Below are 108,004 nucleotides of genomic sequence, written 5' to 3'. Positions count from 1 at the left end.
CTTCTGGGGCTACCGCTCCTGAGGGCCATGACCGGATCCCAGTCGGTCGCACTCGCCGACGCGTTCTACCGCTCAGGCGCCCTTGTCTTCGGGGGCGGCCATGTCGTGCTGCCGCTCCTGCAGGCCGAGGTCGTCTCGACGGGTTGGATCGATGCCGGGCGGTTTCTGACGGGCTACGGCGCGGCCCAGGCCATGCCCGGTCCGCTGTTCACCTTCGCGGCCTTCATCGGCGCCGCGGTCGGGCCGGAACCGAACGGCGTGGCCGGGGCGGCCATCGCCTTGGTGTCGGTGTTCCTCCCGGGCATCCTCGTCCTGCTCGCGGCGTTGCCGTTCTGGAACTCGATCCGCGCCAAGCCTTCGGCTCGCGCCGCGTTGCGTGGGGCCAACGCCGCGGTGGTCGGCGTCCTCGCCGCGGCGCTCTACGATCCGATCTGGACCTCGGCGGTGCTGTCGCCTCGTGACTTCCTCGTGGCGGCCGCGGGGTTCGCCGCGCTTACGGCCTGGAACGCTCCGCCCTGGACAGTGGTGGCAGGCGTCTGCATGGCCGCAATGGCGTTTGGCGCAACATGAACGTCGAGCGGCCCGGCCACTCCCCAAGCGACCGGACCATGCTTTCGTCGTCCGAACGCAGAGGGGCGGGTATGCGTCCGGCGCCATTTCCGGGCGGGGGCCGACATCAGCACGGCAGACGCTACATGGCCCAGTCTGAATTTATTCTAATAAGAAAGTTCATCTCGCATTCATGGGAAAGGAGCGGTTTCCGATGACAGACTTGCCGAACGTCGACGAAAGCTCTTTTCGCCCTGTCGATCTGTCCAGGCTCCACGGTCCGCGCTCGACCCATCCTCCGCGGGTTCTGCTGCTGTACGGCTCCTTGCGGGCCGTCTCGTACAGCCGCCTGCTGACGCTGGAGGCGGAGCGCCTGCTCAAGCGGCTCGGCTGCGAGACGCGTGTCTATGACCCTGCAGACCTCCCGCTGCCGGACGGCGGCCCGGTGGACCATCCGAAGGTTCAGGAGCTGCGCGAGCTGTCGCTCTGGTCCGAGGCGCAGGTCTGGACGAGCCCTGAGCGGCACGGCGCAATGACGGGCGTGATGAAGTCGCTGATCGACTGGATCCCGCTTTCGGTCGGCTCGGTCCGCCCGACCCAGGGGCGCACGCTCGCGGTGATGCAGGTCTCGGGCGGCTCGCAGTCGTTCAACGCCGTGAACCAGATGCGCGTGCTCGGCCGCTGGATGCGGATGGTCACCATCCCGAACCAGTCGTCGGTGGCGAAGGCCTTCCAGGAGTTCGGCGAGGACGGCCGGATGAAGCCATCGGCCTACTACGACCGCGTGGTCGACCTGATGGAGGAGCTGGTGAAGTTCACGTTCCTCACCCGCGACGTCTCCGACCACCTCACCGACCGCTACAGCGAGCGGAAGGAGAGCGCAGCGACGCTGGAGGCCAGGGTCGACCTCAAACGGGCCGTCTGAGGCGTGGAGACGACGTCGGCGCCGCCGGGCGGGAGGCTCGCGGTCCCGCTGCTCGGGATCGCCCAGATCGTCTCCTGGGGGTCGAGCTTCTACCTGCTCGCGGTGCTCGCGACGCCGATCTCCGCCGACACCGGATGGCCGCTCGCCTGGGTGGTCGGCGGCGGATCGATCGGGCTGCTCTGCTCAGGCATCGCCGCGCCGTTCGTCGGCCGCATGATCGACGGCTTCGGCGGTCGGCAGACCATGGCGGCCGGCTCGCTGCTGATGGGCGCGGGCCTCGCCGCGGTCGGGTCGTCGACCGGGATCGCGACCTACTTGCTCGGCTGGGCGGTGATCGGCTTCGGAATGGGTGCCGGGCTTTACGACGCGGCCTTCTCGACGCTCGGCAGGATTTTCGGGGCGTCGGCGCGGCGCGCGATTACCCACCTCACCCTGTTCGGGGGCTTCGCCAGCACGGTCTGCTGGCCGCTGTCGGCGCTCGCGGTCGAGCACATCGGCTGGCGTGGCGCCTGCTTCGCCTACGCCGCCGTCCAGGCGCTCGTCATGGCGCCGACGCTGTTCCTCCTGCTGCCGCGCGAGGCGCGCAAGGCCCCGAGCGCTCTCGACCGTGCCGGTGCCGGCACGACGACCTCGCGTGAGCGACGGACCTTCTGGCTGCTGGCCGTAATCCTGATGGCGAACGGCGCGGTCCAGACGACGGTGTCGGTGCACCTGCTGACGATCCTGCAGGCCCAGGGCATGCAGCTCGTCGCAGCGGTAGCGGTCGGCGCGCTGATCGGTCCGTCGCAGGTGGGCGCCCGCGTAATTGAGATGCTGGTCGGAGACCGTCTCGACCCGACCGCAACCCTCGCATGGGCCGGGGCGCTGGTGGCCGTCGGAGTGTTGTTGCTCGCGCTCGGCGCGGGCCCCGCGGCAGTCGCCGTGGTGCTTTACGCTGCCGGAAACGGCGTGTGGTCGATCGCCCGCGGCACGGTCCCGCTCGCGCTGTTCGGTGCCGAGCGCTACGCGGTCGTCATAGGGCGGCTCGCGGCGCCAAACCTGATGGTGCAAGCAGCCGCGCCGTTCGCGGCTGGGCTCGTGATTGCGCAAGTTGGGACGGAAACGACGATGGCAGCGCTGGCGACGGTGGCTGCAACGAACCTCGTCGCGACGATCATACTCGTGTGGCGAAGTTAGGCGGAGCGTTGAGCCCCAGCGTCAGCGTCGTTTGATCGCCGCGAAGCGGACCTCACCGACGTCTGTGATGGGTCAGAGGCTGTCTTACCTAGGTCGAGCAGAGTGCAGGGCTGCCTGGCGCAAGAGCGCCTCAACACGGTCGGAAGTGTACGCCAACTCGGCAAGCAGCAAATCAACGAGCGCTCTTGGTTCGTCGATCGGTTCGAACCCTCTCGCGTCGATCCACGTCAACTGCCCGGCTGGCGCCAGCCTCTGCACAGTACGCTCCAAGAGAGGGAGATCGGCATGCCGTGCGATCGGAACCTCGATCACAGTTGCTCGGCAGAAGCGTCGGACGAAAGCGGTTCTCAGGCCTTTAGATAGCTTCGCGTCCGGTCGGGAATCCCGAGCCGCCCGCCACATTCGGCCCGTGTTGTAAGCGTGAGAGAACTTGTGGCTGCGACTTTCCGATCCTGCGACATGGCGCTGGTAGATCCGGCCGTAGAAGCCACTTTGGTCGTTCATAGTGATCCCGACGTACCGCATCACTCCCTCGTGGTCGTAGAGGGCGTACATGCCGTGCGTCCGAGGCAACGCCGCCAGGGGCGTCGGTTCCTGGGTTGCCAAAGATTGATAGAGCGCTTCGGGATCGATGTTCACTGCTGCCTTTCCGGCTTATCGAGCGGTTGGAGGGAGCGTCTGCTGGCGCGCTCCCGTCTCGGCGACTTAACGGACGCCTCCTTCAGCCCCTGCATTCCCACTCGCGCGCGACGACATAGACGCCCTTGTTGATCACGCCGCCACGCGGCGAGACCAAGTCGCCCCTGAGGTAGCTGCCCGTGTCGCTCCTGACGGAGCTGCCCGTCACGCGAAGGCTCCATGACAGGCCGACGTAAGCCTCGCCCTTCCAGTCGGGATGGAGGTCGTTCGGGTTGGGCGAGCGAAGGATCCGCGCTGAGTTGTCGACGGGGGTGCAGGACCGCGCGGCCACAGTGCGAGGGCCGTGCTTGCGAAGCAGTTCATCCGCAGCGCGCTGGTGACGCTTGAGCTCCCCAGTTTCCGGGCCGATCCCGAGTAGGTCGCGCTGGAAGCCGTCGAGGCACTCAGCCGGCCCCGTGATCAGCGGCTTGCCGTCGTAGCCGACCGGGCAGTTCCGCCTGCTTCGCCCGGCTGCCTCAGCTCCGGACGGGAACGACACGCAGACGACCAGCGCAAGCGCGCAGAGCATGTCGACGCGGACCAAGGTCATGATGGCCGGCCTCACAGCGAGAACGCCGAGGCGGCGTACCATCCCCTGTGGAATTTCTGGTGGTCCTCCATCTGCTTGCCCAGGACCCCGAGCATGCCGCCCGTCCACGTCCCGAACGCGCGGGAGCCGTCGGGCGTCCTCAGGTACTCCTGCATCGTGCGCACGGCGTAGACGGGGTTCTGGTAGGCGTACTCGCGACCGATCGTGTTGAAGTAGTCGCCGTCCATCACGTAGCGGGCGCCGCCGCGCCACGCGAGCACCACCTTGCCGTACTTCCGGTCCTTGAGCGCCTCGGCCGCGGTGAACAGCGCGCGGTCGACGTCCGCCATGCTCACCGAAGTCGGCAGGCCCCAGAGGTCGACCACCAGCGTCCCGGGATCGACGCCCCAGCGGTGGTAGGCCCGCATCGAGATCCCGGCGTTGCGGGAGTCCTTGGACAGGGCAGACGATACGGGCAGGTCGGCCATCGCCCAGTTGGCGCCGGCCATGAGCATGACGACGGCGACCGCGCCTAGCAGGAGGTTCCAGGCGCGCATCAGTACTTGAACTCGGTGCCCGCGTTCCGGCGGGCGGAGGACTGCTCCATCTGGATGCAGCCCTGCAGGGTCGAGTAGCTGCCGTGCCCGCCGAAGCTCGCGACCTCGTCACAGTGCTTGCGCATGCTCGCGGAGAGGTCGGGGAAGGTTCTCTTGAGCTGGTCGTAGGCTGACTGTTCCATCTGCATGCAGCCGTCCATCGTGCTCTCGGAGAAGGCCCCGCCGAAAGCCGCGACCTCGCGGCAGTGCGCCTTCACGTCGTAGCGCGGGAGCGACTGGGCAGTGACCGCATGAGACTGGAGCGACGCGAGCAAGGCGCCCGCGAGCAGAACGGTCTTCTTCATGCTGGTTCCCCGGGCCGACAGGCGGCTCGGCTGCAATGATACATTGCAAGAGTATCGCGCTACAACGCGTCGTTTCTGGCAATCCACCGACGCGGTTATCGGCTGGTGACCGCCGCCCGGAGTCGCTATCGCCTCCCGCATCCAGAAGCTAGGTACGATACTCGTCTTAGCCGCCCCTACTGTTCATCCTCTCTCGCTGATCCTTATGGATCCTTATCGGCAGTTCGTGGACGGGCATGATCTGGTGGAAGCCTTCCATGAGGTTTGCGGCTATCTTGTCCACAATCCCGGTCAGCCGCATCACGTCCCCCATGGACTCCGTGACGTGCTCGCCTAGCCGGACCGATGTGTCGCCGCTGTCCTCGAGATACTTCGCGTCGATGATGCCGTCGTTATGCTCATGGACGTGTCGGCGGTGGAACATCAGGCGGGCGTGCGCCTGGTCTCCACCGTCGACCTTTCTGAAAATTTCGATGCCGAAGTGACGCTTCAGGTCTTCGGAGACCAACGCGAGCTGGGAAAAGTTCGCGTCCTTCCAGCGAGAGCGACGCACGTGGACCATCCTTACGTGAAGTAGGAGCTGCTGCGCGATTCGCCTTCCCAAACTGTCGAACTTCGAGACCAGATCTTTCAGCCCGGAGATCGGCGACCCGCCCTCCGACAGCCGCTTGCGGATGCCCGTAATGTCCGCGCGAAGCATGGCCATGTCGTTGCGCGTGCCGCACGTCGAGCAATAGCCGAAACGACCAAGGATGTTGTTCGTCATCCCGCACTCGTCGCACTTGAACTTCGACTGCTGCTCGGTCTCCACGAAGAATTCGGGGGGCGCGGGCGTCTGTCCATCGTCTGAAGAGTAATACTGCTCCAACAGGTCCTTGACGTAGACGCTGTATTTTCCTGACTTCCGCTGGTTCGTCACCTGAGCATGGACCGCGCACACCGCTTCGACGTAAGCCTCCTGGGCCTCGCTCAGGCACTCCCATGCCTCGGAGTGCTTCCCGCAGTAGGGACACACGGCGGCGGCGACGAGTCCGGGGGCTTCAGTTCGCCAATACCAGGTGCAGTGAGGGCAGCGCCTCGCCCACATCGAGAGCTGGTCGCTCCCCAGCACCACGGTCATCGCGCTGGGATGCGGCCGCACGTTGTCGGCCCTGCCGAAGTGGTAGGAGCCGACGGGGATTCCGGGAGGGATCGCCCAGATGCCGAACATGGAAAAGGGGGTCGGAGCCGAATGCGTCGCTCCGCTTGATACGAAGACCTGTTCGCCCTCGACATGCACGTCGAAGGTTACCGAGAAGTCGGTGAACGGAAGGCTCCGATGCTTCTCGTCCACCGAACTTCTCCGGGGTGGTGATGCTGCCCGTTGCGGCTATACACATTTCGCGAAATGTGGACAGCGGCGCGGCGTTGTAGGGGGATTGCGATCTACCTACAACGGTTCTCAAGCTGCCCTGCGCCGGGAGCCCCGTTTGGGCATCTTCGCGACGTAGGCGGCCCACACCGCATCGAGGTCCAAGCCGCCGTCGATTGCCTCCCGAACCCGTCGGACCGCCTTGTCGGAGAAGCGCCGGGGCTTCTGCTTGTCCGACAGGACGAATTCCCGGGAGCAGTCATCGTCGGCATCGAGCGCGAGGTGGGCCCGGACTGCGAAGCTCCGGTTCGGGGTCAGCCGCACCCGTCGCGCGAGCTGCGTCGCCGTGTAGGGATAGCGGTTCAACATATCGACCTCGCGGATCGCGCCGGCCTCGGACGGGTCGTCACCCGCGGCGATGCGGACGGGCGCGCCCTCCTTTTTCATGAAGCGCACCTTCACCGTCGGCCCCTCGCCGGACTTGTTCATCTGGACGGTCGCCAGCCTCGGGAAGACGACGCCGATGTTTTTGCCCTCCCGCACGGCTTTCTCGACCCGGTCCACGTCACGCTTCGTGACGCTCACCCCCTCCTTCACGAGGCCCTCCATCGAGAGCAGCGCACGGATGCGCCCGCGGGCCTCGTCCCTGCGGCGGTTGCCGGGCTTCAGGAGCTTGCCGATTAGCCTGTATTCACGGTCGATCAGGAAATCGAAGTCGTTCACGGGCAGGGTCGAAACCGGAAGGACTCGGCCGGGGATGTGCGCGTTCAGGTCGTCGTCCAGCGTGCGCTTCAGGTAGGCGTCGAACGCGGTGATCAGGGCCCTAGTGTGGAGGTAGAGTAGCTCCTCCTCGACGACGACGAACCAATGTTGCGCCTCGTCCCGTAAGGCGTCGACGGCCCTCATGACCCCTGCCTCGCTCTCGGTGAGCTCGTGCTGCGCTACGCACAAGTTCAGGCATCGTTTAAAGCCGATCGACGTGCTGCTCTTCTTGTCGAACACCTGATATTGGGCCTGCCGGAGGACCGCCTTCAGCAGCATTTCGGTAGCGTGTTGCAGGTGCAGCAGCACGGAGTCCACGCGACCGGAGTCGTCGTAGGAATTGAAGGTCGCCATCGCCGTCCGCAACGAGCAGATGGCTTTCATCTTCAGGATCTTCGCGTCGCGCCGTAAGGCCATCCCAGCACCGCCCGATTCATTCGGGCTGCATTGTAGTTGTACGCGGCCGCGGATGCGCGCGACCGCGACCGCTCTCCCCAGCTTCACCCGCTCCGCGATTTCCGCCAGCCGGCATTGGCTGGCTCGACCTGAGGACGGCCCTCGGTCGGAGCTTCGGCAAGATCATCGCGGGCTATATCGGGGACCGCCGCAAGCGCGAAGGGGACGCCTCATGACCGCCGCTCTCGCCTTGCGCAGAGACTGGCGAATCCTTGCAACCCTCACCGCGGTCGCGGCCCTCGGGGCCGGCTGGCTCTAGGTTGGTCACCTCCAGTTGCAGATCGCCGACCACACCGCGCTCGTGACCGAGGCCCACGCGCATGTCGCCGCCCTCGAGCGACGCGGCTGCTGCCTGCTCCACCGGGTCTGCTGCAGCGCTCGAGACGGCGTTCATTGAGCAGGCGGCCAACGAGGCCGCGTAGAAGGTCACTGACTATGAGACGTAACTACGAACACGTCCGGCTCAGGATTGCGCTTTGAGCGGGGCTGATGTTGAGCGGCTGGGCCGCATCGACTGTGCCAGCCCGGCTGCTCCCAACATCTCGCGCGGCGGGAGACCTCGTGCGCCCAGTGCCGCAGCCGACCCTGCGCGTGGGCGACGGCGCGTTCGCTGCCTTCGCGAGGTCCCGCGCCGCCCTCAGGAAGGCCAATGGCCAGATCGTCAGCGCGTGCTGCTGCTAGGAGGGCGTGCGGCGGTCCTACGACCCCGCCACGGCCTCCGCGGCGTGCGCGTCCTTGACCGTCGATTGAATCCTTACCAGTGGCGCGGCCACGTCACGCCGCCGGCCGGCCGAGCGTAAACCTCCGAGGGTCAAAGGGCTGCTCGGGCTCCGGGCGTTCGCCGACCTCGAAGCACTCCCGATCCTCTTCCCAGCGCGCAAGCCGCCGCACATCCTCGGACCTTCGGGAGCCGCGCCATGCCTCTACAAGAGCTGCCTCGATCCGTCGGCCGAGCCACCGGAAGACCGGAACCTGCATCGAGTTCCCGACCAGCTTGCTCCTGCTGCTCTCGGAAGTGCGTGTGCGCCTGCCGTTGCGGTGGACGATCGGAACGTCGGTCCAGCCGTCAGGCAGGCCGTGGAGACGCTCCTCCTCCTTCGCCAGCGTCTTCCGGCAGATCATCGCTCCGTCGCCCCGGCGGTACAGAACGAAATTTTCCTGTCCCCCTGCCGTCTTCTTCGCCATGAGGGTGGGCATCAGGTTCAGCCCCCACGTCTGCGAGTCGGAGATCCCGTAGACGTCGCCGTCGACGAGTTCCCTCAGCGGCATCGGGAGTGCCGCGCAGATTATGCTTCCGTGTCGGCGGGATCGGGACCAAGGAATGCTATCAGCGCGCTCGGCAGCGGTTTTCCCCGGCTTCGGCTCCGTCGGTAGACCCTGGCGACCGCCACTGGCGACATCTCGCGCTCCGGCAAGGATCCGATAAGGGTCAACGTCGGGTCGAGAACTTCCGACAAGCACGACGCGGCGCCTCCGGGAAGCAAGGCCGAAAAAGCGGCCGTCGAGTATCCGCCACGCGAGATTTCGTCGAGGTCCATGCACCCAACCGAAGTCTGTCCACCCGGACCCTGTTGGAGGCTGTAGAGGACCCCCGTGGCCGGAGAGCGCGCCCAGGAGGGCTCCAAATCCTCTTCCACCTTCAGTCGAGAGCGCGCCTTCGACGTTCTCCCAGACGCAGACGGCAGGGTCGGTGGCATCGATTATCTCCGTGTATCTCAGGGCAAGCATGCCCCTTGGGTCCTGAAGTCCAGAGCGGTCGCCCGCAAACGAGAAGCTCTGGCAAGGCGATCCACCGATGACGACATCGACGGAGCCGGCCGCGACCGCGCGGAAGTCGAAGTCGATGGCGGTGACGTCGCCCAAGTTCGGCACGTGGGGCAGCCTCTCTTCGAGGACGGCGCAGGCGGTCGCATCGACTTCGGAGACGAAGCGGGTCGACCAGCCGAGCGGGTGCCAAGCGACCGCCGCAGTCTCAAGTCCGCTGAACAGACTGCCGTAGTCGAGCACGCGAATCCTCCCCCGAGTCCTTGCCCGCGCAGCCCTACCCGAAGACCCCCAAAGGGCCCGTGCATGAGGTCCGTAAAATTTGAGGCAGTGCCAATCCAAACACGGAAGCCGACATCGTGGATGGATTGGCACATTCGGCGATTCTCCCACGTGGGAGCGTCTCCGTGGTGAGATCGCCGAATTCACGGGCCCAGCCGACACTGTTCGTCCAGCCCATGCGGCGGCGCGGCGCTCAAACGATCAGACAGCCCCGGAGGACAGCGCCTCCCAATCGGTGACCACTCCCGGCCGACCCGCCGGACAGCCACATGGTCACCCCCGGTGTGTTGGCCATCCCCCAACGGCTTCAGAAAGGATGTGCTGACGGCGCGCTCGGCGCGAAACCTGGATCCATTCCGGCCGGCGGCGCAGATCTCGGGGGTCAACTGGGGGAGACATCATGCTTCGCGCCATCCTGAACGCCATCAAGAACGCTGCGCTCGTGGGCCTTGAGTCCCTCTATGGTTTCGTCGTTTGGGCTGTGAACCTCCCCGTCAGATTCTTCGCCGACGTAGCGGGTATCGGTCAGGGCGTGCCACCGCTCCCGGCTGCCCCCCGCGGCGAAGACGCTGACGCTGCCGTCGACCGCGTGACCGAAGCGCTCGACCGCATCGGGCGCGGGCGCATCACCGCTGCTTCGATGGCGGCGACGCTGGATCCCGAGCTTCCGGCCGGCCGGGCCGTCCACGCCTACGCGGCCGCTGACACCTTTGTCCGCGACGGCATCGACCTCTCGAGCCTTTCGCCCGCCCAGGTGGGTTGGCTGGTCACCCGCACCGAGGCCGAGCTTTTCAACCTCGCAGTTGCCGGGCCGGAAACTTGCGAGCTCCACCTCGCGGGCGAACGCTCGGGCCTGACGGTTCCATTCGTAGATGACAAGGATCGTCAGTTCGCCGACGCCCCGGCTCGCGACGAGGACGAGATTCCGGAGGACATCCCGTTCGCGGAGCGCCTCCGCCGCTTTAAGGCCGACAGCAGCGCGACGCCGCGCTGGGCGTGAGCCCTCGGCAACCACGCTGCTTGAACGCGGGCTCCTCGGGGGTCCGCGCGCGATGCCCCTCCCTCGTCGACCTGACCGAGGTCGTAGCGGCTCACGCCTCGACTGTATAACAGCGCGTCCACGCCTCCTGGCCCGCCGCGAGCTACCGCCCTCCGGCCTGATCAGGCATTGTGCGCCCTTGTCGGAGGGGCGCATGAAGCTGTTCAAGAGGAGGTCGACAAAGGCCGAGCCGCCGTGGTCCGAGCGTGTCGTCAAATCGATCCGCGGAGACAAGCAGGAGGGCTGGCTGCGCGTCGAGGTCGTGGGCTACATCCGGAATCTGACGGCGAGGGACAACGGCGACCCCGAAGACGGCATCGAGTTCTTCGGTCGGGTCGGGTGGGCGATGACCATCAACGACAAGTCTCCCCCGGGGGCCATCGTCAAATTCAGGCAGACCGACAGCATGATCGAGGGCCGCGGGGCCATCTACGGTGGCTACAAGAGCAACCCCGACAGCTACACACGGCCTCTGGTCAATATATCCATCGTTGGCGACGAGATGGCCGAACGGGCCTTGAAGGAAATGTGCGACCTCGCGGCGGTGACGGGCATTAAGCACGTGCCGCTGACGCTGAAGTGGACCATCCCCGAGAGATACGCGACGAGCAACGACGCAATGAACCTCCAGATGGCGGTCGAGCGCTACTCGTTCGGGCAAAACCTGTTGCTGTTCAACAAGTCGTTCTCGCAGGACGCGGACATGGAGGAGGCGTTTTTCACGCCGCGGCGCTGACGCTCCGAGATCGCCTCCCCCAGTCCCGGCACCTCGTGGATCGCGTCCCCGAACCGCTCGACCAGTTCGCCCCACTCCTCGTCGGTCACGAGGCCCTCCGGCGGCTGAGCGCGCCAAGTGCCGCGTCACGCTGCGCGACCGCGCGGCGGAGACGGGCAACCTCGGCCTCGAGGTCGTCGTTGCGGTTGAGAGCCTTGCCGTAGGCCGCGATGGTGCGCTCCGCGATGTCCGCGAGGTGGACGGCCGAGCCGCGGGCCGCATCAAGCTCCGACTGCCACGCGCCGTAGGCCTGCTTCGACAGGCGGTCATTGGCCTGCGCGACTATATTCTGCACCGCCGATGCCATGCCCTGGCCCAGCACCATGCCCGTGACGGCACCGAGGCCGATGGCCTGACCGCTGACCTTCGACGGGTTCGTGAAAGCGACTGACATGGGAGCCTCCGAGCTGGGTGAGGTCGGCAACATAGTCTGGTCGCCGAGCTCCCGGAGCCCCGAACCCAGGGACAGCGTTTATGAAGGGCTCATGCGGCGGTTCTCCATCTCTCCGTCCATCCTCTCCAGAACCGCCGCATCGATCTCAGACGCGACAGCCTCGAAGGGGCGACCGAAGCGTTCCTCGAATGCGGCATTGGCCGAGGCCTTGAACGCCTCAACATCACCGCGGGACCGCTTGATACCGTTTCGAAGAGCTAGCCGGACATTGGCCAGCGCGAGGTCATAGTCCCTCTCCGTCCGATCCCGGCCCTCCACGAACCAGAGGTAGTTGCCGAGGGCGACCAAGATCGACTGCTGAAAAGCGAATGGAGGCCGCCCGGTGTCGAAGCCCCGGAACACTTCCGGCATGCCGCTGTAGGAATACGAAAACCGGGCCTGGTCGCACAGATAGTAGAGGACGAAGCGCTCCGAAGATGCCGCTTCCTCGGTGGTTGGCACTGGTCCCTTGGGAACCACAAGCCTCGCTTGCCACAAACGATAGCCGAGATACAGCACGCCAGCGACGATGAGATATTCCAAGACGACGACGCCCCCGTTGTTGCGGCAACCGTAGCCACGCGGTGGGCGCGCCGCCATCCAAAACGAACTCCGGTCGGAGCCTTGTGAGGAAACGGAGACCCGGGACAGGATGCGGGCGATGAGCGAGGATCCCTACGCCAGCCGCCGAACTCCAAGCGGTCGCATCGCGGTCATGAACCGGGCCGAGCGCTTCGACCTCGACGGCCAGCCGCGTGCTCCGATCAACGACCGCTTGGTGGCGAACAACCTTCGGAAGTCCGGCCACACCGTTGAGCAGGTCGTACACGTCGTCGGCTACCTGCCTGACCTCACACTCGACTACGGCGTCCCGCACCCCGGCCGGATCACGTTCGACGCTTGGGGCTACCGCCTCAGTGACACGCACACCGCCCCGGGCTGGTAACCGCATCGTCCATCGGCCGGCGCCAAAGCGGCGCCAAAGCAAAGGCCCGGAGTTGGCGCTCCGGGCCTTGTTGTCTCTACGAACGAGACGTCTCAGCGGCGATAGGCTTCGCGGCCGCGAGGCATCGGACGCGAACTGCGGCCCATGAACCGTTTCGCCAGCCAACCCATCAAGATCGTTTTGAGGATGCTCTTGAGCATGAGGGGCTCCTGCGTGCGTGGGGTCACAAATGCAACAGCGCGATGACGCCCTTGGTTCCTGCACGGAGTGGTGAAGCCGCGTGGAAGCCTGTTCGTTTCCGCCTGCGGGCATAAGGTCTGGAGTTCGTCGGACTTGCCAAGAGGTTGAAGGTTGACTGCTGGCCAAAGCGGAGCGCGGGCCGGACACTCAACGCGCTGCTGACCACAGGTTTGGATCCCACCGTCAGACGACCATCCACAGATTACGCTGATGGAGCCCCCTTGTTAGCAGCTTGTTAGAAACCGACCGCACCGCTCTCCCCGACAAGCGGACGGCCAGCAAGATCGCTGATAAACGCAAGGTTTTCGCGAGGCAATCTGAATCGGACATGCGGACTCTGACTCCGCTAGTCCTGGTTCGAATCCAGGTCCCCCAGCCAATCCTCCCTTCCTTCGCACGCCGATCCGATCCGCCCCCAAGCGGCTCGCCTTTCTGCGCGCCGCTTGCGCGCTAGATGGCGGCCGAGCGCGCGGGAGCGGCCCGCGCCAGACGGGAGACCCGAGGATGAAGCACGGCGCGCGCAACGACATTCCCGCCGAGGTCGTCGAGATCAAGAAAGGCGGCGTGATGGCGCAAGTGACCGTGAACCTCGCGGGCACGGACTACCGCATGACGTCGGTGATGACGCTCGATTCGCTCGCCGAGCTCGGGATCTCGGAAGGCTCGACCGTCCATGTGGTGGCGAAGGCCGTGAACGTCCTGCTGGTCAAGCCGTAGCGCCCGGTCGCAGACCGAAGCGTCAGGCCGGCTCGCTCTCGGACGACGCCTCTCGCCGGGTCGCGCCGCCCCGCGCGGCCTCGACCACGCGCAAGAGCTCCGCGGCGTCGTAGGGCTTCGACAGGATGTTGGCCCCCGCCTCGTCGCGCACCGCTGTCGCGTCGCCGGTCGCATAGACCACGGCGGCCTCGGGGCGCAGCGCGCGCGCCTCGGCGGCGAGCGCCGCCCCGGAGGCGCCGGGCAGGTTGAGGTCGGTCACCAGCACGTCGACCGGCGCGGTGCGAAGCGCCGCCATCGCCTCCTCGGCGCTGCGGGCCTCGACCACGAGGTAGCCGGCCTGCTGCAGCATCTCGGCGGTGTTCATCAGGATCAGCGCATCGTCCTCGACGAGCAGGACGGTCGGCGCGGAGGCGTCGACAGGCGGTTTCGCAGCGGGCTCCGACGAAGGGGATTTGACGTCGGGCTGCGGCGCCGGAGCGATGGCGCGCTGGCGGCGGTTCGCCAGCACATGCCGGAACTTCCGCGCCAGCGCCTCGCGCGTGTAGGGCTTGGACAGGAGCTCCACGCCCGCGTCGAGCTTTCCGCCATGGACGATCGAATTCTCGGTGTAGCCCGAGGTGAACAGCACCGCGAGATCCGGCAGCCGCGCGCGCGCCTTGCGGGCGAGCTCCGGGCTCTTCAGCGCGCCCGGCATCACGACGTCGGTGAACAGCAGGTCGATCGGAACGCCGCTTTCGATGACGTGGAGGGCGCTCGTGGCGTCCACGGCCCGCAACACGCGGTAGCCGAGATCCGACACCATCGCGATCACCGTCTCGCGCACCTCGGGATCGTCCTCGACGACCAGAACGGTCTCGGTGCCGCCCTGGAGCGGGCCGGCGGCGGGCGCGACCTCGACGTCCTCGTCCTCCACCGCGCGCGGAAGATAGAGGCGGATGGTCGTGCCATGGCCGGGCTCGGAATAGATCTTCACATGGCCGCCGGACTGCTTGACGAAGCCGTAGACCATCGAGAGGCCGAGGCCTGAACCCTTGCCTTCCGCCTTGGTGGAGAAGAACGGCTCGAACACCTTCTCGACGAGCTCCGGCGTCATGCCGCAGCCCGTGTCGGTGACGGCGAGCATCACGTACTGGCCCGGCGTCACCTCGTCATGGTCGCGCGCATAGGCGTCGTCGAGATGGGCGTTGGCGAGCTCGATCGTGAGCCTGCCGCGGCCCTCCATGGCGTCGCGGGCGTTGATCGCCATGTTGAGCAGCGCGGTCTCGACCTGCACCGGGTCGATGAAGGTGTTCCACAGCGCGCCCGAGAAGATCGTCTCGATCTCCACCGCCTCGCCGATCGCGCGGCGCAGCATGTCGTCGAGGCCCTGCACCAGGCGGCTGACATTGACGACCTTCGGCTCGAGCGCCTGGCGACGGCCGAAGGCGAGAAGCTGGGCGGCGAGCTTGGCGCCGCGCGAGACGCCGGCCATGGCGTTCGCGACGCGCCGCTCCGCGCGCTCGTTGCCGACGATGTCCCTGGCGAGCAGCTGGAGGTTTCCCGAGACGACCTGCAGCAGATTGTTGAAATCGTGCGCGACGCCGCCCGTCAGCTTGCCGATGGTCTCCATCTTCTGGGACTGGGCGAGCTTGGTCTCGGCGCGCCGGCGCTCCTCGACCTCGGCCGCGACGCGGGCCTCGAGCCCCTCGTTCAGGCGGCGGAGCTGCTCCTCGGCGCGCTCGCGATGCGCGATCTGGCGCGCAAGCGCCTCGGAATGCTCGCGCAGCGCCCTCTCGGCCGCGCGCTGATGGGTGATGTCGGTGTGGACCCCGACCCACTCGGCGATCTCGCCGTTCGCCTCGATGATCGGAAGCGCGCGGATCGCGAAGCTCCGCCACTCGCCGTCGGCGCGGCGCACCCTGTGCTCGTGGACGAACATGCCCTTGGCGGCGAGCGCCGCCTCCCAGGCCGACACCGTTCCGGCCGCGTCTTCAGGGTGGACGGCGTCGGCCCAGCCATAGCCCTGATACGCCTCGTAGGATTGCCCCGTCAGAGCCGCCCAGCCGGGCTGCTCGCCCGCCATCCGGCCGGAGGCGTCGTTGGTCCACAAGATCCCGTGGACCGCGTCCATCGCGGTGCGGAACCGCCTGTGGCTTTCGACGAGCTTGCGGTCGATCGCGACGCGGACGCTGTTGTCGACGACCGTGCACATCACGCCGCCGATCGAGCCGTCGGCCTCGTAGACGGGCGTGTAGAACAGGTCGAAGACGAAGGTGTCTTCGCGCCCGCCGCGCAGGAGCGTCATCGGCTGGTCGCGGAACGACATCAGCTCGCCGCGGAAGCCCGCCTCGAGCATTCGGCTGTTCCAGTCCCAGATCTCCGGCCAGATCTCGGGCGCCGAGCCGCCGAGCGCGCGGGGATGGTTGGAGCCGGCGATCTCGCTGTAGGCGTCGTTGTAGATCATCGTGTGGGACGGCCCCCACATCAGCACTTTGGCGACCGGCGAATTGACGATGTTGGCGACGGTCGCGCGAAGCTCGAGCGACCAGCCGTCGATCGGCCCGAGCGGCGTCCGGCTCCAGTCGCGCGAGCGGATCAGCGCGCCGCAGTCGCCGCCGGCGTAAGGCCATCCGTCCATGGGTCGGGGCGACGGCCCTTCGGCGCCCTCATGGAACGCCTGGAGCGCCGCGCGGACGACGTCGCTGACGTCGGCATAGCCGCCGGAGGCGAGGCGTCGAGAAATCAGGGCCTCGAGCTCGGGCGTCAGCGAGACGTTCAGGGGCTGGCGGCTGCTCATGAATCTTGGTGCGCCAGACGCCCGCCCGGTGTCAACGCGCCTCGTCGGCACGGCGGCGGTTTGGTCTTTGCGCGTTGCCGATCAGCCGCTTCGGCGTGACGCTGCGGCATCAAGACCGCGTGCGGCCCCCTCCCCTCCGATCAAGCCGGCGCCCATGTCAGGCGAGCGCGGCGGAGGCCGCGCAAACTCATGGAATCCGACCCGCCAGTGTCCGTGCTCCGCCTGCTCGCAATCGCCTTCGTGCTGCTGTTCCTCGCCCCGCTCGCCGTCTCGGCGGCGCTCTACGCGCTCGACGGCGAGGCCGCCGGCTGGCGCACGGCGGACCGCTCCAGCGCGGGCCTGCTGAAACCGGCGTCCGAGCAGCAGGAGGCGGTCGTGCGCGTCTTCGCGGCCCGGACCGTGCGCTGGAAGGGCATCTTCGCGACCCATTGCTGGATCGTGGTGAAGCCGAAGGGCGCGTCGAGCTACACCCGCTACGACTACACGGCCTGGGGAGAGCCCATCCGCGTCAACGGCTTCGTGGCGGACGGGCGCTGGTTCGGCAGGGTTCCGGACGTCGTGTTCGCCGCCGACGGCGAGCGCGCCGAACGCGCGATCCCGCAGATCCGGGCGGCGATCGAGAGCTACAAGTTCCGCGAACAGAGCGACTACCGCGCCTGGCCGGGGCCGAACTCCAACACCTTCGTGGCCGCGGTGATGGCGGCGGCGCCCGAGCTCGACGCCAAGCTTCCGACGACCGCGGTCGGGAAAGACTATCCCTATGGCGGCGACTGGGTCGCGCTCACGCCGTCGAAGACCGGCGTCCGCTTCACGCTCGGCGGCTATGGCGGGCTCACCGTCGGCTGGCGTGAGGGTCTGGAGCTCAATGTCCTCGGCGCCGTATTCGGCGTCGAGCTGCGCCGCCCTGCGCTCAACCTGCCGGGTCTCGGCCGGTTCGGGGTCTGACGCGAAGAAGCGGAGCGCCCGACAGGACGCCCCGCCTCGGGGACAGAGATCATCCGGCTCGCGTCAGTCGCAGACCTTAACCGGCTTGAAGTAGCGGTTGCCGTAGGCGTCGTAGCGCTTCTGGCGCTCGATCCAGCAGTCGCGGGCATAACCGTAGGCCGGGCGGCTGTTCGAGGCGATGAGGGCGCCGAGCAGCAGGCCGCCGCCGAGAGCGGCCGCGCCGTAGCCGTAGCCGTGATGGCGGTGATGTCCGTGCCAGCCGCCGGCCTGGGCCGCGGGGGCGGCGGCGAGCGCGAGGGTGGAGACGGCGACGAGGGCGGCGACGGTCTTGGCGACCTTGGACGAGAAGGCGGTCATGGCGGCGGTCCTTTCGGGATCCTTGTTGAAGCCGCCCATCGCGGCCCCGATGACCATTGGTCGTGGCGGCCGCCGGAGAGGTTCATGACCTCGGAAAGATTTTTTCGATTTTCTCCGCGCAAAGAAAAAGCGGCCCGGAGGCCGCTTTTCCAGTCCAGCCGAAAGGCGTCTGCGATCAGTCGCAGACCTTGACCTTGCGGATCACGATCTTGCCCGAGGCCGTCTCGAAACGGCGCTTCTCGTACCAGCACTCGCGGTCGGCGTTCGCCGCGGCGGTCGCGGCCAGAACGCCCAGCACGCCGATGCCGACGGCCGCAGCCGCGGCCCCGCCGCCGCCGTGATGATGATGGCCGCGCCAGTTGCGACGGCCGGCCTCGGCCGAGGTCGGAACCAGCATGGCGAGGCCCATGGCGCCGGCGAGCGCGATGGCGACCGCTTTGCGCGGCTTGTCGATGGTCATGACGTCCCCCGATAGAAACCCAGGATCCCCCCGACGGGGATCTCGCTGACGTGATCTAGCAAGATGTCGCGAGAAGGCTCAAGTCGCCAAGCCGGCGAACCTCGTCGTTCGGCGAACGAAATCTGAACCGGGTGAGCCGAAAGTGGCCGTTCTCGCTTAAGATTTCGCAAGAGGACTGCTTTTCCGCCGCAAGCCCGTAAGCAATTCTACGGAGGAGCGCTCACGAGATCGTGTGCGTCTGCGGAGACCCGCGCGTCTCTTCGTCAGTCGCAGACTCGGACGCGGCGCAGATGGATGTCGCCGTACTCGTCCTCGACTTCCTGGCGCTCGGTCCAGCAGCGCGGCTCCCGCGCCTCGTCTTCGTAGCCGACCTCGCGGTCCTGCGCGTTGGCGGCCGCGGCCCCGATCGCGAGGCCCATGACGCCGGCCGCGACGCCGACGCCGACCGCCGTGCGCGTCCTCCTGCCGGCTTCGGCCGCGCTCGGGGCGGCGACGGCCGCGATGGTGAGCGCGACAAGCGACGCGCGGACGGCCCGGCCGCCGATGAGATTGGAAAACATCGCAGAGCTCCCGTGAAGCGAAAGCGGCCCGAAGACCTTTCGCCATGAGAAAAAGACCTGTCGCCATGAGAACACTTCGGCGGTGAACGGCGCCGGTCTCGCGCCGTTCATCGCCGGTTCACCCCGCCCGACGCGTCGACGTCCCGATCCGCCGCTTGAATTTCCCTGCCGTCCCGGCCATCTGAGCCGCCGAAAAGACGCTGAGGGACAACGCCCCAATGACCGAGACGACCGCCGCCCCGCAGTCGCGCGCCTTCGAGGCCGACGTCGCGAAGCTCCTGCACATGATGGTGCATTCGGTCTATTCCGACCGCGACGTCTTCCTGCGCGAGCTGATCTCGAACGCCGCCGACGCCTGCGAGAAGCTGCGCTTCGAGGCGATCCAGAACCCGGCTCTGCTGGGCGAGGATCCAAAACCCCGCATCCTGATCACCGCCGACAAGGACGCCGGCCGCCTCGTGATCGAGGACAACGGCGTCGGCATGAGCGCCGAGGAGATGATCGAGGCGCTCGGCACCATCGCGCGGTCGGGCACCAAGGCCTTCATGGAGCGCATCGAAGCGGCCCAAGGCTCCAAGGACGGCGCGCAGCTCATCGGCCAGTTCGGCGTCGGCTTCTACTCCGCCTTCATGGTCGCGGACCGGGTCGATGTCGCCTCGCGCCGGGCGGGGGCCGAGGAGGCCTCGCTCTGGTCGTCGGACGGCAAGGGCGAATACACGATCGCGGCCCTCGATCTCGCCGAGGCGCCGGCGCGCGGCACCCGCGTGACGCTGCATCTCACAGAAGAGGCCAAGTCCTACGCCGACAAGTGGACGCTGGAGCGCATCGTGAAAGCGCAGTCCGGCCATGTCCCGGTGCCGATCGCGCTCGTCGAGAAGCCGGGCGACGAGCCGCAGCAGATCGCCGACGGCGCCGCGCTCTGGACGCGCCCGAAGGCCGAGGTGACCAAGGAGGAGTACGCCGACTTCTACCGCAGCGTCGCGGGCCAGTTCGACGAGCCCGCGGTGACGATCCATTACCGGGCGGAAGGCCGCCACGAATACACCGCGCTCGCCTTCGTGCCCTCGACCGCGCCCTTCGACCTGTTCGACGCCGAGCGGCGCGGCCGCATGAAGCTCTATGTGCGACGCGTCTTCATCACCGACGACGCCGAGCTGCTGCCGCGCTACCTGCGCTTCACGCGCGGCCTCGTGGATTCCCACGACCTGCCGCTCAACGTCTCGCGCGAGATGATCCAGCAGAGCCCGGTGCTCGCCGCGATCCGCAAAGGCCTGACGAACCGCGTGCTCGGCGACCTCGAAAAGCTCGCCCAGAACGAGGCCGAGACCTTCGCGACGGTCTGGGAGGCGTTCGGCCCCGTGATCAAGGAAGGGCTCTACGAGGACTTCGAGCGTCAGGAGCAGCTCCTGAAGCTCTCGCGCTTCCGCTCGACCGCCTCGGGCGACGGCTGGCGTTCGCTCAAGGACTATGTCGAGGGCCTCAAGGAGAACCAGACCGCGATCTACTATCTCGCGGGCGGCAATCTCGACCAGCTCAAGGCCTCTCCGCATCTCGAGGGCTTCCGCGCCCGCGGGATCGAGGTGCTGCTGCTGTCCGACCCCGTCGACAGCTTCTGGGTGACCAATGCGCAAGGCTTCGAAGGAAAGCCGTTCAAGTCCGCGAGCCAGGGCGCGGCCGACCTCTCGGCCTTCCCGAAGTCCGAGAGCGAGACCGCCGAGACGCCGGAAGCGAGCGAAGCCGTCGCGGGGCTGATCGCCTACGCCAAGGAGACGCTCGGCGACACGGTCTCGGACGTGCGCGCCTCCGACCGCCTGACCTCGAGCGCCGTCTGCCTCGTCGCGCCCGACCACGGCCTCGACCGTCAGCTCGAAAAGATCCTTGCGGCGTCGGGCCAGGGATCGGCCTCCAAGCCCGTGCTCGAGATCAACCCGACCCACGCGCTGGTGACGGCGCTTGCGGCCAAGGGCGAGGCCGAAGCGGGGCTGCGCGAGGACGCCGTGCATCTCCTCTTCGACGAGGCCAAGATCCTGGACGGCGAACGGCCCGCCGATCCGCGCGCGTTCTCGGAACGGCTCGCCCGCGTGCTCGGCCGCGCGCTCGGCTGAAGAGGCGCTTGTCCCGGCCTTTGAGCCGGGACCCAGAACCGACGCGGCATCGGGTCATAGGCGGCTCGGTCGAGTTTTTCCTCGAACGTCTCGGCTTTGGGTCCCGGCTCAAGGCCGGGACAAGAGGGCGGCGCGCTCTATCATGAGTCCGCGATGAGCCTCCTCCGCGTCCCCTCCCCGCATCCCGCATGACGCTTCCCCAAGCGCTCTCCTTCGGGATCATCGCGCTGATGATGGCGGCCTTCGTCTGGGGCCGCGTCCGCTACGACCTCGTCGCGTGCGGAGCGCTACTCGCGGCCGTCGTCGTCGGGGTCGTGAAGCCCGCAGACGCGTTTTCCGGCTTCGCCGACGACATCGTCGTCATCGTCGCCTCCGCGCTCGTGGTCAGCGGCGCGATCGCGCGGTCGGGCGTCATGGAGGCCGCGATCCAGCGCTTCGCGCCGAACCTGTCGGAGCCGCGCCTCCAGCTGCTCACGCTCGTGCTCATCGTCACCGTGCTGTCGGCCTTCGTGAAGAACGTCGGCGCGCTCGCGATCATGATGCCGATCGCGATCCAGATGGCGCGGCGCTCCTCGGTGTCGCCCTCTCTCTTCCTGATGCCGATGTCGTTCGGTTCGCTGCTCGGCGGGCTGATGACGCAGGTCGGCACATCGCCCAACGTCATCGTCAGTCGCGTGCGCGGCGAGATGACGGGCCAGCCCTTCACGATGTTCGACTTCACGCCTGTCGGCGCGGCGCTCGCGCTCGTCGGCGTCGTGTTCCTCGTCTTCTGCTATCGCCTGCTGCCCGAACGCCAGAGCGGCGAGGCCGATCTCGAAGAGGCGATCGAGATCAAGAACTACACAACCGAGGCGCGCGTCACGAAGGACAGCCCCTTCGTGGACAAGACCGTGAAGGAGCTCGAGGCGCTGGCCGAGGGCGAGGCCATGGTGACGGCGATCGTCGGCGCCTCGGGCCGGCGGCGCACCCCCTTCCCGGCCGCGACGCTCGCGGTCTCCGACGTGCTGATGCTGGAAGGAGACCCGCAGGCGCTCGACCGCATCGTGAGCCAAGGCAAGCTCAGGCTCACCAGCGACAAGGGCGACAGCGACGCCAAGATCGAGCTCGGCGCCGTCGAGGCGATCGTAGGGCCGAACTCCGGCCTGGCCGGCATGACGGCGCAGCGGCTTTCGCTCGCCCGCCGCACCGGCATGACGCTGCTCGCGGTCTCGCGCCGCGGCAAGCGGTTCAGGGAGCGGCTGCACGAAATCACCATCGCGGAAGGCGACGTCAGCCTGCTGCAGGGCGACCGCAACCGCCTGCCGGAGCTGCTGCGCGACTGGGACTGCCTGCCGCTCGCCGAGCGCGCGCTCAATCTCGGCGTCACCCGCCAGCGCCTCGCGCCCGTCGCGATCCTCGCCGCGGCGATGATCGCCACCGCCACGGGTCTCGCGCCGGTGCCGGTCGCGTTCTTCTCCGCAGCCGTCCTGATGGCGCTCTCCGGCGCGCTGCCGGCGCGCGACGTCTACCACCAGCTCGACGCGCCGATCCTCGTGATGCTGGCCGCGCTCATCCCGGTCGCCGACAGCGTGCAGCAGACCGGCGGCGCCGACCTCATCGCCCATGGCCTGTCGCAGCTCGCCCAGCAGCTGCCGCCCTGGGGCGCGCTCGCGCTCATCATGGCGGCCGCGATCGCGGTGACGCCCTTCCTCAACAACGCCGCGACCGTGCTCGTCATGGCCCCGATCGCCGCGAGCTTCGCCGCCTCGCTGAATTACAAGCCCGACGCCTTCCTGATGGCGGTCGCGATCGGGGCGGGCTGCGACTTCCTCACCCCGATCGGCCACCAGTGCAACACGCTGGTGATGGGCCCGGGCGGCTATCGCTACGGCGACTACGCCCGCCTCGGCGCGCCGCTTTCGATTATCGTACTGCTTGTCGCGACCCCGCTTCTGCTGTTGGTTTGGCCGCTGACGTGAGCCTACACACCCCGGAGACCCGCCGGTGACCGAAGCCCCTCTCCTCATGGAACGCCGCGGCGGCGTCGCGCTGATGACGCTGAACCGGCCGGACCGGATCAACGCCTTCACGCCCGAGCTGCTCGACGCCATCGGAGCCGCGCTCGACGAGGCCGTGGCCGACGCGAAGGTCCGCGCCGTCGTGTTCACAGGCGCCGGCCGCGGCTTCTGCTCGGGCCAGAACCTCGTCGCCTTCGCGAGCCTTCCGCCGGAAGAGCGCGACGTCGGCCGGATGCTCGAGCGCCATTACGAGCCGGTGATCGCCAAGATCCGCGCCTGTCCGCTGCCGATCGTCGCCGCGGTCAACGGGGTCGCGGCGGGGGCCGGCGCCAACTTCGCGCTGCTCGCCGACATCGTGGTGGCGGGGCGCTCGGCGGCCTTCGTCGAGGCGTTCGGCAAGATCGGCCTGATCCCGGACGTCGGCGGCGCCTGGACGCTGCCGCGCCTGGTCGGGACCGCGCGCGCCAAGGCGCTCTGCCTGCTCGGCGAGCCGCTGCCGGCCGAAACAGCGCGCGACTGGGGACTGATCTGGGCGGTTTTCGACGACGATCGGCTGGTCGAGGACGCGGTCGCGCTCGCCCAAAAGCTCGCGGCGGGCTCGGCGAGCGCGATCGCGCTGACCAAGCGCGCCTTCGCGGCCTCGGCCGAAAACACGTTTGAGGAACAGATCGCGCTGGAGCGTCGCCTTCAGGCGCAGGCCGGCGCGAGCCCCGATTGCGCCGAGGGCGTCGCGGCCTTCCGGGAGAAGCGCGCCCCCGTCTGGAGCGAGCGCTGACGGCGCCGCCGGAGGAACCCCAAGCGGTCCCCCGGCGCGCGTCTCAGTCCAACGTCAGTCGATGACGTAGAGCGCCAGGTCGTCGATCCGCACCGAAGTCACGGATCCAAGCGGCCGAGCGATGACTTTGACCGTGTGGTTTCCGACCGGCATCACCGCGCCGCCCGCCGTGGACGCGCTCACCCAGTAGGACCCGGTGTTCGTTCCCGGCGCGCAGAACGAATTGTCGCCGCTCGTCGGCGGCAGGGGCACGAAGGTCGACGTGCCTTCGTATCGAACGGCGATGTCGATATCGACATAGCTGTTGTTGCTGCCCGTCACGAGGCACTCGGCCGAGAAGTTGATGACGACCCAATTCTCCTTCTTGACCTTGAAGTTGGTCGAGAACGCGCCGTTCTGCTCGTTGATCGTCAGGTCCCGCGCGGTGGTGAACGTCTGGGCCACTGTGTTCGCGACGAACTTCAGGATGTCGGCCTGCGCAGGAACGACTGTGGCGAGCGCCAAACCAGAAACACAGACTACTGATAACAACCTCATGCTACCCTCCCGATCTTTGGTCGAATTAGAGTATTCACTTGATCATTAACTCAGACATGCTTTAACTATTCTCCTAGATCCGACTACCGTCAAGCTTTCATCATATATTGACTTGGTCACCGATGCTGACCTTCTGCACATGCATCTGATTGAGCGAGCGCTTTTCAGACGCGGCCAGCTCTGGCCGGCGGCCATGTTACGGACGTCATTGCGCCGCTCGACGTCGATCGTTCGCAGCACGTCGACAGGCGCCGCCTTGCTCCCGCCCGCTCCGGAGGCCTAAACGGTTCGGCCCGTCCGTCCCACGAGTGGAGCCGCCGTCATGCGCGCCGAGGATCCCCGCCCCGTCCGTCTGTCCGAGTATCGCCCCTCGGACTTCCTGATCGACGAGGTCCATCTCGACTTCCGCCTCGAGCCGTCGGCGACGCGCGTCACGGCGACGCTCAAGATGCGCCCGAACCCGCTCGGCGACGCCGGGGCGGCGCTCAAGCTCGACGGCGACGAGCTGAAGCTGGTGTCGGCGTCGATCGACGGAATGGCGCTCGGCGAAGGCGACCTCGACGTCTCGCCGGAGCGGCTCGTGATCGCCAATCCGCCCCGCGGGGCGTTCGAGCTCGAGATCGTCACCGAGATCGATCCTGCGGCCAACACCAAGCTGATGGGGCTCTACCGCTCCAACGCTTCCTATACGACGCAGTGCGAGGCCGAGGGCTTCCGGCGCATCACCTACTTCCTCGACCGCCCGGACGTGCTCGCGGTCTACACCACCCGCGTCGAGGGCCCGAAGGACGAGTGCCCCGTCCTGCTCTCGAACGGCGACCTCGTGGAGACGGGCGAGGCCGGCGAGGGCCGCCATTACGCGGTCTGGCATGACCCCTGGAAGAAGCCCTCCTACCTGTTCGCGCTCGTCGCGGGCGACCTCGGCGTGGTCGAGGATTCTTTCGTCACCATGGGCGGACGCGACGTCGCGCTGAAGGTGTTTGTCGAGCACGGCCGCGAGGATCAGGCGCTTCACGCCATGGAGGCGATCAAGGCCTCGATGAAATGGGACGAGGAGGCGTTCGGCCGCGAATACGACCTCGACGTCTTCATGGTCGTGGCCGTCTCGCACTTCAACATGGGCGCGATGGAGAACAAGGGTCTCAACGTCTTCAACGACAAATACGTGCTCGCCTCGCCCGAGACCGCCACCGACGGCGACTACGCCAACATCGAGGCGATCATCGCGCACGAATACTTCCACAACTGGACGGGCGACCGCATCACCTGCCGCGACTGGTTCCAGCTGTGCCTGAAGGAAGGGCTGACGGTCTTCCGCGACCAGGAGTTCACCTCCGACCGCCGCTCGCGGCCGGTGAAGCGCATCCAGGACGTCCGCAACCTGCGCGCGCTGCAGTTCGCCGAGGACGCCGGACCGCTCAGCCATCCGGTGCGGCCGCAAATCTACCACGAGATCAACAACTTCTACACGCCGACCGTCTACGAGAAGGGCGCGGAGGTCATCCGCATGCTCAAGACCTGGATCGGCGACGAGCATTTCAGGTCCGGCATGGACCTCTATTTCGAGCGCCATGACGGCGAGGCCTGCACCATCGAGCAGTTCGTCGCCTGCTTCGGCGAGGTCTCGGGCCGCGACATGAGCGCGTGGATGCGCTGGTACGACCAGGCGGGCACGCCCGAAGTCGCCGCCACCTCGGCCTATGACGCCACCGCCAGAACGCTGACGCTGGAGCTGTCGCAAAAGACGCGCCCCACCCCGGGCCAGCCCACGAAGCTTCCCGTGGTGCTGCCGGTGACGATCGGCCTCGTCGGGCAGGACGGGCGCGACCTGCCGCTCAAGGTCGGCGGCAGGGAGGCCGGGCCTGTCTTCACCTTCGAGACCGACAGCAAAGCCATCGTGTTCGAAGATCTCGCGGAGCGGCCCGCGCTCTCGTTGTTCAGGAACTTCTCCGCGCCCGTCAAACTTTCAAGCGACATCTCGAACGACGACCTGCTGTTCCTCGCCGGCCACGACTCCGATCCGTTCAACCGCTGGCAATCGCTGCAGACTGTGGCGCTGCGTCACCTGGTGGAGGCGACGGCGGCGGCGCGGGACGGTCGCGCGCTCACTCCCGATCCCCGGATCGTCGAGGCCGTCGGCCGCGCATTCGATCCGCACGAGACCGACTACGCCTATGCGGCGCAGGTCGCGAGCCTTCCGAGCGAGGGCGACGTCGCGCGCGAGATCGGCGAGAACGTCGATCCGGACGCGATCCACGCCGCGCGCCTCGGCCTGAAGCGCGCGCTCCACGACGGGCTCTCGGGCGCGCTCGCCGGGGCGATCGAACGGCTCGCCGAGACCGGCCCCTACGCGCCCGACCCGGTCTCCGCCGGCCGTCGCGCGCTCAAGGTCGCGGCGCTCGATCTCCTGGCCGCCGACGGCGCGCGCGCAGGCGTCGAGGCCGCCCGCAATCTGTACTCTTCCGCCGGCAACATGACCGACCGCGTGATGGCCATGCAGGTGCTGTCGCTCTCCGCGACCCCCGAACGCGACGAGACGCTGGCCGAGTTCGCCGCGACCTACGGGACCAACCCGCTGCTCGTCGACAAGTGGTTCCTGATCCAGGCGTCCGCGCCGCTTCCCGACACGCTGTCGCGGGTCGAGGCGCTGATGGCCTCGCCCGCCTTCGACATCAAGAACCCGAACCGCGTGCGCTCGCTCATCGGCGCCTTTGGAGCCGGCAACCCGACCCAGTTCAACCGCGCCGACGGACGAGGCTACGACTTCGTCGCGGGCGTGGCCGCCGAGCTCAACTCGACCAACCCGCAGGTCGCCGCGCGGCTCCTCGGCGCGTTCCGCACCTGGCGCGCGCTCGAGCCCGAACGCCGGGCCAAGGCGGAGGCCGCGTTGCGCCGCCTCGCAGAGCTGCCGAGGCTCTCGCCGGACGTCGCCGACATCGTGCGCCGGGCGCTCGCCGCGGCCTGATACGGGTTCTTCCGTACAAGGCCGCCAAGTGATTCATCCGACTCGTCTTTTTGGCGACACCACGAGAAGTAATTAACGGACGTTTAATTCCCGCTGGACAGAGACCCTGCGTATTGATTCTAATACTGAAGTCGATTCGACGAGCGGGGTTCGCGAATCGACTTAAGGTCTCTTTCGGGTCGGAAGGAACTGCGATGGCGCGCGCCACCGTGGCGGGACTATTCGTGCGTCGTCGCGAAATGCGAGACCAGACGACGGCGTGGTTCGCCCCCGCCCATCGCCGCATCCTCGCCGCCGAGCCCGTGCTGAGGCGCCTCGTCCCGGCGCTCATCGTGCTGTTCCTCATCACCCTCGCAGGCGTCGTCGCGATCCAGACGATAGACGCCCGCAACCAGACGCTCGAGGCCGCGGCCGACGATCTCGGCGCGCTCGCGGCGATCGCGGCCTACGAGGCCCCCCGCGTCAGCAAGCATCAGGACGCCCGCGACTTCGGCGAGGCGCTCGTCGCCGCCCTGCCACGCAACGCCGCCGAACGCGGCCGCAAGCTCTACCTCGCCGACGAGACCGGCCGCGTCGTCGCGGTCGCCGGCGCCCCCGAAGGCCAGCCGCCCGCCGACCTCGTCACCCTGCTCGGACCCGCGCAGCCGCTCACCACCTTCGGCGAGCGCGCCGGCGTCATGAAGCTCACCCTGCCCGACGGCGCGGCGGCGCTCGCCACCGTGCGGAACCTGACCGGCCGGCCCGGCCAGATCGCCGTGGTGCAGGGCGTCGACGACGCGCTGGCGGCCTGGCGGGCGCAGACGCGCTCGACCGTCACGGTCTACGCCTCCACCGGCTTCGTGCTGGCTCTGCTCGGCTTCGCGTTCCACTGGCAATCGAGCCGCACGCGCCGCGTCGACGACGTCTACGAGCGCGTTCAGGTCCGCAACGAAACGGCGCTCTCGCGCGGCCATTGCGGCCTGTTCGACTGGGACGTGGCGCGCGGGCGCATCTTCTGGTCGCGCTCGCTGTTCGAGATGCTGGGTTATCCGCCACGCGACGAGCTGGTGTCGTTCGGCGAGTTCAACGCCATCGCCCACGCCGACGACATCGACCTCTACGGCCTCGCCGACGAGATCGTCTGCGGGCGCGCCGTCAACATCGACCGCGTGTTCCGCGCCCGCAACGCCGACGGCGAATGGAAGTGGCTGCGCGCCCGCGCCGAGGTGGTTCGCGACCGTCAGGACGACGGGCTGCGCCTCATCGGCATCTGCGTCGACGTCACCGAGCACCGCACGCTCGCCGAACGCACCGCGACCGCCGACATGCGCCTGCGCGACGCCATCGAGACCATCTCCGAGGCCTTCGTGCTGTGGGACGCCGGCAACCGGCTCGTGACCTGCAATTCGAAGTTCCAGCAGCTCTACGAGCTCGGCGACGAGTCCGTGACGCCCGGCGCGGCGCGGGCCGACATCATCGCGGCGGGCCGCCAGCCGGTCATCGTCAACTCCGTGCGCCCCGACGGGCGCGTCGAGGACGGCGCCCGGTCGTTCGAGGCCCAGATCGAGGACGGCCGCTGGCTGCGCATCAACGAGCGCCGCACCAAGGACGGCGGCTTCGTGTCGGTCGGCACCGACATCACCTCGCTGAAGCGTCAGGAAGAACGCCTGATGGACAGCGAGAAGGCCCTGATGGCCAATGTCGCGGACCTGCGGAAGTCGCGCCAGACGCTCGAGGTCCAGGCCCAGCAGCTCGCCGACCTCGCCGAGAAATACGCCGAGCAGAAGAGCGAGGCCGAGCTCGCCTCGAAGGCGAAGTCCGACTTCCTCGCCAACATCTCCCACGAGCTCCGCACGCCGCTGAACGCGATCCTGGGCTTCTCCGAGATCATGGTGTCGGGCCTGTTCGGCCCGCTCGGCTCTGAGAAATACGCCGAATACGCCGGCGACATTCGCGAGAGCGGCCAGTATCTGCTCGACGTCATCTCCGACATTCTCGACATGTCGAAGATCGAGGCCGGCCGCTTCATGATCGCCCGCGAGACGGTCGACATCGACAAGGTGGTGATGGACGCCATGCGCGTCATCACGCCGAAGGCCGAGGAGAAGTCGATCGCGCTGCGCGCCGAGGCCGCCTGCGGCGTGACCGTGGAGGTCGACCGTCGCGCGCTGAAGCAGATCCTGCTGAACCTTCTCTCCAACGCCGTGAAGTTCACGCCGGCGGGCGGGCGCGTGACGATCCGCACCCGCTCGGTCGGCGACGCCATGAACCTCTATATCGAGGACACCGGGATCGGCATCTCGAAGGACGCCATCGAGAAGCTTGGACGACCCTTCGAGCAGGTCGAGAACCAGTTCTCGAAGAGCCACAAGGGGTCGGGCCTCGGCCTCGCCATCGCGCGCTCGCTCGCAGAACTGCATGGCGGATCGATGCGCATCCGCTCGACCGTCGGGGTCGGCACCGTGGTGCTGATCCGCCTTCCGGCGCGGGCCGACGTCACGCTCGGCGCGGAAGAGAAGATCGCGTAAGGCGGCCTCAGCTCTCCTGCGGAAAATCGGCGGCCCAATCCATGCCTGCGCGATGGACGCGCAAGATGGTGACGCGGTCGGGCTCCACGCGAAACAGCACCGTCGCCTGCCGTCGAAACCCCACCGCCCGAATGTGACGGTCGCCATAGATGCGAAGCCGTCTGCCGCGCTCAGGCGCCGTCGCCAGGTTGAGGCAGAAGCGCTCGATCTTGCTTATGAAGCTCGACGCGTTCTGGCGTGATCCTGCATCCGCGATCCATCTATGGATGCTGTAGAGATCGCTGGCTGCTTCTGGCGAGATCTCGACTCGCCGCGGCGTCATGCGTCTTGATCGAACCGCGCGGCGTGACGCGCACGAAGCTCGGCGAAGACGTCTTCGGCAGGAATCGCGCGGGACGGATCGGCTTCGAGCGCTTCGATCACCGGCGTCACTTCGCGCGCCAGCCACTCTGCGAGCTCGCCCTCGCGCGTCCGCAATGCGTCGAGACCGGCGCGAATGACCTCGCCCTCGTTCTGGTAAACGCCGGAAGCGACAAGGCCGTCGACGAACGCGGCCTGATCTTCCGACAGCGCGACCGTGCGAGGATCGTCCATCACTTGCTCCTCAGTCCAGCTGGAACAGTATGGGTCTTCGGGGACGACGCCGCCACCGTCAATCAACCGAGCGCCTTCGTCACCCGCTCGAACGCCTTCCTCGCCGCCTTCTGCTCGTCGACGAGCCGGGCCGTCAGCGTCTTGAAGTCCGGCGCCGCGCCGACGCGCGCCAGGAACTGCTTCAGGCCCTCGCCCGCCTCGTCGGGATCGAACGGCCCCTCGAGCGCGAGCCGCAGCGCCTGGGTGAGGTCGAGCTGGAGCCGCGCGGCGCTTTTCAACGCGTCCCAGTCGGCTTCCTCGAGCACCTTCTGCTCGCGCGAGCGATCGAGCGCCGGCGCGGTCACGGTGTAGAGGACGCCGGGCTTGTCGTGCGCATAAGCGAGCTGCAGCGCCTGCGCCACGAATTCGATGTCCACCAGCCCGCCCGGCGCATGCTTCAGGTTCCAGGGGCCGCCGCCGCCCTTCTCCTTGTCGAGCAGCGCGCGCATCGCGCGCACGTCCTTGGAGACCTGCTTGCGGTCGCGCTTGATGGTCAGCGCCTTGCCGATCGCCCGGCCGACCGTGCGGCGGAAGGCGAGCGGCCCGGCCACCACGCGGGCGCGCGAGAGCGCCATGTGCTCCCAGGTCTCCGCCTCGTCCTTCTGGTAGCTCTCGAACGCCTTCAGGCGCGTCGCCAGCGGGCCGGCGCGGCCAGAGGGGCGCAGCCGGAAGTCGACCTCGTAGAGCACGCCCTCGGCGGTCGGCGCGGACAGGGCCGCGACCAGCCGCTGGGTGAGCCGGGCGAAGAACTGCGCGGGCGCGATCGGGCGGTCGCCGCCGGTCTCGAGCGCGCCGTCCGGATGCTCGTAGAGAAGGATCAGGTCGAGATCGGAGGCGGCCGTCATCTCCTCGCCGCCGAGCTTGCCGAGCGCCACCACCGCGGCGGCCCCGCCCTTCACCCTCCCGTGGACGCGGGCGAGCTCGGCCTCCACGCGGTCGAACAGGGCGCCGACCAGGACGTCGGCGACGCGCGCATAGGCGAAGCCGGCCTGATCGGCCGCGACTGTGCCGGACGCCACGCGCAGGCCGATGAGCGTGTTGAGCTCCTGGCCCACGATGCGGGCGCGGTCGAGCATGTCCTCATAGGAAATCGCCTCGCCGAGCGCCTGCTCCACCCTCGTGGCGACCTCCTCGCGGCTCGGCAGGTGGCCGAAGAAGGCCGGGTCGAGCAGCGCGTCGAGCACCCGCGGGCGTCGGGCGAGCGTTTCGGCGAGGCGCGGCGCGGCGCCCAGCACGACGGCGAGAAGGTTCAGGATCTCGGGATGGGCGCGCATCAGCGCGAGCAGCGCCACGCCGCCGGTCGTGCGTTCCAGCACCTTGTCGAGGCCGTTGATCGCCGCGTCCGGCCGGCCGGACCGCCCGAACGTCTCGAGCAGCGTCGGGGTGAGCTCCGTCAGGAGCTCGCGCGCACGGCCGCTGTGCATCGAGGGGTAGCGGCCATGATGCCAGCCGCGCACGGTAGCTGCGACCGAGGCCGGCTCGGCGTAGCCGAGGCCCGCGATCGTCTTCAGCGTGTCGGGATCGTCCTCCTTGCCGGTGAAGACGAGGCTGCCGATCTCGGAGGCGAGCCCCGGCGCATCCTCGAACAAGCGCGCATAGTGCCGCTGCACCGTCTTCAGCCGCCGCGTCAGCGCCTTGGCGAAGGCGTCGCGACTTTCATAGCCGGCGAAATGAGCGAAGCGCAGCAGGGCCTCGTCTGCGTCCGGAAGCGTATGGGTCTGGGCGTCCTCCACCATCTGGAGGCGATGCTCGAGCCCGCGCAGGAACCAGTAGGCCTCGGTCAGCTCGTCGCGGGCCTTGGCGTCGATCCATCCGGCGTCGGCGAGATCCGCGAGGGTCTCCACAGTGGCGCGCGATCTTAAGGCCGGATTTCGGCCGCCGGCCACAAGCTGCTGGGTCTGCACGAAGAACTCGATCTCGCGAATGCCCCCGCGGCCGAGCTTGAGATTGTGGCCCTCGACCGCGATCGCGCCGTGGCCCTTGTGGGCGTGGATCTGGCGCTTCATCGCGTGGATGTCGGCGATGGCCGCATGGTCGAGCGAGCGCCGCCAGACGAAGGGGCGGAGCTCGGCGAGAAACGCCTCGCCCGCCGCCGCGTCGCCCGCCACCACGCGCGCCTTGATCATGGCCGCGCGCTCCCAGTTCTGGCCGACGCTCTCGTAATAGGACAGCGCGGCGTCCCGCGAGATCGCGACGGGAGTGGAGCCCGGATCCGGCCGCAGTCTAAGGTCGACGCGCGCCACATAGCCGTCGGCGGTGCGCTCCTGCAGGAGCTTGGCCATGGTCTGGGCGACGCGCACGAAGAGGGTGGTGGGCTCCTCGCCCTCCGCCGCCTGGATCACCTCGGCGTCGTAGAACACGATGAGGTCGACGTCGGAGGAATAATTGAGCTCCGCCGCGCCGAGCTTGCCCATGCCGAGCACGAACAGGCCCGAGCCCGTCTCGGGATTTTCCGGATCGCGCAACCTCAGCCGCCCGGCCTCATGCGCGTCGGCGAGCGCCGATCGGGTCGCCGCGCGGATCGCGGCTTCCGCGACTTGCGAGATCGCCGCCACCACGCGGGCCGCCTCCCACACGCCGCCGATGTCCGCGAGCGCGATCAGAAGCGCCGCCTCGGCGCGGCCCCGGCGCAACATGGCCCCGAGCTCGGAACGGTCCTCGGCCGCCGCCGCCTCGGCCATGCCGGCGACGATCTCGTCGAGCCGCTCCTCGGGCGGGCGCGAAAGCAGATGGGCGGCGCGCGCGGGATCGCGGTTGATCAGCCCCCAGAGGAACGGCGAGCCGTCCGCGACGCCCTCGAGCAGGGCCCGCACGGGCTCAAGCGCGACAAGGGGCGCGAGCTCCCCGCCCTCGTCCTCGTCGAGCAGCCCATCCAGCCTTTCGCGCGCGTCTCGGCGATGCTCGACCACCGGGGCCGCGACCAACCGCGAGGCGAGCGCATCCTCGTCCAGCCGGGCCTGGGTCTTTTTTCGCGCCGACGATCTCGCCGCCATCGTTCGCTCCTCCCTGGCCGGAAGGGTTGTGCGATGGATGTGGCGCGCGCAAGACGGCGTTCGGAGGGGTTCAACTGGAAGCGAACCGCGACATGAGTCGCCTCCCTTCCCTGGGACAGGGGAGGGTAAGGGCGGGGTGGGCTTCAGGATTGAGCTTTACGCTCCAAGTCCCTACCCGACCCTTCGCTACCGCTCAGGGCCACCCTCCCCGCCGCCGCGGCGCAGGGAGATCAGCGGCCTCTTCGGCTCACGCAGCCAATTGGAAACCGTCAAATCCCAGCGTCGTAGAACACCTGGTCCATCGACTGGGCGGGCTCCGCGCAGGGGCTCGCGCCGACGATGCGCGCGGGGATGCCCGCTACGGTGACGTTCGGCGGCACGTCGCGCAGCACCACGGAGTTCGCGGCGACGCGCGAGCAATGGCCGATCTCGATGTTGCCGAGGATCGACGCGCCCGCGCCGATCAGCACGCCGTTGCGGATCTTCGGATGGCGGTCCTGGTCGGACTTGCCGGTGCCGCCGAGCGTCACGCCATGGAGCAGCGAGACGTTGTCGCCGACGACCGCGGTCTCGCCGATCACGACGCCGGTGGCGTGGTCGAAGAACACGCCCTTGCCGAATGGCGCGGCCGGATGGACGTCGACCTGGAACACGTTGGAGGCGCGGCTCTGGATGTAGAGCGCGAAGTCGCGCCGGCCCTGCTTCCAGAGCCAATGGGCGAGGCGATGGGCCTGGATGGCGTGAAAGCCCTTGAAGTGCAGCAGCGGCTCGATCGCCCGGTGCGCGGCGGCGTCGCGTTCGACGACCGCGTTGAGATCGGCGCGGATCGCCTGCCCGATCTCGGGATCGCTCTCGGTCGCCTCCTCGAAGGCCTGCCAGATCAAGGCGCGCGGCACGTCGACGTGGTCGAGCCGCGCGGCGAAACGCGAACCGACGGCGCGCTCGAGCCGATCGTGGTTCAGCACCGTGGAGGTGATGAAGCCGCCGAGCTCCGGCTCGCGCCGGATGACGTCCTCGGCCTCGGCGCGGATGCGCGCCCAGACCGGGTCCAGCGTCTTCAGGTTCTGATTGTCGATGCGCGCAAGCTTCGCCATGGCGCCCGCTCTTTCATTCGAGAGGATGGCCTCCAGAGAGGACGGGAGACCCATAGCATATGCCGCTCGCTTCCCCAGAGAGAAGATCAAGCCGGCCTGAAGGGAGGATTAAGGTCGCGCCGCGAGGAACGACAAGACCCCGTCCTTGTAAACCTTGTCGCCCACTGCGCGATTGTGGTCGCGCCGCGGGATCGGCAAGGCCTCGGCGTTGGGGATAAGCGCCACAAGCGCGTCGAGATCGCCCGACACTTCGTCCTCGGTCCCCACCGCGACGAGCGTCGGAACGGCGATCTTCTGGAGCATCTTCTCGTCGACCAGCGAGCGCTGCATGCGCATGCAGGCCGAGAGCGCCTTGCGGTCCGAGCCCGTCGCCTCGGCGAAGCGGCGGAACATCTTGGCCATCGGGTTCACGACGTCGTCGACCGAGGGCGCGATGAGACCCTCGGCGATCGCGTCGGCGTTGGGCGCGCCGCGCAGGAGCCCCTCGCCCATGCCGCCGAGGATCGCCGAGCGCAGGCGCTCGCCGTTGTTGATCGCCATCAGCGCGGTGATGCGCGCGCCCATCGAGTAGCCCATGACGTCCGCGCGCCCGATCTCGAGATGGTCGAGCAGCGCGAGCGCGTCGCCGGCCATGAGATCCGCGCCGTAGAACGCCGGATCATAGAGCTTTTCGCTCGCGCCGTGACCGCGGTTGTCGATCGCGATGACTCGGCGGCCGTCCTTCTTCAGCGCGTCGAACCAGCCGGGACCGACCCAGTTGACGTCGATCGAGGAGGCGAAGCCGTGGATCAGCAGGATCGGGTCGCCGGCGCCTTCGTCGCGGAACGCGATCTCGATTCCGTCATGGTGGAAACTCGGCATGGGCGCTCCCTCGAAGTCGCGAAGGTCTATAGCGAGGGCGAGGCGGCTGCGGAAGGTTTGGCATGCAAGGCAGGGCTGCGGAGACGAACGGCGTGCTTCGAGACGCGGCCTCCCGGCCGCTCCTCAGCATGAGGACCGATTGAGCTCTGGAAACCGCCAGCCTCCCTCATGCTGAGGAGCCGTCGAAGACGGCGTCTCGAAGCACGCAGTTCGTCTCCGCTTGCCGCCCTCCCCCAGTTTTCGTAAGCCTCGCGGAACGCATCGAAGGAGCCGCCATGGCCGATCACGCGATCCCGCATTTCGCCAACGACGCGGGCGTTTCCGTCATCCACATCGGGGCGCACGAGTTCATGTGCGTGGGCGCGAACCCGCCCTTCGACCACCCGCATGTCTTCCTCGACATGGGCGGCGACCACGAGATCGTCTGCCCCTACTGCTCGACGCTCTACAAGTTCGACGGCAAGCTGCACGCCGACCAGTCCGAGCCGGCCGGCTGCCTGATGCGCCCGCCCGCCGAGGCCTGAGGCCGATGCAAGGCCCCGCGCTGATCGCAGGCGGGGGAATCGCAGGGTTGACGCTCGCGCTTGCGCTCGCGCGCCGGGGCGTGACGTCAAGACTGTTCGAACGCGCGCCCGTCCTTGAAGAGGCCGGCGCCGGCGTTCAGCTTTCGCCCAACGCCGGCCGCGTGCTGGAGGGGCTTGGCCTAGGAGCGGCGCTCGACGCGGTCGCGACGCGGCCCGAGGGTGTCTCGATCTGCGACGCCCTCACAGGAAGCCGGCTGAAGCGCGTGACGCTCGGAGCGAGCGCCGAACGCCGCTGGGGAGCGCCTTACCGAGTCGTCCACCGCGCGGACCTTCAAGCGGCGCTCGCCGAAGCCGTCGCGGCCGCGGGCATGACCGAGATCTTGCTCGGGACCGAGATCCGCGCCGTCGAGGAGACGGCGAGCGGCGTCGCGATCGAGACCGTGACGGACAAGGGCTCGGAACCGGTCGAAGGCGCATGGCTCGCGGGTTGCGACGGGCTGCGCTCCGTCGTGCGCCGCGCGGTAAAACTGCCGACTGCGGTCGCAGGCGCCGGCCTCAAGGCCTGGCGCGCCGTGCTGCCCGCGAGCGCCGTCCCGAGCGCCTTCGACATGCGCGAGGTGACCGTGTGGCTCGGGCCCAAGGCGCATCTCGTTCTCTATCCGGTGCGCAAGGGTCGCGAGGCCAATGTCGTGATCATCGGCGACGACCGCGTGGCCGGCCCCGCAGACGTCGCCGAGCGCTGGGCGGCGCCCGCCCGCGAGCTGATCGCCGCGACCCCGACCTGGACGCCCTGGACGCTGCACGACCGCTCGCCCGACGCGCGCCTGAAGCGCGGCCGCATCGCGCTGCTCGGCGACGCCGCCCACGCCGCCCTGCCCTCGCTCGCGCAGGGCGCGGCCTTCGCGATCGAGGACGCCGTCGTTCTGGCGCGCCTGGTCGCCGAAGGCGGGCCGGCCCCGTTCGACGCCTATCAGGAGGCGCGGCTCATGCGGGTGGCGAAACTCCAGATGAATTCCCGCCGCCAGATCCGCATCGACCATCTGTCGGGCGCTGCTGCGGCGGCGAGGAACGCGGCGCTCAGGCTCGCGCCCGAAGCCGCGCTCATCCGCGGGCTCGACTGGATCTATGGCTGGCGGGACGTCCCCTTGTCCCGGACTTGATCCGGGACCCAGAACCGACGCCAATTGGTGTCAGTTGCGGGACGCTTTCAATAGGTCCTGAACCGTCTCGGTTCTGGGTCCCGGATCAAGTCCGGGACAAGAGAAAGGCGTCATCCCGGCCGCAGCGAAGCAAGGAGTCGGGATCGTGTTCAGAATGGAGCTCTTTCCGGAGAACGATCCCGGATCGGCCCTCGGCCGTCCGGGATGACGCTCCAGCCCGTCAGCCGTGAAGCTTCTTGGCGATCTCGGCCACGTGCTTGCCCTGGAAGCGGGCGCCCGCGAGTTCGTTCTCGCTCGGCTGGCGGGAGCCGTCGCCCTTGGCGAGCGTGCTCGCGCCATAGGGCGAGCCGCCGGTGATCTCGTCCATGTTCATCTGGCCGGCGAAGGCGTAAGGCAGGCCCACCACCACCATGCCGTGATGCATCAGCGTCGGGATGAAGCCGAGGATCGTCGACTCCTGGCCGCCGTGCTGGGTCGCGGTCGAGGTGAAGACCGAGCCGACCTTGCCCACCAGCTTGCCGGCGAACCAAAGGCCGCCGGTCTGGTCGATGAAGGAGCGCATCTGCGAGGCGACCGTGCCGAAGCGGGTCGGCGCGCCGAAGATGATGGCGTCATAGTCGGGAAGTTCGTCCACGGTCGCGACCGGCGCGGCCTGGTCGAGCTTGAAATGGGCGTTGCGCGCGATCTCCTCGGATACGGTCTCCGGCACGCGCTTCACCACGACCTCGGCGCCCGCCTCCCTGACGCCTTCGGCGACGGCGTTCGCCATCGTCTCGATATGTCCGTAGGTCGAGTAGTAGAGCACCAGCACCTTGGCCATCGCATGCCTCCTGAAGCGTGAGGCCGGACGGCCCCGTGTTGCGCTGCGGCGAACCTGTGCGCATGTCCGCCGCGCGGCAAGTCGATGGCCGAGATCGTTCGATTGCGAAAATGCATGACCGTGATCGATCACAGCTGCAGCATCGCACTCGGCTGGCGATGACGCGGACGGTCGAAGGGGCGCCCGACGAGCTTCGAGGCGGCCTCGGGCGTCGCGACTTGACGGCGCGCCGCGGAGGCCGTCGTGGATATCGGGTCTTCGGCCGGGCGTCGCGTCAGGCGAACGGCGTCGCAGGGAGCCAGGGGCATGGAGACCTTCGAGTGGATCATCGCGCTGCTGTTCGGCGCGGCGCTGCTGTCGACCCTCGCGCGGCGGCTCAATGCGCCCTACCCGACGTTCCTGGCGATCGGCGGCGCGGCGCTCGCTTTCGTCCCGAACTCGCCCGAATGGACGCTCGACCCGCATCTGGCGCTCACATTGTTCGTCGCGCCGGTGCTGGTCGACGCCGCCTATGACGCCTCGCTGCGCGACCTCCGGGACAATTGGGCGCCGGTCGCAGGCCTCGTCATCGCCGCAGTCGTGGCGACCACGGCCGCCGTCGCGGTTCTGGTGAAGCTCATCCTTCCCGACATGCCCTGGCCGGTCGCGATCGCGCTCGGGGCCGTGGTCGCGCCGCCCGACGCTGCGGCCGCGAGCGCCATCATCCGGCAGATCGGGCTGCCCCATCGCATCGTGAAGATCCTCGAGGGCGAGAGCCTGCTGAACGACGCCAGCGCGCTGCTGATCTACCGGCTCGCGATTCTCGCGGCGGCCCAGGGCGACCTCACCGTCACCACGTTCGCGCCGATCTTCGCCCTGACCGTCTTCGGCAGCGTCGTGGCCGGATACGCCTTTGCGCGGCTCACGAGCCCGCTTGGCCGGACCGGCGACGCGCCGACCGCGATCATCATCCAGTTCGCCACGACGTTCGGGATCTGGATCCTGGCCGAGGCGGTCGGCCTGTCGGGCATCCTCACGCTGGTGGTCTACGCCATGACGGTCGCGCGCCTGCCGCGCTCGCCGCTGCCCGCGCGGATGCGCGTGCCCGTCTTCGCGGTCTGGGAGACCGCGGTGTTCGTGCTGAACGCCTTCGCCTTCGTGTTGATCGGCCTGCAGCTGCGGCCGATCTGGGAGCGCCTCGGCGATCTCGCCTACGACTATGCGCTGGTCGCCTTCGCGGTCCTCGTCGTGGTGATCTTCGCGCGCTTCGTCTGGGTGATGGCCTTCAACAAGGCGCTGCGCGTCAGGATCGACCGGCGCGGTTTCAATCCTCCCCGGCCGATGGCGCGCCCGACGCGCGCGGGCGCGGTGGTGATCTCCTGGGCCGGAATGCGCGGCATCGTCACGCTCGCGGCCGCCTTCGCGGTGCCGGAGACGCTCCAGGACGGATCGCCCTTCCCCTATCGCGACCTCATCCTGCTCACCGCCTTCGTGGTGACGCTCGGCACGCTCACGCTGCAGGGGCTGACGCTCAAGCCGTTGATCGTGAAGCTCGGCCTGTCGGACGACGATCCCGTTGGCCGGGAAACCAGGCTCGCGCGCGCGGAAGCCTATCGCGCGGCGCTTGCGGCGATCGAGGGCGACGACAGCCTCGCGGCGAAGCTCCTGCGCAAGGAGTACGGCGCGGCGATCGAGCTCAACGCCGGCTCCGAGCGCACCGAACTCGCCGACGCCCAGAACCATGCGCTCCGCCGCAAGGCGCTGAACGCCGCCCGCGAAAAAACGATCGAGCTCCGCCGCGCCTCAGTCATCGGCGACGACGCCTTCCACCTGATCGAGGAGGAGCTCGACTGGGCGGAGCTCGCCACGGGACGGTGATCAGGCCGGACGCATGTCTCATGCGGCGCCTGCGCATTTGACAGCGGCCTGCCGCGCCCCATGATTTCGCATCCGCAAAAAGTCCTATCCCGCGGATGTTTCCAAAGGAGCGCGCCCGCCGATGTCGAGCCGCATCGTCGCCGTCGAACCGTTCGATCTCGTGGTCTTCGGGGGGACGGGCGACCTCGCTCACCGCAAGCTCTTTCCATCGCTCTATCTGCGCGACCGGGACGGCCAGATCACCGATCCGAGCCGGATCATCGGCGTGTCGCGCTCGAAGCTCGACCGGAAGGCGTTCCGGGCCGAGGTGAAGACCGCGCTCGAGACCTTCGTGTCCGCGGACCTGCTCGAGAAGAAGAAGGTCTCGAAGTTCCTCGACCGGATCGACTTCGTGATGGTGGACGCCACCGGCGACGACGGCTGGGACGACCTCAAGAAGCTCATCGCCGACGGCCTCGACCGCGTGCGCGCCTTCTATCTCGCGACCTCGCCGAACCTCTTCGACGCCATCACCCACGGCCTCGCCAAGCACGAGTTGCTGACGCCCAAAACGCGCGTGGTGCTCGAGAAGCCGCTCGGCCGCGACCTCGCCTCGGCGGTCGAGATCAATTCGGCGGTCGCCGACGTGCTGCCCGAGAGCCAGATCTACCGGATCGACCACTATCTCGGGAAAGAGACCGTCCAGAACCTGATGGCGCTGCGCTTCGCCAACGTCTTGTTCGAGCCGGTGTGGGACTCCGCCCATGTCGACCACGTCCAGATCACGGTCGCGGAGAAAGTCGGCGTCGAGGGCCGCGGCGGCTATTACGACACGTCGGGCGCGCTGCGCGACATGATCCAGAACCACATGCTGCAGCTCCTCTGCCTCGTGGCCATGGAGCCGCCTTCGGCCATGGAGGCCGACGCGCTGCGCGACGAAAAGCTGAAGGTTCTTCGCGCGCTCAAGCCCATCGACGAGACCAACGTCCGTCAGTTCACGGTGCGCGGCCAGTACCGGGCGGGCGCGATCGACGGCAAGTCGGTGCCCGGCTACATCGACGAGCTTCCCGACCAGTCGTCGAGCCCGACCGAGACCTTCGTGGCGCTGAAGGCCGAGGTCGCGACATGGCGCTGGGCGGGCGTGCCGTTCTATCTGCGCACCGGCAAGCGCCTGCCCTCCCGCGTCTCCGAGATCGTCATCCAGTTCCGCGACGTGCCGCTGTCGATCTTCGGGGCGGCCGGCGGCTTCCTCGCGCCGAACCGCCTCGTCATCCGCCTTCAGCCGGACGAGGGCGTGAAGCTCTACCTGATGATCAAGGATCCGGGCCCCGGCGGAATGCGGTTCCGCGAGGTGCCGCTGAACCTCTCCTTCGCCGACACATTCAAGGGCCCGAACCCGGACGCCTATGAGCGCCTGCTGATGGACGTCATCCGCGGCAGCCAGGCGCTGTTCATGCGCCGCGACGAGGTCGAGGCGGCGTGGACCTGGGCCGACCCGATCCTCGAGGCGTGGTCGAGGCTCGGCCGCGTGCCCGACCCCTACACCGCCGGCACCTGGGGTCCCTCCACCGCGGTGGCGCTGATAGAGCGCGACGGCCGGACCTGGCATGAGGACGTCTCTTGAGCGCGCTCGCCGTCAATCTCCGAACGTTCCCCGACCGCGAGACGCTCGCGCAGGCGCTCGCCGACGAGGTCGCGGAGGCGCTTCGCGGCGCGATCGCCGACGGCGGCGGCGCGACGCTCGCGGTCTCGGGCGGCTCGACCCCGAAACTCTTCTTCCATGCGCTCTCGAAGGCCGAGCTCGACTGGGAGTCGGTGACGGTCACGCTCGTCGACGAGCGCTGGGTTCCGGATACGGAGGAGCGATCGAACGCGCGGCTCGTTCAGGAGCACCTGCTGCTCAACGAGGCGGCCCGCGCCGTTTTCGCGCCGCTCTACAACGGCGCTTCGGCGCCGGAAGGCGCGCTGCCGGAGGTCCAGGAGGCGATCTCGGGGCTCTCCGGCCCGCTCACCGTCGCGATCCTCGGCATGGGCGACGACGGCCACACCGCCTCGTTCTTCCCCAGCGGCGACCGGCTCGAAGATGCGATCGACCCCACGGGCAAGGCGCTTGTGATGTCGATGCGGGCGACCGCCGCCATCGAACCGCGCATCACTCTGACGCTTCCCGTGCTGCTCGCCGCCAAAAAGCTCGTGCTGCATGTCGAGGGCGAGAAGAAAAAGGACGTGCTCGACGAGGCGCTGTCGTCCGACGACGCGGCTAAGATGCCGATCCGGGCCGTGATCGCGAACGCCCGCGAGCCGCTCGAGACTGTGTGGGCGCCATGACGAAGGCTGCGGGCTGATGTCGCGCGAAGGCGGCTGCCTCTGCGGAGGCGTGACCTACCGGATCTCCGGCGACCTCAAGGCCCCGCTCGCCTGCCACTGCTCGCAATGCGCCCGCACGAGCGGCAATTACGCGGCGATGGCTGCCTGCCGGACCGACGAGCTGACGATCGCGGACGACGGGACGCTCTCCTGGTTCCAGTCCTCGCCGGAGGTCCGGCGCGGTTTCCGCGCGCGCTGCGGCGGCAACCTGTTCTGGCGGCAGGACCCAGGCGATGAGACCTATGTCACGGTCGGCACGCTGACGCCGCCGACTGGCCTGCGTCTTGCTGAGCACATATTCGTCGCGTCACGTTCCGACTTCTACGACATCGCCGACGGCCTTCCGCAAAAGCCGCAGTGGTGACCGACGACTGGCCGTCCTGACGGCCAGCTTTCCAGGAAAGGGCTTCATCATGAGCCTCGACGCCCGCATCGCAAACGTGACGAACGCGATCGTCGAGCGGTCGCGGAGCGGCCGCGCGCGCTATCTCGACGGCATCGCCAAGGCGGCCGCCGACGGCCCTTATCGCGCCGCGCTCTCCTGCGGCAACCTCGCCCACGGCTTCGCGGGCTGCGGCGGCCACGACAAGGCGCTGCTCAAGGGCCAGGCGGTCCCGAACATCGGCATCATCACCGCCTATAACGACATGCTCTCGGCTCATCAGCCCTATGAGGGTTATCCGGAGATCATCCGGCAGGCGGCGCGCGAGGCGGGCGCGGTGGCGCAGGTCGCGGGCGGCGTGCCGGCGATGTGCGACGGCGTCACGCAAGGCCGGCTCGGCATGGAGCTCAGCCTGTTCTCGCGCGACGTGATCGCGATGGCGGCGGCGATCGGGCTCAGCCACGACATGTTCGACGCCGCGCTTTACCTCGGCATCTGCGACAAGATCGTGCCCGGCCTCGTGATCGGCGCGCTAGCCTTCGGCCATCTGCCGGCGGTGTTCGTGCCGGCCGGCCCGATGCCGTCGGGCATCTCCAACGACGAGAAAGCGCGGGTGCGCGGCCTCTACGCCGAAGGCAAGGTCGGGCGCGCCGAGCTGCTGGAGTCCGAAAGCGCGAGCTACCATTCGCCCGGCACCTGCACGTTCTACGGCACCGCGAACTCCAACCAGATGCTGATGGAGATCATGGGCCTGCACCTGCCCGGCTCCAGCTTCGTGCCGCCCAACACGCCCCTGCGCGAGGCGCTCACGCGCGCGGCCGTCAGCCAGGCGCTCGCGATCACACGCTCGAGCAACGGCTACGCGCCGATCGGCCATGTGCTCGACGAGAAGGCCTTCGTGAACGGGATCGTGGGCCTCAACGCCACGGGCGGATCGACCAACCACGCCATCCATCTCGTCGCGATGGCTAAGGCGGCTGGAATCACCATCACCTGGGACGACTTCGATCAGCTCTCGGCCGCCACCCCCCTGCTCTGCCGCATCTATCCGAACGGCTCGGCGGACGTGAACCACTTCCACGCCGCCGGCGGGATGGCGTTCCTGATCCGCGAACTGCGCGGCCGCGGGCTGCTGCACGACGACGTGCTGACTGTGATGGGCTCCGGTCTCTCGGAGTACGAGAAGGAGCCGACGCTGGTCGGCGACGAGATCGTCTGGAGGCCGATCGAGGAGGCGTCCGGCGACGAAAGCGTGCTGCGGCCGATCGCGAGGCCCTTCCAGGAAGACGGCGGCCTCAGGCTGCTGGACGGCAATTTGGGCCGCGCGGTCATCAAGGTGTCGGCGGTCGACCGCGAGCGCTGGGTGATCGAGGCGCCGGCGCGGGTGTTCTCCAACCAGGACGACCTCGAGGCCGCCTTCCGCGCCGGAGAGCTGAACCGCGACGTGGTGGTGGTGGTGCGTTTCCAGGGCCCGAAAGCGAACGGCATGCCGGAGCTTCACCGGCTGACCCCCTCGCTCGCGGTGGTGCAGAAGCGCGGCCACAAGGTCGCGCTCGTCACCGACGGGCGCATGTCGGGCGCCTCCGGAAAGGTGCCGGCCGCGATCCATGTGACGCCCGAGGCCTGCGACGGCGGCCCGATCGGCCGCATACAGGACGGCGACGTCGTGCGCGTCGACGCCGAGGCCGGGACGCTTCAGGTGATGGTCGCGCCCGAGGAGCTCGCCTCGCGCGAACAGGCCGTGGAGGAGACCGAGCCGCAGTTCGGCATGGGCCGGAACCTCTTCGCAGGCTTCCGCGCGCTGGTCGGCTCCGCCGAGCACGGCGCGAGCGCGATCTGATCGTTCAACCGACCGAAGAGAGCGACGCGATCGCGTCGTTCCCCGGCTTGTCCGTAGACCCCGCCCCGGCTCACAGACCGCCGCGCCGCGGAGATCTGGATGCCCCGGACAAGCCGGGGCATGACGAAGCGCACTAAGATCCTATTTTGCCCGACGCCTGCTTTTCCGGAGACGTGAGCGATGCCCTCTCGCCGCGACGAGATCTTTGAGAGCCTCAGCGCGCATTGGCGCGAGATCGCCGATACGCCGGCCCGAAAGCTGTTCGCCGACGATCCGGAGCGGTTTCAGACGTTCTCGGTGACGCTCGACGACCTGCTGTTCGACTACTCGAAGACCCGCGTCACCAAGGAGACCGTCGCGCTGCTCTCGGAGCTCGCCCGCGCCTGCGGGGTGGAGGCGAGGCGCGACGCCATGTTCGCGGGCGAGAAGATCAACTCGACCGAAGAGCGCGCCGTCCTCCACACGGCGCTCCGCGCGCCTGCGGGCGCAAAGATCCTCGTCGACGGCAAGGACGTCATGCCGGAGGTTCTGGCCGAACGGGAGAAGGCGGCGGAGTTCGCGGAGGCCGTCCGCTCGGGCGAATTGAAAGGCGCGACCGGCGAACGCTTCACCGACGTCGTCAACATCGGCATCGGCGGCTCGGACCTTGGGCCGGCCATGGCCGCGATCGCGCTGAGCCCCTACGCGCAAAAGGGCCTCAAGGGGCACTTCGTCTCGAACGTCGACGGCGCGCACATCCACGACGTGCTCGCCGGCCTCGACCCGGCCCGCACGCTCGTTCTGGTGGCCTCAAAGACCTTCACGACGATGGAGACCATGGCGAACGCCCGCGCGGCCCGGAGCTGGCTGGTCGACGCGCTCGGCGAGGACGCCGTCGCGGCCCATTTCGCCGCCATCTCGACCAACGCCGAAGCCGTCGCCGCCTTCGGCATGGACAACCGCCGCATGTTCCAGTTCTGGGACTGGGTCGGCGGGCGCTATTCGCTCTGGTCGGTGATCGGGCTCTCGGTCGAGATCCTGATCGGCGCGGAAAACTTCCAGGCCTTCCTCGACGGCGCGCATGAGATCGACGCGCATTTTCGCGAGGCGCCGATCGACAGGAACATTCCCGTGCTGATGGGCCTCATCGGCGTGTGGCACCGCAACGTCTGCGGCTACGCCACCCACGCCGTGCTCCCTTACGACCAGCGCCTCGCGCGCTTCCCGGCCTATCTCCAGCAGCTCGACATGGAGTCGAACGGCAAGTCGGTGACGCTCGCCGGCGAGCCCGTGACGCTCGCGACCGGCCCGATGGTCTGGGGCGAGCCCGGCACTAACGGTCAGCACGCCTTCTACCAGCTGATGCATCAGGGCACGAACGTGATTCCGGCCGACATCCTCATGGCCGCGACGCCGCATGAGACGGTCGGCGACCAGCACGCGATGCTGCTCGCCAACGCCCTCGCCCAGGGCGAAGCCTTCATGCGCGGGCGCACCACGGCTGAGGCGGCCGAGATCCTGACCAAGGCCGGCAAATCCGCCGACGACGCCGCGACGCTCGCGCCCCACAAGACCTTTCCGGGCTCGCGCCCGACCTGCGCCATCGCCTATCGCATCCTCGATCCGAGGACGCTGGGGCGTCTCATCGCGCTCTACGAGCACAAGGTGTTCGTGCAAGGGACGATCTGGGCGATCAACTCATTCGACCAGTGGGGCGTCGAGCTCGGCAAGGAGCTCGCCAACCGCCTGATCCCGGTGGTGAAGGGCGAGGCCGGCGCGGACGGCCTCGACGGCTCGACCAAGGGGCTTGTGGAGCATCTGGCGAAGCTCCGGGCCGCCGAGTGAGTTCCGACCGCGCGGTCGAGCTCGCTTCGGGCCGCCTCGCCTTCCGGGCTGTCGAGGGCACGGGCATGCCCGTCCTCCTGCTCCACGGCAACTCGTCGTCCTCCGGAGCCTACGGGCGGCTCATCCCGCTGCTCGCCCAAGCGGGCCTCCCGGTCATCGCGCCGGACTTTCCGGGACATGGCGCGTCCGACGACGCGACCGAACCTGAGCGGACCTACAGCTTTCCGGGCTACGCCGCGGCGATCTGCGGGCTGCTCGACGCGATCGGGATCGAACGAGCGATCGCGATCGGCTGGTCTCTCGGGGGCCATGTCGCCATGGAGCTGCTCGCGACTGAGCCCCGCATCGCCGCGGCGCTCGTCACCGGCGCGCCGCCGATCCGACCATCGCTTGAGGCGCTCCAGAGCGCGTTCGCGGCCACGCCCGTCATGGGTCTGGCGGGCAAGGAGCAGTTTTCCGAGGCCGACGCCCGCGCCTATGCGGCCGCGATGCTCGACGGCGAAGAGCACCTTACGCCTCAGTCGGTCGAGACGGCGATTCGGACAGACGGCCGCGCCCGGCGGCTGATGATCGAAAACGGCGTCGCCGGACAGGGCGCGGACGAGACCGCCCTGCTCCGCTCCGGCCCGACGCGGCTCGCCATCGTCCAGGGCGACGCCGACGTGTTCCTGTCGATGGACTATCTCAAAGCCTTACCGGCCGACCACCTGTGGCGCGGCGCCATCCAGTGGCTAGGAGGGCTCGGGCACGCCCCGCACTGGAGTGCGCCCGAGCGTTTCGCGGCCCTCGCGCTCGCCTTCATCGACGAGATGCGGGCGGATTGAGCTTCAGCGCAAAGCGCCATCCTCGGCTTGAAGGGCGCGCGAACCCCAAGCCGTCGTCCCGGGCTTGTCCTGGGACCCAAGAACACAGACGCCGAAACATTCGCCTCGGCGGCGTTCATGGATCCCGGCGCTACGGCCGGGATGACGGCCGCCTAACCCGCGGCCCCCTCTGAGAGCGTGACCGTCAAGCCACCAGCCCGACCTCCTCGCCGGCCGTCAGCACGTCCGCGACCGCGGCCGCGATCCGGCCGAGGCCGTCGGCGAGCGTCGCCGGATCGATGGTGAGCGCCGGAAAGAGCTTCAGCACCTCGTCGTTCGGGCCCGCGGTCTCGATCATGACGCCGAGTTCGAAGGCCCGCCGCGCGACGGCGTCCGCCATGCCGGGCTCGGCGAAGGCGACGCCCGACATCATGCCGAGCCCGCGCGCCGAGAGGCCCCGTCCGGGCCAGCGCGCGAGCAGGCGCCGGGTCCAGTCCGCGATCTCCTCCGCGCGGCGCGCCGCGGCGTCCTCCACCAGCCCCTCCTCCCAGAGCGCGAGCGCCTCGGTCGCGGCCACAAAGGCGAGCGCGTTGCCGCGAAAGGTGCCGTTGTGCTCGCCCGGAGCCCAGAGATCGATGCCGGGACGGACAAGCGCGATCGCCATCGGCAGGCCGATTCCGCTGAGCGATTTGGCGAGACACACGATGTCCGGCTCGATCCCCGCCCGCTCGAAGCTGAAGAAGCGACCCGTGCGACCGCAACCCGCCTGCACGTCGTCGACGATCAGCAGCGCGCCGAGCCGCTTCGCGACCTCCGCCAGGGCGCGCAGCCAGCGCGTCGAGGCGACGTTGAGCCCGCCCTCGCCCTGAACCGTCTCGACGATGAAGGCCGCAGGCGGCTCGAGGCCGCCGGAGGGGTCCGCGACCTGTCGCTCGTAGCGCAGCAGATCTTCGGCGCTCGCGCCCTGATAGCCTTCGAACGGCAGCCGATGGACGCCATGCAGCAGCGCCCGGCTCGCCGCCCGCACGCCCCGTCCGCCGCTCATCGCAAGCGCGCCGAGCGTCACGCCGTGGAACGCGTTCGAGAACGCGACCACGGTCGTACGCCCGGTGACCTTGCGCGCGAGCTTCAGCGCCGCCTCGACCGCGTTGGTCCCCGTGGGCCCGGTGAACTGGATGCGGTGGTCGAGCCCGCGCGGCGCCAGCACGACGCGCTCGAAGGCGCGCATGAAATCGCGTCGTGCGGGCGTATCGAGGTCGAGCGCGGCGAGCAGGCCGTCGCCCTCGAGATGATCCGCCACCGCCCGCTTCAGCCGCGGATGATTGTGCCCGTAGTTGAGCGCGCCGCAGGCCGAAAGGAAATCGATGATCCTGCGGCCGTCCTCGGCGACGATTTCGCTGCCGCGCGCGCTGGCGAAGCTCGCGGGAAAGCGAGGCCCGTAATAACGGACGCTCGACTCCAGTTCTTGGTCCGCCCTCACGCCGCGGACCTCTCGGCCATGTCTTCGTCGCCGAACAGATTCAGCACCCGGCCCGTCACGCCGAGCTTTTCGAGATGGGCCGTCGGCCGGATGAAGCGCGTCGGAACGAGGAACGCCCGCTCGACCTCGCCCTCGACCTCCGCCGCCGCGCCAAGCCAGCGGATGCCTTCCTGCGGGATGTAGTGCTCGACGAGATGGGCTCGCGCGACGCCGACCATCGCCGAAATCCCGTTGAGTTCGAAGAACTCCGCGACTCCGCAGAGCAGCTCCGGGAGAATGACGCGGCGCTCGCGCGGGATCGCGGCCTTGTCGACGCAGACGCGGGTGATCTCCCAGATCTTCGGCGAGACCGGCGGCGCGCCCTCCGCCACCATCTCGGGCCAGAACGTCTGCATCATGTAGGGGCGCGTCGTCGGCAGCAGCCGGATGAGCCCGCGGGCCTCGCCGCCGCCGTCGCGCCAGACGAGATAGACGGCGGCCGGCGTGTCGAACCGGTCGTACTCCATGCCGTCGAAAGTGGCGTGCGGCAGCGCCCTGCGCTCCACGAACACCCTGTGTCGCAAACGGGCCTGCGCGGCGAGCCCATCCTTCGCCAGATGCGCGGCGCGCCAGGAAAACGCTTCGATCATTCCATCACCTCATGGTTGTGAGGAGATGGTTAATGCAACTTTAAGATTTGCGCGCAACTGGGAGCACGCCTAGGTGGCGGGCGCCCCGCGCCCGTTGGGAAACGATCCCGAAATCGCGGCGAAGCTTGACTTTCTCGGGGTTCGCCCGCACATCTTACGCATCGCTTGCGAGCGACCACCCGCGCTGCGGCCGCGTGACGCCTGACCTTCAGGACCTGCCGAGCGCCTACGAACCATCATCGACAGCCCAGATCACGCGGGGCGCGTCTTAACGCACCCGCTGTAGCCGCGCGCCCGCATGGACGCTTGCGCGGCCCTATGGCTGTATCCGGAAGACCTGAAACTTGACCAATTTCACCGATCTCGGCCTCTCGGCGCCCGTCCTCAAGGCGCTCTCCGAGCATGGCTACGAGACCCCCACTCCCATCCAGGCACAGGCGATCCCCGCCGTGCTCGCCGGCCGCGACCTGATGGGCATCGCCCAGACCGGCACCGGCAAGACGGCGGCCTTCGCGCTGCCGATCATCGAGCGCATGCTCAAGAACCCGCGCCAGCCCGTGCGCCGCGGCTGCCGCGCGCTGGTGCTGTCGCCGACCCGCGAGCTCGCGAGCCAGATCGCGGAGAGCTTCAAGGCGTACTCGGCGCATCTCAACTTCACGATCGCGGTCGTGTTCGGCGGCGTCGCCGCCGGCCCGCAGGTCCGCAAGCTCGCCAACGGCGTCGACATCCTCGTCGCGACCCCGGGGCGCCTGCTCGACCATGTCGACGGCAAGATGCTGCGCCTCGACCAGGTCGAGCATTTCGTGCTCGACGAGGCCGACCAGATGCTCGACCTCGGCTTCATCCATTCGATCCGCCGTGTCGTGCCGATGCTGCCGCATCGCCGCCAGACCCTGTTCTTCTCGGCCACCATGCCGAAGACGATCAAGGACCTCGCCGACACCATGCTGACCGACCCGGCCATGGTGGCGGTGACGCCTGTGGCCAAGACCGCCGACCGCGTCGAGCAGTCGGTCGTGTTCGTCGAGCAGGCCGGCAAGCGCGTCGTGCTGGCCGAGATCCTCAAGGGCCCGGACATGGACCGCGCGCTCGTCTTCACCCGCACCAAGCACGGCGCCGACAAGGTCGTGCGCCAGCTCGAGCAGGACGGCGTCAACGCCGCCGCGATCCACGGCAACAAGAGCCAGCCGCAGCGCGAGCGCGCGCTCGGCTCGTTCCGCACCGGCCACATCAAGGTGCTGGTCGCGACCGACATCGCGGCGCGCGGCATCGACGTCGACGGCGTCAGCCACGTCGTGAACCACGACGTGCCGAACGTGCCGGAATCCTATGTCCACCGCATCGGCCGCACGGCCCGCGCGGGCGCGGCCGGCATCGCGGTGTCGCTGGTGGCGAACGATGAGCGCGCCTATCTCCGCGACATCGAGCGCCTCATCAAGCAGTCGATCCCGGCGACCGACCGCCGCTCCGAGGCCGGCAAGGCCGAGCCGGAGGGCGCAGGCGCGGCCTCGACCAAGAGCCAGCAGAACCGCGGCGGCAATCGCGGCGGCGGGCGCCCTCAGGGCCACGGCGGCGGCGAGCAGCGCCAGGGCGGCCGTCCGCAGCGCCACGGCGGCGGCGAACGCCGTCACGGCGGCCAGCCCCAGGGCGAGCAGGCCCAGGGCGAACGCCGGTCCCACGGCCATGGCGGCCGCCCGCAGCCGCAGGGCGGCGAGCGCCCCGCCGCGCGCGGCGACGGCGAGCTGAAGACCGCCTCCTTCATGCAGAAGCCCCGCCGCGGCGGCCGGCCGGGCGGAAACCGCCCGCGCCCGCAGGGGCAGCGTCGCGAAGGCGGCGAGCGCAGCTGAACCTGAGATCCGGATCAGGCGCGGCGGGGAGTTTCCCACGCCGCGCCGTCCGTCTCAGTCGATCAGCACCTTCACGCGGTCGCGGATCTGCACGCCTTGCAGATATGCGAAGGCCTGCGTGAACAGCATCTTCTGGTAGACGACGATCTGCCCGAAGCAGAGCGCCTTGTCCTTGAGGCCGCATTTCTCGGCGACGTCGCCGATCTCGTCGGTGACCGGATCGACGAGCGCGTTGAAGACGCGATTTCCGGCTTTGCGTTTCCTGAACGCCGCCGCGTCATACACGTAGCCGACCAGCTGACCGTTGTTCGCGTAGCCGAAGCTCATGGCCTCGTCGATCACCAGCACTTTGCCGGCGAGCCGGTCCTTCATGAGCATGTAGCGGCTCGCCGACATTCGAAACCGCGCGTCCACGAGGCGACCGCCGTCCGCCAAGTAAGGCTTCTGCGCTTCGATCGCGAGAACCGGCGCGTCCGCCGCCCCGAGCGCGCGGGCCGCAGGCGCCAGCACGCCGTTGAACGTCGTCATGACCCCCGACAGCAGCTCCTGGCCCGCGATCCTGGCCTGACAGTCGGTCTTGTCCTTCGGCCATGACGCCGACGGCTGCGCCGCCATGCGCGCCCGCCAGAAAGGAGTGACGGCGCCGTCGAAGAGATGGCCGCAGAACGCAGAAAGAGACAAGGCGCTCTCCGTCGCCTTGTCCGCGGCTTTCCCGAGTTCGGTCAATTGGCCTCTCGCCGCCGCGCCATTATGGAGCGCAGGTCGACGCCGCGCTACAGCCGACGCGGGTGATCAATCGCTGAAATCAAGGGCTTAGCGCCCGCCGCGGCGCGCCATGAAGGCGAGACGCTCGAACAGCTGGACGTCCTGCTCGTTCTTGAGCAACGCCCCGTGCATCGGTGGGATCGCCTTGCGGGAATCGCGCTCGCGCAGCGTCTCGGGCGAGATGTCCTCGACCAGCAGCAGCTTCAGCCAGTCGAGCAGTTCGCTGGTCGAGGGCTTCTTGCGGACGCCCGGAACCTCGCGAACCTCGTAGAACAGTTGCAGCGCCTCCTCGAGCAGGCGCTTCTTCAGTCCCGGGAAATGCGCCTCGACGATGCGCGCCATCGTGTCCGGGTCGGGGAAGCGGATGAAGTGGAAGAAGCACCGGCGCAGAAAGGCGTCCGGCAGCTCCTTCTCGTTGTTCGAGGTGATGATGACGACCGGACGCTCCCGCGCGCGGATCGTCTCGCCGGTCTCGTGCACGAAGAACTCCATCCGGTCGAGCTCGCGCAGGAGATCGTTGGGAAACTCGATGTCGGCCTTGTCGATCTCGTCGATCAGCAGCACCGGGCGCTGCGGCGCTTCGAACGCGGTCCAGAGCGGGCCCTTGCGGATATAATTTGAGATGTCCGACACGCGCGGATCGCCGAGCTGGCCGTCCCGGAGCCGCGCCACGGCGTCGTATTCGTAAAGCCCGTGAACCGCTTTGGTGGTCGACTTCACGTGCCATTCGAGCAGCGGCGCGCCCATGGAGGCCGCGACCTCGGCCGCAAGCGCCGTCTTGCCGGTTCCCGGCTCTCCCTTGACCAGCAAAGGCTTTTCGAGCGTCGACGCGGCGTCGACCGCGATCTTGAGGTCGTCGGTCGCGATGTAGCCGCTCGTTCCCTGAAACCGCATCCTGTCCCTTTCGGCTCGCCGTCCGATCTCGTCTATCGCGCGGGCGGCCCGATCGCCAAGCGGCGCGCCGCTTGCTCGCCGCGCGTCTTCCGATAGCCTGCCCGATCCGTCGAGCCTCCGAGCGTTCCATGTCCGATCAGCCCGCCCCCGTCACCGCCGCCATCGTCGTGATCGGGGATGAAATCCTCTCGGGCCGCACGCGGGACACCAACTCCAACCACATCGCTCTGGCGCTCGGCGCGATCGGCGTCGACCTCATGGAGGTGCGCGTGGTCTCGGACGACCAGCCCGCGATCGTCGAGGCGGTGAACGCGCTCCGGGCGCGCAACACCTACGTGTTCACCACCGGCGGAATCGGCCCGACGCATGACGACAAGACCGCCGACGCGATCGGAGCGGCGTTCGGCGTCGCCGTCGACCACGACCCGCGCGCCGTCGCGATGCTGCGCGAGCGATTCCCGAACCCGGCCGATCTCAACGAAGGCCGCCTGCGAATGGCCCGCATTCCCTTCGGCGCCGACCTCATCGCCAACAGCGTCTCGAAGGCGCCGGGCTTCCGGCTCGAGAACGTCTTCGTCATGGCGGGCGTGCCCTCGATCATGCGGGCGATGCTCGACGTGGTGATCCCTGAGCTCAAGACCGGCGTCCCCGTCGCGAGCGCGACGTTGCGCGCCGACGCCAAGGAAGGCGACATCGCGATGGCGCTGGGCGAGGTCCAGAAGGCCCATCCCTCTGTCTCGATCGGCAGCTATCCGTTCACCGACGGAGACCGCTTCAACACCAATCTCGTGTTGCGATCGCGAGACGAGCGGGCGCTGGCGAACGCCAAGGCCGCGGTCGAAGCCATGCTGTCAGATATGCGCTCCGGCGCCGCCGCCGGCTGAGCCGCGGAACGACTCCTTACAATTTTACGAATCTACGGTTGTGGAGACATGCGATGCACGCATGGCTCATCTTAGACTTTAGCACATTGTGCGCTGCGGCATCGGGATTACCTTCAGTCACACGAGGCGACCGCCTCACAACTGATTGGAGACTGAAAGTGGCACGCAATCTGTCCCTCGCCATCGGCCGGCCCGCTTCGCCGTCCCTTGGCGTCCGCGAGATGGTCGGCGGGGTCCTCGAGACCATCGCCCTGATCGCCGCCGCGGGCCGGGTCGGCGCGGCCGTCGAGGCGCGCCAGTCGCCCTCGCAGGACGACCTCAAGACGACCGGTCTGGAGAGTCTCAACGCTCTCCGCGGCCCCTTCCGGTTCTGACGACCGGCCCGGCGGCTCCGCTTTCGAGCCGCCGCTCCGGCTGAGGCCGGGCGCGCTCGGCTGACCTCGCCGGACAATTTATCCGCCGCGCCGCCCCCGCGCGGCATACTGGAAAAGGCGCGTCCCAAGGGCGCGCCTTTTCTTTTTGTGCGCCGCACAATGGAAAGGCCCCGGCGCGCGAGTCGTGGTCAGGCGCCGCCGGAAAAATCGACCGCGCCCGGCACCGGACGCTTGGTCGCATTTATATGTCTATCGATTTTGTAGAATTTAGCGCCCATCGGAACCGCTGGTCGGGTCCGTCGCCTGTCTTCGTTCAATCACCGGCGCGAGGCACTCCATGATTGCGACCGGGCGCGCCGTTCTGCGCGCCGCTTTGCTCGGCATTGTCGCCTGTGCGACGACGCCGTCTATCGCCGCCGAAACGCGGCTGTTCGTGATCGCGGGACAGTCGAACGCCGTAGCGGCCGGCGGCGTCCTCGACATGGCTCCCGACCTCGACGCCGGCGCGACCCTACCCAATGTCAAAATCTGGAAGAACGACGCCGCCGAACCGTCGTTCGTCATCATGAGACTTGGGCAGAACACCGTCCAATATCCGGCGCTGCAGCACCAGCACGTCAATTTCGGACCGGAATGGGGAATGGCCGAGCGCTACGTCGAGACCTTCGAGGGCGACGGCGCCAGGTTCTTCAAATTCGCCCGCGGCAAGACCAGCCTCCTGAACCCGGATCATTGGTCTCCCGACGGCCCGTCGACCAATCTCTACGGCCAGATGCGCGCCCATCTCCGGACCATCGCGGCCGAAGGCCATGTCGCGAGTTGTTTCGTGTGGGTACAGGGCGAAGCCGACCGCGCGAAGGACGGGGATCTCTACGAAGCCGCCTTCCGCCGCCTGATCGCGGGCGTCGAGACTGCGCTCGGACAAACCGAGATGACGATCGTTTGGCCGCGCCTGTCGCAGAGGCGCGACAATACGGAGACCGCGCGCGTCGCGACCGAGAACTTCCGCGCGATGCAGACCCGCATCGCTGGCGATCCGGCGCTCCGCGTGCGTCTCGTCGACGTCGACGATCTTGCGAAGCGCGACAACGTGCATTTCGACGCGACGAGCGTGCGCACGCTCGGGCGTCGCGTGATGAAGCGCTGTCTGGAATGAGCGTGCCAGTGCGCGGGCCTGCGCCGTCTTGCGGCGCGCCGCGTTTTCGGCGATGCCCGGTGCTGCGCGGACGTGGCGAAACCGGTAGACGCACGAGACTTAAAATCTTTGTCGGCATCTAGAAAATCAACGTTTTCGCCGTCTCACCGACTTCGGTTTCGGGCTGGTTTTGGGAAAAGTCTCACGCTCGCCGCCGCGCTCCTCGCCTCCCCCGCTTTCGCCGCCGACCTCTATGTCGTCGACGGCGACACGATCTATCTCGGCCGCGAGAAAATCCGCGTGACGTCCGAGACCGGGCCGATCGACGCGCCCGAGATTCACGCAGACGGCTTCGCTCCGGCCAAATGCGCGCGCGAGATCGAGCGCGCCAAGGCGGCGCGCCGGCGGGTCGTGGAGTTGATGGCGTCGGGAGATTGGTCGATCGACCGGCTCGGCGGCCGCGACAGCCACAACCGCTCGCTCGCGGTCGTCTATGTCGAGGGCGAGGATCTCGCGGCGATCCTCGTGCGCGAGGGCCACGCGCGGCCATGGCCGCGGCCGTTCAAGAAGAACAAGCCGGATTGGTGCGCGCCTTAGCCGGCCGGGTCTGCCCGTCTTGACCGATCCCGATGCCTCAGCCACGATTCGTTGGCGGCGGGGCGACGAGAAGGGAAGAAAATGCCAATAACCGTAGAATGCCAACGCTTAAGCGTGAGCCGCCATACCCTCGCCGGCTTCGCGTTCGAGGAGGCGGCTCTGCCCGGGACCTTCGAGCTTCCGGATTATATCTCAACTGAGCGCGGAGATCGGTGGATCTGGCGCGGAGACGCTTTTTACGTCGACTTCGTCGGTCCATCGATCGCCGGCCATCAGCGTGTCAGATTCTCCGAAAAAGTGCCGTCCGGGTTCGGTCCGCTGGACTACTAGCGCTCTGGGGAGCGGAAAGCACGGGAGGCAATGATGTGCCGACCTGAAGTTCTTGTTATACGATGTTATCGCACTGAATATGGTGACTGCGACGTCCTGGATGTCGTCGCTACTCCCGAATCTCTCCATCTAGCGAAAGAAAATGCGAAAGCGCGGTTGCTTTCTTTTGCTCAAGACAGGAGCAGGGTTAACAGAAAAAATAAACCGCATACGGCAGATTTGGTTGGCGAAGACGAGCGTATTGTTGCAAGATTTCAAGCACGCTTCTCCTCATCTGAACAAATTGCGGTTGTGGAGGTGACCGATGCCGATCGGACCTAAAGGCGAGAAGCGCCCCACCAACGTGATCGGCAACGCCATCAAGATCATTCGGATCGCCACTGGCGAGGAAGACGAGACGGTTCTCTATCCCCGACGCGACCGGCTGTGGGAACGACGCTAACGACCGACAGCCCGGTCTCCAGCGATTAGATTTTGACGCGGTGAGCGCTATCGGCCCGTCCCGGCCATCGACGGCGTGACCGACAGTTGGCGCTCCAGGAGGCCGCTTCCAACGAGCCTCTATAAGCTGCCGGGAGGCCGCGTCGATCACCTTCTAGAATCCCCCGCTACCCCGTAAACGACGGCCCATGGAAACGCCCCAGCCTACCCCGCCCGCTGAAACGGCCGTTCACGTCGATCATCGCTGCGAGCATCCAGGCTGCACCGCATGGGGCTCGTTCGGACGGCCGGGCCAGACCGGACAGACCGTCTGGAAATGTCGGGCGCACGATCCCGTCTATGGGGTCCTGGAAGTCGCCGCGTCCCAAATCAGGACGACAAGTTACTGACCAATCGATCATTTTAAGCAAATTTTGTTGACAAACCGGCGCCCGGATACCGGCCGTCATCACGGATGGAACGCTCCTCGACCCGCAATAAAGCGGGCAGGAGAAAGTTATGGAAGAAGAAGCCCGAAGGTGGTCGCTTGCTGTCGTGGATGGCGAGATCGTGCTCGAAATCTACGATCCCGGCCTGGTTCAGGTGAAGATCCTGCTGAAGCCCGACGAGGCGAGCGCAATGGGCGCGTCGCTCGTCTACATGAGCCAGCCTGACTAGTCTGCGCGCCCGGCCGCGACCCGGTCGGGCGATGCATCCGGCAGGCATCCCGGGCTATGCCGCTTGTTCGACGCCGTCCTTCTTCACACCTCGAGCCACGATCACCAGCGCATCATTTGCCAGCGGCCGCTGAAGCGCCCTCGCCTCCTCCCAGGGCGCTCGCATCCAGAGGTCGATCTCCTCCTCAGTGGTCAGGATGACCGGCATCGCCTTCGGGTGGATCGGCGCGACAACCGCGTTCGGTTCGGTCGTCAGGAACCCATAGAGCTCCATTTCAGCTTCCCAGCCGTTCTTGATCTTCCTGACGCTAGACCAGGTCGTCCAAAGCCCGGCGAAGACGCAGAGGGGCCGCTCCTCCGACAGGGCGAACCAGACGTCGCCGCCGGCGTCGCGGTTGAACTCGCTGAAGCTCGTCATGGGCACGACGCAGCGGTGCTCGACGCCGAGCCAGCGCATCCAGTGCTTCGACGCGACGTTGCGGATGTTCGTGGTCCCGCTGTCCGGCTCCATTTTCAGCAGCTCGTCGAAGTCGACATCCTTGCCCTTGGCCCGGAGCTTGTCGGCGCGCTTCGACGCGGCGTCGAACAACGCCTTCTGGCTCGACGGCATGCCCCAGCGCGCGAGCGCGAGCTCGCGACCATCGGCGCCGTTCCGAACGATCGGAGCGGCGTAGTCCGGAAAGATGCCCGGCATCGGCGGCAGGTTGCCGGTTCGGTCGACCATCGCGCGGGTGAGCTCGCGGATTGCGGCCTGACCCTTGGTGAGCGAGTAGAGGTTGCACATGCGCCCTACTCTGCCCTGCCGCCGATTGGCTGTCTCGCTACTTCCACCGGCGCGTCCGGCCCTTCGGAAGCCCCTCTCGGAGCTTCGCATATTCGGCGTTAACGGCTGCTGCGTCGTGCGGCGCTCGCGTGAGCTCTGGGTAGGCCTTGATCAAGCTAGAGCCCTGCCGAAGAATAATCTGCTCGCCTTCGTCCAGCTCGACCTCTCGGATGGCGACCTCGAAGGCCCCTCGAGCAATCTCCGTATGAACCGCAGCAGCGAGCCGGCGCCTGATGCTGCCGTTCGCGCCGAAATGGTCGACGGTCGCCTTGAGCCCCGCATTGCGATCCATCGACGGTGCGGCCGCGACCTGTACCGCGAGCCCTCCCCCCGCCGGCGGGTCGAACATCACGGTGACCTTCAGCGAGCCGCAGGCCGGACACATCATGCGTTCGCCGAGGCGCGCCAGCGGGAAGTTGCGGCCGCGCGTCCAAACCAGAGACGGCAGGTCGAGTTCCTTCGCCTCCTGGCATTCGCGGATCGACTTCAGGCCTGCACGGTTGCCGAACGCGCAGCGCACGCGGACGCGCCAGCCAGATCGCAGAGCGTCGCCGAGGGTCTCGATCGTCACCGCACCGGCCGGGCCGGCTGCCGCCCTCGCTCAAAGCCGAGCGAGACGCGCGACCTTAAGGCGACGAGGGCCACTTCACGCTCGCCGATCTCGACGAGCAGTGCCCGCACCGCCTGGCGCTCGCCGCCGGCCCTGAGAATCGCCTCGTCGACGGCCGCCTCGTCGGCCGCTAGTCTCTCATCTTCGAAGGGGTTCTCGGCCGCTTCACCCATGTTCGCCGCTCCGTTTGAGCCCCATCGATTCCATGAGAACGAAAATGGAACAAGCGGGAAATCGGGGCGCCTCGCCGCCGCCTTACGAGCCGAAGGACTGGCTGCTGCGCGGAGCCGAGAAGATCGACGCAGCGCTCTCCCGCCCAGCCTGGCGCGCAGTTCTTGGCGCAGCTGTGATCGCGCTCTGCGCGCTCTACTGGCTCGCTCCGGTCGCGCTGCTGGCCTCATGGCTGAGGTAAGCGCCATGGAACCGGGCGAGCTCGTTGCCCCTCGAACATCTGGAGCCCGGCGATGAGACCGTTCGGCATTACGCCGGAAAGGTGCGCGAGATGCTCACCGGCGCGCGGCCGGTGCCGTTTCTCGTGTCGGCCCGGTCGACCCTCATGGTCGCATTGATCGAGCGGCACGAGATGACGCTTTAGGCAAAAATTCTGTTAGAGCCGGCGTGAGATAGCGATTTTCTGCAACTCTTACGCTATTCAGCGTGCGGTATTCCTGTCGGGGCAATTCGCATGCGCATTCGCAGTCTCATGAGCGTTCGGAATTTGATGTCAGCGCTCGCTGTCGCCGTGCTTGGCGCAGCCGCCATCCCCCAACCAGTAGCGGCGAAGAAGAGCGTTGCCCTCACCGCCTTTATTGCGCAATCGCCGAAGAGCGGTTGGGGCGTCTACGTCAGCGACGGCACGTCGGCCGGCACCAGTGAGCTGATCGCTGGCTCTAAGGAAATGCTGAGGCTTAGCGCCTATCCGGTCGGTGACAAATCTCTTTTGCTTGTGACAAACGACGCTCTCCGCGTCAGCGATCAAACAGGCCTTTACGTTCTGACGCGATCCGGAAAACTTCAGAAGCTGAATCATCCTCTTATTGAAAATCTTACAGAAGCAAGGGCTTTCGCGCCGGTACGCGGACGTCTTTACGTCGTGAACAACGGAAAGCTTATTTCGACCGACGGGACGCAAAAGGGCACGCGAGAAATTTCGGCTGCGCCATTTTACAGTGTTACGAGTGTCTTCGAGTTCAACGGCCGCACGTCTTTCATCAGCAGCCTGATGAACACGACGGAAGCCTTTCAAATCATCGACGAGGCCACGGCGTCGTCGAGCGTTTTGTTCTTAATGCCGCGACAGGGCGGCAGGGGCTCCTACTCCGAACCGCCGACGCTTTTTGGCGACAAGCTCATTCTTACCCGGCGCACAGACGCGTCAGGTTACGAGCCTTGGGTGTCGGACGGCACCGCTGAAGGGACACAGATCCTCAAAGATATTGGCTTTCGTGAAGAAGGCGGCAACCCCGGTGGCTACGTGGTGTTTGGCGATAAGGTCGGCTTTCGGGCCACAAGAGGCCAGGTTGCTCAGCTTTGGATCTCCGACGGCGCATCAAACGGAACTCGACAGCTGATTGATGCCTCTGGCGCGCTCGTCAATGTTCAAGGGGCATTGGCCGCCTATGGCGGTCGCCTCTATTTCCGCCGAGACTTTGTCCACTATTCCGACATCTGGTCGACGGACGGCACCCCGAGCGGGACCCAGGCCTTGGTCGCCCCGTCTACCCGGTTGACCTATCACTACATTCCCGGCAACCCAGATCTTGCGATCGTCGGCGACCGCCTGATTTTTCAGAGCGAAACCGCCCCTTATGACGAGCGCGGCAAGAAATACGTCAAGGTCACGCTGAACGCCACCAATCTGAAGAATGGTAAGACAACGACGGCCTCGTTCGATCTTAAGGACGGTTGTTTTGATAATTACCAGGGCGCTCCGACCTATATCGGTATCTACGCATCCGAGATGCTCCCAATCGGCGACGGCCTCATTCTTCGGATGAGCGACCGTTGGGGCCAGTACAAGACGGCCGAGCCCTGCGAGGTCTCAGGCTCCATCATTCCGAACTATGAGCCTTGGTTCTTCACGCCCAAGGACCAGACGCTAACGCAGCTTTTAGACATTGCCCCAGGCGCCACCAGGGGATCATTTCCGAACAGCTTTCAGCGCATTCGCTGAGACCCACCAAAGACCGTGACAAGCACAACCCGGCGGCGTGCGCTTCGCCGCCGGCGCGCGAGCCTGAAACGCAAAGCGCCCCGACCGGCCGAGGCCGAGGCGGAGCGCTTTGCGGTCGTCTTCTATTCTGAAATTTCCTTCGCCGCCTTCTTCATCAGGCGGGTGACGAGCTTACAGGCCAGCTTCCGTCCGTCTTTCGAAAGCGTTTTGTATTGCGCTCGGGTGGCGGCGATGATGTCTGCGTCGGCTTCGCTTGGCTTGTCGAAGTTGAGGCCGACAGAGAGCGCTACCACCCGAATGACGTCCGTATAGATCTTATCGGGATCGCATTGATCCGCGATCGCGAGCGCCCGCACGGCGCTGTCATGAGGGATGTCGATGTTGGTGGTGGTCGCTTGCGCGTGGATAAGGCCGGCCGCGACGACGAGCTTTGCTACGATCATGAGATGCCCCTACGGTTGCAGAGGTAAATTCATCTCACTCGCACTGGTGACGTCGAGTTCGTGAAACTACGGACAGGAGCGCGCAGCCCCTGCGATTGAACGCAGCGCGATATCGCCGGCAGCGCCTCGGCGGCAACCATCAGCTTGAAAGTCAGTGGTAAGCGTTTGATACTTGGGCCGTCCGTTCAACGGTCGGCCCACTTCATTTCATCTTGGAGGCATTTTCAGCAAGGACGTGCATCGCACACTTCGGCCCGGTCGCTTGGGGATGCGCTCAAGGTCGAACGCGCTTGTGCTTAACGGTCATGATCTAGGTTTGCGATCCCGTACGCGCCTACACCGGATTATGCTTCGTACAACCGATTAATTCTCGTTAGGCGGGCGGCGGAGCATCTAGTGGTTTCCAAAGCGATAGTTATAAACGGCGCTAAAAACGTCCGAATTACAGATGCAAGAATATCCGGGTACGATGTGGGAATACACGCACGAGACGCCGGCGTATCAATCAGTAATGCAACATTTGATAACGTTTATAAGCCGTTCGATATTCGAACTTCTGATGAGGTGAATATTGAAGGCACGCGAATAAATCAGGATCCGAACGCCCTAGTGGAAGGGGCGGCTTCAAGTCGCACTCAAGTTGGTTGGACTGGCCGCAAGGGACCCCGAGTCCAGGCCCAATGTCCGAGATGCGGATCAATTTTCCCCTCTCGTAATTACGACGTTTCAAGTCCCCGGTTCTGGAACCGAGATAACGAGGAAACCTGCCAAAACCCGCGGTGTAGGTATCCGCACGCAAAAGTGGCTGACGGCCTCTATGATACTTCACTCGAAATTGTCAGAGAGCTATCTAGGGAAACGACAACAAGAGCCAATCTGCGTGAGATTAATGCGGAAAGCTTGGCCTTTTTAAGGGGCGAAACAACTCCGCAGAGTTACATAGAAAATGTATCTAAGACAAACTCCAAAATTGGCAGCTTGCTTCGTAATGGCTTCAAGATAGCGCTGACTTCGCTTACCGCCTTAGCCTCAGTCGCCGCAATCGGGTCGTATAAACTTGATCTCGAAATGGCGGAAATTCAGCGACGGCAAGACCAATTTACGATGCAGCAAGCCCAACAAAATCCCAACCAAAAATCAGAAAAACTATTAGAAGATATTCTCAAAGGGCTTGAGCAAAGCCGCTTTGAGAGTGAATTTGTCAAAAAGTCCAAAGTACATAGAGATAAAAACGCAGACGGTAATCCACAAGAAGTTGGTGGCGACAAAAAAGCGACTGTTAAAAACAAGGCTGAACGCAAGCCTAAGGCGAGAGACATTCGACGCAAAGAAGCGAAGAAGCGCCGCCAAGCTCTTAACCCGGTTCCACGGTAAAACAGCCACCGACCTATCGAACTCGCTATTTTTGAGCAGGGCCCGCTCGTTGTAGAGCACGAGCACGCTTTCGCCGATAGGCTGCGTTGCGACCCCGGCTGGTTCACAGCACTCTAAGAGCCCCTTGCTCCAATCGGTTCCAAACCAGATTGGCGGCGCCCTTGAACTCCCGGCTGCTCCGCATGGGGCTCGTTCGGACGCCCGGGCCAGGCGACCGGACAGACGGTCTGGAAATGCCGGGCGCATGATCCGGTCTATGGCGGGCTGGTCGCGGGGTAGCTGGCGAGCCTGCCTCGAGGCGCTATCCTCGCGCCATGCCGACGCGCTTTGTCTGGACCCGCACCTGGCCGAACGACAAGAACCGGGTCGAGGACGGCCACGTCCCGGCGCGCCTTCTCGACACCGAATGCGACGTCCTTCGCGTATTCCAGATTATCGGCGGCCCGCAGAACGGGCTCTGGTACTGGGTGAGCGCGCGGCTTAAGCCAGCCGGCGATGACGGCAAGCGCTGGCCGTCGAACCACGATGGGTTCTGCGCGACCAAGGAAGAGGCCCAGGCCGCCGCTGAGCATGCCTATTTGGATTGGCCGGGAAGCGAGGGGTAAGGTCCGGGGGGTCTTTCGGGATGCCCGGCGCCCTTCCCCGAAGCGTCGGGCTACTCGCAGTTGGAACTCTTCCGCTGCTCGTGCGTCTAGCTAATGCGGTGGCGCGGCCCAGTGAACACCGCTTAGTGGAGAACCCGGCGCGAAGCCCCAAAGCGCCGGGTTTTCTTTTGCCTGGCTGCACCGAATTAGAAGAGCTGCCATCGCATCATGCGTTTGTCGCCATGCCACAAGCTCACGGTGAAGCGTAACGAGCCTGCCTCGCGCGTCAGTCGTATCGAAGCCTCGGTAATCAAGCCTGTAAATCGTCTCCATTAGCGATGACATTGCGTCGAGCGTTATCGCGATCTTCTCGACCAGAAACTCAAGATGATCGACTGAACCGGACGCCATGAAAACGCTCCCGAATGCCGCTTCAGTTGCACGTAGTGCGAGTTACCTGACAGGCAATTGACGGCCTTAGGTTCGTGGTAAATGTTTTGTTCAGTTACATTGCGCGCAAAAGGTCTAGAACATTTCGGAATGTTCACGGACGTGCGATCCGATTGTGGATCTGCTTTTTGCGACCTATGTGCTTCGAAAAAGGGACAAGGCGGCTCATCGCAAATGCTCAGCGACCCGGAGGATTTGAACCGCGCTTCGGGGTGAGGGGCTCGCTCTTAGGATGAACGGAGCCCGGGAAGCCGGGAAGCCTCTCCAAGTCTGATTTGGGGCGAAAGGGCCGCTCGGACCCCGATCCCTCGCCTCCAGCCAGTTGATGATGCGCTGGGACTGCTCGCGCAGCACCTTGATGTCGCCCGACATGTCGGCCTGTGCCGACTTCGCGTCGTCGAACCGCTTGTTGTAGATGTCGAATGCTCGGTCCATCCTGGCGTTGATGGCCGACTGGCCCTCCTCGAGCCGCGCAATGCGGTACTCGCTGCCGCCGCCCTTCGACTTCAGCTCGCCGATGTCGTCTTTCATGATCTGGAGCTGCCCGGCGATCCCCTCGCGATATTTGACCCGATCTTCCTTGTACTGAAAGTTCTGCGCCTCGAGCGCCGCCACGCGGTTCTTCAGGTCGTTACGCTCGCTCTCGCTCGCCCGCTTCGCCTCGTCGAAATCGCTGCGGAGCTTTTCGACCTTGGCGACCTTCGCCGTAACGTCCCAGACCCAAAAGCCGCCGGCAGACACAAGGCTCAGCAGCACGAGCGCCGTCGCCGGGGTGATGTTCCAGTCCTTGAACAGCGAGTAGCGCTGGCCGTTGCCATTGCCGTTTGCGGGCGTCTTGTCCGTCGACATGCGAAGCTTTGCAAGCTTCGCCGCGATGTCGTCGGTGAGCTTGTCGACGCCCTCGGGCGTGGTCAGGCGATCGGGCATGCGCGTGCGCCCTCAGTGGACCGCGGCCTTGGCCGCCCTGTCAGCCGTCACGACAGCAGCCTTCGCCTCTGGCGCTCGCGCGACCAGCTTTTCGACCAGCGTCGCGTCGGACTGACCGAGCTTGACGATCTCACGCGCGCCGTTCTCCTTCACGTAGTCGAGCGCCTGCTTGACCACGTCGCCGGGGGCCGGGTTCACCGGCAGCGGGACGCCGCTCGCCAGCTTGCGCGCGAAGGCGGCTTTCAGCCCGTTGTCCATCCCGCGATAGAGCGCGGCGAAGAGCTCGCGGCGCTGGATCGCCTTGAAGGCCGCGGCGCCCCACGCGCCCGCCGCCGTGACGGTGACGCCGGCCGCGCCGAGGATGGCGGCCGACAGGATCGGGATGAGCTGCGGGCGGGCGTCGGCCCAGACGTCGCCGACAAGGCGCGTGGCTTCGTTCGAAAGCGCAGCGCAGCCGGCGAGTGAGATGGCGGCGAGGCAGCACAGGGCCGTCCGCGTGAGCAGGTTCATGATCATCACCATGATGGATTGGATGTCCGGCGACCGGCCGAGCGCGGTTCGTTTGTCAGACGAATGGAGATCAGCCGCGGAACGCAGCTCATTGAGAGCGGTTAAGCCCAGAACCGAAGGAGATTGCGATGCAGAACGACAATGACCGCCCGTCAACCGAAACGGCTGCAACGCCAAAGCCGCCTGCAGGCGAGAACATGAAGGATCTCGTTACGCCGGGTGACGACTCCAAGAAGGAAGCCGACGCCGATGCTATCCCAAGCGGCGCCGACACGATCGAAGGCGACGTGGCGCGCCCAGAAGATGCTGAGGAGGCTCAGTCGCCGACCTAAAATAGGTCGTCGACGGCAAATCATGCCGCAAAGACGAATGTGCTCACAGCGTCGGAACGTTAGAGCGCAATTAGCGCTGTGATCGTGCAACAGCGAGGGTGCACGCATGGCGTTCGGTAGCGGAAATAAGCATTTGCGCGCGGGATGGACGATGATCGCGGCGCTGTTGATCGGCGTTGCGATCGTCTACGTCGGCTTCAAGCTCAGCGGCCTTTAACTTCAACCGTTACGCCTCATTCGTGCTGGTCGGGCCGCCGCCCTTGACGACGACGGTCTGCGGGACTGGCAGCGCTACGGTCGACGGCCAGCGGATGGCGAGCAGCCGCTTTTTCTCGATCCACGTCTCAGTGACCGCGTTCGACTGATTGCCGCCAAGCACGCGATAGCGTGTCTTGTCCTCGCCGACGTAGAAGCCGACATGGCCAGCGTTCGGGCCGCGCTCGAACACCAGCACCGCGCCAGGCGACGGTTTGCTCAGCCCCCGACCGAACACCGCCCAGCCGCGAGCCCAGAGCGGGTTCGTCGGCAGCTTTTCGTCGGGCAGCACGGCGGCGAACTGGCCGAACACGAAGGCGCCGCACCACGGAATGTCGTCGTTCACGAACCAGTCGGCGGCCGCCTTGCCCCATTCGAGGATCTTCGGGTTCGAGGCCGCGCCGACGATCTCGCGCAAACCCATCCAGCGCCGCGCCTCGACCAGCCAGACGGGATCGACCTGACCCTGTTCGAGGATCGGCGGCACGGCCTTGCCGGGGCCGCCCTGAACCGCCGCTGCGTTGAGCGCGGCGGTCGTCGCCTGACCGACGATGCCGTCGACATGAAGACCATGGGCCGTCTGGAAGCGCTTGACCGCCGCCATGGTCTGGCGGCCCCAGATCCCGTCGAGCGCGCCGGGATCGAAGCCGAGCGCCTTCAACCGCTGCTGGATAGCCAGCACGTTCATAGGGGTTCTCCGAGCATGAAAAAGCCCGCAGCGTGAGCGGGCGGGAACGATCATTGGGGTTGGGCATTTATCGGCGGTCGGCGACTTGCACCTCGTCGCCGAACTCCAAGTCCATGACTGCCGGCGCGCGAATGCGCCGGCCCTTTTTGAGATCAGGATGTCAGCATCGAGACGAAACGGTCGCGCGGCGCGCGCAATGCGCGGCAGCGTGAATGCGACCTTCGCCGATCACGAATGGAAGGTGATCGACTTGTGGATCGCTACGTGTGCTCCGGGATTATCTCGGCCTGATGCGATCCGGAATCTCGCGTTGAGAGCAGCCCGCGAGGTAGAGCGGCCGCGAATGGCGGCTGTTCCAGTCGTCGATCGGCACGCAGAGAAGCCTCATCTCCCGAAGGCGAACGCCGACTGATCAGCCGATCGCTACGAGCGCACCAGTGTAAAATGTCTAGTGCGATATGCGGACTGGACGGGTGACTGCAGACATCGGTCGAATACTGCGTTTCGCGTGAGTCGGCAGTCATGATCCAAAGCACAGTCTATGTGGTGCTCATCTGGCGCATGGACGCAGGCGGCCGACTGAAGGCCCGGCGCCCCTGCGGATTCGCCACGGCGCAGCAAGCCGTCGCACGGGCGCGATCGGCTGTTCGACGCGGAAATGTGGCCGTAGCGTCAAAGCGCACGATCGATACTGAAACTGATGAGATCGTGGAGCACTTAGAGATCTTTCGAGGAGGACGTCTCCTCGAAAACTTCGTGGCGATCTGACGCTCGCCCGGCAGCTCAGCCGATCGCTGCGAGCGCGGCCTTCAGCGCGTCCTTCACGGCCGGGCGCGGGTCTCCGAACTGGTCGGGGTCGCCGATGTAGATCGTGATGGTGTTGCCCTCGTCCGTCGGCGCCTTAGTCGGGTCGCCGCCGTTGTCGTTGACGAGCGTCATGGTGAGCCGGCCGCTCTGGCGCGTGGTGGAGTTGTGCTGAAACTTCACGGGGTCGTCTCCTTCGTTGCGGCCACGGCCGCGGGGTCAGATCATCGGGGCGGCTTCTGCCGCCTCGAGCTCGGCGAGCGTCATGGCGCTCATGGCGGCGGCCTTCGCCTCGAGGCGGCGGCGCTCGATCATCGGGCTCACCTGCAGCCAGGCGTCGCGCATCCAGACGATGACGGTCGCCACCTGGTGCTTGGTCTCGGCGGTGACGCCGACCTCGGCGACGACGTGTGGAATGAGGTCTTCGGCGATCGTGTCGTCAGCCAAGAAGGCTTCGGCCTCGCGCAGCTTCTGCTCGTAGACGAGCATCTGACCGGCGCCCGGTGTGATGAAGGCGAGGCGCGCGACCTCAGCGGCCGCATCGATCCGCGCGCAGGCCTCCGCCCGGCGGGCGTCGGTGAGTTTGCGAGCCGAGAACGCGGTCACGACGCCACGACCTCGAAGGCGAGGGGCCGCCACGGGAACGGCGGGCGAAGCTCGATCGCGTAGGCGCCGGGCTCCTCGGACGTGAACGCGAAGGCGTCGTCGTCGATCACGCCGAACTCTTGCCCGTCGATCACGACGAGCGAGCCTGTCGGCGCGAAGCAGATCGCCTCGTCGACGCCGTCGGCCGCGACCGCGAGGGTCGCCGGCGGCTCGATCTCGGGTCGGGGCGCGAGCGTGAGCTCGTCCATGTAATGCGTCGCCGCCGAGAACGGCTGGTCGGAGGCGTAGCGCCGCAGGCCTTCGGCGCTCACCTGCGCCTCGAGCTGCTCGGCCGAGCATTCGCCCCAGGACAGGAACTCGCCCTTGGCGTCGTGGAAGCCGAAATAGATCGTCATTTCTTCACGTTCCCGACCACGATGTTGCTCTCGACGACGGTGAAGGAGGGCGTCGTGTCTCGCCGAAGCGAGATCGTGTAGGTGAGCGTCGCCGCCGGGCCGGGGTTGTGAAGGAACGAGAAGCCCCAAGCGGCGGCCTTGTCGAAGACGGGCAGCGTCCACGACTTCACAACCGCCGTCGCCACGCCGGGCGCCGAAGCCCGGATCTCGACCGAGCACTGGCCGGTGACGGTCCCGCTCGCGAGCGCCGAGAGGCTGATCATGCCCGAGACCTGAACGCGCGCCGTGCCGCCCGGATAGACGACGCCGGCGGCCGAACGGTCGACCCATGTCGTCTGCGCGAGCGCGTTCGCGCCGGTCGTCGCCTGGGCGTAGTCGCTGATCGCGTTGTCTTCGATCATGCGGGTAAGCACGCCGCGGTTGATGATTGTCTCGTCGCCCGGCCGCTTGAAGATCGCGTCGAAGACGTAGACGAGGCCGCTGTCGGTCCCGCCGTTCGCCGCCGCATCGCGCCGGAACTGGACGACGGCGGACACCGCGCCGGCCGGGGCCGTGACTGTGTCGGATCCGCCCGCATCGGCCGACGGCAGGACGCTGACGCCCTCGGTCGCAGCGCTCCAGATCCCGATCGTGTTGGCGCCGACGCCCGCGCCGTTGACGTCGTACCAGTAGACCATCATCCGAGCGGTGCCGGTGCCGGCCGCGTTGTCATAGCGGGCCGACCAGCTCCACTTGTATTTCTTACCGGCCTTCACGGGGAACGGCGTCGCATTGACGTAGCCGAGCAGCGTGTCGCCCGCGGGCGCAGCGACCGCGCCGCCGAAGGCCAGAGCCCGGCCGCCGTCCGCCTGCAGCGGGAGAGATGCGGCGACCGGCACGTTCGAGCCGCCCGCCGCCCACATCGCGCCAGAGGGCGCGACCGATCGGAAATAGTTGTCGGGGATGAGGTTGGCGAAGTCCTCGAGGATGATCTGCTTGCCGACGCGGAGCGTGTTCAGCTCGACCTTGTCGCCTGAAAGGCTTTCGACGAAGGCGCTCTTGATCCACGCGGCGCCGTTGAAGAGCGCTAGGCCGCTGACGATCAGGTCGTTGATGTTCGCCTTGGCGGCCGTGATTGTGTTGTCGGCGATCGAGACGCCGGTCAGCTGCTCGCGGACCTCAATCGCGTCGAAGAAGAGCTCGACCGCGCCCATGTTGGTCCAGCGATAGAACGAGAGGCTCGCCCATTGCGCGCCCGTCGGGGCCGTCCATGTCGTCGAGACATCAGTCCAGACGTCGCCGGCGAGCGCCTTCGATCCGTTCCACCCGTCGAGATCGTCCGACCCGCTCCGGGCGTCGACGCCCGTGACGCCGCTGCCGATCAACAGGCTCTCGTTGGTCGGACGGCTGTTGAGGTAGGACATGCGCACGAAGACGCCGTTCGCCACGCCGGACGAGGCCTGGAGGGCTGCACGAACCGAATAGACCTTGCCCGCCTGGACCGGGAAGGCGCGACAGCCGTAGGCCGTTGCTCCGGCCGAGCCAGTAATGCGAAACGAGGCCGACCCGCCGCGCCCAGCCGGGCCCGTGGTCGTCAGAACCCGGTTGTTGCCTTCAACGCGCCCCCATCCGTTCGTGGACCCGCTGTCGGCGCTTGGGTTCGCCACAAGGTTCGCGCCGAACTGCGCGCCGACGGCAAAGCGGTCGGCGGTCAGCGTCCCGACCGCGATCTGCGCGGCGACCAGCTGCCCGAGGATCAGCGTCGCGTCGTTCGTCGCCGTCCAGCCCGTACCGGCAGCATTCTGCTGATAGATCCTGTTTTCCGCGATCGCCCAGATGAATTTCGGCGTCCGCGCGCCGATCGCCGGCAGCGCCGCGGCGTTCGCCACGATGCCGGGGAACGTGAAGCCGCTCGCGGCTGACGTGTCGTCGATGACGCCCGTCAAATCGCTGTTCTGGACGCCCGTGGCGGTCGACTGACCGAGGTAGGTCCACGCCGAGACCCCGTCCGAGGTGTCCCGCCGGCGGGCCCAGAAGTGGCGGGCTTGGCCGTTGGCGAGCGCCGTGAGGTCGACGCGGGTGGTCGTGACGCCGAAGACGGTCGGCGTGCTCGCAGCCGTAGGCGCCGGCGTCTGCGTCGCCTGGTCTAAGAGCTCGAAGCTGTCGAAGTCGTCGTCGGTCGACTTCGCGAGCGTGACCTTGGCGCCCTTGAACGCGGCCTCGACCGAACCGCTTGGGGCCGCCGGCACGCCGCCCTTGCCGACGACCGTGTGGGTCGCGGTCGCCGACTTCGAGGACTCTGTCTGGACCTTGTTGCGGGCCCAGACGCGCGCCTGAACCTGATCGCCCGGCGAGGCTCTGAACTTGACCTTGAGGTCGGCGCTCTTGGTGCGCTGCGACGTCCATTCGCCCGACGCGCCGATCCGCCACTCGACCTCGTAGTCGGCCGCGCCTGCGCTCGCCGCGAAGGCGATCGTCACCTGTGAGCGCAGGCCACCCTTGGCCTTCTGCGCGAAGACCGAGGTGATGGTCGGCGCGGCAGGCGTCGCGAGCGCCGTGTCGTCGAGGTCGACATCCTTGATCTTCGTGCCGGCGGTCGCGGCCCCGAGCGAAACCCAGGCCGAGATGTATCCCGAGGTGTCGACCGAGCGGATCCAAAAGCTCCGGACGTCGCCCGTTTCGAAGCCGGTGAGATCGACGCGTGGCTTTCGGATGAAGGTCTCGGTCGCCACGGTCGCCAGCGTCGGCGCCGGGCTCGACGCCGCCTGGTAGAACAGCTCGAAATAGTCGAAGTCGTCGGCCGCCGGCTTGTCGCCCTTGAGCCTGAACCCTTTCAGTGTCCCGACTGCGTTCCAGCCACTCGGCGTGTCGGTGTTGCTCGACTTCGCGGCGGCCGTGTGCGTGGTCGTCGCCGACGGCGGGCTCTCGTTTCCGAGCCGGTTGCGCGAGATCAGCTGCGCCTGGACGACGTCGCCGGGCTGGCATCGGAAGAAGAAGGTTCGGTCCGCGCTCTTCGTGCGGGTCGAGCGCCAGGAGCCCGCATTGACCCGGTAGGAGAGCTCGTAGTCCGAGAACTTGTCGTTCGCCTTGTCGGTCCACGAGATCTGCACCAGCGTCCGGAGAGCGCCGCGCCCCTTCTGCTGGAAGCCCGACGTGATAACCGGCGCGTTCGGCTGGAGCGGCTTCTCGACGTCGTCGACGTCGTTGTCTTTGATCTTGGTCGCGACGGTCGCGGAGCCGAGCGACACCCACGTTGAGGCGAAGCCGCTCGTGTCGACGGTGCGGACCCAAAACGACCGTACGTCGCCGGTGTCGAACCCACTGAGGTCGAGCCGCGGTTTCCGGATCTCGGTCTCGGTCGCAACCGTGGCGGCGGTCGGCGCCGGCGTCGAGGCCGCCTGGTAGTAGACCTCGAAGAAGTCGTGGTCCTCGACCGTGACGCGGTCGCCCTTGAGGCGAAAGCCCTTCAGGACGCCGACGGCCGCCCAGCCGGTCGGGAGCGTCGTGTTCGCGCTCTTCGCCGCCGCGGTGTGGCTCGTGATCGTCGACTTGACGCTCTCGTTGCCGAGACGACTGCGCGCCATGATGCGCGCCTGGACCGCGTCCGCCGGCGCGCAGCGGAAGCGGAGCGTCCGCTCGTCGCTCTTGGTGCGCTTCGACTCCCAGGCGCCGCCGTTGATGCGCCAGAAGACCTCGTAATCCGAGAACTTGTCGCCCGGCTTGTCGACCCAGGAGACGGTGACGAGCGAGCGGAGCGCCCGCCGGCCCTTCTGCTGGAACGTCGAGGAGATCGTCGGCGGGTCGGGCTGCAGCGGAGCCGTGACGTCGTCTATGTCGTCGTCGGCGACCTTCTTGTCAGCTCGCGCCGAGCCAAAATAGAACCAGTTGGTCGGGTTGCCCGAGGTGTCGACGGCTCGAACCCAGAAGAACCGCAGATCGTTCGTGTTGAAGCCCGTCAGATCGACGCGAGGCTTGCGGATTTCCGTGACGGTCGCGGGCGTCGCGCCGACCGGCGCCGGGGTTGCGGCGTCCTGATAGAAGACCTCGAAGAAGTCGTGGTCGTCCGCGGTCGGCTTGTTGCCCGTGATCCGGAAACCGCGAAACGTGCCGACGACATCCCAGCCGCTCGGCGCGGAGGCGTTGGACGACTTCGACGCGGCGACATGGGTCGCGGTCGCAGAAGGCGCAGAGGCGTTGCAGAGCCGGTTGCGCGAGAGGATATAGGCTTCGACCGTGTCGCCCGGCTTGCAGCGGAAGCGCACGCGGCGGTCGCTGCTCGCCGTGCGCTTCGACTCCCATTGCCCCGCGTTCAGCCGCCAGAACACCTCGTAATCGACGAAGCGATCGTTCGGCTTGTCGATCCACGACACCGACACGAGCGTGCGAAGCGCGCCGCGGGCCTTCTGGTCGAAGCTCGAGGTGATGGTCGGCGCGTTCGGGGTGAGCGGCCGGGTGTCGTCGTCGAGATCGTCGTCGGAAAGACGGGCCTTCGGCGTCGTGACCGCGATCCAGTCGGACCACAGCGCTTCGCGCCGCCCCGTGCTCGGGTCGAACTTCGCGCGGACCTCGTAGGCCTGCTCTGAGACGAGCACCTGCGGGTGGATCTTGACGTCGCCGTCGAGGTCCTTGGTGTAGCCGTCGGCGATCCTGTCGTTCTGGCCCGGTATCCGCAGCTCCCAGAGGAGCCCGTCCATGTCCTCGACGAGGTTGCCGGCCGCGTAGGTGAGCCGGATCGCCGGCCGCTTCTTGCCGCCCTGCGTCACCGTCGCGGGCGATGCGACGAGGTTGGTGACGACCTTCTTGGGCGGGAGCTTGGGGACGAGCGGCCCGTCGACGAGCTTCGGATACTCGTTCCGCGCGGGCGGGTCGTAGTCCGAGAAGTTGCACTCGGTCACGTCGACCATGACGTTGCCGTTCGGCAAGCGCCGGCGACGGTCGACCGAGAAACGCTTGGCCGCATAGCCGTTGCGGTCCGACGACCACGAGATGACGTCGGCAGGTTCGAGCACCTGCGCGCGAGGCCCGAGCGTGAACGAATGCTGGCGCGTGTTGCGGTGGACCTTCAGCGCCTCGCGCTTCAGCCGGAACACCTGGCCCCTGTAGGGGACCATCGGCAGCTGCACGTCCTTCAGCAGCCGCCGCCCGCCGTCCTCCGCCTCATAGGCGGGCGTGGTCAGCGGGTTGCTGTCCTTCATGGCCCAGCCTTCCCGACGGTTCGGGAAGCGCGCCACGATGCCGTTGACGGTGTCGGCCAGCCCGAAGAACGGCGTGAAGGACTGCTCGGACGTGACGAGGATGTCCTCGTCGGTGATCGAGAACACCGGGTCGCCGGGCTTGCCGACGTGGAGCTTGTAGAGACCGCCCATCTCGGCCATCCGGCCGGTGCACGCGCTCATCAGATCCTTGATGGTGTCGGCGACCGGGTTCTCGAGCAGAACCTCGGCGCCCGAGCGATAGCGCGGCTCCGTCTCGGCTCCGGTGTCGGCCGCGTCGTCCTTGTCGTTCGAGTTGGAGACCGGCACGAGCTCGGCGCATTTCTGGATCTGGGCGATCCAGTGCTCAGCCGGCAACCGGCGCGCCGTCATCTTCTGCATGCCGTAGAAGTGCGACCCGTTCCACTTCAGGCCGCGCATGATGTTGTAGATCTGGACGGCGCTCAGCGTGTCGCCGGTGACGCCGCCCCAGGTCGACTGATTGTCGAAGCGCTGCGAGCCCGACCCGCCGACCGAGCCGTCATTCGCCGGGTTGTAGAGTTTGAGGCCCTGACACTCGAAGCCGAGCTGCGGAAAGCTCGAGAAGACGCTCGACTTCCAGCGGCTGATGACGACGACGTAGGCGCAGCCCTTGCCGATGTGCTTGTTGGTCCACCGCCGCGGGCCGGGCGCGCCGAACCAGTTGACCATCTTCGGGTCGGCGGTCGTCTGGGTGCCGTCGTAAAAGCGGACCCACATGCACTGCGTCGCGACCGTGCCGTCGTCGCGGATGTTGCCCATGTCCTTGACCGGCGCGCCGAAGGGCCAGCTGGTGTCGTTCCACTGGATGTCGTGCCAGTCCTCGGAAACGTAGATCCGGTCGAGCGAGCGGATCGGCAGGTCGCTGAGCTGAATGACCTGCGCGAGATAGAGATTGTCCTGATCGCCGTCGGTGCCGAAGGTCCCGGCATAGACCAGAGAGCCGGACGTGAACGACGTTCCGAGCAGGAAGGACCGCCCGACGCTGTCGCCGTCGGTCTGGATCTTTCCCTGGATGCCGGTTTGCGGCTTTTCGGGATCGGGCGCGAGCGCCTGGCGCAGCAGCTGCGAGCCGAGGCTCAAGCCCACCGCCAGCGCGACCTGCCCGATGGCGGTGGCGAAGGAGCCGGCCGTCAGCGCCGCGCCGAGAACGCTGAAAACCGCCATCAGCCGAACATCCGGACGTAGTGGGTTTCAGCGGGCCTGAAGCCGAGGCGCTCGAACAGGCGTCCGATCCGCGGGGTCTTCACCTGCGCAGCGAACACCGCCATGCGGACCTGACGGCGGCCGCACTCGGCCTCGAAGGCGCGCAGGATCTCGCGGAACGCCGACGTCTTGCGGATCTCGGGCTCAAGCCAGAGGCCCCAGACCATCGCGACCTTGCCGGTGAAGAACATGTGGTCGTTGAAGCTCGCGCCGAACATGCCGAGCGCCACGCCGTCGCGCTCGACCACGAGACAGAGCGTGTCGGGCGAGGCGATGAACTGGCGCAGGAAGGCGCGCGTCTTCTCGGTTTCGAAGCGCCATTCGACGCCCGACGCCTTGTGGAAATGGCGCGACATCAGGATCGCGGGCCCGAGGTCCGAGAGGGCGGCGGGGCGAACGATCATCGGCGGCCCCGGAACGGGTTCGGCTCGAAGTTGATGTCCTTGCCGTGGTGGCGGCCGCCTTCCTTGCCCCAGAAGATCTCCCATTTCCCGGCGACGTTTGCGTACTGGTAGAAGTCGTCGTCGGGGTCGCGGTTCTTCTTCTGGTCGGCGTCGGAGCGCTTGGCCGGTTCTTCGCGCGACATCTCCTGCGCGTCGCTCACGCAGGAGATCACCGCCGCGCCCTCGTCGTTTTCCGTCGGCGTGCGGATCTCGACATTGTCGATCAGGCCGTAGAAGTCGACCTCGGCGGCCTCGACGATCTGGCGGTTCTCGACCGAGAACAGCGCGCTCCAGACCGTGATGGGCCTGAACTTCACGTCGTAGGTGCGCAGCAGCTGGATCGCCGGCGAGTTCGGATCGAGGTGGATGCTGAGCTCCTCGACCGAGAGGTCGCAGGTCGCCGGGATCGCGCCGTATTCCGCGAGCCCGCCGGCGCCGATGCAGGCGAGCTGGACGGTCGCGCCCGTCAGCGGGTCGAGCACGGGCAGCGTCACGTCATGGTCGTCGGACCAGAAGGCGAGCGTCTCGACCGCGCCGGACGTGCGGTTGCGCGCCTCGACGCGAATGACGTCGCGCATGACGAGGGCGCCGCTCGCGAGCACCGCGAGACGGTCCGCCGAATACTGAAGCATCAGGGCTGGCCTACGAACTGCGTCGCGGAGAACGAATGGTTGCCGGACATCTTGGTCGCGAGCTGCGACTGCAAGGAGCCGGGGTCCATCCGGAAGAGCGCCGTCGCCTTGACGAGGTCGACATTGGCGTCGACCGCCGCGCCGGGCCGGATGAAGGGCATGACGTCGAAAAACGGGGTCGTGCCGTTGCTGTCGGCGACCACATCCTCGAGCGCCTGATGGAGCGCTCGCCTGCCGCCGCCGTAATTGAAGGCGAGGTAATCGCCGACGCTGACCTTGTAGCCCGAGATCGTGTTTTTGAGCCGGAGCGACTTGTTGTTGGCGTCGAGCGTGTGGATCTTGGCGACACCGCTGAAGCCTGCATAAGTCGGCAGGTACGAGATGCTATCGACGTAGAGGTAACGACAAGATGCCGATGCAGTGAGCGCGACGATAACTTGGGCAAGCGCTGCGTTCGGAGGCGTGGTCACGCGCCGAACCTTCTGCACATAATCTGGCGTGGCGGCTGTGGCTGAGTTGCCACTCTGGCTAATGTATGTTCCGGAAACGTCGTAGAAGTTGACCGCGAGACGAATACCTGTCGTCGTCTCGACATTGCTTTTTATGTAGACTGAAAAATCGTAGGGTTCGTTAGCGGTGACGTTGACGTAGAACCCGGCATCATTCTGAACCCGGCGATCTGAACCGCCGCTCGCCAGCAGCTTGTCGAGCTGCACGCACTTGGATCCGCCGCGGCCGTCATTGGTGATCTGGCAATCGGCGGACACCACCCAACCGGTGAGCCCGTCCTCAAATTCAGGATTATAGATCGGGTTCGCGAGGTCGAAGCCGGATGGATAGGCGCCGGGAAACGGCCGCCGGACGTCATGTGCGTAGAACAGGTTCCCGACGCTCGCGAGGTGGTTCAGGATCGCCTGTTGGCGCACGACGTCACCGAAGTTGCGCTCGGACGTCGTGAAGGCGAGCTTCCAGAGCGGCCAGCCGAGCTCGGTCGTGATCGACTGGCCGTTCGGCGTGCGCGAGACCTCGTCGCGCCGCATGAGGTCAAAGGCGAACGGCGGCTGAAGCCCGATCTGCGAGAGCAGATCCGACCGGACGTTGGTGAGCGCCATGGGCGTTTACGTCCCCGAGACCCGGCGGGTCTTGTTGCGGCGCTGCGCGCGCTCGACCTTCGCCGTGAAGTCCGGCCCATCGCTGAACTGGCGGATCCCGCGCGCGGTGGTCTTCTTCGAGACCTCTTCGACCCGGGCATCGAACTCGCCCGAGGGATCGACCATCACGCGGACGACCATCTCCTGACGGCCGCCGCCGCCACGATCATTCGCGGCCGCAGGCGCGCCGCGGCGGGCGACCTCGCTGAGCCCCGCCATCGCGCGCGTCGCGCGGCGGTCCATCGCGCCGGTAAGGACGCGCTCGCTGCGCTCGAGCACGGCCGGGAACTCGTTCGAGCCGAAGCCGGTGTGATAGCGGGGCGCTCCGCGGAAAGCCGAGGCGGGATAGGCCCGGCCATAGAACGCGTCCGCGTGGGTGCCGCCCGAATGCAGGATGCCGGGGATGAGCAGACCGCCCAGCAGACCGCCCCCGCCGCCGCCGCCGAAGAGGCCGCCGAGGCTCGACCCGATCGAACCGAGGCCGGTCAAGATCGAACCGAACCCTTGCTGAAGCCCGCCGGCGAAGCCCGTCGAGGCCTGGCCGACCTGCGCGCTCGACGTCGTCAGGTTCGAGGCCGCGCCCGCAAGGCCGCCGCCGCCCGAGGTGAGGCTCGACTGCGTCTGGCCGATCGACTGCGTCAGCTGGCCGAGGTTGCCGCCGAGCGTGCTGACCTGCGGCGTCGCCTGGCCGACGCTCGCGCCGAACTGCTGGACGTTCTGGTTGGCGGCGTTGACGGCGCCGGGATCGATGCTCTGGGTCGGTGCCGGCGAGTTGTAGGCGTTGCGGAGCCAGCTCGGAGCGGTCGCGCCGCGGCCGCCCGCGCCCCAGACGCCGGGCGAGCCGTAGCCGACATGCATCGATCCCGGCTGCATGTAGCCCGGCCCGGCGCCGAAGCCGGTAACGCCGTTCGCGCGCGCCTGGCTGACGATGTCCTGAAAGATCGGCTGATCCTGCGGGTTCGCCCAGTCGAGCCGACGGCCGTTCTGTGAGAAGAAGACGTCGGCCGCCATGCCATGATCGTGGCGCGTCGACCCGACGCGCGGGAGGCCGGACCCGATCCCCGGCTGCCCGCCGGAAAAAACCTCCATCTGGATCCCGCGATCCTGCAGGAACGAGAAGGCGTTGACGAGCTTCGGGTCGAGCGGCTGGCTGCGCGTCGCGCCCTGGTTGGCGTAGGTGAGCCAGTCCATCGCGCCGAAAGCGCTGGACACGCGCGAGTTGGGCGTGATCGACGTCGCCATCGGGCCGGCCGTCAGGCCGGTGTAACGCGAGATGTAGTTGTTGTTGGCCGCAAGGCCGGCGAACGACGGGACGCCGCCGATCCCGAACGGCAGGCCGCCAGCGCCCGGAAGGCCGGGGATCGACCCCACCATCTGCACGAACAGCGCCCGAGCCGCCGACGAGCCGTCCGGCTTGCCCGCGAAGAGGCTTCCGATCGTCGTCGTGCTGCCGCCGAACATACTGCTGACCGACGACATCAGCATGTTGTCGAGCTGCTCGCCGGCGCGGTCGAGCATCAGGTTCTTGGTGCGGTCGAGGAAGCTCTGCGCGAGCCCGCCGAAGTCGCCGCTCGCGAGCGCTTCGATCGCCTCGCGGCCGATGCCGCGGTAGGCCTGCTGGACCTGCCCAAGCGTCTCGTTCAGCCGGATCTGGTCGGCGATCGCCTTGTTGGTCGCGCCGCTGATTTCGCCGTACTGGTCGAGCAGTCCCGCGCCGTTCATCCGGGCGTAGACCGCGCGCTCAGTCTCGGTGCGCTGAAGCTGCTGCGTCTCGAAGGTGAGCTCGCGGACAAGCTGCGTCTGCGCCGCATAGGTCTCGGTCGCGCGGATGCGGTCCGCCATCGCGCGCGCTTCGGGCGTCGCGATCTCGCCGGCGGTCAACATGCCGGCCCGATCGAGCTGGTCATAGACCGAACGCTCGCTGCGCGTCATGCCGGCGCGGCGGGCCTCGTTCGCGAGGTCGTAGGCGAGCTTGGTCTCGCGGATAATCTGCTGGAGACCCGACCAGACGTCGGCCTCGCGGCGGATACGCTCAAGCTCCGCCGCACCGATCTCGAACGAGCCGGTCTGGTCGTAGGCGCGGCGGCGCGCTTCGGCGACCGCGTCGAGCGTGAAGCGCAGATTGTCGCTCGCCGCGGCGCTCGCGCCGATCGAGGCGAGTTCAAGCTCGGCGCCGGCGGTTCGCTGGCGCGCGGCCTCGTTCCGACCCGCCGTAAAGTCGGCCTGCTCGCGGGCCGCCTGCGCATAGACAAGGCGGCTGGCGTCCGCCGCAGCGGCGTCGGCGCGGTGCGCCTGCGTCACGTCGCCGATCGCCTCCGCATAAGCGCGATCGGCCGCAAGCGCCGCACGCTGGGCCGTCGTCCGCGCCGTGATGGCGCGAAGATCGAAGGCCATCGCCGTCTGAGCGAGGTCGTCGGCGTTCTGTCGGTCGAGCGCTCGAGAGAAGTCAAGATCGCGCTGGCGATCCTGAAAGTTAAAGAAGTCGCGCTCGTCGACCGCGTCTTGTCCCCGCGTCGCGTCGAGCGCGGAGGGAAGGCGACGCGCCGTCGCTTCGAGGTCCTTGACGACGCCGAGCAGCGCCTCAGCGTCCTGCTTTTCGTCCTCGAACCGGCTCTGGTTTCGGCGGTCGGAGATCGCGGCCACGAACCCGAGAACATCGGGCGTTCCCTGCCGGAAGCTTTCGCGAAGCGTCTCGATTTCGGCGCGAAACCGACCGAACCGACCGTCGACCGAGAACACAGGCTGGTCGTTGAAACCCGTACCGAAGCCCATCGGGTCGAGGGCTGGCTGCTGGTCGGAGCCGGAACCCATCGCGCGCAGCGCGGCCGCGGTCTGCTCCTCGATCTGGGCCCGGAGCTTCGACAGATTGATCTGCGCGAGCGCGTCGAGAACGTTCGGGGCGCGGTCCGCGAGTTCGTCGAGCTTCGCGCCTGTGACGCCATAGAGATCGTTGACCTCGCGGATCGTGTCCGCATGGCGCTTGAAGCTGTCGTCGAGAGACTCGACGGCGCGGCCGCCGCTGAGGCTCCAAGCGGCGATCCCGGCCGTCGCGGCGACCATACCGACGCCGATCATGTTAACGGGCGTCAGCAGGCCAAGCGCCGCCGATCCGATCTCTTTCAGGCCACCGACAACCCCGCCCGGCGCATCCTGCAGGATCTGGAAGACTTGGCCACCCTGCGTCGCCAGGATTTGGAAAGCTCCCGAGCCCGACAGCGCCATCGTGGCCGCATCATTGATCTGATAGGAGAGGTTTCCCCACTGAAACGCCTGCCCGCCGGCCGCCTTGCCCATCCGATCAATGCGCTGCGCGGTCTCGTTAAAGCGGCCCTGCGCCATGGCGGTCGCGCCGTCGAGTTCGCGCGTGGTGATGACGCCCGCAGCTGCGAGCCCACGATACTCCGCGATCTCGGCGTTCAGGCGCGCTTGTGCGACCGAGAGGGGATCTAGCTGCGCGCGGAGCGCCGAAGCCGCTGCTTCCATGCGCTCAGTCTCTGCGAGCGCGTCCTCGAATACGCCGGCGGATGCGCGGGCGGACGGCGCAACGCGGCCGATCCCAAAGCTGTCCGCATATGACGCTTGGGCTGTCGCGGCAGCCTGCGCGCGTCGAGCCGCCTCGATCTCGGCCTCGCGCTGCGCGAGCTCGTCGAGCGCGCCGAAGGTTGCGCCGGCGCTCGTGGCCGAGGGGGCACCGATGCCGATCGATCTGTCGAAGCTGTCGCGGAAGGCGCGGCCTGCCTGTTCGGCGCGCATGCGAGCGATGTCGTCGAGCCGCGCGAACTCGGCCTCGAACGCCGAAGCGCTTTCACGGGCGGAGGCGCGCATGCTGTCCGGCAAGACGCCAAGGCTCGCGTTCAGGGCGCTCTGGTCGACGGCCGGCAGGTTGACGACGCCCGCGCTCTCGATCCCGCGCTTCATGCGCTCGACCGCGGCCCCATAGGCGTCGAGGCTGATGACGCCCTGGCCGAGCGCCCGGTCGGCGACACTGATGTCGCGCGTCAGCTGGCGATAGACCCGGGCGACGGGGTCCGTGCGCGCCTCCAGCCGGTCCCAGGCCTGGCTGGCGCTCAGCGAGCGGCGAGCGGACGTCTCTGTCGCGCCGCCGGCGGCGGCGGCTGCCGAGGCGACCTCGCCATAGCCGCGCTTGACGCGGTCCATGGCCGCGCCAAGGGTATCGAGGCCCTCCGGCCGACCGCGAACGGTCACCGTCCGGATGACGTTAATGTTGGCCATGGAGCGCCCGAATGTTTTTGGTCTGGATGGGTATTCTTGCCACTGGAGCCGGCTGGCTGTTCTTGGCCGCCGGCGTGACGGTTCGCGTCGGCTCTTACGGCGATTTCGGCGGCGTTCGCGAAGTCGCAAACGTCCATGCGATTGCCATGGCCAACAACGTTATTCTTGGCGGTTACGCCATGATCATCGGCGGCATCATCCAGAACGGGATTGATAATCTGAAGAGTTATCTTCGGGACAGCGCGTCATTGGGGATGACGCACGCCCCTAATCCCTATTCTTTGCCGGCCGATCCCTACCAGCCGAAGCGTAACCGGGAGAGGGTGCGCGAGATCGTCGTCGACGGCATTCCGGCGACGCTCTTTTCGGACAATTCGGTCGACGTGCTGTCCTCGAACGGCGTCACGCATTATCGCGACGCCGACGACCTCAAGCGCGCCTATTCCGGTTCGAGCCCTGACGAGCCTCAGCTCGCCTCGACCTGACGGAGATCCGACCAGACCCTGTCCATCCGGCCGATCAGATCCTTCAGCCTATCGAAGGCGTCGCCCGAGACGTTGTAGCGCCGCGCCCAAGCGTCGATCGCCCCGAACGGGATCGCGCCCGCGCCGCCCATGCCGACGGCCCGGTCATTCGTCAGGTCGAAGAACGCCTCGAGGTAGAACAGCAGGGCGTCCGGCAGCCGCGGCTCTGCGATGAGAGCCGCGGGCATCGGATGGCGCACCGCCTCGTCGGGCGGCAGCTGGGCGCGCTCTTCCTCCCAGCTTTCAAGCAGCCAGCCGGCCCGGCTGCCCCAGGTCAGTCGCCAGCGGAGCGCTTCTTCGAGTTTCCCGCGGCTTCCTCGAGGTCGAGCTTGCCAGCGTCCCTCACCGAATTGGCGGCGGTCACGACGAGAAGGCGGAAGTCGCTGTCAGGCTCGCCGATCAGCTCCGCGGCGCGCTCGGACGAATAGGTGATCGGGCCTTCGTCATCCTCGAGGTTACGCCAGCCCGTCAGGATGGTCTCGACGAGCAGGATGTCTTCGTGGCGCTTCTGGATATCGGGGAGAAGCACGCCGCGCGGGCGGTTCTCGGCGGGCTCGGCCTCGTAAAGCGCGAGGCGGCGACGGGCATAGTCGCTGTTGCCAAAGGCGCGGACCTGCAGCGCGAGATCGCCGGCGCCGGGCAGGCCGTCGACCCATGCGCCCTTCTCAGCCTTCTTGCCGCTGCTGCGGATGGCGGACAGTTTCAAGCGTCGTCTCCTTCGGACGCCTCGCCGGGTTTGGCGGGCTTGGGTTCGGGGGTGTCGTTGGCCGGCGGCTTGGCGTCCGCAGGCTTGTCCTCGGCCGGCGGTTTCGCGCGGGTCGCCGAAGGCTTCTTCGCCGGCGCCTTCGCGGCATTGGGCCACCTGGCTTGACCGTTGCCGACGATGATGTCCGCGAACTCGTTCGGGACGCTGACGGGCTCGGGCGAAGGCGTGAAGACGCGCTCCGTCTGACCGTCCGGATAGCCGGTGAAGGCCGCGACGATGATGACGTCCTTGGGCATGGAGGTCTCCAGATTTGAGGGGGCAGGCGCGGTCGAAGCTGCGTCAGGTGACCGCGCGGGCGACCGACAGCGTCGCGCTCGTCGACGAGTCGAAGACGCCGGTGAACGGCATGCGCGCCATGATGTCGTCGGTGTTGCCGCCGGCGACGATCTCGCCGTCTCCGATCTGCGCCTGACCGACGTCGAATTTGTACTTCTTGTTCGCCGCGCTTCCTAGGATCAGCGAGACGAGGCCGGCGGTGTGCTGCAGGCTGGCGTTGTAAATCGCCTGGTCGGAGAAATAGACCTCCGCCTCGCCTGTGACCTTGACCTGCCCAAGGCCGAAGCCGTCCGAGTAGAGCGAGCCAATGTAGGGCTGGTCGCGCAGGCCGTTGGCGATGGAGAGCTTGAACGAGCGGATCTTGCCGCCGGCCGGAAGGCCGGGGAAGGTGATGGCGCCGACGCTCGCGCCCGCCGACATGATCGGTTCGGTCGAGGCCGAGCCATAGGTCGCTCCGGTGACGATCGCGGCCGCGAGCGTCTCACGCACGCCCATCAGCTGCAGAGTGCCGGTGATCTTCTGCTTGGCCGTCACCTCGAGGTCGAGCTGCGACGCCATCACGTTGGTGAAGCGCGAGAACGAATTTGTCCCGATGCGCCGGGTCTCCTCGACCGTGTAGGAGTTCACGACCCGCCCGTTGCGGAGCTGGTTTGTGCTCCACGTCCCGCACATCACGCTTTCGAGCCAGTCGTCGAGCAGACCGTAGGAAAGCTCGAACGGATAGGGGCCCGAAACAGCCTGACCGGTCTGGATAAGCGCCGCGAGGTTGCCGTCCTCGCGGATTTCCTCGCTCTCCGCCGTCTCCTTGTTGGTGCGGAGACCGCCGGCGCGCGTGGCGCGCAGGATCTTGAAGACGGGGGTCGCCGGCGTCACGCCGGGCGTCACCTCCTTAATGTAGGCGGTGCGGGTGCTGGAATGGTCGGCCATCGGGGTCTCCACGGCTGAAAACCGGCGCGGGCCGGCGAAACCTGTCTGACGCGCAGGCGTAACGGTCCGGCCTGACCCCGAAGGTCAGCCGAACGAAGAGAGGCCCGCGACTATGTCGAGAGCCTCTCTGTCGAGATGTTTGGAGGTCGATCCTCAGAGATCGCGATGGTCTGCCAGCAACTACCGCTTCGACCAGTTCGGCTGAGCAAAAGAGCCTATCGACCTATCCGAATTGGTCAAACCGATACGGGAGGGCGACGGTCAGCTGGAAATAAGCGCCGTTGTCGTTCCGATCGTCGATCGGGCCGCCGGCCGGGGCGAGGAACTCCAGATGGCCGTCAGTGTGGCCGCGAAAGAGCGCGATGATCTCATCCGACCAGTCGAGCGCCTGGTCGCGGCCCGATCCCGACGGCACGCTGATGACGACGCGCGCGCCGCCCTCGTCGCGGTAGAGGTTTTCGCCCGGTGCCCCGACGCTGATCGGCTCGGCGTTCGTGACCGGATACTGGACGAGAAGGAAGGCGCTCCCGTCGGCCGGCGCGCCGTCCTGAACGTTCTGGCCGACGACCGGCAGGCCGATGGCGGCGAGGCGGGTTTCGATCGCCTCGGCGACGACTTTCGCGACCATGTCCGAGCTCCGGGGGAAGCGATCGATCGACCCGCCATGGCACCGAAACCATACCTCTCCAGAATGCGAGGAGGTACGTAGAAACCCGGATGCGAGACGATCTTGCGTTGTGCGACATCCGCCTGAGTTCGACTCCAGCGGATCATGAAATTATGCGTCTCGTCCTCGTCGCCCTGGCCTGCGTCAGCCTCGCCGCCTGCGCCAAGTCCCCCGAAAGCATCGCCCCGGCCTATGTCAGCGAGGTCGGCTATCAGAGCTACACATGCGTCCAGCTGGGCGAAGAAGGCTCGCGCCTGAGCACCGCGCTGGCGCATGCGTCGGCTCAGCAGGAGAAGGCCCGCGCCAACGATACAGTCGGCGTGATCCTCATCGGCCTGCCGGTTTCGTCGATGTCCGGCGACAACATCGCCCCCGAGATCGCCCGTCTTAAGGGTGAGCAGGAGGCGGTCCGCAAGGCCGGGATGAAGAAGAACTGCGGCGCCGCTGCGCCGGCTCGTAAGGCGAAGGTGAGCTAAGGTCCGGGCCCCTTATCGCCCCGTGGTGATGACGATCGCGGGCTGGCGCGTCAGCCAGTCCGTGCGCTGAGCGCCGGGCCGGTTACGAGACGACGCCCTCGACTGAAGGTTCGTGCGCGCCGCCCATTCGCCGACCGCGCCAGCCGGGACGGAGCGGAAGCCGAAGCGGATGCGCGCGACGTTGCCGAAGCGGGCCGCCGCCATCGCGGCAAGCACCTCGAAGACGCCGTCGGGGGCCTGCGAGGACAGCCCGCGCTCGATCTTCCGGGCGTAGGGCTGCAGGTTCAGAAAGACGTATTCCGAAGCCTGGGGCGCAGGCGCGCCTTCGGACACCTCGACGCCATCGGCGAAGAAGGCGAAGGACCGCGAGAACTTGCCGGTGAGCACCGGGGCATGCGTGACGAGCTGATCGGCGATCCAAGCGAACAGCTCCTCGAGGAGCGTGAACTCGTAGGCGATGACGCCCTGCGGCGAGACGCTGTCCTCGATCGCGCCGCGGCGGCCGTCCACAAAGGTGTCGTGCGGCGGCGTGCGGCCGCCCATGGCGCGGGCGTTGACGTCCTGCGCGGCTCGAAGCTCGCCCCGGGCGACGTCGGCGAGCGCTGACGATCGCGCCTGCGGCGACAGATCTTCGGCGAGGATCGCGTCGATGTCCCGGTCGATCGGATCGAGGCGGCTGCGCAGGCTCATCAGCAGATGACCCGCACGGTCACGGCAACGCCGGCGGCGGCCGTCTGGAACGGCCCGGCGCTCAGCAAGAGCGTGCCGCGCGAGACCTTGGCCAGCACCGTCGCGCCGCCGAGGCTCTGCGCCGTGATCGAGCCGCCGATCTGCGCGTCTCCCGACCACGTCTCGAGGACCTGAACGTCCGGAGGGGCCGCGCAAGCCGTCCAGCTGAAGACGGCGACGCCGGCAGCGTTCGTGGTCGCCGTGTAGCGCTCGACGCGCTTCGGCGCGCCGGCAGCGCCCGCAGGTCCTGCCGGGCCCACGTCACCCTTCGGTCCGGACGAACCTGCATCGCCTTTCGCGCCCACTGCGCCAGCCGGACCAAGCAGTCCGCGCTCGCCCTGCGGACCAACGGGTCCGACGGGGCCTGAAACGCCAGCCGGGCCGGCCGGCCCGGTCTCGCCGACGCCTTGGGCACCGCGCGGACCAGCTGGGCCCACGGGACCAGTCGGACCAGAGGGGCCAACGTCACCACGCGGCCCTTGAGGGCCTGCGGGGCCAGCACCGGGCGGCGCGACGCTGATGACGCCGTCGGCGCACTCGACATTCGCGCCGCAGCGCAGCGCGCCGTAGCCCCACTGCGAGCCGTGCTGCATGGCGCCGGGCGTCGCGGGCGCTGACGGCGGGCCGGCGTCCTGCGCGGCCGCCGACGCGGCGACGAGAAGGGCGGCGAGGACTACAGCGCGGCGGATCATCCGCGCACCGCCCGGAAAGTCGCGCCGGCAGGGCCGTAGATCGTCACGGCCGAGGTGGTGGGCGGGATGCGCCAAGCGCCGGGCGCAGTGCCGGCCGCCGCCGCCGGATAAACCGGCATCGCGCCGTTGCCGAGCGTCGCGCCTGTCGCGCCCGTGATGTCGACCCAGATCGGCTCGTCGCCCGGGTCGCTCGTGTTGACGATATAGCCGCCGCGAAGCGCCTGGCCGGCGGCGAAGAGCTGCTGGTAGGTGTTTGCCGAGCTCACAGTATTCGTCGAGGCTGCGATCCACGTCGGCACGGCCGGGGCGCTGGTGATCGGCGCGGACGGAGTGCCACAAGGAGTTGCGAGGCGGCCTGCCCCCATCGCGCAGTTGAGGACAGAGCCCGACATGTTCGATCCGTCGGGCTGCTTCCACGGCGTGTATGACTGCGCCGTCGCTGCAGACGTGAGCGCGATCGCCGACAGGACGATCAAGATCTTGATCATCGCTGAACCCCTGCTTCTCAGGTGGAAGGCGGACTAGAGGCCGGTCGCCGCGACCTCGTAGGCGATCAGGACGCCGGCGACCCGCCGCGTGCTGTCGTCGGCGGTCTGCACGACCCAAGCGCGACCACGGACAACGATCCTGTCGTTCCTCAGCACGGCCACTGCGCCCGCGGCTGGAGCCGGCCAGTTTCCCGCCGCGACCGCGGCCTCGACGTCTTCGGCGAGCAAGATGATCTTGCGGCCGCCCTGGTTGAGGCCGCTGGCGATCTCCTCGGCGTCGAAGCCCATCACGCGGGCGCGAAGGCCCTCAGCCACTTTCAGGCCTCCGGGCACTTCGCGGCGCAGTGAGACGATTTCGCCGTGGGCCTTCAGCTGCCGGCGGTAAGCTGCACGCGCGGCGGCCGGCTTCATCGGATCCTCACGGTCCTATAGGGCTTCAGCAGGGCCTCGGCTTCCGGCGACGCGAGAGAGCTTTTCGTCCCGGGAACCCAGTAGGAGACCGAGCTCACGCCGTCGACGTCCTCGCTCTTGATCAGCTGGTCGCGGCTTGAAGCCGAGAAGATCGCGCCGACCAGGCGGATGGCCGCGAGCTCGACGTCCGCTGGCAAGTCCTGTGCTCCCGCGACCGGCTCATCGCCGGGGAGCACGAAGCCGGCGTCGTATTCGACGACCAACATCGAGCCGCGCCACGCGAAGCGTGAGCCGCTGGCGCTCAGCCGATAAAGCGAAACGCCGTCGAGCTCGTACTCCAGAGCGTCGACGGTTCCGCCGTTCAGCGCGACCGACCGGACGGCGAAGGCGGGAGCGCGCTCGAGCCGCATCACGTGATCGATTGCGCAGCCACGGATCGTCTCGCGCACCGTCTCAATCGCGAAGGCTCGGCGGCAGAACCGTTCAGCCACTGCGGTCGCCTGGTCGATCAGGCGCTCGACCTTTGTGTCGTCGGCGTCGCCCTCGGTCAGGCCGAGGTCGTTGCGAACGTGCTCGACCGTCGTCAGCCTTCGCAAGGCCGCGGGAGTGACGACGGTCAGCATGGGTCTGCCTTACTTGTCGGCGTCCGGGATCTTGGCGATGTCGCCCGACCCCTGCTCCGCCATCGCCTTCGCGACGGCCTCGCTCTCGCTCAGCGTCGGGTCGTTGAAGTCGATCCGGTTCTGGTCGAGCGTGGTGTCCTTCCGCGGGTTGTCGTCCACGGCCGGGTGCGACGGGTCGAAGTCGGTAACCTGTCGCGGCGCGCCCGAGGTCGAGAAGTCGGTTGCGGCGGGGATGTTCGCCGGCGCCTTGCCGGCGTCGTCCTTCTCGCCCGGCTTCGCCGTCGAGATTTTCGTCTGGGCCATCTCGGCCTCCATGGCGTGAGGGGCTGGCGGCGGGCCCAAGGGTCCGCCGCGGTTGTCTCGTCTGTTGGCTGGCCGCTAGTTCAGGCCGCGACCTTCAGCGCCCGCATGGGCTCGGGGTTGAACACGCCGCCGCCGACGCGCTTCGTCGTGTAGAAGTGGACGAAGGGCTTGTTGGTGAACGGGTCGCGCAGCACGAAGATGCCGATACGGTCGATCACCAGGTAGGTCTGGGCCATGTCGCCGTAGAGGGCGACGATGTTGTTCGCCGCCACGCCCGGCATGCCGGGGACCTCGACGATCGGCGCTCCGTTCAGCGTCGACGGCTCGCCAGCGACATAGGACGGCTGCCAGAGGTAGTTGCCCTGCCCGTCCTTGAGTTTGCGCGTCGCGCCGACCGAGAGACGGTTGATGTAGAGCTTGGCGTCCGCGGCGAACTCCGACGGCAGCGAGTACATCAGGTCGATGAAGCCGTCGCCGGTGAGAGCGGCCGCCTGACCCGAGTTGGTGACCTCGATCGCGCCCCAGGGGTGACGGGCGGCATTCGCGGCGCCGGTCACATAGGTCAGGATCCCGTGCGGCTTGTTGATGCCGTCGCCGGACAGGAAGGCGATGCCCTCCTGACGGGCGAACTCGACCTCGACCTCGTCGGAGAGCCACTGCTCGAGGTCGATCGCCGCGTCCTGCAGCAGCTGCATCGAGATTGCGGGGTTCGCGTAGAGCTCGCCCGGAGTGAATTCCAGCGCGCCGAGCTGCGGCGTGGTGGTGGCGGGACGCGAAGCGGTTTCGCCGACCCAGCCGGAACCGACGGCTCGGTCGTTGAAATACTTCTTGAAGCCGGCTCCGGTGATGGACACGACACGCGCGAACTCGCGGATCTTGGAGATCCGCTTGAGCTTGCTCGTGATCGTGCGGTCCCACTCGATCGGAGCGAGGTAGCCGCCCTCGGCGTCCGAGCTCTTGGTGAGCGCGGCGCTGACCTCGCCCTTGCGCATGTGCGCCTTGAAGGCGGAGACCGCCTCGGGAGAGGTGGGCGGCAGATCGCCGATGATCGAACCCGGCCCCGCCTTTTCGGCCGCGATCTTCAGCGCGAGGTCGTCGCACGCCTTCTGAAGGTCGGAGATCACCGCGTTGATGCGGTCGACCTTCTCGTTGATCACGACGTCGTCGACCTTCGCCTTCAGGCTCTTGTCGTGCTCCGACTTGAACTCCTCGAAGGCGACCTGCAGCTCGGCGATCACCTTCTTCGGATCGGACATGTCCGCCCGAACGATGGCGTGCGCCAGAGCACGAGGCGCCGCGGCGACCGAAGACAGGAGCAGAGGCGACGCCGCGTGCATCCTCGCCGCGCGGGCGAGAGCGCCCGAGGCGTCGGCGCGCACGAGGCCGCCGGCGATAGCGCGCGGCATCTGGAGGCCGGCGGAGGCCGGCAGGGCCAGCATCGCCATGTACGGCGACGCGGTGTGGACGGCGGCGTGAGCGTCAGGCGAGAGCGCGACGACACACGCGACCGCGATCGCGACGCCGAGCGCCGCGAGCCAGGAGGTTCGCATGGGGGTGTCCCTTCAGGACTTCAGGATGTCTCGAAGACCGGCGAGAGCGCCGATCAGGCTGAGGTCGTCGACAGCGCCTGGCGTGTCGTCTTCAGGGGCAGCGCCTGGCGTGCCCTTGATGCGGTTGATGCGGTCTCGCGCGTCAGAGCGCGTAAGCCCCGCGGAGACGAGCTGGAGCTCCATGGCGCGCAGATCGTTGGTCTGCTTCGCCTTCTCCTTGGCGTCGTCGTCCTTCGTCAGCTTGTCGGCCGGCAACAGCGCGTCGGCGAAACCTCGCTCGATCGCGACCGAACCAGACATGTACGTTTCGTCGTCCATCCACTTCGCGACCACAGCCGCGTCCGACCCGGAACGGGCCACGTAGACGTCGGCCATCGCCTTGTCGAAGGGTTCGAGGAACGCGGCTGTCTCGGCCATGTCGTGCCGGTTGCCGATCGCGACGACCCAGCAGTTGTGGATCATCAGGAACGATGCGGCGCCGATCTCGAGCCTGTCGGCCGCCATAGCGATGATTGAGGCGGCCGAAGCCGCCATCCCCATGACCTTTACGGTGATCTGCTGCGGGTGCTCGCGCAGCACGTTGTAGATCGCAATCCCCTCGAACATGTCGCCGCCGGGCGAATTGATCTGGACCTCGACCGGACGGTCGCCGATGGCGCGGAGCTGCGCGGTTACACGCTTGGCGGTGATGCCGCCGCCGCCCCAAAAGTCCTCGCCGATCACGTCGAACATGGTGATGACGTTGTCGTCGGCTTCGACTGCCCGGACGCCCGCCGCCTCGACGGTCCATTTGTCGAGCACGGGCTGAGGCGTCAAAGCGGCGACGTCGCGCCTGGCAGGCTCAGGCAGCGCGCCAGGGCGTTCTCGCGCCATGATCTTGCCCACCACGCCGCGCGGACGCTTCGCTTCGCCGGGCTTGCGCGCCGCGTCACCGCGTTCAACCGCCTCGGGCTTCGAGTCCTGAGCTTCTGGATTGATCGCAGGCGGCCGCGTGCGGTCCGCCTCGGCCGGGGCTTCCCGGTCGCGGTCCTCGTCAGCCATTCCGGCCTCCTCAGTTGTCGTTCAGGGGCGGGCCGCCGTTGTGGCCCATCATTGCGTTCTCCGGCCGCTCGCGGACCGGAAGATCGAAGACGTCGCGCACCTCGTCCCAGTGCATCCACGGCTGATGCCCGCCGGCGCCGAGCGCTTTCGCGAAGAACTCACCCTGCTGCTGCATTGACCCGCGCAGCAGTCCGCCCGGATTGAACTTCGGCGAGAACAGATCCTTGTCCTCGTCGACGAGAAGCGTCCGGCTGATCGCCTGCTGCCAGGCCTCGAACCATGGATTGAGGCCGTAGCGGACGAAGAACTGGCCGAGCACGTCGATGCCCGAGCCCCAGGACGTGTCGTCCATCATCAGAAGCGGCCGGGGCGTCCCGAAGATTCGGGCGATTTCTTCAACCTGGCGGCCGCGGGTCTCGTTCGACTGCGCGTCCTTGGCGCTCGGCGCCATGGACTTCGGCTCGACGCCTTCCTCGAAGATCGGCGACCGGCCCGCGTTGTCCGCGCCCGAGTAGTAGCTGTCCCAGTCCGACCGAAGTCGATCGAACGCCTCGTCGCTCAGCCCCTCTGGAGCCGCGAGATAGATGTTCGAGAACGAGCCGTTCTTGAAAAGCCGGCCTACGGCAAGATCCGCCGAAATCGCGAGCGCGATCGCATCCGCGGCCTGCTTGACGAGCGAGACGCCGTTGATGCCGTCATCGGTCATCCCGCGGATGTGCAGGATCTCCGAGGCATCGTAATCGCGGGCGCCGCGATCGCTCGGCGTGTGTCGATAGATGACCGACCAGTCCTTCTGCTGGACCGGCTTCATGTGCTTCGGGTTGACCGGGATCAGCCGCAGGATCTTGCGCTTGTCCGTCGGCGATCGGACCACGATCGCGTAGCCGTTGCCTTCGGTGAGCGCCCAGCGCTGCAGCAGCGTGCGGAAATCGAAGGCCGACTGGTAATTGTTCGGCTCCCGGTGCAGCAGCTTGAACAGCGGGTGCGCTTTCGCCTTCTTCTTTGTGCTCTCCTCCATCAGGTGCAGAGGGAGCATGCCGACCGAGTAGGCGATCAGGCTGACCGACCGGAAGACCGCGGGTACTTTCATCGCCTTTTCAGTCGTGACCGAGACGCCCGATGGCGTCATCGTCCCGAGGCTCAAGAACTCCCGAAGGCGCTCGTCGTCGAGCGATATGAACTGGCCTGCATCCGCGCGCGGGCCGGCACGGCGGGGCCGGCTGGCCGGCGCTGAAGCTCGGCCAAGGAAGACGTCCAAAATGCCCACGCGGTCGGCCTCAAAGCATCCTGAGGCCACGACGCTCGTAGACGGACCCGATCTTGATCGGCTCTGGGTTGAGCGACATGGGCGCGACGGCATCGAACAAAGCCATGGCGACGTCGATCTTGGCGTCGCCAGCGTTCACTTTCGTGGCGCGGATCATGGTCGCCAACGGCTCAATCTTCACGTTCTCGACGCACCATCGGAACAGTCCAGAACCACAGTGAAGTAGCTTTCCGCTCGCAAGCTTTCGCTCAGCGGTCTTGATGGCGTTCATCATGTCCGCACCCTGACGAATGCCGCCGAGAAGCTTGTTCTCCTGCGTGACCTCAATTTCAGCAAGCGCATCGACGAGCTCGCCAATACCTGCCGGATCGACGCCGACCTGGGCGAGGATCCCGGCGTCTTTCACGCGCTGAATGATCTCCACCGCGAAGGGAACGTCGTCGACCTCGTCGCTAAGGATCAATAGTTCCTTGGCGCTCTCAAAATCACGAAGCGTCGAAGCGATCGACTTGCGGCGCTCAAGGACGATCTCGTGACAGGTGGCGAACGACCAGGCCAGCCAGTTCTTTGTTTCACGCTCGCGCCCGAGAACGCAGATGCCGTAAAGGTCGTCGCGGCCTCCGCCGTCAATTCCGACCGTCGCCACCTCACAGCGTTCGAGCAGAGTTTCAAGCGTGATCGAAGGGTCTGCGCGCTTTAGCCAGAACTCTGCTCCGACCCAGCCGTCGGTGCGAAGCCCGAGCCCGATCTCAACGTTAAAATGCTGCGAGGCGAGCAAAGCGAGCGCTGAAGCGCCTTCGCGTTCGGCTTTCGTCAGTTCGTCTGTAAGAAAGGCTTCGTCGACCGAGCGCCCGAGGTTCGGGTTGACCATCGACCAGGTCGCTGGATCCTTCCAACCGTTCTCGACCGTGAGATCTCGAGGAAGCTCATAGAGGATTGGAAGGAGCGGCAGCTTCAACTTGCCGTCGCGCACGTCCCGAGCGTTGGCAAGCTCCGACTTGAACACGCCGGCGGGCGGCTCCTTCGACTGGGTCGTGATCTGGATCATGAACCCTTCCGAGCGCGCCGCCAGCGCGCCACGGATCTCCACGAAGACATCAGCGGCCTTCGGCTTCTTGGCGAAGACGTGCGTCTCGTCGACGAGGATGAACGTCGCCTTCGATCCCGTGATGACGTCGGTGTCCGCGGCCTTGATAATGAGCGCGGCGCCGGTGACCCGGTGCGTGATCGTCCGTTGATGCGTCTGAGGATGGAACAGCTTTCGCAGTTCGGTATCGAGCCGGATGATCCCCGCCGCCTGTTTGTAGGCGATGTCGGCGATCTTCTTGGTCGGCGCGATCAGCAGCAGTTCGGCTTCCGGCCGCCGGTTCATGATGGCGGCGGTCACCATCAAGGCGGCGGCGATCGAGCTCTTCCCGTTCTTCTTCGGGATCAGCAGGAAGAACTCGCGGATCATCCGCCGACGGATGCTGGGGTCGTATGAGCCGAACACGGCTCGAACGATGTCCAACACCCAAGCGTCGCAGAGTTCGCCGTAGGTCGGCGTGCCCTCGACGTCGGGCACCCGCAGTCGACAGAAGATGCGCAGCGCCCGGTCCGCTTCCGAGACGATCAACGGAAGCGAAGGAACGAGAGAGTCGCGCTCGCGGATCCGCCTTTCCCAATCAGGGCAAGACGTGTCCCAAGCCGTTGCCGTCATGTCAGTTGAGCTTCAATCCGCCAGGATGAAGGTCGTCGCCCCAGTCCGTTCCGACGCCGGCAGTGGTCGCCGCCTCGGCGGCGGCCTCCTTCTTGCCGATCTGCGTCTGCCGCGGCTGCGGCGGTTCCGCGCCGTCGAAGTACCGCGCGGCCTCGGTCACGTCCGCCTGGTCGAACTGGCGGAGGATCAGGTTCATCGCCGAGACGTTGCCCGCGCGCACCTGTTCCATCATTCGGAACAGAACCTCCGCACGGATCTGAGCCCGGCCATTGTGGAGCTCAGACTTGTAGGCCTTTCGCAGCGTCGGCTCTGAAATTCCGATCGCCTCAGCGATCTCCCCGTTCCGCTTGTTCACGGCCGACATGACTTGGACAACCATCCGACTCTGCTCGGTCGGCTTGTGCTTCGGACGACCGCGGCGCTCGCCAGCCTGCTCGATCGGATTGCCGAAGATGTCCCGATCTACTACTGACCCGCTCATCTGGTCGTCCCGAAAAATAATCGCTCTTCAGCCCTAATCTTAAGTCCGAGATCGTTCAATTCTGAGCATATTGAGTTGACCCAAAGGACCTACTCGCTCCCAAATTTCGGCGACCCCGAAAAAAATCTGCGAATGCGACCCGATGCGGTGCCGGCCCCTGTCGCCCCCAGACTTTCACCCCCCCACCCCCACAATGGATCCTTTGTGCAGCGCGGGAAGTTTCGGAGGGACAGCGGAGGGCGGATACGATGTACGGCACCTGGTGGAAGAACAGCATGAGCGTCGCCATGCTTGCGTTTGAGGCCCAAGGCGTCATCGCTCAGCGAATGATGCTGGTCGGTCTCGGGGGCCCAAAGGTTCAGGCCGAAATGAACCGTATGGTGAGCGAGAAGCTGTTGGCTGCGGCGCACGCCGGCTTCCAGATCGCGACCGGGGCGAGCCAGGAAGCGGTGATCAGCGGCTATCGCCGTAAGGTGCGCGCGAACGCGCGGCGCCTGTCCAAGCCTTAAATCTTGCGGCTCTCGCCTTCGCCGTCTTGAGGCTGTGATCCGAGCCGCAGAGGCATTGTCCGTTTTTCGGGTCGAGCGGCTCGCCGCCGTCCCGGCGCTCTCGGATGTGGTCAGCGAACATCCGATGCGCGGGAGCAGCCTTGCCGCAGCGCCGGCCGTCGTGGATCGCCTCACAGCGATAGCCGGCGCGCCGCTTCACCTCTTCCGCCCACGCACGATGCTCGGGCGTCTGCAGTTCGGCCTCCGCGATTTTCGCAGGAGGCCTTACCCGCCGCGTGTCGATCGTGGCGATTCTTGGCTTCGCGACGCTGATCCGAGACGCCACGCGTACCCCTCGCCTGTCGCGCTCCGCGCAAAGAAAAACCCGCCTCGGGTCTCCCGGGCGGGTCTTCGGTTCGTCCATCTACTGGAACGCTTCGGAAGGTGGCCAAATTTATGTCGCGCGTCAAGAGCCTCTCGCGCGCCTTTTTCGACGCCCGCTCACGGGCTCCGGCTCCGGGCTCCGAATCGCGCGCAAAACCCTCGGGACCGCCGCCTCGCCCGTCTCCCATGGCCGCAGCGGCGCGCCGCTCTCGCACAGCTCCACGCTGTCGAGCCCGCCGCCCTCACGCACCGTCTCAAGAACCATGTCCAAGCCAGCTCGCCACAACTCATATTCTCCCCGCGCCGCCACCAGCCCTGCAGGGTCCGGATCGAGCCGCCATTTCTGATAGGCGCCCGGAAACGGCCGCCGGCGCTTCTCGTCCCAGCCGTCGGCCTCCACCTCCCACGCCGCCGCGCTCGGCACCGGCGAGGCGACCGCCACGCTCATGCGCCGGAACCAGAGCGCCCGGCCCTTCGGCCCGCTCACGAGCCGCGCCGCTGGCTTTTCGCCCCGCCAGTCCGGCGCGCCGCCGAGCGAGGCCCGCACCGCGACGAGCCGCGAGAGCCGCGTGCGCGGGACGAGCCGGACCTCGCCGGTCTCGGCGTCGGTCTCCTCCGCGCAGATCGCCGCGAGCCCCCGCCGCACGGCCTCGCGGCCGAGCTCGCCAAGGCCGTCGAGCCCGTCGCCGGTCCCGCCGAAGTCGCCGAGCGGATCCCAGCCGGCCGGCAGCGCCACCTCGAACGCGTCGAGCCGCTCCACCGCCTCCCCGATCCGCACGGCGTCGGGGTGGGGCGCGTCCCACGCCCTCATGTCGATCACGCAGCCGAACCCGTTCACCGGCGGCTGCGCGTCGACGCTCGCGAGCAGCGCCCCGAAGGCCGAGACCGCCCCCCAGCTGGAGGCGAGCGCCGCCTCGCCCCCGCCGATCGTGTGCGCCTTCGGCAGTTCCTGCCGATAGGCCCAGCCAAGCGCCTGCTCGATCGTCATCCGCTTCTTGGTCATCGCCGTCCCCGCTCACCCTGCCCGCGGTCTCGCCGCCGTCACGCCACCAGTTCGTCTTCGCCCTCGTCCGGCGGGTCGTGGTCCGGCAGGAACACGAACATCGCCTTGCCGCTGAGAAGCACGCCGAAATCGGCCCCTCGCTCCCGGAACCAGGCGAACCAGCGCCCCGCCCGCTCGCTGTCGCTCGGCGTCGGCCGCAGGGTGTCGGCCAGCGTCTCTGCCGCCTCGCGCGCTTCGGGGTTCGCCGGCCGCCAGCCCACGCGGCTCTGCGCCAGCGTGATGGTCTTGCGAAGCTCGAAGCCCGTCACGCCGGCCTTGGCGCGCATCAGCTGCCCGGCCCACCAGATCTTGGTCAGCGGGTCGAACACGGCCGCCGTCGCGCCGGGCCGCGCCGCGCCTCCCCCGGCCGCCTGCGCCTTCGCGGCCTCGACCGCCGGCTCCCAGCGCCGCCGCCGCAGGAAGGTCTCGCCGCTGATCGTGATCTTGCGGCGGTCGGCCTTCAGCGCGGCGAGAAACACCGGCGCGCCCGCCACCGCCGCGGCCCGGCTCTCGGCGTCGAGCGCCCGCATCGCCGCCTCGACCGACATCGCGTCGTCGGTCGGCGTCGTCGGCCAGATCGGCCGGAACGCGGCGAGCCGCGCCTCCACGTCCCGCTCGTCGGCCTCGGCCGCCTCGCGCCGCGCTTCGGCGTCGCCCTCGTCCTCTCGCCCAGCCCCTTGCCTGTCCTGCCCGCCAGCGCCCGCGCTCTCTCTCCCATTCGTTTTTTTAGGGGACGTTCTTATGCCCGCCCGCCCATGGAACGGGCGGGCCCCCGCCCGCTCATAGGGCGGGCGGGCCCGCCTCACCGGTGAGGCGGGGGGGTCGGCGTCCTCCACGTCGAGCACGACGCGATAGGCGTTGACCGAGGTCGCGCCGTCGTCGCGCAGCTGCGCCAGCCGCTCGATCCAGCCGAACTCCTCCAGCCGGTCGAGCGCGCGCTGCACCGTCGCGCGGCCGCATCCGAGCTGCTCGGCCATGGTGGCCTGGCTGCGATAACACCAGCCGCTGTTGTCGCTGTGCGTGCCGAGCAGCCCCAGCACCTTGAGATCATAACGGCCGTCCAGCCTCGGGTCGCAGATCGCGCCCGCCGGAATCACCGAATAACGCGGCCCGCTCATGCTCGTCCCCTGCGTCTGAAATCGTCCGGCGCGATCAGCACCGCCGGCAGTCCCGCGGCCTCGGCGTAGGCCGCCGCCGCGCGGCGCGCGCCCTCCCCGTCCACGAGGCCGAGCAGCTCGGCGACGCTTTCGGGCGTCATCCTGGTGAGGCCGAGCAGCCAATAGGCGCCGGCGTCGACGAAGCCTTGCGTGCCGGGCCGCGCGATCGCGCGCGCCACGACGGCCGTGACGTCGGAGGGCGCGTAAGGCCCGCCGCCCGCGGCCAGCACGGCGAAGTCCGGCAGCGCCGCTTCCGCGCCCGCGCGGGCCTCGGCCGGCGGCGCGATCGGCTTCGGCCGCCCCGCCGCCATGCGGGCGCGCGCAGCCTTGCGACGCGCCGCCATCTCGGCATGGGTCGTCGGCCCGTCGAGCGAATAGCCGGCGTAAGCTGGCGCGCTCATGCCGCGGCCCTCCGCTCGACGAAACACAACCGCCCGGCGATAGTCCGCCGATGAGCGACGTTCTGTTCTGGATTCTCTTGGTGGTGTCGGCCGTCAGCGGCGTGATCGCGCTCGTCCGGTCCGTCAGCAACCTCGCCAAGGGTTTCGAGGTGAGCGGCTCGCTCGGCGCTCTGGCCACGCTTGCGGCAGGCGGCGCGGCTGTGGTCGCTGCGATCTATGCAATCGAGCCAGCGCAGAAGTCGCTCGACCAACTCATTCGGCAAAACGCCAACGCTGCGCTCGACCGCGTCGACAAGCAGATCGCCGAATTGCAGGAAGAGATCAGCTTCGCGGCCGGACATGGCCCAATTGGTCAGTCCTACGAAGCGGCGGCCAATGCCCTGAGACGACGCGAATACTCCAATGGAGAGTATTTGCAGCTTTCGACTGATATCGAAATGCTCCGCGAATCCATACGAAAATTTCGCTTCCGTAAGCCGACTGAAGGCACTGTCTGGAATCTCCTCGAAGCAATAGATTTCGTAGCGCTTCCATCTCTCGTTGAGGCGTTGAAAACTGCTGAGTACGCCGACAGATTTGCAAAGGAACTTGATGAAGGGGCCAAACCTGACGATCCTCGCGTCAAACCGGCCATTCAAAGTCGGGAAGATGCGCGTCGTGCCCTTTTCGAGGCGATGAACATCTACAACCGTGACCGCGGCCTCTGGATTGCAGCTGTCGGCAGACGCCTCGTAAGTTTGTTTAAGCGTCGCGACGAGCTCTCGGCGCAGGTGATCGGCGAAGTCGACGACGCGCGTTAACGCGGCTGAGCGGCGGATCGCGCTCATGCCGCGCCCCCGAACATGTCGCTTTGCCCGATCGTCACGCGGTCGAGCATCAGCAGGCGCGTGTCTCCCTCGCGCGTCGGCCCGTCCCAGACGTACCAGGCGTGCAGCGCCGGCTGCGCGCCCTGCCCGGTGAAGTCGAGCCGCCAGCGCATCAGGTAGACGCGCGCGGGCGGCCGCCGCGACCAGGTCGGGCCGAGCCCGCCCGCGCCGCACCAGTTCAGCGGCATCAGCAGCGCCATGTAGTCGACGCCGAGCCCGTCGAGCGCATGGGCGATCCAGCGCGCCTTGCCGTGGCCCCACGAGCTTTCGTGAAACGGCGGATTGGTGACGATCGCGCCCGCCGGCGGCGCGGCGAAGTCGAAGAACGAGCGCACGGTCGCGCCGCAGCCGCGGTCGACGAGGTCGCTCGCCACCACGTCGAGGCCGAAAGCCGCGAACACGCGCAGCATCGCGCCGTCGCCCGCCGCCGGCTCCCAGATTGTCCGGCCACGCAACCGGTCGATCTCGGCCGCGCAAAAGGCTTCCGTGGCCTCGGCCGGCGTCGGCTCGAACCCGTCCTTTTTGCGCGGGCGCTCCGCCACCTTGGCATAGGCACCGGTCTCTTCGTCGCGCACTGCGACGGGCTTCGCCGTCTTGCCGGTCGCGCGGAACAGCCCGCGGGCGGAGGGGGCCTTCATTCCGCGGCCTCGAGCGATGGCGCGCAGATCAGCCCGCATTCGACGTCAAACTCGAGATCATCGTCGTCGCCCAGCAAGCCGGGCATAAAGGGCTGCGTCGTAACCTCACGCTCTAGATCGGCGTAGCTGTATTCGGTGACGAAGCGGCGGCCGGTCGCCGTCGCCTTAGCCGATCTGGCGGAGATCGAAGCCTCGCGGGCTTTCCACCAGTCCGCCATTCCGGGATTGTCGCGGATCAAGCGCTTCAAGGCGCCACGCGACTTCAGCATGCAGAGGTCGCAGTTGCCTTCGTAATCGCGCAGCCCAAGGTCAAAACCCTGCGGCAACGGCATCAAGGGCGCCAGCGGGTCGGTGTTCTCGCCAAGCCAGAACGGCATGACGTCCGCTCGCTTGGTGTGACGCGCCCGCGCCATCGGCATCAACGTCGTCCAGCGCTCCTTTCGGCGCTCATTGGCGACGTGCTGCTTGATGATCCGGTGGCCTTCGTCGTAGCGAAGCCCGATCACGTTCGCCCACCGCTCCCAACCGAGCGACATGGCGAAGTGCTTCATCGGACGAACCTTGAGCTCCGACGTGCAAAACCGCGTGACCGCGTTCGGCAGATAGCCCTTGGCTGCGATCAGAGCTTCGAAAGGCTCGCCGTTGCGGCTCGCGCTGTTGAAGCTAACCTTCTCGAACCCTGCTGGCCGATACTCCAGCCAGTGAATTCGAACGCTCCAACGAACGCCGCATTCATGGACAAAACGCAGCGTTTCGGCCCGCTCCCTGCCGGTGTTCGCGAACGCCACGACAACGTCTTCCGGCAGCTGCCCGTCATGCGCGCGCAAGATCTCGTGCAGCATGAAGGCCGACGTGCGCCCACCGCTGAAGCTGATGAGCGCCGGCCCCTTAATCCGGTAGGCGGGATGAGGCGCGCTCACTTGCCGTACCCCGCCGGCCAGACATAGGGCTTGCCCTTCGGCGCCGCCGTCGCGGGCTTCGCCGAACGGCTCTTAGACGACGCGCGCTTGGCCTTCGGCGCGGCCTCGACCTTCACCCCGCCAAGCCGCGCCAGCGCCTCGGCCGCGCGCGCGACGAGGTCCTGCGCCAGCCGGTCGACCGCAAGGTCGCGCTCGCGCCTCGCGTGATCGCGGTCGGCGATCGCCTCGCTCGCGCTCCGCCGCGCCGCCGCGAGCTCGGCCTCGAGCCGCGTCACCTCGCCCAGAACCTCGCTCTCGCGCCCGGGCGTGGACGCCGCCGCGGCGAGCCGGGTCTTGAGGTCGGAGATCGTCGCCTCGAGCGCCGCCACGCGCCGCTCGTGCCGGGCCTGCGCGTTGCGCTTGATCAGCGCCTCGGAGGTTTCGGCCTCGCTCGCCTGCCGGCGCAGCGCCAGAACCTCGCCGTTGAGCCGCGCGGTCTCGGTCTCGGCCGCCACCAGCGCCGCCTTGCTCTGGCCGAGCGCGGCTTCGAGATCGGCGATCCGCCTGCCCTGCGCCGGGTCGACCTTCGGGGCGCTTTTCAGCGCGAGCGCCGCCTCGAGCCGCGTGATTGTGGCCGAGAGATCGCGCAAGCGCTCCGCCGCCTTCGCCTCGGCCGTGGCAAGCCGCGCAGCCGGAACCATCTCGCCGCCGGCCGCCATCCGCGCCGCGCGGTCCTTGGCGCGAGCCTGCGTCTCCGAAAGCGATCCCGGCGCCGCCAGCCGGTCATAGGGCGTGCCGCTGAGTCGCGTCATGCGCACCGCCTGTGCACAAAGCGAGCGCCGCTCTCGACGGAACGCCGTCGCGGTCTCAGGCTTTGGCAATGGGCCCGAAAACCGCTTTCTGTTTCCTGACCGTCGGCTTCGCGCTGACCTTCGTGCTGCTCTATGTGTGCGTCGCCCACATCCTCGCGAATGACGAGTTCGCCGGCGAGGCGCTCGGCGCGATCGCGACTTTGCTCGGCGTCTACGCCGCTCTTGGCGCCGCGTGGTTCTCCCTGTCGGGCATCAAGGGCCAACTGTCGGAGATGCGCAGGCAGTCGGCCGCCACAGCTCTGCAGGCTCTTCAGCCGGTTTACAGACGTCGACTTGCTGAGGCGAAGGCGATTGCAGACGTAAAGCCAATATTTGACGAGATGCGCCAAGTTTTCGCAACAGGAATAACCGGCAGACTGCTGGCGGAAAGAGGCGCAAATTACGCAGATCGGCTCGACGACATTCGGAGCCGGCTTGCGGACGTGGCGCTCGAAGAGCCGCACGGCATTGGACTCAACATCACGCGCGTGGCTGCTGAAAAAGCAATCATGCAAGTGTCTCAATTTATTCGAGATGGCCTCGAAATTGTTGAAGACGAAGGCGAGTTCACGACCATTGTGACAAGAGCTAGCGCTGATAAGGTCAAATTTACCTTCGAAGCTGCATTCCAATATGTTGAAACGCACAAAATCGCTGCGCTTGATGATCTCGATGAGATTGTCATTCGCACTGATGCGCTCACGAAAATTGCAATTAAGGCGTAGATTTAAGATCGCGCTCAAAACGGCCTCCCCTCGAACAGCGGCCCGAGAGCCTGCGCCTGCGCGCGGCGGCGCTTCGGCCGGGCGCGCGCCACCAGCGCCCGCGCCCGGTCCTCGAACTCCCGCTTGAGCCGGGCCATCTCGGTCCGCAGGCTCGCGCGCCTGGCGTCCGCGGTTGCCGCCCGCGCCTCGGCTTCCGCCGCGCGCGCAGCCTCGAAATCCGCCCGCGCCCGCTCGAACACGAGTTCGGCGCGAAGGTCGCCGGGCCGCCGTTCATGGACCTTGCGGGCCTCGCCGAGCGCCCGCGCCGCCGCGTCGAGCGCCGCGCTCACGAGTCGACCTCTTCGATGTCGAAGCAGTCGGCCGGGTCGGGCTCGGGCTTCGGCTGGTCGACGTTGCGGCGCTGGACCGCGAAACCGTAGACCGCGACCCACGGGTTCGCGTCCCAGGCGCCCGCGCCGTTGATGACGTTCCAAAGCTCGCGATAGCCCTCGCGGTAGGAGCCTTTGCGTTCCGGCTCGAACGCGCTCGCCAGCTTGGAGCTGCTGGCGTACTGGCCGCAGCCCTCCGCGATCGCGTCGTCTTCGCTGATGTCCTGCAGCCGCTCGACGCGGACGTCCGTCACCTCGAGCGTGAGCCGGCTCGCCCATCGCGGCATGTGGATCGCGGCGCGGTCCTTGATCCCCAGCCGCTCCTGCGTCGCCGCGTAGCGGATCCCGCACCACAGCGGAATGCGCTCGGGATTGAGGTCGCGCGGCCGGCAGCCGTCATAGATCGAGCCGATCGCCCAGGTCTCGCGCACCCAGAGCAGGTCGCCGGGCTGGACCTTGGGATAGATCCGCGCCCATGAGCCTTCCTCTTCGCCGGCCCACGGCGCTTTCAGATACGGGCCGGGATGACCGGAAGGCGACGGGCCGCCGTCCACCCACGCGCGATGCCGGTTGAGATCGTCGAAAGCCCGTCCGAATGGCCAGCTGCCGCCGTTCCACAGCGTGTTCGCGCGGCTGAGCGCCCGCCGCGTCTGCGTCTTGGTCCCGTCGAGCAGCGCGCGGACCATCGGGCCCTTGAATAGGATCGAGTGGACGCTCATCGCCGCCCCCAGATCGCCGCTACCAGCGTCGCTGCATTTTTTGAAAGATCAGCGATATCAACGTGTTTCACCGAATGTCTCCCGTGAAACAATCCGGCCCCGCAGCCGCTGCGGTCCGCACATGGCTGGTGACGGCGACGTTCGCGGCCGCGACCTCGTAGGGGTCGGCGCCCACGCGCGCGGTCGCGTCATGCGGGTGAAGGTCGAGAAAGCCGCAGAGCCGGAAGAACGCGTCGGTCGAGACCGCCCGCCCCTGCTCGGCGCGCACGAAGGTGGCGGGCGAGAGATGGACGCGGGCCGCCGCGTCCCGGATCGCGATGCGGTCGACCTCGCGCTTGATCACGAGGCCGACGGCGAGATGCCACCAGGCCACGGGCCCGGCGACCGCGCGCGGCGGCCGGGCGAGCTCGCGGAGCGGCGCGAGGCTGACGGGGTCGACCTTCAGCACGGCGCAGAGCGCGAGATGCGGGTCGGCCGAGAGCGCCCGCCGAGCGATCGCGCGGGCGAGGTGGCGCACGCCGATGCCGTCGACGAGGCACACCGCCCGCGCCGCCGCGTCGTTGGGCGCCAGCCTCTCGGTCAGCGCGCCGAGCTTGGCGCGCTGACCGGCGGAAAAGCCCTCGGCCGCCGACATGGTCAGAGACCCGTCGCGGCTTCCGGCAGGCCCTCGAAGGCCGGCAGACCGGTGTCCTTCGAAACCCGCTCAAGGTCGTGCTGCACGCGCTCGCGCAGCCAGTATTCCCAGCGATAGAGATGGAACGACCACTTGATCGCGCCCTCGAGACGGTACCGCAGCCGCGCCGGGATGCGCACCGGATCGCCGTCGAGGAACGCCGGCACCGACACCATGAAGATGCCCGGCACCACCACGGGCTTGCCGGTGCGGTCGTTGTGCTCCTCGACGAAGTTGAGCTCGGTCTCGCCGGTCTGGAGGCGGACCTTGTTTTTGACCTGGTAGCTCGCCGTCACCTCGAGCTCGCGCGAGAGCGTCAGGATCTCGTTCGGATTGCCGAAGGTCGCCTTGAAGATCCGCTCATATTCGGACTTCTCGCCGTCCTCCGGAGAGGCGAGCTCGGCGGCGTGCTCCTCAAGGAACGCCGCGAACGCCGCCTGCTCCATCGGCTTGCCGTTCTGCCCGTGCCAGGCCCGGAACTCCTCCGAGATCGGGAAGGCGTATTCGACGCGATGGCGGCCGTGTCGCGGCGCGCCGTCGACGTCGTGATAGTCGAGCACGGCGAGAAGCTTCGGGTTCGGCCAGCGCGTCTCGGCGAAGATCGCCGAGCCTTCGTCCTTGTGGCGGTTCACGAGGTCGACGAAGGACTGGGCGGTCAGGATCCGCGCCGTTCCCTCGCGGGCCCGCGGCGCCTGCCGATAGGCCTCGATCACATGGTCGATCGCCGAGGCCGTGTGCAGCTTCGGGTCGTAGAGCACCGGAACCTCGGCCGGCAGGCCGGGGCCAAGCCCGTCGGTTTTCACGCCGATGATCTGCGCATCGACCGCCGCCTGGGCGAGATGCGCGATGTCCTTCACGGCCGACGAGGTCGGCAGGTCGTTCGAAGAATGCTGCGCCATCGGGCGCTCCTTTCAGGCTGGCGGGGGAGAGAAGCGGCGGCCGGCCGAAACCGGCGGCAAGCGTCAGGCGCGCTCGTGCGCGGGCTCGTGGCGTGAGGCGCCGACCTCGCGCGGCTCGAGCATGTCCATCTGGTTCGGGTGCTGCGTGGTGATCTCGCCTTCCCAGAGGAAGAACGGCGTCCCGCGGAAAGCTTTGTCGTCGGGAAGCTTCACGACGATCTTCGGGACGACGTTGATCATCTCTTTCTGCACCGCGATCTCGACGGTGAGCGTGATCGTCGCCTTGCCCTTGCCTTCCGGCGCGACCTGCAGCGCCTCGATCGACTTGGCGAGCGCCTCGTCGCAGGCCTGCTCGAAGCGGTTGCGCTCGATCAGCCCGAGCAGCTGGAAGAACTTGCGGATCGTCTTGGCCATCTGCGTCAGGCTCCGGCGGTCTGGCGGGCGAGCGCCCGCGCGTTCTGGCGGGCCAAGGCCCGCGCTTGGGGAAGGGCGGCGAGCACGCCGAGCGGCGGCAGGCCGAGGCGGCGAGCGAGGACGAGCGCTGCGCCGTCGCAGGCGCGCGCCTCGCCGCGCAGCAGGGGCGCGAGCTCGGACGGCTGGACGGGAGAGAAGCCGGGAGCGCCCAACCCCTGCCCCGCCGCAGCCTCCGGCGCGGGCGCCTGCGCGCCGTTCAGAGGCGCAAGAGCCGCAGGGGCGACGGCGGCGAGGCTGGCGATCCCCATCCCCGTCCTCGCCGCCGTCTCCGGCGAACGCTCCAGCGCGCCGTTCGAATTTCTGGTCGTCATCGCGCCGCCTCCTCGGCCGCGCGGTCCTCGGCCTCCCGCGTCTCGGCGATCGACTTCGCTTCGGCGTCGTACCGGTCGGCGCGCTCCCGCAAGGCGCGGCCGCGCGCGAGCGCCTCGCGCACGATGCGGCGGCCGCGCTCGCGCAGGCGGTGCGCGCGCCAGAACAGCCAGATCTCTCGAAGGCCGCGGCGGGGGCTCACGCGAGCTCGTCCCGAAGCGCGACAAGCGCCGCGATCTCGTCGTCGAGGCCGCTGCGCTGCTGTTCGCGCGCGAGCGCCTCAAGTCCGTCGGGCGCGTGCGGCCCGAAGGTCGCCACCAGCAGCGCCGAGCCGTAGGCCTCGGACAGGTGGATGAAGTTGTCGAGCGAGGGCGCGCTCTCGCGCTCCAGCATCCGCTCGATCGTCTTCACGGCGATCCGTCCGCGCGTGTCGGCGTGGACGTTCTGCGCCGTGCGCGCCGGGTGAAGCGCGCGCAGGAACGCGCAGACCCGCTCGCCCGCCGACAGATGTTGGACGTTCGCCCACGAAAGTCGGCGAAATCCCAATGCATGTTGCATGTCGATCTCCGATGCTTTGCGCATCGGAGCCCTCGCGACGGCCCCCCGGGCCCGCGTCGGAGAGGAGGAACGCATGCTGGAGACAAGCGCGGTCATGGGCGGCAACCCGGAGCGCGCGGAAGTAAGATCGGTTGAGAAAAGCCCGGCGCATTCGCGCGCCGGCAGTCGAGGAAACGCCTGCCGCCGTCCAGGGAGAACGAGAGACGGCCGAGAGGCTCGAGGACGCGCGCGGCGAGCGCGCGAATGGGGTGCGGCCGACCCGGCAGGCGAAAACCGGACCGGCCGCGCGCGCGGAAATACGCCCGCGCGTCCGAGGCGGCGTCGGGGGACGCGCCGCCGCGAAGAAATTGGTTTTGGACCGCCGCGCTCATGGCGTCGCCTGCCGAACGGCCGCGACGCGGCGGGCAAGCTCGTTCAGCTGATGCCGCTCGGTCACGCCGAGGCTGTTAAGTCCCTGACGCTCCAGCTTGGCGAGCGCGTCGGCCGCCTTCACCATCACGAGGACGTCGTCGACCCCCGCCACGGCGCCGGCGCCGCTCCGGCGCAGGACGTCGCCGCGCTTCAGCGGCGCGGCTGCGCGGGCGTAGTGGCGGGCGCGGTCCAGCATCGCGGCGAAGTCCGCGAGCGAGAACATCCGCGGGCTCAGGCCCGCGCGGTCATAGAGCACGACATTGAGATCAGCCCCGGGAGCAGCTTCTTGATCCTCGCCCGCGACCGCGCCGCCGCCGACTGGCGCTTCTTCGCCCGCCTCGCCGTCCGGCTCTGCCTGGCGCTCGCCGCGACGCTCATCGCCGCCGGCCGCGCGCGGGAGCTCCGCGAGGTCCTGCGCATCCACGGCCGCGTCGAGGCCGAGCGCCTCCAGACGGACGAGGTCCGCGGCGCGGCCAAGGATCTTCTTGGCGATCTCGTCGACATCGCCGAGCGGCCCGGCGACGCCGAGGCCGTCCTGGCTCGCCACAAGGCGCGTCACGCACAAGGCCGCGGCTGAGGCCGCATGACCGGCCTCGACCAGCGCGACGTTGGAGAGATGGGCGAGATAGGCCTCGAGCGTGATGGCGTAGGCCCGGCCGTCGATCGAGACCGGGATCTCGCGGGTCCCGATCGCGGCCGCGATCGCGTCGATCAATTCGGCGCGCTCATGCGGCGCGTCGCGGCGGGAGTTGGCGTTGCGGATCACGGCTGCGGCTCCCGCGGCCAGGCCACGACGAGCGCCACGGCGCAACAGCCGAGCGTCACGAGCGCCAGAGCGAGGCAGACATCCGCGACGCTCATCCGACCGGCTCCGGTTCGGGCGCTAGGGTCGCGTCCTCCGGCTTCGCCGCTTCGAGCCGCGCCCGATGAAACCCCTCCGGCGTGACCTTGCCGCCGCTCGCGGCGCGGGCCCGCTCCTTCAGCGCGGCCGGAGCCTCGGCGAGGCCGAGCGCGTAACGGCGCGCCTGCGTCGCGGTCGCGACGCAGAGGCGCTCGGCGAGCTGCTCATAGGTCAGCCCTTCCGAAATCCGCCACTGCTCGAGCGTGAGGTCCATGCGCGAAGCTCCTTCGCGCAAAACATGTCCAATTTCGACATAACCTGTCAAGCGTCATGTCGGGATCAGCAATGGCCGACGATGTCGAATTCCGACATATCATTGCTATGAAAGCGAAAACCCCTGGCGGGTCCGCCCCGATCCTCATGCCGAAGAAGCGCGGTCGCGCCGCCAAGCCTCGCGCCGCCGATCACGGCGACCTGCCGAACCGCATTCGCGAGTTGCGCGAGGCCGAGGGACTGTCGATGGCGCAACTCGGCGCGCGCATGGGCGACGTCGAGGCCTCGACCATCAACAAGCTCGAAAAGGGCGACACGCTCGTCAACACGCGCTGGATGAAGCGGCTGGCCGACGCGCTCCGGGTCGACCCGATCGAGATCCTGTTCGCGCAGCCGAAGATGCGCCGCGTCAAGGTCGTGGGCGCGGTCCAGGCCGGCGTGTTCGTCGAGGCGATCCACTGGCCCCACCCCGACGACGTCTATGAGGTCGCTGTCCCGGACGCGCCGGAACTCGCCGACATCCGCCTCGAGGGCTACGAGATCCGCGGCCCGTCGATGAACAAGGTATATCCGGAAGGATCGGTCGTGGTCGTCGCCTCGATCTTCTCGAGCCGCGAGCAGCTGGTCTCGGGCGCGCGCTACGTCGTCGAGCGCATCCGGCCCGACGGCGAGCGCGAGGGCACCTGCAAGCTGTTCGAGATCGACGCCGCCGGCCGGCGCTGGCTCATCCCGGAGTCCTTCGACCGCTCGTTCCAGCCGATCCCGCTCGACGACGACGCCTTCGAGAACGGCGAGCTCGTCCAGGCGATAGGCCGCGTGATGTGGTCGGTGAAGCGGGAGACGCCCGACTACCAGGCGAATTTCGGCGCGGCCCGCCCGTAGACCTTTTTGTAGATCGTCGCGGCCTTCGCCACGGCGGCTTGCTTTTCGGTCCGGCTGAGCTTGGCGGCGCAGTTCACGTCGAGATTGAGCGTGTCGGACTGGTCGACCTCGCTCGCGCCGCTCTGCACGATGACGATGCGCCAGGCGCAGCCGGTGAGCCGATCGACCCGGATCGAGTCGTCGCAGCCCGTCAGCAGGCAGAACGCGACGTTGCGCTGCCCCTGATAGTCCCCCTTCCAGGCGCGCGCGATGTCGCCGGGCAACGTCTCGCGGGTCTGCTCGCAGGAGCGATACGCGTCGGGCTGGGGACATTCCGAGGCCGGCGCCACCATCTCGGGCGTCTGCGCGACCGCCGGCGCAAGGGCGACCGCGAGCAGGAGCGCGGCGAGAAGCGCGCGCCTCATGCCGCCACCCCGTAAAGCGCTTCGATCGCGCGCCGCTCCTCGAACGAGAGCCGGTCGTCGGCCGCCACGAGATCCTCGATCGCAGGCCCAAGCAGCCGCAGGACCGCGGGGTCGGCGGCGAGCCGATCATAAGCGTGGGCCGCATGGCCGGCCGAGGGCCGCAGCGCGGTCAGCGCCACCCCGATGCGCGCGAAATCGGCGTCGCCCAGCATGACGCCGTCCAGCTCGGCGACACGGTCTACAAAGCGCAGCATGGACTCGATCTCGTCATGCACCACCCCGTCGGACGCGGCGATC

The 108,004-nt window shown here is 67.5% G+C and carries 117 protein-coding genes (2 of these 117 running past the window's edge); 43 read left to right on the top strand and 74 right to left on the bottom strand.

Annotation, left to right across the window (positions count from 1 at the left end; genetic code table 11):
* From chrA to ACFOWB_RS13350, 3 genes are all read left to right on the top strand, one after another.
* On the top strand, positions 1-570 hold the 3' portion of the coding sequence (gene chrA / locus ACFOWB_RS13360; RefSeq protein WP_261402705.1) for a chromate efflux transporter. The gene continues 618 nt to the left of window position 1, outside the view; 570 of the gene's 1,188 nt are visible here — the last part of the coding sequence; its start codon lies off the left edge, out of view; the stop codon is at positions 568-570.
* Between the two features lie 193 nt (positions 571-763).
* Positions 764-1,474, top strand: a complete 711-nt coding sequence (gene arsH, locus ACFOWB_RS13355) for an arsenical resistance protein ArsH (protein WP_261402704.1) — start codon at positions 764-766, stop codon at positions 1,472-1,474.
* A 3-nt stretch (positions 1,475-1,477) separates the two neighbouring features.
* On the top strand, positions 1,478-2,650 hold the full coding sequence (locus tag ACFOWB_RS13350) for an MFS transporter (RefSeq protein ID WP_378147767.1): 1,173 nt from the start codon (positions 1,478-1,480) through the stop codon (positions 2,648-2,650).
* 84 nt (positions 2,651-2,734) lie between these two features.
* Here ACFOWB_RS13350 and ACFOWB_RS13345 read toward each other — a convergent pair whose 3' ends face one another.
* The 7 genes from ACFOWB_RS13345 to ACFOWB_RS13315 all read right to left on the bottom strand — a co-directional run bounded on the left by ACFOWB_RS13345 (position 2,735) and on the right by ACFOWB_RS13315 (position 9,334).
* On the bottom strand, positions 2,735-3,289 hold the full coding sequence (locus tag ACFOWB_RS13345; protein ID WP_261402701.1) for a hypothetical protein: 555 nt from the start codon (positions 3,287-3,289) through the stop codon (positions 2,735-2,737).
* A gap of 82 nt (positions 3,290-3,371) precedes the next feature.
* Positions 3,372-3,878, bottom strand: a complete 507-nt coding sequence (locus tag ACFOWB_RS13340; RefSeq protein ID WP_378147764.1) for a hypothetical protein — start codon at positions 3,876-3,878, stop codon at positions 3,372-3,374.
* Positions 3,879-3,889: 11 nt separating this feature from the next.
* Positions 3,890-4,414, bottom strand: coding sequence for a hypothetical protein (locus tag ACFOWB_RS13335; protein WP_378147762.1), 525 nt, complete (start codon positions 4,412-4,414; stop codon positions 3,890-3,892).
* Complete coding sequence (locus tag ACFOWB_RS13330; protein ID WP_261402699.1) at positions 4,414-4,758, bottom strand: hypothetical protein; 345 nt, start codon at positions 4,756-4,758, stop codon at positions 4,414-4,416. The genes ACFOWB_RS13335 and ACFOWB_RS13330 overlap by 1 nt, the downstream gene beginning before the upstream one ends.
* A gap of 166 nt (positions 4,759-4,924) precedes the next feature.
* Positions 4,925-6,091: a hypothetical protein gene (locus ACFOWB_RS13325; RefSeq protein WP_378147759.1), complete on the bottom strand. Its 1,167-nt coding sequence runs from the start codon at positions 6,089-6,091 to the stop codon at positions 4,925-4,927.
* Between the two features lie 108 nt (positions 6,092-6,199).
* Positions 6,200-7,255, bottom strand: coding sequence for a hypothetical protein (locus ACFOWB_RS13320; RefSeq protein ID WP_378147757.1), 1,056 nt, complete (start codon positions 7,253-7,255; stop codon positions 6,200-6,202).
* 846 nt (positions 7,256-8,101) lie between these two features.
* Positions 8,102-9,334, bottom strand: coding sequence for a DNA cytosine methyltransferase (locus ACFOWB_RS13315; RefSeq protein WP_378147755.1), 1,233 nt, complete (start codon positions 9,332-9,334; stop codon positions 8,102-8,104).
* A 439-nt stretch (positions 9,335-9,773) separates the two neighbouring features.
* Between ACFOWB_RS13315 and ACFOWB_RS13310 the strand changes: the two genes are divergently transcribed.
* A complete protein-coding gene (locus ACFOWB_RS13310) occupies positions 9,774-10,373 on the top strand; it encodes a hypothetical protein (RefSeq protein ID WP_261402691.1) in 600 nt (199 codons plus the stop codon).
* Between the two features lie 193 nt (positions 10,374-10,566).
* Complete coding sequence (locus ACFOWB_RS13305) at positions 10,567-11,148, top strand: hypothetical protein (RefSeq protein WP_261402690.1); 582 nt, start codon at positions 10,567-10,569, stop codon at positions 11,146-11,148.
* Between the two features lie 85 nt (positions 11,149-11,233).
* Here ACFOWB_RS13305 and ACFOWB_RS13300 read toward each other — a convergent pair whose 3' ends face one another.
* Together ACFOWB_RS13300 and ACFOWB_RS13295 are read right to left on the bottom strand one after the other, a co-directional pair.
* Complete coding sequence (locus ACFOWB_RS13300) at positions 11,234-11,581, bottom strand: hypothetical protein (protein WP_378147752.1); 348 nt, start codon at positions 11,579-11,581, stop codon at positions 11,234-11,236.
* A gap of 78 nt (positions 11,582-11,659) precedes the next feature.
* Complete coding sequence (locus ACFOWB_RS13295; RefSeq protein ID WP_378147750.1) at positions 11,660-12,220, bottom strand: hypothetical protein; 561 nt, start codon at positions 12,218-12,220, stop codon at positions 11,660-11,662.
* Between the two features lie 61 nt (positions 12,221-12,281).
* Between ACFOWB_RS13295 and ACFOWB_RS13290 the strand changes: the two genes are divergently transcribed.
* Positions 12,282-12,566, top strand: coding sequence for a hypothetical protein (locus ACFOWB_RS13290; RefSeq protein ID WP_378147748.1), 285 nt, complete (start codon positions 12,282-12,284; stop codon positions 12,564-12,566).
* Between the two features lie 744 nt (positions 12,567-13,310).
* Positions 13,311-13,523: a TOBE domain-containing protein gene (locus tag ACFOWB_RS13285; protein WP_261402688.1), complete on the top strand. Its 213-nt coding sequence runs from the start codon at positions 13,311-13,313 to the stop codon at positions 13,521-13,523.
* Between the two features lie 22 nt (positions 13,524-13,545).
* On the opposite strand, the gene ACFOWB_RS13280 is transcribed toward ACFOWB_RS13285, so the two are convergent.
* The gene (locus tag ACFOWB_RS13280) at positions 13,546-16,140 is read right to left on the bottom strand and encodes a response regulator (RefSeq protein WP_378148810.1); all 2,595 of its coding nucleotides are present in this window, start codon (positions 16,138-16,140) and stop codon (positions 13,546-13,548) included.
* A 348-nt stretch (positions 16,141-16,488) separates the two neighbouring features.
* Here ACFOWB_RS13280 and ACFOWB_RS13275 point away from each other — a divergent pair, with 348 nt between their 5' ends.
* Positions 16,489-17,244 carry a DUF3750 domain-containing protein gene (locus ACFOWB_RS13275; RefSeq protein WP_261402687.1) on the top strand — a complete coding sequence of 252 codons (756 nt, stop codon included), beginning with the start codon at positions 16,489-16,491 and terminating at the stop codon, positions 17,242-17,244.
* Positions 17,245-17,307: 63 nt separating this feature from the next.
* Here ACFOWB_RS13275 and ACFOWB_RS13270 read toward each other — a convergent pair whose 3' ends face one another.
* The 3 genes from ACFOWB_RS13270 to ACFOWB_RS13260 form a co-directional block, all read right to left on the bottom strand.
* Positions 17,308-17,601, bottom strand: a complete 294-nt coding sequence (locus ACFOWB_RS13270) for a hypothetical protein (RefSeq protein ID WP_378147744.1) — start codon at positions 17,599-17,601, stop codon at positions 17,308-17,310.
* A 175-nt stretch (positions 17,602-17,776) separates the two neighbouring features.
* Positions 17,777-18,061 carry a hypothetical protein gene (locus ACFOWB_RS13265; RefSeq protein ID WP_261402685.1) on the bottom strand — a complete coding sequence of 95 codons (285 nt, stop codon included), beginning with the start codon at positions 18,059-18,061 and terminating at the stop codon, positions 17,777-17,779.
* A gap of 263 nt (positions 18,062-18,324) precedes the next feature.
* Positions 18,325-18,621, bottom strand: coding sequence for a hypothetical protein (locus ACFOWB_RS13260; protein WP_261402684.1), 297 nt, complete (start codon positions 18,619-18,621; stop codon positions 18,325-18,327).
* 218 nt (positions 18,622-18,839) lie between these two features.
* Here ACFOWB_RS13260 and htpG point away from each other — a divergent pair, with 218 nt between their 5' ends.
* The 3 genes from htpG (at position 18,840) to ACFOWB_RS13245 (ending at position 23,498) form a co-directional block, all read left to right on the top strand.
* Positions 18,840-20,726 (top strand): molecular chaperone HtpG, encoded by a 1,887-nt coding sequence (gene htpG, locus ACFOWB_RS13255; protein ID WP_378147741.1) that lies wholly within the window; start codon positions 18,840-18,842, stop codon positions 20,724-20,726.
* Between the two features lie 188 nt (positions 20,727-20,914).
* Positions 20,915-22,684 (top strand): SLC13 family permease, encoded by a 1,770-nt coding sequence (locus ACFOWB_RS13250; RefSeq protein WP_378147738.1) that lies wholly within the window; start codon positions 20,915-20,917, stop codon positions 22,682-22,684.
* 46 nt (positions 22,685-22,730) lie between these two features.
* A complete protein-coding gene (locus ACFOWB_RS13245) occupies positions 22,731-23,498 on the top strand; it encodes an enoyl-CoA hydratase-related protein (RefSeq protein ID WP_378148809.1) in 768 nt (255 codons plus the stop codon).
* 54 nt (positions 23,499-23,552) lie between these two features.
* On the opposite strand, the gene ACFOWB_RS13240 is transcribed toward ACFOWB_RS13245, so the two are convergent.
* Positions 23,553-24,035: a hypothetical protein gene (locus ACFOWB_RS13240; protein ID WP_378147736.1), complete on the bottom strand. Its 483-nt coding sequence runs from the start codon at positions 24,033-24,035 to the stop codon at positions 23,553-23,555.
* A 322-nt stretch (positions 24,036-24,357) separates the two neighbouring features.
* Here ACFOWB_RS13240 and pepN point away from each other — a divergent pair, with 322 nt between their 5' ends.
* Together pepN and ACFOWB_RS13230 are read left to right on the top strand one after the other, a co-directional pair.
* Positions 24,358-27,000 (top strand): aminopeptidase N, encoded by a 2,643-nt coding sequence (gene pepN / locus ACFOWB_RS13235; RefSeq protein WP_378147734.1) that lies wholly within the window; start codon positions 24,358-24,360, stop codon positions 26,998-27,000.
* 194 nt (positions 27,001-27,194) lie between these two features.
* Positions 27,195-29,507, top strand: coding sequence for a PAS domain-containing sensor histidine kinase (locus ACFOWB_RS13230; protein ID WP_261402681.1), 2,313 nt, complete (start codon positions 27,195-27,197; stop codon positions 29,505-29,507).
* A 7-nt stretch (positions 29,508-29,514) separates the two neighbouring features.
* Here the strand turns inward: ACFOWB_RS13230 and ACFOWB_RS13225 are convergent, their stop codons facing one another.
* The 5 genes from ACFOWB_RS13225 to ACFOWB_RS13205 form a co-directional block, all read right to left on the bottom strand.
* Entirely contained in the window at positions 29,515-29,829 is a 315-nt protein-coding gene (locus ACFOWB_RS13225; RefSeq protein ID WP_261402680.1) for a type II toxin-antitoxin system RelE/ParE family toxin, read from the bottom strand.
* Positions 29,826-30,101, bottom strand: a complete 276-nt coding sequence (locus ACFOWB_RS13220) for a ribbon-helix-helix domain-containing protein (protein WP_261402679.1) — start codon at positions 30,099-30,101, stop codon at positions 29,826-29,828. Before ACFOWB_RS13220 ends, ACFOWB_RS13225 begins: the two co-directional genes overlap by 4 nt.
* Before the next feature lie 62 nt (positions 30,102-30,163).
* A complete protein-coding gene (locus ACFOWB_RS13215; protein ID WP_378147730.1) occupies positions 30,164-33,133 on the bottom strand; it encodes a bifunctional [glutamine synthetase] adenylyltransferase/[glutamine synthetase]-adenylyl-L-tyrosine phosphorylase in 2,970 nt (989 codons plus the stop codon).
* Positions 33,134-33,402: 269 nt separating this feature from the next.
* Entirely contained in the window at positions 33,403-34,227 is an 825-nt protein-coding gene (gene cysE, locus ACFOWB_RS13210) for a serine O-acetyltransferase (RefSeq protein ID WP_261402676.1), read from the bottom strand.
* Positions 34,228-34,335: 108 nt separating this feature from the next.
* Positions 34,336-35,088, bottom strand: a complete 753-nt coding sequence (locus tag ACFOWB_RS13205; protein ID WP_261402675.1) for an alpha/beta fold hydrolase — start codon at positions 35,086-35,088, stop codon at positions 34,336-34,338.
* 275 nt (positions 35,089-35,363) lie between these two features.
* Here ACFOWB_RS13205 and ACFOWB_RS13200 point away from each other — a divergent pair, with 275 nt between their 5' ends.
* On the top strand, positions 35,364-35,612 hold the full coding sequence (locus tag ACFOWB_RS13200) for a zinc-finger domain-containing protein (protein ID WP_261402674.1): 249 nt from the start codon (positions 35,364-35,366) through the stop codon (positions 35,610-35,612).
* A gap of 5 nt (positions 35,613-35,617) precedes the next feature.
* Positions 35,618-36,772 (top strand): FAD-dependent monooxygenase, encoded by a 1,155-nt coding sequence (locus ACFOWB_RS13195; RefSeq protein WP_378147727.1) that lies wholly within the window; start codon positions 35,618-35,620, stop codon positions 36,770-36,772.
* A 220-nt stretch (positions 36,773-36,992) separates the two neighbouring features.
* On the opposite strand, the gene wrbA is transcribed toward ACFOWB_RS13195, so the two are convergent.
* Positions 36,993-37,592 (bottom strand): NAD(P)H:quinone oxidoreductase, encoded by a 600-nt coding sequence (gene wrbA, locus ACFOWB_RS13190; RefSeq protein ID WP_261402673.1) that lies wholly within the window; start codon positions 37,590-37,592, stop codon positions 36,993-36,995.
* Between the two features lie 306 nt (positions 37,593-37,898).
* Here wrbA and ACFOWB_RS13185 point away from each other — a divergent pair, with 306 nt between their 5' ends.
* The 7 genes from ACFOWB_RS13185 (at position 37,899) to ACFOWB_RS13155 (ending at position 46,665) form a co-directional block, all read left to right on the top strand.
* On the top strand, positions 37,899-39,449 hold the full coding sequence (locus ACFOWB_RS13185; protein WP_378147724.1) for a Na+/H+ antiporter: 1,551 nt from the start codon (positions 37,899-37,901) through the stop codon (positions 39,447-39,449).
* A 121-nt stretch (positions 39,450-39,570) separates the two neighbouring features.
* Positions 39,571-41,052 carry a glucose-6-phosphate dehydrogenase gene (gene zwf, locus ACFOWB_RS13180; protein ID WP_261402671.1) on the top strand — a complete coding sequence of 494 codons (1,482 nt, stop codon included), beginning with the start codon at positions 39,571-39,573 and terminating at the stop codon, positions 41,050-41,052.
* Positions 41,049-41,756 (top strand): 6-phosphogluconolactonase, encoded by a 708-nt coding sequence (gene pgl, locus ACFOWB_RS13175; RefSeq protein WP_261402670.1) that lies wholly within the window; start codon positions 41,049-41,051, stop codon positions 41,754-41,756. Before zwf ends, pgl begins: the two co-directional genes overlap by 4 nt.
* Positions 41,757-41,772: 16 nt before the next feature.
* Positions 41,773-42,159: a GFA family protein gene (locus tag ACFOWB_RS13170; RefSeq protein WP_261402669.1), complete on the top strand. Its 387-nt coding sequence runs from the start codon at positions 41,773-41,775 to the stop codon at positions 42,157-42,159.
* A gap of 49 nt (positions 42,160-42,208) precedes the next feature.
* On the top strand, positions 42,209-44,017 hold the full coding sequence (edd, locus tag ACFOWB_RS13165; RefSeq protein WP_261402668.1) for a phosphogluconate dehydratase: 1,809 nt from the start codon (positions 42,209-42,211) through the stop codon (positions 44,015-44,017).
* Positions 44,018-44,197: 180 nt separating this feature from the next.
* A complete protein-coding gene (gene pgi, locus ACFOWB_RS13160) occupies positions 44,198-45,841 on the top strand; it encodes a glucose-6-phosphate isomerase (protein ID WP_378147720.1) in 1,644 nt (547 codons plus the stop codon).
* Entirely contained in the window at positions 45,838-46,665 is an 828-nt protein-coding gene (locus ACFOWB_RS13155) for an alpha/beta fold hydrolase (protein ID WP_261402667.1), read from the top strand. The genes pgi and ACFOWB_RS13155 overlap by 4 nt, the downstream gene beginning before the upstream one ends.
* 184 nt (positions 46,666-46,849) lie before the next feature.
* Here ACFOWB_RS13155 and ACFOWB_RS13150 read toward each other — a convergent pair whose 3' ends face one another.
* Both ACFOWB_RS13150 and ACFOWB_RS13145 read right to left on the bottom strand, forming a co-directional pair.
* The gene (locus tag ACFOWB_RS13150) at positions 46,850-48,124 is read right to left on the bottom strand and encodes a diaminobutyrate--2-oxoglutarate transaminase (protein ID WP_378147718.1); all 1,275 of its coding nucleotides are present in this window, start codon (positions 48,122-48,124) and stop codon (positions 46,850-46,852) included.
* Complete coding sequence (locus ACFOWB_RS13145; protein ID WP_378147716.1) at positions 48,121-48,753, bottom strand: acyl-homoserine-lactone synthase; 633 nt, start codon at positions 48,751-48,753, stop codon at positions 48,121-48,123. The genes ACFOWB_RS13150 and ACFOWB_RS13145 overlap by 4 nt, the downstream gene beginning before the upstream one ends.
* 344 nt (positions 48,754-49,097) lie before the next feature.
* Between ACFOWB_RS13145 and ACFOWB_RS13140 the strand changes: the two genes are divergently transcribed.
* On the top strand, positions 49,098-50,600 hold the full coding sequence (locus ACFOWB_RS13140; protein WP_378147714.1) for a DEAD/DEAH box helicase: 1,503 nt from the start codon (positions 49,098-49,100) through the stop codon (positions 50,598-50,600).
* 54 nt (positions 50,601-50,654) lie between these two features.
* Here ACFOWB_RS13140 and ACFOWB_RS13135 read toward each other — a convergent pair whose 3' ends face one another.
* Both ACFOWB_RS13135 and ACFOWB_RS13130 read right to left on the bottom strand, forming a co-directional pair.
* Positions 50,655-51,281 carry a hypothetical protein gene (locus tag ACFOWB_RS13135; RefSeq protein WP_378147712.1) on the bottom strand — a complete coding sequence of 209 codons (627 nt, stop codon included), beginning with the start codon at positions 51,279-51,281 and terminating at the stop codon, positions 50,655-50,657.
* Positions 51,282-51,413: 132 nt separating this feature from the next.
* On the bottom strand, positions 51,414-52,259 hold the full coding sequence (locus ACFOWB_RS13130) for an AAA family ATPase (protein ID WP_261402662.1): 846 nt from the start codon (positions 52,257-52,259) through the stop codon (positions 51,414-51,416).
* Positions 52,260-52,387: 128 nt separating this feature from the next.
* Between ACFOWB_RS13130 and ACFOWB_RS13125 the strand changes: the two genes are divergently transcribed.
* The 6 genes from ACFOWB_RS13125 (at position 52,388) to ACFOWB_RS13100 (ending at position 56,677) form a co-directional block, all read left to right on the top strand.
* Positions 52,388-53,143 carry a competence/damage-inducible protein A gene (locus ACFOWB_RS13125; protein WP_261402661.1) on the top strand — a complete coding sequence of 252 codons (756 nt, stop codon included), beginning with the start codon at positions 52,388-52,390 and terminating at the stop codon, positions 53,141-53,143.
* Between the two features lie 158 nt (positions 53,144-53,301).
* Positions 53,302-53,517, top strand: coding sequence for a hypothetical protein (locus ACFOWB_RS13120; RefSeq protein ID WP_261402660.1), 216 nt, complete (start codon positions 53,302-53,304; stop codon positions 53,515-53,517).
* A 337-nt stretch (positions 53,518-53,854) separates the two neighbouring features.
* The gene (locus ACFOWB_RS13115) at positions 53,855-54,673 is read left to right on the top strand and encodes a sialate O-acetylesterase (RefSeq protein WP_261402659.1); all 819 of its coding nucleotides are present in this window, start codon (positions 53,855-53,857) and stop codon (positions 54,671-54,673) included.
* Between the two features lie 108 nt (positions 54,674-54,781).
* Positions 54,782-55,249, top strand: a complete 468-nt coding sequence (locus tag ACFOWB_RS13110) for a thermonuclease family protein (RefSeq protein WP_261402658.1) — start codon at positions 54,782-54,784, stop codon at positions 55,247-55,249.
* Positions 55,250-55,883: 634 nt separating this feature from the next.
* Entirely contained in the window at positions 55,884-56,021 is a 138-nt protein-coding gene (locus tag ACFOWB_RS13105; RefSeq protein ID WP_261402657.1) for a hypothetical protein, read from the top strand.
* Between the two features lie 497 nt (positions 56,022-56,518).
* Positions 56,519-56,677, top strand: coding sequence for a hypothetical protein (locus tag ACFOWB_RS13100; RefSeq protein ID WP_261402656.1), 159 nt, complete (start codon positions 56,519-56,521; stop codon positions 56,675-56,677).
* Positions 56,678-56,731: 54 nt separating this feature from the next.
* Here the strand turns inward: ACFOWB_RS13100 and ACFOWB_RS13095 are convergent, their stop codons facing one another.
* Genes ACFOWB_RS13095 through ACFOWB_RS13085 form a run of 3 tightly spaced genes read right to left on the bottom strand, consistent with a single transcriptional unit; the run spans position 56,732 to position 58,282 of the window.
* Positions 56,732-57,460: an SOS response-associated peptidase gene (locus tag ACFOWB_RS13095; protein WP_378147707.1), complete on the bottom strand. Its 729-nt coding sequence runs from the start codon at positions 57,458-57,460 to the stop codon at positions 56,732-56,734.
* 37 nt (positions 57,461-57,497) lie between these two features.
* Complete coding sequence (locus ACFOWB_RS13090; RefSeq protein WP_261402655.1) at positions 57,498-58,070, bottom strand: hypothetical protein; 573 nt, start codon at positions 58,068-58,070, stop codon at positions 57,498-57,500.
* Positions 58,067-58,282 (bottom strand): hypothetical protein, encoded by a 216-nt coding sequence (locus ACFOWB_RS13085; RefSeq protein WP_261402654.1) that lies wholly within the window; start codon positions 58,280-58,282, stop codon positions 58,067-58,069. The genes ACFOWB_RS13090 and ACFOWB_RS13085 overlap by 4 nt, the downstream gene beginning before the upstream one ends.
* A 44-nt stretch (positions 58,283-58,326) precedes the next feature.
* Here ACFOWB_RS13085 and ACFOWB_RS13080 point away from each other — a divergent pair, with 44 nt between their 5' ends.
* From ACFOWB_RS13080 to ACFOWB_RS13070, 3 genes are all read left to right on the top strand, one after another.
* On the top strand, positions 58,327-58,521 hold the full coding sequence (locus ACFOWB_RS13080) for a hypothetical protein (protein WP_261402653.1): 195 nt from the start codon (positions 58,327-58,329) through the stop codon (positions 58,519-58,521).
* Between the two features lie 24 nt (positions 58,522-58,545).
* Complete coding sequence (locus tag ACFOWB_RS13075; RefSeq protein WP_261402652.1) at positions 58,546-58,704, top strand: hypothetical protein; 159 nt, start codon at positions 58,546-58,548, stop codon at positions 58,702-58,704.
* A gap of 126 nt (positions 58,705-58,830) precedes the next feature.
* Positions 58,831-60,282: a hypothetical protein gene (locus ACFOWB_RS13070; protein ID WP_378147704.1), complete on the top strand. Its 1,452-nt coding sequence runs from the start codon at positions 58,831-58,833 to the stop codon at positions 60,280-60,282.
* A 122-nt stretch (positions 60,283-60,404) separates the two neighbouring features.
* Here the strand turns inward: ACFOWB_RS13070 and ACFOWB_RS13065 are convergent, their stop codons facing one another.
* Positions 60,405-60,725 (bottom strand): hypothetical protein, encoded by a 321-nt coding sequence (locus ACFOWB_RS13065; protein ID WP_378147702.1) that lies wholly within the window; start codon positions 60,723-60,725, stop codon positions 60,405-60,407.
* Between the two features lie 801 nt (positions 60,726-61,526).
* Here ACFOWB_RS13065 and ACFOWB_RS13060 point away from each other — a divergent pair.
* On the top strand, positions 61,527-62,099 hold the full coding sequence (locus ACFOWB_RS13060) for a hypothetical protein (protein WP_378147700.1): 573 nt from the start codon (positions 61,527-61,529) through the stop codon (positions 62,097-62,099).
* Positions 62,100-62,413: 314 nt separating this feature from the next.
* Positions 62,414-62,704 carry a hypothetical protein gene (locus tag ACFOWB_RS13055; protein ID WP_261402647.1) on the top strand — a complete coding sequence of 97 codons (291 nt, stop codon included), beginning with the start codon at positions 62,414-62,416 and terminating at the stop codon, positions 62,702-62,704.
* A gap of 594 nt (positions 62,705-63,298) precedes the next feature.
* Here ACFOWB_RS13055 and ACFOWB_RS13050 read toward each other — a convergent pair.
* On the bottom strand, positions 63,299-64,060 hold the full coding sequence (locus ACFOWB_RS13050) for a hypothetical protein (RefSeq protein ID WP_378147697.1): 762 nt from the start codon (positions 64,058-64,060) through the stop codon (positions 63,299-63,301).
* Positions 64,061-64,072: 12 nt separating this feature from the next.
* Entirely contained in the window at positions 64,073-64,582 is a 510-nt protein-coding gene (locus ACFOWB_RS13045) for a hypothetical protein (RefSeq protein ID WP_378147695.1), read from the bottom strand.
* A gap of 116 nt (positions 64,583-64,698) precedes the next feature.
* On the opposite strand from ACFOWB_RS13045, the gene ACFOWB_RS13040 reads away from it, so the two are divergent.
* Positions 64,699-64,902 (top strand): hypothetical protein, encoded by a 204-nt coding sequence (locus tag ACFOWB_RS13040; protein WP_261402644.1) that lies wholly within the window; start codon positions 64,699-64,701, stop codon positions 64,900-64,902.
* A gap of 226 nt (positions 64,903-65,128) precedes the next feature.
* Here the strand turns inward: ACFOWB_RS13040 and ACFOWB_RS13035 are convergent, their stop codons facing one another.
* Positions 65,129-65,845 carry an NlpC/P60 family protein gene (locus ACFOWB_RS13035; protein ID WP_261402643.1) on the bottom strand — a complete coding sequence of 239 codons (717 nt, stop codon included), beginning with the start codon at positions 65,843-65,845 and terminating at the stop codon, positions 65,129-65,131.
* 522 nt (positions 65,846-66,367) lie between these two features.
* Between ACFOWB_RS13035 and ACFOWB_RS13030 the strand changes: the two genes are divergently transcribed.
* Positions 66,368-66,613 carry a hypothetical protein gene (locus ACFOWB_RS13030; RefSeq protein ID WP_261402642.1) on the top strand — a complete coding sequence of 82 codons (246 nt, stop codon included), beginning with the start codon at positions 66,368-66,370 and terminating at the stop codon, positions 66,611-66,613.
* Positions 66,614-66,628: 15 nt separating this feature from the next.
* Here the strand turns inward: ACFOWB_RS13030 and ACFOWB_RS13025 are convergent, their stop codons facing one another.
* The 8 genes from ACFOWB_RS13025 to ACFOWB_RS12990 are packed head-to-tail and all read right to left on the bottom strand — an operon-like array spanning position 66,629 to position 80,525.
* Positions 66,629-66,832 carry a hypothetical protein gene (locus tag ACFOWB_RS13025; protein ID WP_261402641.1) on the bottom strand — a complete coding sequence of 68 codons (204 nt, stop codon included), beginning with the start codon at positions 66,830-66,832 and terminating at the stop codon, positions 66,629-66,631.
* Positions 66,833-66,868: 36 nt separating this feature from the next.
* A complete protein-coding gene (locus ACFOWB_RS13020) occupies positions 66,869-67,255 on the bottom strand; it encodes a hypothetical protein (protein WP_261402640.1) in 387 nt (128 codons plus the stop codon).
* Complete coding sequence (locus tag ACFOWB_RS13015) at positions 67,252-67,650, bottom strand: hypothetical protein (protein ID WP_261402639.1); 399 nt, start codon at positions 67,648-67,650, stop codon at positions 67,252-67,254. The genes ACFOWB_RS13020 and ACFOWB_RS13015 overlap by 4 nt, the downstream gene beginning before the upstream one ends.
* Positions 67,647-74,027, bottom strand: a complete 6,381-nt coding sequence (locus ACFOWB_RS13010; protein ID WP_261402638.1) for a phage tail protein — start codon at positions 74,025-74,027, stop codon at positions 67,647-67,649. Before ACFOWB_RS13010 ends, ACFOWB_RS13015 begins: the two co-directional genes overlap by 4 nt.
* Positions 74,027-74,470: a GNAT family N-acetyltransferase gene (locus ACFOWB_RS13005; protein ID WP_261402637.1), complete on the bottom strand. Its 444-nt coding sequence runs from the start codon at positions 74,468-74,470 to the stop codon at positions 74,027-74,029. Before ACFOWB_RS13005 ends, ACFOWB_RS13010 begins: the two co-directional genes overlap by 1 nt.
* Positions 74,467-75,141, bottom strand: a complete 675-nt coding sequence (locus ACFOWB_RS13000) for a hypothetical protein (RefSeq protein WP_261402636.1) — start codon at positions 75,139-75,141, stop codon at positions 74,467-74,469. Before ACFOWB_RS13000 ends, ACFOWB_RS13005 begins: the two co-directional genes overlap by 4 nt.
* On the bottom strand, positions 75,141-76,253 hold the full coding sequence (locus ACFOWB_RS12995) for a carbohydrate binding domain-containing protein (RefSeq protein WP_378147690.1): 1,113 nt from the start codon (positions 76,251-76,253) through the stop codon (positions 75,141-75,143). The genes ACFOWB_RS13000 and ACFOWB_RS12995 overlap by 1 nt, the downstream gene beginning before the upstream one ends.
* A gap of 6 nt (positions 76,254-76,259) precedes the next feature.
* Positions 76,260-80,525 (bottom strand): phage tail length tape measure family protein, encoded by a 4,266-nt coding sequence (locus tag ACFOWB_RS12990; protein ID WP_378147687.1) that lies wholly within the window; start codon positions 80,523-80,525, stop codon positions 76,260-76,262.
* A gap of 11 nt (positions 80,526-80,536) precedes the next feature.
* Here ACFOWB_RS12990 and ACFOWB_RS12985 point away from each other — a divergent pair, with 11 nt between their 5' ends.
* Positions 80,537-81,010: a hypothetical protein gene (locus tag ACFOWB_RS12985; RefSeq protein WP_378147685.1), complete on the top strand. Its 474-nt coding sequence runs from the start codon at positions 80,537-80,539 to the stop codon at positions 81,008-81,010.
* Here ACFOWB_RS12985 and ACFOWB_RS12980 read toward each other — a convergent pair.
* The 5 genes from ACFOWB_RS12980 to ACFOWB_RS12960 form a co-directional block, all read right to left on the bottom strand.
* Positions 80,992-81,237, bottom strand: coding sequence for a phage tail assembly chaperone (locus ACFOWB_RS12980; RefSeq protein WP_261402631.1), 246 nt, complete (start codon positions 81,235-81,237; stop codon positions 80,992-80,994). The genes ACFOWB_RS12985 and ACFOWB_RS12980 overlap by 19 nt on opposite strands.
* An 86-nt stretch (positions 81,238-81,323) precedes the next feature.
* Positions 81,324-81,755, bottom strand: coding sequence for a hypothetical protein (locus ACFOWB_RS12975; protein ID WP_261402630.1), 432 nt, complete (start codon positions 81,753-81,755; stop codon positions 81,324-81,326).
* Positions 81,752-82,051 (bottom strand): hypothetical protein, encoded by a 300-nt coding sequence (locus ACFOWB_RS12970; protein ID WP_261402629.1) that lies wholly within the window; start codon positions 82,049-82,051, stop codon positions 81,752-81,754. Before ACFOWB_RS12970 ends, ACFOWB_RS12975 begins: the two co-directional genes overlap by 4 nt.
* A gap of 43 nt (positions 82,052-82,094) precedes the next feature.
* A complete protein-coding gene (locus ACFOWB_RS12965) occupies positions 82,095-83,018 on the bottom strand; it encodes a phage tail tube protein (protein ID WP_261402628.1) in 924 nt (307 codons plus the stop codon).
* 223 nt (positions 83,019-83,241) lie between these two features.
* Positions 83,242-83,646, bottom strand: a complete 405-nt coding sequence (locus ACFOWB_RS12960; protein WP_261402627.1) for a DUF4128 domain-containing protein — start codon at positions 83,644-83,646, stop codon at positions 83,242-83,244.
* Between the two features lie 152 nt (positions 83,647-83,798).
* Between ACFOWB_RS12960 and ACFOWB_RS12955 the strand changes: the two genes are divergently transcribed.
* Entirely contained in the window at positions 83,799-84,161 is a 363-nt protein-coding gene (locus ACFOWB_RS12955) for a hypothetical protein (RefSeq protein WP_261402626.1), read from the top strand.
* Between the two features lie 12 nt (positions 84,162-84,173).
* Here the strand turns inward: ACFOWB_RS12955 and ACFOWB_RS12950 are convergent, their stop codons facing one another.
* The 3 genes from ACFOWB_RS12950 to ACFOWB_RS12940 all read right to left on the bottom strand — a co-directional run bounded on the left by ACFOWB_RS12950 (position 84,174) and on the right by ACFOWB_RS12940 (position 85,848).
* Positions 84,174-84,851 (bottom strand): hypothetical protein, encoded by a 678-nt coding sequence (locus ACFOWB_RS12950; RefSeq protein WP_261402625.1) that lies wholly within the window; start codon positions 84,849-84,851, stop codon positions 84,174-84,176.
* The gene (locus tag ACFOWB_RS12945) at positions 84,851-85,150 is read right to left on the bottom strand and encodes a hypothetical protein (RefSeq protein WP_261402624.1); all 300 of its coding nucleotides are present in this window, start codon (positions 85,148-85,150) and stop codon (positions 84,851-84,853) included. The genes ACFOWB_RS12950 and ACFOWB_RS12945 overlap by 1 nt, the downstream gene beginning before the upstream one ends.
* A 428-nt stretch (positions 85,151-85,578) precedes the next feature.
* Positions 85,579-85,848, bottom strand: a complete 270-nt coding sequence (locus ACFOWB_RS12940) for a hypothetical protein (RefSeq protein ID WP_261402623.1) — start codon at positions 85,846-85,848, stop codon at positions 85,579-85,581.
* Between ACFOWB_RS12940 and ACFOWB_RS12935 the strand changes: the two genes are divergently transcribed.
* The gene (locus tag ACFOWB_RS12935; RefSeq protein WP_378147680.1) at positions 85,832-86,107 is read left to right on the top strand and encodes a hypothetical protein; all 276 of its coding nucleotides are present in this window, start codon (positions 85,832-85,834) and stop codon (positions 86,105-86,107) included. The two genes, ACFOWB_RS12940 and ACFOWB_RS12935, sit on opposite strands and share 17 nt — an antisense overlap.
* Here the strand turns inward: ACFOWB_RS12935 and ACFOWB_RS12930 are convergent.
* The 8 genes from ACFOWB_RS12930 to ACFOWB_RS12895 form a co-directional block, all read right to left on the bottom strand.
* The gene (locus ACFOWB_RS12930; protein WP_261402621.1) at positions 86,104-86,385 is read right to left on the bottom strand and encodes a hypothetical protein; all 282 of its coding nucleotides are present in this window, start codon (positions 86,383-86,385) and stop codon (positions 86,104-86,106) included. The genes ACFOWB_RS12935 and ACFOWB_RS12930 overlap by 4 nt on opposite strands.
* 92 nt (positions 86,386-86,477) lie before the next feature.
* Positions 86,478-87,104, bottom strand: a complete 627-nt coding sequence (locus ACFOWB_RS12925) for a hypothetical protein (protein ID WP_261402620.1) — start codon at positions 87,102-87,104, stop codon at positions 86,478-86,480.
* 9 nt (positions 87,105-87,113) lie between these two features.
* A complete protein-coding gene (locus ACFOWB_RS12920) occupies positions 87,114-87,407 on the bottom strand; it encodes a hypothetical protein (RefSeq protein ID WP_261402619.1) in 294 nt (97 codons plus the stop codon).
* 80 nt (positions 87,408-87,487) lie between these two features.
* Positions 87,488-88,957, bottom strand: a complete 1,470-nt coding sequence (locus ACFOWB_RS12915) for a phage major capsid protein (RefSeq protein ID WP_261402618.1) — start codon at positions 88,955-88,957, stop codon at positions 87,488-87,490.
* A 12-nt stretch (positions 88,958-88,969) separates the two neighbouring features.
* Positions 88,970-89,998, bottom strand: a complete 1,029-nt coding sequence (locus ACFOWB_RS12910; protein WP_378147676.1) for a head maturation protease, ClpP-related — start codon at positions 89,996-89,998, stop codon at positions 88,970-88,972.
* Between the two features lie 10 nt (positions 89,999-90,008).
* Entirely contained in the window at positions 90,009-91,256 is a 1,248-nt protein-coding gene (locus ACFOWB_RS12905; protein ID WP_449252282.1) for a phage portal protein, read from the bottom strand.
* 19 nt (positions 91,257-91,275) lie between these two features.
* The gene (locus tag ACFOWB_RS12900; protein WP_378147672.1) at positions 91,276-92,964 is read right to left on the bottom strand and encodes a terminase large subunit; all 1,689 of its coding nucleotides are present in this window, start codon (positions 92,962-92,964) and stop codon (positions 91,276-91,278) included.
* Between the two features lies 1 nt (position 92,965).
* Positions 92,966-93,445, bottom strand: a complete 480-nt coding sequence (locus ACFOWB_RS12895; protein WP_261402615.1) for a hypothetical protein — start codon at positions 93,443-93,445, stop codon at positions 92,966-92,968.
* A 248-nt stretch (positions 93,446-93,693) separates the two neighbouring features.
* On the opposite strand from ACFOWB_RS12895, the gene ACFOWB_RS12890 reads away from it, so the two are divergent.
* Positions 93,694-93,954, top strand: coding sequence for a hypothetical protein (locus ACFOWB_RS12890; protein WP_261402614.1), 261 nt, complete (start codon positions 93,694-93,696; stop codon positions 93,952-93,954).
* Here ACFOWB_RS12890 and ACFOWB_RS12885 read toward each other — a convergent pair.
* From ACFOWB_RS12885 to ACFOWB_RS12870, 4 genes are read right to left on the bottom strand one after another with little or no spacing between them, the layout of a single operon-like run.
* The gene (locus ACFOWB_RS12885; RefSeq protein ID WP_378147669.1) at positions 93,899-94,357 is read right to left on the bottom strand and encodes an HNH endonuclease; all 459 of its coding nucleotides are present in this window, start codon (positions 94,355-94,357) and stop codon (positions 93,899-93,901) included. The two genes, ACFOWB_RS12890 and ACFOWB_RS12885, sit on opposite strands and share 56 nt — an antisense overlap.
* Positions 94,358-94,399: 42 nt before the next feature.
* Complete coding sequence (locus ACFOWB_RS12880) at positions 94,400-95,320, bottom strand: hypothetical protein (RefSeq protein WP_261402613.1); 921 nt, start codon at positions 95,318-95,320, stop codon at positions 94,400-94,402.
* Between the two features lie 38 nt (positions 95,321-95,358).
* Complete coding sequence (locus ACFOWB_RS12875) at positions 95,359-96,477, bottom strand: helix-turn-helix domain-containing protein (RefSeq protein ID WP_378147666.1); 1,119 nt, start codon at positions 96,475-96,477, stop codon at positions 95,359-95,361.
* The gene (locus ACFOWB_RS12870) at positions 96,474-96,917 is read right to left on the bottom strand and encodes a hypothetical protein (protein WP_261402610.1); all 444 of its coding nucleotides are present in this window, start codon (positions 96,915-96,917) and stop codon (positions 96,474-96,476) included. The genes ACFOWB_RS12875 and ACFOWB_RS12870 overlap by 4 nt, the downstream gene beginning before the upstream one ends.
* A gap of 50 nt (positions 96,918-96,967) precedes the next feature.
* Between ACFOWB_RS12870 and ACFOWB_RS12865 the strand changes: the two genes are divergently transcribed.
* Positions 96,968-97,717 (top strand): hypothetical protein, encoded by a 750-nt coding sequence (locus ACFOWB_RS12865; protein WP_261402609.1) that lies wholly within the window; start codon positions 96,968-96,970, stop codon positions 97,715-97,717.
* Between the two features lie 23 nt (positions 97,718-97,740).
* Here the strand turns inward: ACFOWB_RS12865 and ACFOWB_RS12860 are convergent, their stop codons facing one another.
* Genes ACFOWB_RS12860 through ACFOWB_RS12850 form a run of 3 tightly spaced genes read right to left on the bottom strand, consistent with a single transcriptional unit; the run spans position 97,741 to position 100,132 of the window.
* Positions 97,741-98,421 (bottom strand): hypothetical protein, encoded by a 681-nt coding sequence (locus tag ACFOWB_RS12860; protein WP_261402608.1) that lies wholly within the window; start codon positions 98,419-98,421, stop codon positions 97,741-97,743.
* The gene (locus ACFOWB_RS12855) at positions 98,418-99,341 is read right to left on the bottom strand and encodes a phosphoadenosine phosphosulfate reductase domain-containing protein (RefSeq protein ID WP_261402607.1); all 924 of its coding nucleotides are present in this window, start codon (positions 99,339-99,341) and stop codon (positions 98,418-98,420) included. The genes ACFOWB_RS12860 and ACFOWB_RS12855 overlap by 4 nt, the downstream gene beginning before the upstream one ends.
* Positions 99,338-100,132: a hypothetical protein gene (locus ACFOWB_RS12850; RefSeq protein ID WP_261402606.1), complete on the bottom strand. Its 795-nt coding sequence runs from the start codon at positions 100,130-100,132 to the stop codon at positions 99,338-99,340. The genes ACFOWB_RS12855 and ACFOWB_RS12850 overlap by 4 nt, the downstream gene beginning before the upstream one ends.
* A gap of 68 nt (positions 100,133-100,200) precedes the next feature.
* Between ACFOWB_RS12850 and ACFOWB_RS12845 the strand changes: the two genes are divergently transcribed.
* Positions 100,201-100,896 carry a hypothetical protein gene (locus ACFOWB_RS12845; protein ID WP_378147662.1) on the top strand — a complete coding sequence of 232 codons (696 nt, stop codon included), beginning with the start codon at positions 100,201-100,203 and terminating at the stop codon, positions 100,894-100,896.
* 14 nt (positions 100,897-100,910) lie between these two features.
* Here ACFOWB_RS12845 and ACFOWB_RS12840 read toward each other — a convergent pair whose 3' ends face one another.
* The 10 genes from ACFOWB_RS12840 to ACFOWB_RS12795 form a co-directional block, all read right to left on the bottom strand.
* The gene (locus ACFOWB_RS12840) at positions 100,911-101,225 is read right to left on the bottom strand and encodes a hypothetical protein (protein ID WP_378147660.1); all 315 of its coding nucleotides are present in this window, start codon (positions 101,223-101,225) and stop codon (positions 100,911-100,913) included.
* Complete coding sequence (locus ACFOWB_RS12835; RefSeq protein ID WP_378147658.1) at positions 101,222-101,983, bottom strand: hypothetical protein; 762 nt, start codon at positions 101,981-101,983, stop codon at positions 101,222-101,224. Before ACFOWB_RS12835 ends, ACFOWB_RS12840 begins: the two co-directional genes overlap by 4 nt.
* Before the next feature lie 67 nt (positions 101,984-102,050).
* Positions 102,051-102,617 (bottom strand): hypothetical protein, encoded by a 567-nt coding sequence (locus ACFOWB_RS12830; protein ID WP_261402603.1) that lies wholly within the window; start codon positions 102,615-102,617, stop codon positions 102,051-102,053.
* Between the two features lie 2 nt (positions 102,618-102,619).
* Entirely contained in the window at positions 102,620-103,555 is a 936-nt protein-coding gene (locus ACFOWB_RS12825) for a YfdQ family protein (RefSeq protein ID WP_261402602.1), read from the bottom strand.
* Between the two features lie 63 nt (positions 103,556-103,618).
* Positions 103,619-103,969: a hypothetical protein gene (locus ACFOWB_RS12820; protein ID WP_261402601.1), complete on the bottom strand. Its 351-nt coding sequence runs from the start codon at positions 103,967-103,969 to the stop codon at positions 103,619-103,621.
* A 5-nt stretch (positions 103,970-103,974) separates the two neighbouring features.
* The gene (locus ACFOWB_RS12815) at positions 103,975-104,340 is read right to left on the bottom strand and encodes a hypothetical protein (RefSeq protein ID WP_261402600.1); all 366 of its coding nucleotides are present in this window, start codon (positions 104,338-104,340) and stop codon (positions 103,975-103,977) included.
* Entirely contained in the window at positions 104,337-104,540 is a 204-nt protein-coding gene (locus ACFOWB_RS12810) for a hypothetical protein (protein WP_261402599.1), read from the bottom strand. Before ACFOWB_RS12810 ends, ACFOWB_RS12815 begins: the two co-directional genes overlap by 4 nt.
* Entirely contained in the window at positions 104,537-104,896 is a 360-nt protein-coding gene (locus tag ACFOWB_RS12805) for a hypothetical protein (protein WP_261402598.1), read from the bottom strand. Before ACFOWB_RS12805 ends, ACFOWB_RS12810 begins: the two co-directional genes overlap by 4 nt.
* Positions 104,897-105,263: 367 nt before the next feature.
* Positions 105,264-106,073, bottom strand: coding sequence for a hypothetical protein (locus ACFOWB_RS12800; protein ID WP_261402597.1), 810 nt, complete (start codon positions 106,071-106,073; stop codon positions 105,264-105,266).
* Between the two features lie 91 nt (positions 106,074-106,164).
* On the bottom strand, positions 106,165-106,422 hold the full coding sequence (locus tag ACFOWB_RS12795; RefSeq protein WP_261402596.1) for a hypothetical protein: 258 nt from the start codon (positions 106,420-106,422) through the stop codon (positions 106,165-106,167).
* Between the two features lie 146 nt (positions 106,423-106,568).
* On the opposite strand from ACFOWB_RS12795, the gene ACFOWB_RS12790 reads away from it, so the two are divergent.
* Positions 106,569-107,303 (top strand): LexA family protein, encoded by a 735-nt coding sequence (locus ACFOWB_RS12790; protein ID WP_378147655.1) that lies wholly within the window; start codon positions 106,569-106,571, stop codon positions 107,301-107,303.
* Here ACFOWB_RS12790 and ACFOWB_RS12785 read toward each other — a convergent pair.
* Both ACFOWB_RS12785 and ACFOWB_RS12780 read right to left on the bottom strand, forming a co-directional pair.
* On the bottom strand, positions 107,270-107,707 hold the full coding sequence (locus ACFOWB_RS12785; RefSeq protein ID WP_378147652.1) for a hypothetical protein: 438 nt from the start codon (positions 107,705-107,707) through the stop codon (positions 107,270-107,272). The two genes, ACFOWB_RS12790 and ACFOWB_RS12785, sit on opposite strands and share 34 nt — an antisense overlap.
* On the bottom strand, positions 107,704-108,004 hold the final stretch of the coding sequence (locus tag ACFOWB_RS12780) for a hypothetical protein (RefSeq protein ID WP_261402593.1). The gene runs 440 nt beyond the window's last position; the window shows 301 of its 741 coding nt (coding positions 441-741); its start codon lies beyond the right edge, outside the window; the stop codon is at positions 107,704-107,706. Before ACFOWB_RS12780 ends, ACFOWB_RS12785 begins: the two co-directional genes overlap by 4 nt.

This window comes from Chenggangzhangella methanolivorans (assembly GCF_042648545.1).
Lineage (GTDB): Bacteria > Pseudomonadota > Alphaproteobacteria > Rhizobiales > Methylopilaceae > Methylopila > Methylopila methanolivorans.
The sequence above is the reverse complement of the archived record's forward strand: the minus strand, read 5'-3'. Positions and strand labels throughout refer to the sequence as shown.

What these genes read in the sequence shown, in the direction of transcription:
- arsH (WP_261402704.1), top strand. Translation starts at nt 764, where the DNA reads ATGACAGACTTGCCGAACGTCGACGAAAGCTCTTTTCGCCCTGTCGAT.
- ACFOWB_RS13340 (WP_378147764.1), bottom strand. Translation starts at nt 3,878, where the DNA reads ATGACCTTGGTCCGCGTCGACATGCTCTGCGCGCTTGCGCTGGTCGTC.
- ACFOWB_RS13335 (WP_378147762.1), bottom strand. Translation starts at nt 4,414, where the DNA reads ATGCGCGCCTGGAACCTCCTGCTAGGCGCGGTCGCCGTCGTCATGCTC.
- ACFOWB_RS13330 (WP_261402699.1), bottom strand. Translation starts at nt 4,758, where the DNA reads ATGAAGAAGACCGTTCTGCTCGCGGGCGCCTTGCTCGCGTCGCTCCAG.
- ACFOWB_RS13320 (WP_378147757.1), bottom strand. Translation starts at nt 7,255, where the DNA reads ATGAAAGCCATCTGCTCGTTGCGGACGGCGATGGCGACCTTCAATTCC.
- ACFOWB_RS13310 (WP_261402691.1), top strand. Translation starts at nt 9,774, where the DNA reads ATGCTTCGCGCCATCCTGAACGCCATCAAGAACGCTGCGCTCGTGGGC.
- ACFOWB_RS13305 (WP_261402690.1), top strand. Translation starts at nt 10,567, where the DNA reads ATGAAGCTGTTCAAGAGGAGGTCGACAAAGGCCGAGCCGCCGTGGTCC.
- ACFOWB_RS13300 (WP_378147752.1), bottom strand. Translation starts at nt 11,581, where the DNA reads ATGTCAGTCGCTTTCACGAACCCGTCGAAGGTCAGCGGTCAGGCCATC.
- ACFOWB_RS13295 (WP_378147750.1), bottom strand. Translation starts at nt 12,220, where the DNA reads ATGGCGGCGCGCCCACCGCGTGGCTACGGTTGCCGCAACAACGGGGGC.
- ACFOWB_RS13290 (WP_378147748.1), top strand. Translation starts at nt 12,282, where the DNA reads ATGAGCGAGGATCCCTACGCCAGCCGCCGAACTCCAAGCGGTCGCATC.
- ACFOWB_RS13285 (WP_261402688.1), top strand. Translation starts at nt 13,311, where the DNA reads ATGAAGCACGGCGCGCGCAACGACATTCCCGCCGAGGTCGTCGAGATC.
- ACFOWB_RS13280 (WP_378148810.1), bottom strand. Translation starts at nt 16,140, where the DNA reads ATGGACGGATGGCCTTACGCCGGCGGCGACTGCGGCGCGCTGATCCGC.
- ACFOWB_RS13275 (WP_261402687.1), top strand. Translation starts at nt 16,489, where the DNA reads ATGGAATCCGACCCGCCAGTGTCCGTGCTCCGCCTGCTCGCAATCGCC.
- ACFOWB_RS13270 (WP_378147744.1), bottom strand. Translation starts at nt 17,601, where the DNA reads ATGACCGCCTTCTCGTCCAAGGTCGCCAAGACCGTCGCCGCCCTCGTC.
- ACFOWB_RS13265 (WP_261402685.1), bottom strand. Translation starts at nt 18,061, where the DNA reads ATGACCATCGACAAGCCGCGCAAAGCGGTCGCCATCGCGCTCGCCGGC.
- ACFOWB_RS13260 (WP_261402684.1), bottom strand. Translation starts at nt 18,621, where the DNA reads ATGTTTTCCAATCTCATCGGCGGCCGGGCCGTCCGCGCGTCGCTTGTC.
- htpG (WP_378147741.1), top strand. Translation starts at nt 18,840, where the DNA reads ATGACCGAGACGACCGCCGCCCCGCAGTCGCGCGCCTTCGAGGCCGAC.
- ACFOWB_RS13250 (WP_378147738.1), top strand. Translation starts at nt 20,915, where the DNA reads ATGACGCTTCCCCAAGCGCTCTCCTTCGGGATCATCGCGCTGATGATG.
- ACFOWB_RS13245 (WP_378148809.1), top strand. Translation starts at nt 22,731, where the DNA reads ATGGAACGCCGCGGCGGCGTCGCGCTGATGACGCTGAACCGGCCGGAC.
- ACFOWB_RS13240 (WP_378147736.1), bottom strand. Translation starts at nt 24,035, where the DNA reads ATGAGGTTGTTATCAGTAGTCTGTGTTTCTGGTTTGGCGCTCGCCACA.
- pepN (WP_378147734.1), top strand. Translation starts at nt 24,358, where the DNA reads ATGCGCGCCGAGGATCCCCGCCCCGTCCGTCTGTCCGAGTATCGCCCC.
- ACFOWB_RS13230 (WP_261402681.1), top strand. Translation starts at nt 27,195, where the DNA reads ATGGCGCGCGCCACCGTGGCGGGACTATTCGTGCGTCGTCGCGAAATG.
- ACFOWB_RS13225 (WP_261402680.1), bottom strand. Translation starts at nt 29,829, where the DNA reads ATGACGCCGCGGCGAGTCGAGATCTCGCCAGAAGCAGCCAGCGATCTC.
- ACFOWB_RS13220 (WP_261402679.1), bottom strand. Translation starts at nt 30,101, where the DNA reads ATGGACGATCCTCGCACGGTCGCGCTGTCGGAAGATCAGGCCGCGTTC.
- ACFOWB_RS13215 (WP_378147730.1), bottom strand. Translation starts at nt 33,133, where the DNA reads ATGGCGGCGAGATCGTCGGCGCGAAAAAAGACCCAGGCCCGGCTGGAC.
- cysE (WP_261402676.1), bottom strand. Translation starts at nt 34,227, where the DNA reads ATGGCGAAGCTTGCGCGCATCGACAATCAGAACCTGAAGACGCTGGAC.
- ACFOWB_RS13205 (WP_261402675.1), bottom strand. Translation starts at nt 35,088, where the DNA reads ATGCCGAGTTTCCACCATGACGGAATCGAGATCGCGTTCCGCGACGAA.
- ACFOWB_RS13200 (WP_261402674.1), top strand. Translation starts at nt 35,364, where the DNA reads ATGGCCGATCACGCGATCCCGCATTTCGCCAACGACGCGGGCGTTTCC.
- ACFOWB_RS13195 (WP_378147727.1), top strand. Translation starts at nt 35,618, where the DNA reads ATGCAAGGCCCCGCGCTGATCGCAGGCGGGGGAATCGCAGGGTTGACG.
- wrbA (WP_261402673.1), bottom strand. Translation starts at nt 37,592, where the DNA reads ATGGCCAAGGTGCTGGTGCTCTACTACTCGACCTACGGACATATCGAG.
- ACFOWB_RS13185 (WP_378147724.1), top strand. Translation starts at nt 37,899, where the DNA reads ATGGAGACCTTCGAGTGGATCATCGCGCTGCTGTTCGGCGCGGCGCTG.
- zwf (WP_261402671.1), top strand. Translation starts at nt 39,571, where the DNA reads ATGTCGAGCCGCATCGTCGCCGTCGAACCGTTCGATCTCGTGGTCTTC.
- ACFOWB_RS13170 (WP_261402669.1), top strand. Translation starts at nt 41,773, where the DNA reads ATGTCGCGCGAAGGCGGCTGCCTCTGCGGAGGCGTGACCTACCGGATC.
- edd (WP_261402668.1), top strand. Translation starts at nt 42,209, where the DNA reads ATGAGCCTCGACGCCCGCATCGCAAACGTGACGAACGCGATCGTCGAG.
- pgi (WP_378147720.1), top strand. Translation starts at nt 44,198, where the DNA reads ATGCCCTCTCGCCGCGACGAGATCTTTGAGAGCCTCAGCGCGCATTGG.
- ACFOWB_RS13145 (WP_378147716.1), bottom strand. Translation starts at nt 48,753, where the DNA reads ATGATCGAAGCGTTTTCCTGGCGCGCCGCGCATCTGGCGAAGGATGGG.
- ACFOWB_RS13130 (WP_261402662.1), bottom strand. Translation starts at nt 52,259, where the DNA reads ATGCGGTTTCAGGGAACGAGCGGCTACATCGCGACCGACGACCTCAAG.
- ACFOWB_RS13125 (WP_261402661.1), top strand. Translation starts at nt 52,388, where the DNA reads ATGTCCGATCAGCCCGCCCCCGTCACCGCCGCCATCGTCGTGATCGGG.
- ACFOWB_RS13115 (WP_261402659.1), top strand. Translation starts at nt 53,855, where the DNA reads ATGATTGCGACCGGGCGCGCCGTTCTGCGCGCCGCTTTGCTCGGCATT.
- ACFOWB_RS13105 (WP_261402657.1), top strand. Translation starts at nt 55,884, where the DNA reads ATGCCGATCGGACCTAAAGGCGAGAAGCGCCCCACCAACGTGATCGGC.
- ACFOWB_RS13100 (WP_261402656.1), top strand. Translation starts at nt 56,519, where the DNA reads ATGGAAGAAGAAGCCCGAAGGTGGTCGCTTGCTGTCGTGGATGGCGAG.
- ACFOWB_RS13095 (WP_378147707.1), bottom strand. Translation starts at nt 57,460, where the DNA reads ATGTGCAACCTCTACTCGCTCACCAAGGGTCAGGCCGCAATCCGCGAG.
- ACFOWB_RS13085 (WP_261402654.1), bottom strand. Translation starts at nt 58,282, where the DNA reads ATGGGTGAAGCGGCCGAGAACCCCTTCGAAGATGAGAGACTAGCGGCC.
- ACFOWB_RS13080 (WP_261402653.1), top strand. Translation starts at nt 58,327, where the DNA reads ATGGAACAAGCGGGAAATCGGGGCGCCTCGCCGCCGCCTTACGAGCCG.
- ACFOWB_RS13070 (WP_378147704.1), top strand. Translation starts at nt 58,831, where the DNA reads ATGTCAGCGCTCGCTGTCGCCGTGCTTGGCGCAGCCGCCATCCCCCAA.
- ACFOWB_RS13065 (WP_378147702.1), bottom strand. Translation starts at nt 60,725, where the DNA reads ATGATCGTAGCAAAGCTCGTCGTCGCGGCCGGCCTTATCCACGCGCAA.
- ACFOWB_RS13055 (WP_261402647.1), top strand. Translation starts at nt 62,414, where the DNA reads ATGCCGACGCGCTTTGTCTGGACCCGCACCTGGCCGAACGACAAGAAC.
- ACFOWB_RS13050 (WP_378147697.1), bottom strand. Translation starts at nt 64,060, where the DNA reads ATGCCCGATCGCCTGACCACGCCCGAGGGCGTCGACAAGCTCACCGAC.
- ACFOWB_RS13045 (WP_378147695.1), bottom strand. Translation starts at nt 64,582, where the DNA reads ATGGTGATGATCATGAACCTGCTCACGCGGACGGCCCTGTGCTGCCTC.
- ACFOWB_RS13040 (WP_261402644.1), top strand. Translation starts at nt 64,699, where the DNA reads ATGCAGAACGACAATGACCGCCCGTCAACCGAAACGGCTGCAACGCCA.
- ACFOWB_RS13035 (WP_261402643.1), bottom strand. Translation starts at nt 65,845, where the DNA reads ATGAACGTGCTGGCTATCCAGCAGCGGTTGAAGGCGCTCGGCTTCGAT.
- ACFOWB_RS13030 (WP_261402642.1), top strand. Translation starts at nt 66,368, where the DNA reads ATGATCCAAAGCACAGTCTATGTGGTGCTCATCTGGCGCATGGACGCA.
- ACFOWB_RS13015 (WP_261402639.1), bottom strand. Translation starts at nt 67,650, where the DNA reads ATGACGATCTATTTCGGCTTCCACGACGCCAAGGGCGAGTTCCTGTCC.
- ACFOWB_RS13010 (WP_261402638.1), bottom strand. Translation starts at nt 74,027, where the DNA reads ATGGCGGTTTTCAGCGTTCTCGGCGCGGCGCTGACGGCCGGCTCCTTC.
- ACFOWB_RS13005 (WP_261402637.1), bottom strand. Translation starts at nt 74,470, where the DNA reads ATGATCGTTCGCCCCGCCGCCCTCTCGGACCTCGGGCCCGCGATCCTG.
- ACFOWB_RS13000 (WP_261402636.1), bottom strand. Translation starts at nt 75,141, where the DNA reads ATGCTTCAGTATTCGGCGGACCGTCTCGCGGTGCTCGCGAGCGGCGCC.
- ACFOWB_RS12995 (WP_378147690.1), bottom strand. Translation starts at nt 76,253, where the DNA reads ATGGCGCTCACCAACGTCCGGTCGGATCTGCTCTCGCAGATCGGGCTT.
- ACFOWB_RS12990 (WP_378147687.1), bottom strand. Translation starts at nt 80,525, where the DNA reads ATGGCCAACATTAACGTCATCCGGACGGTGACCGTTCGCGGTCGGCCG.
- ACFOWB_RS12985 (WP_378147685.1), top strand. Translation starts at nt 80,537, where the DNA reads ATGTTTTTGGTCTGGATGGGTATTCTTGCCACTGGAGCCGGCTGGCTG.
- ACFOWB_RS12980 (WP_261402631.1), bottom strand. Translation starts at nt 81,237, where the DNA reads ATGCCCGCGGCTCTCATCGCAGAGCCGCGGCTGCCGGACGCCCTGCTG.
- ACFOWB_RS12970 (WP_261402629.1), bottom strand. Translation starts at nt 82,051, where the DNA reads ATGCCCAAGGACGTCATCATCGTCGCGGCCTTCACCGGCTATCCGGAC.
- ACFOWB_RS12965 (WP_261402628.1), bottom strand. Translation starts at nt 83,018, where the DNA reads ATGGCCGACCATTCCAGCACCCGCACCGCCTACATTAAGGAGGTGACG.
- ACFOWB_RS12960 (WP_261402627.1), bottom strand. Translation starts at nt 83,646, where the DNA reads ATGGTCGCGAAAGTCGTCGCCGAGGCGATCGAAACCCGCCTCGCCGCC.
- ACFOWB_RS12955 (WP_261402626.1), top strand. Translation starts at nt 83,799, where the DNA reads ATGCGTCTCGTCCTCGTCGCCCTGGCCTGCGTCAGCCTCGCCGCCTGC.
- ACFOWB_RS12950 (WP_261402625.1), bottom strand. Translation starts at nt 84,851, where the DNA reads ATGAGCCTGCGCAGCCGCCTCGATCCGATCGACCGGGACATCGACGCG.
- ACFOWB_RS12925 (WP_261402620.1), bottom strand. Translation starts at nt 87,104, where the DNA reads ATGCTGACCGTCGTCACTCCCGCGGCCTTGCGAAGGCTGACGACGGTC.
- ACFOWB_RS12920 (WP_261402619.1), bottom strand. Translation starts at nt 87,407, where the DNA reads ATGGCCCAGACGAAAATCTCGACGGCGAAGCCGGGCGAGAAGGACGAC.
- ACFOWB_RS12915 (WP_261402618.1), bottom strand. Translation starts at nt 88,957, where the DNA reads ATGCGAACCTCCTGGCTCGCGGCGCTCGGCGTCGCGATCGCGGTCGCG.
- ACFOWB_RS12910 (WP_378147676.1), bottom strand. Translation starts at nt 89,998, where the DNA reads ATGGCTGACGAGGACCGCGACCGGGAAGCCCCGGCCGAGGCGGACCGC.
- ACFOWB_RS12900 (WP_378147672.1), bottom strand. Translation starts at nt 92,964, where the DNA reads ATGACGGCAACGGCTTGGGACACGTCTTGCCCTGATTGGGAAAGGCGG.
- ACFOWB_RS12895 (WP_261402615.1), bottom strand. Translation starts at nt 93,445, where the DNA reads ATGAGCGGGTCAGTAGTAGATCGGGACATCTTCGGCAATCCGATCGAG.
- ACFOWB_RS12890 (WP_261402614.1), top strand. Translation starts at nt 93,694, where the DNA reads ATGTACGGCACCTGGTGGAAGAACAGCATGAGCGTCGCCATGCTTGCG.
- ACFOWB_RS12885 (WP_378147669.1), bottom strand. Translation starts at nt 94,357, where the DNA reads ATGGACGAACCGAAGACCCGCCCGGGAGACCCGAGGCGGGTTTTTCTT.
- ACFOWB_RS12880 (WP_261402613.1), bottom strand. Translation starts at nt 95,320, where the DNA reads ATGACCAAGAAGCGGATGACGATCGAGCAGGCGCTTGGCTGGGCCTAT.
- ACFOWB_RS12875 (WP_378147666.1), bottom strand. Translation starts at nt 96,477, where the DNA reads ATGAGCGGGCCGCGTTATTCGGTGATTCCGGCGGGCGCGATCTGCGAC.
- ACFOWB_RS12870 (WP_261402610.1), bottom strand. Translation starts at nt 96,917, where the DNA reads ATGAGCGCGCCAGCTTACGCCGGCTATTCGCTCGACGGGCCGACGACC.
- ACFOWB_RS12865 (WP_261402609.1), top strand. Translation starts at nt 96,968, where the DNA reads ATGAGCGACGTTCTGTTCTGGATTCTCTTGGTGGTGTCGGCCGTCAGC.
- ACFOWB_RS12860 (WP_261402608.1), bottom strand. Translation starts at nt 98,421, where the DNA reads ATGAAGGCCCCCTCCGCCCGCGGGCTGTTCCGCGCGACCGGCAAGACG.
- ACFOWB_RS12850 (WP_261402606.1), bottom strand. Translation starts at nt 100,132, where the DNA reads ATGACGCGACTCAGCGGCACGCCCTATGACCGGCTGGCGGCGCCGGGA.
- ACFOWB_RS12845 (WP_378147662.1), top strand. Translation starts at nt 100,201, where the DNA reads ATGGGCCCGAAAACCGCTTTCTGTTTCCTGACCGTCGGCTTCGCGCTG.
- ACFOWB_RS12835 (WP_378147658.1), bottom strand. Translation starts at nt 101,983, where the DNA reads ATGAGCGTCCACTCGATCCTATTCAAGGGCCCGATGGTCCGCGCGCTG.
- ACFOWB_RS12830 (WP_261402603.1), bottom strand. Translation starts at nt 102,617, where the DNA reads ATGTCGGCGGCCGAGGGCTTTTCCGCCGGTCAGCGCGCCAAGCTCGGC.
- ACFOWB_RS12825 (WP_261402602.1), bottom strand. Translation starts at nt 103,555, where the DNA reads ATGGCGCAGCATTCTTCGAACGACCTGCCGACCTCGTCGGCCGTGAAG.
- ACFOWB_RS12820 (WP_261402601.1), bottom strand. Translation starts at nt 103,969, where the DNA reads ATGGCCAAGACGATCCGCAAGTTCTTCCAGCTGCTCGGGCTGATCGAG.
- ACFOWB_RS12815 (WP_261402600.1), bottom strand. Translation starts at nt 104,340, where the DNA reads ATGACGACCAGAAATTCGAACGGCGCGCTGGAGCGTTCGCCGGAGACG.
- ACFOWB_RS12805 (WP_261402598.1), bottom strand. Translation starts at nt 104,896, where the DNA reads ATGCAACATGCATTGGGATTTCGCCGACTTTCGTGGGCGAACGTCCAA.
- ACFOWB_RS12795 (WP_261402596.1), bottom strand. Translation starts at nt 106,422, where the DNA reads ATGGACCTCACGCTCGAGCAGTGGCGGATTTCGGAAGGGCTGACCTAT.
- ACFOWB_RS12790 (WP_378147655.1), top strand. Translation starts at nt 106,569, where the DNA reads ATGCCGAAGAAGCGCGGTCGCGCCGCCAAGCCTCGCGCCGCCGATCAC.
- ACFOWB_RS12785 (WP_378147652.1), bottom strand. Translation starts at nt 107,707, where the DNA reads ATGAGGCGCGCGCTTCTCGCCGCGCTCCTGCTCGCGGTCGCCCTTGCG.